The 83,288-nt window shown below is 46.2% G+C and carries 70 protein-coding genes and 1 tRNA gene; 35 read left to right on the top strand and 36 right to left on the bottom strand.

Annotated features, from left to right (window positions below):
* The first annotated feature begins 122 nt into the window (after positions 1–122).
* Positions 123–539, top strand: coding sequence for a zinc ribbon domain-containing protein (locus RIE73_RS23865; protein WP_446403561.1), 417 nt, complete (start codon positions 123–125; stop codon positions 537–539).
* On the opposite strand, the gene purD is transcribed toward RIE73_RS23865, so the two are convergent.
* The 3 genes from purD to RIE73_RS23850 form a co-directional block, all read right to left on the bottom strand.
* Positions 530–1,795: a phosphoribosylamine--glycine ligase gene (gene purD, locus RIE73_RS23860; protein ID WP_446403560.1), complete on the bottom strand. Its 1,266-nt coding sequence runs from the start codon at positions 1,793–1,795 to the stop codon at positions 530–532. The genes RIE73_RS23865 and purD overlap by 10 nt on opposite strands.
* A gap of 292 nt (positions 1,796–2,087) precedes the next feature.
* Entirely contained in the window at positions 2,088–3,515 is a 1,428-nt protein-coding gene (locus RIE73_RS23855) for an FAD-binding domain-containing protein (protein WP_446403559.1), read from the bottom strand.
* A gap of 117 nt (positions 3,516–3,632) precedes the next feature.
* Positions 3,633–5,045: an IS200/IS605 family accessory protein TnpB-related protein gene (locus RIE73_RS23850; RefSeq protein ID WP_446403558.1), complete on the bottom strand. Its 1,413-nt coding sequence runs from the start codon at positions 5,043–5,045 to the stop codon at positions 3,633–3,635.
* 481 nt (positions 5,046–5,526) lie between these two features.
* Here RIE73_RS23850 and RIE73_RS23845 point away from each other — a divergent pair, with 481 nt between their 5' ends.
* Positions 5,527–5,847 (top strand): Uma2 family endonuclease, encoded by a 321-nt coding sequence (locus RIE73_RS23845; RefSeq protein WP_446403557.1) that lies wholly within the window; start codon positions 5,527–5,529, stop codon positions 5,845–5,847.
* 276 nt (positions 5,848–6,123) lie between these two features.
* Here the strand turns inward: RIE73_RS23845 and RIE73_RS23840 are convergent, their stop codons facing one another.
* On the bottom strand, positions 6,124–6,675 hold the full coding sequence (locus tag RIE73_RS23840; protein ID WP_446403556.1) for an NUDIX hydrolase: 552 nt from the start codon (positions 6,673–6,675) through the stop codon (positions 6,124–6,126).
* A 6-nt stretch (positions 6,676–6,681) separates the two neighbouring features.
* Positions 6,682–7,167 carry a 2-amino-4-hydroxy-6-hydroxymethyldihydropteridine diphosphokinase gene (gene folK / locus RIE73_RS23835; RefSeq protein ID WP_446403555.1) on the bottom strand — a complete coding sequence of 162 codons (486 nt, stop codon included), beginning with the start codon at positions 7,165–7,167 and terminating at the stop codon, positions 6,682–6,684.
* 72 nt (positions 7,168–7,239) lie between these two features.
* On the opposite strand from folK, the gene RIE73_RS23830 reads away from it, so the two are divergent.
* A complete protein-coding gene (locus RIE73_RS23830) occupies positions 7,240–8,115 on the top strand; it encodes a WD40 repeat domain-containing protein (RefSeq protein WP_446403554.1) in 876 nt (291 codons plus the stop codon).
* A gap of 631 nt (positions 8,116–8,746) precedes the next feature.
* On the opposite strand, the gene RIE73_RS23825 is transcribed toward RIE73_RS23830, so the two are convergent.
* Positions 8,747–9,289 carry a hypothetical protein gene (locus tag RIE73_RS23825; RefSeq protein ID WP_446403553.1) on the bottom strand — a complete coding sequence of 181 codons (543 nt, stop codon included), beginning with the start codon at positions 9,287–9,289 and terminating at the stop codon, positions 8,747–8,749.
* Positions 9,290–9,952: 663 nt separating this feature from the next.
* Here RIE73_RS23825 and RIE73_RS23820 point away from each other — a divergent pair.
* Complete coding sequence (locus RIE73_RS23820; protein WP_446403552.1) at positions 9,953–11,815, top strand: protein kinase domain-containing protein; 1,863 nt, start codon at positions 9,953–9,955, stop codon at positions 11,813–11,815.
* 12 nt (positions 11,816–11,827) lie between these two features.
* On the opposite strand, the gene RIE73_RS23815 is transcribed toward RIE73_RS23820, so the two are convergent.
* Complete coding sequence (locus RIE73_RS23815; protein WP_446403551.1) at positions 11,828–12,526, bottom strand: Uma2 family endonuclease; 699 nt, start codon at positions 12,524–12,526, stop codon at positions 11,828–11,830.
* Between the two features lie 63 nt (positions 12,527–12,589).
* Positions 12,590–13,495 carry a Uma2 family endonuclease gene (locus tag RIE73_RS23810; RefSeq protein WP_446403550.1) on the bottom strand — a complete coding sequence of 302 codons (906 nt, stop codon included), beginning with the start codon at positions 13,493–13,495 and terminating at the stop codon, positions 12,590–12,592.
* 560 nt (positions 13,496–14,055) lie between these two features.
* Here RIE73_RS23810 and RIE73_RS23805 point away from each other — a divergent pair.
* The 5 genes from RIE73_RS23805 to RIE73_RS23785 all read left to right on the top strand — a co-directional run bounded on the left by RIE73_RS23805 (position 14,056) and on the right by RIE73_RS23785 (position 18,821).
* Positions 14,056–14,199: a hypothetical protein gene (locus RIE73_RS23805; RefSeq protein ID WP_446403549.1), complete on the top strand. Its 144-nt coding sequence runs from the start codon at positions 14,056–14,058 to the stop codon at positions 14,197–14,199.
* Between the two features lie 49 nt (positions 14,200–14,248).
* Positions 14,249–15,427, top strand: coding sequence for a cysteine desulfurase family protein (locus RIE73_RS23800; RefSeq protein WP_446403548.1), 1,179 nt, complete (start codon positions 14,249–14,251; stop codon positions 15,425–15,427).
* 602 nt (positions 15,428–16,029) lie between these two features.
* A complete protein-coding gene (locus tag RIE73_RS23795) occupies positions 16,030–18,051 on the top strand; it encodes an Rne/Rng family ribonuclease (protein ID WP_446403547.1) in 2,022 nt (673 codons plus the stop codon).
* Complete coding sequence (locus tag RIE73_RS23790; protein WP_446403546.1) at positions 18,044–18,265, top strand: hypothetical protein; 222 nt, start codon at positions 18,044–18,046, stop codon at positions 18,263–18,265. The genes RIE73_RS23795 and RIE73_RS23790 overlap by 8 nt, the downstream gene beginning before the upstream one ends.
* Positions 18,186–18,821, top strand: coding sequence for a ribonuclease HII (locus tag RIE73_RS23785; RefSeq protein ID WP_446403545.1), 636 nt, complete (start codon positions 18,186–18,188; stop codon positions 18,819–18,821). Before RIE73_RS23790 ends, RIE73_RS23785 begins: the two co-directional genes overlap by 80 nt.
* 148 nt (positions 18,822–18,969) lie before the next feature.
* Here the strand turns inward: RIE73_RS23785 and RIE73_RS23780 are convergent, their stop codons facing one another.
* Complete coding sequence (locus RIE73_RS23780; protein ID WP_446403544.1) at positions 18,970–19,560, bottom strand: DUF1997 domain-containing protein; 591 nt, start codon at positions 19,558–19,560, stop codon at positions 18,970–18,972.
* A 306-nt stretch (positions 19,561–19,866) separates the two neighbouring features.
* Between RIE73_RS23780 and pheA the strand changes: the two genes are divergently transcribed.
* Entirely contained in the window at positions 19,867–20,730 is an 864-nt protein-coding gene (gene pheA / locus RIE73_RS23775; RefSeq protein ID WP_446403543.1) for a prephenate dehydratase, read from the top strand.
* A gap of 103 nt (positions 20,731–20,833) precedes the next feature.
* Positions 20,834–21,046: a hypothetical protein gene (locus RIE73_RS23770; protein ID WP_446403542.1), complete on the top strand. Its 213-nt coding sequence runs from the start codon at positions 20,834–20,836 to the stop codon at positions 21,044–21,046.
* 280 nt (positions 21,047–21,326) lie between these two features.
* On the opposite strand, the gene RIE73_RS23765 is transcribed toward RIE73_RS23770, so the two are convergent.
* Positions 21,327–23,630, bottom strand: a complete 2,304-nt coding sequence (locus tag RIE73_RS23765) for a glycosyltransferase family 2 protein (RefSeq protein ID WP_446403541.1) — start codon at positions 23,628–23,630, stop codon at positions 21,327–21,329.
* A complete protein-coding gene (locus tag RIE73_RS23760; RefSeq protein ID WP_446403540.1) occupies positions 23,627–25,642 on the bottom strand; it encodes a cellulose biosynthesis cyclic di-GMP-binding regulatory protein BcsB in 2,016 nt (671 codons plus the stop codon). Before RIE73_RS23760 ends, RIE73_RS23765 begins: the two co-directional genes overlap by 4 nt.
* 196 nt (positions 25,643–25,838) lie before the next feature.
* Between RIE73_RS23760 and RIE73_RS23755 the strand changes: the two genes are divergently transcribed.
* The 4 genes from RIE73_RS23755 (at position 25,839) to RIE73_RS23740 (ending at position 29,786) form a co-directional block, all read left to right on the top strand.
* Positions 25,839–27,350, top strand: a complete 1,512-nt coding sequence (locus RIE73_RS23755; RefSeq protein ID WP_446403539.1) for a hypothetical protein — start codon at positions 25,839–25,841, stop codon at positions 27,348–27,350.
* On the top strand, positions 27,347–28,432 hold the full coding sequence (locus tag RIE73_RS23750) for a hypothetical protein (protein WP_446403538.1): 1,086 nt from the start codon (positions 27,347–27,349) through the stop codon (positions 28,430–28,432). The genes RIE73_RS23755 and RIE73_RS23750 overlap by 4 nt, the downstream gene beginning before the upstream one ends.
* Positions 28,417–29,205 (top strand): hypothetical protein, encoded by a 789-nt coding sequence (locus RIE73_RS23745; protein WP_446403537.1) that lies wholly within the window; start codon positions 28,417–28,419, stop codon positions 29,203–29,205. The genes RIE73_RS23750 and RIE73_RS23745 overlap by 16 nt, the downstream gene beginning before the upstream one ends.
* Before the next feature lie 68 nt (positions 29,206–29,273).
* Positions 29,274–29,786, top strand: a complete 513-nt coding sequence (locus tag RIE73_RS23740; protein ID WP_446403536.1) for a pentapeptide repeat-containing protein — start codon at positions 29,274–29,276, stop codon at positions 29,784–29,786.
* Between the two features lie 47 nt (positions 29,787–29,833).
* Here the strand turns inward: RIE73_RS23740 and RIE73_RS23735 are convergent, their stop codons facing one another.
* The 7 genes from RIE73_RS23735 to RIE73_RS23705 all read right to left on the bottom strand — a co-directional run bounded on the left by RIE73_RS23735 (position 29,834) and on the right by RIE73_RS23705 (position 36,258).
* Complete coding sequence (locus RIE73_RS23735; protein WP_044208968.1) at positions 29,834–30,475, bottom strand: LON peptidase substrate-binding domain-containing protein; 642 nt, start codon at positions 30,473–30,475, stop codon at positions 29,834–29,836.
* A gap of 234 nt (positions 30,476–30,709) precedes the next feature.
* Positions 30,710–31,027: a 30S ribosomal protein S10 gene (gene rpsJ / locus RIE73_RS23730; RefSeq protein WP_044208966.1), complete on the bottom strand. Its 318-nt coding sequence runs from the start codon at positions 31,025–31,027 to the stop codon at positions 30,710–30,712.
* 262 nt (positions 31,028–31,289) lie between these two features.
* The gene (tuf, locus tag RIE73_RS23725) at positions 31,290–32,519 is read right to left on the bottom strand and encodes an elongation factor Tu (protein ID WP_446403535.1); all 1,230 of its coding nucleotides are present in this window, start codon (positions 32,517–32,519) and stop codon (positions 31,290–31,292) included.
* 23 nt (positions 32,520–32,542) lie between these two features.
* Positions 32,543–34,618 carry an elongation factor G gene (gene fusA, locus RIE73_RS23720; protein ID WP_446403534.1) on the bottom strand — a complete coding sequence of 692 codons (2,076 nt, stop codon included), beginning with the start codon at positions 34,616–34,618 and terminating at the stop codon, positions 32,543–32,545.
* A gap of 97 nt (positions 34,619–34,715) precedes the next feature.
* Positions 34,716–35,186, bottom strand: a complete 471-nt coding sequence (rpsG, locus tag RIE73_RS23715) for a 30S ribosomal protein S7 (RefSeq protein WP_446403533.1) — start codon at positions 35,184–35,186, stop codon at positions 34,716–34,718.
* Between the two features lie 194 nt (positions 35,187–35,380).
* The gene (gene rpsL, locus RIE73_RS23710) at positions 35,381–35,752 is read right to left on the bottom strand and encodes a 30S ribosomal protein S12 (RefSeq protein WP_446403532.1); all 372 of its coding nucleotides are present in this window, start codon (positions 35,750–35,752) and stop codon (positions 35,381–35,383) included.
* A gap of 176 nt (positions 35,753–35,928) precedes the next feature.
* Positions 35,929–36,258, bottom strand: coding sequence for a HesB/IscA family protein (locus tag RIE73_RS23705; RefSeq protein ID WP_446403531.1), 330 nt, complete (start codon positions 36,256–36,258; stop codon positions 35,929–35,931).
* Positions 36,259–36,322: 64 nt separating this feature from the next.
* Here RIE73_RS23705 and RIE73_RS23700 point away from each other — a divergent pair, with 64 nt between their 5' ends.
* Both RIE73_RS23700 and RIE73_RS23695 read left to right on the top strand, forming a co-directional pair.
* The gene (locus tag RIE73_RS23700; protein ID WP_446362022.1) at positions 36,323–36,961 is read left to right on the top strand and encodes an IS607 family transposase; all 639 of its coding nucleotides are present in this window, start codon (positions 36,323–36,325) and stop codon (positions 36,959–36,961) included.
* Complete coding sequence (locus tag RIE73_RS23695) at positions 36,961–38,370, top strand: IS200/IS605 family accessory protein TnpB-related protein (protein WP_446403530.1); 1,410 nt, start codon at positions 36,961–36,963, stop codon at positions 38,368–38,370. The genes RIE73_RS23700 and RIE73_RS23695 overlap by 1 nt, the downstream gene beginning before the upstream one ends.
* Before the next feature lie 251 nt (positions 38,371–38,621).
* Here RIE73_RS23695 and RIE73_RS23690 read toward each other — a convergent pair whose 3' ends face one another.
* A complete protein-coding gene (locus RIE73_RS23690; RefSeq protein WP_446403529.1) occupies positions 38,622–39,044 on the bottom strand; it encodes a phosphomannose isomerase type II C-terminal cupin domain in 423 nt (140 codons plus the stop codon).
* 488 nt (positions 39,045–39,532) lie between these two features.
* Complete coding sequence (locus tag RIE73_RS23685) at positions 39,533–41,395, bottom strand: phosphodiester glycosidase family protein (protein ID WP_446403528.1); 1,863 nt, start codon at positions 41,393–41,395, stop codon at positions 39,533–39,535.
* 390 nt (positions 41,396–41,785) lie between these two features.
* Here RIE73_RS23685 and RIE73_RS23680 point away from each other — a divergent pair, with 390 nt between their 5' ends.
* From RIE73_RS23680 to RIE73_RS23645, 8 genes are all read left to right on the top strand, one after another.
* The gene (locus tag RIE73_RS23680) at positions 41,786–42,382 is read left to right on the top strand and encodes a Uma2 family endonuclease (RefSeq protein WP_446403527.1); all 597 of its coding nucleotides are present in this window, start codon (positions 41,786–41,788) and stop codon (positions 42,380–42,382) included.
* A 339-nt stretch (positions 42,383–42,721) separates the two neighbouring features.
* Positions 42,722–43,639 (top strand): hypothetical protein, encoded by a 918-nt coding sequence (locus tag RIE73_RS23675; protein WP_446403526.1) that lies wholly within the window; start codon positions 42,722–42,724, stop codon positions 43,637–43,639.
* Positions 43,640–43,670: 31 nt separating this feature from the next.
* A complete protein-coding gene (locus tag RIE73_RS23670; protein ID WP_446403525.1) occupies positions 43,671–43,823 on the top strand; it encodes a hypothetical protein in 153 nt (50 codons plus the stop codon).
* An 8-nt stretch (positions 43,824–43,831) separates the two neighbouring features.
* Positions 43,832–44,152: a hypothetical protein gene (locus RIE73_RS23665; protein WP_446403524.1), complete on the top strand. Its 321-nt coding sequence runs from the start codon at positions 43,832–43,834 to the stop codon at positions 44,150–44,152.
* Between the two features lie 2 nt (positions 44,153–44,154).
* The gene (locus RIE73_RS23660) at positions 44,155–44,781 is read left to right on the top strand and encodes a hypothetical protein (protein WP_446403523.1); all 627 of its coding nucleotides are present in this window, start codon (positions 44,155–44,157) and stop codon (positions 44,779–44,781) included.
* Between the two features lie 682 nt (positions 44,782–45,463).
* Entirely contained in the window at positions 45,464–45,970 is a 507-nt protein-coding gene (locus RIE73_RS23655) for a hypothetical protein (RefSeq protein ID WP_446403522.1), read from the top strand.
* Between the two features lie 807 nt (positions 45,971–46,777).
* Positions 46,778–51,484 carry a glutamate synthase large subunit gene (gene gltB, locus RIE73_RS23650; RefSeq protein ID WP_446403521.1) on the top strand — a complete coding sequence of 1,569 codons (4,707 nt, stop codon included), beginning with the start codon at positions 46,778–46,780 and terminating at the stop codon, positions 51,482–51,484.
* 206 nt (positions 51,485–51,690) lie between these two features.
* On the top strand, positions 51,691–51,891 hold the full coding sequence (locus tag RIE73_RS23645) for a hypothetical protein (RefSeq protein WP_446403520.1): 201 nt from the start codon (positions 51,691–51,693) through the stop codon (positions 51,889–51,891).
* A gap of 645 nt (positions 51,892–52,536) precedes the next feature.
* Here RIE73_RS23645 and ctpB read toward each other — a convergent pair.
* Entirely contained in the window at positions 52,537–53,859 is a 1,323-nt protein-coding gene (gene ctpB / locus RIE73_RS23640) for a carboxyl-terminal processing protease CtpB (protein WP_446403519.1), read from the bottom strand.
* A 398-nt stretch (positions 53,860–54,257) separates the two neighbouring features.
* Here ctpB and RIE73_RS23635 point away from each other — a divergent pair, with 398 nt between their 5' ends.
* Positions 54,258–54,827, top strand: a complete 570-nt coding sequence (locus tag RIE73_RS23635) for a YdcF family protein (protein ID WP_446403518.1) — start codon at positions 54,258–54,260, stop codon at positions 54,825–54,827.
* On the opposite strand, the gene RIE73_RS23630 is transcribed toward RIE73_RS23635, so the two are convergent.
* Positions 54,821–55,756, bottom strand: a complete 936-nt coding sequence (locus tag RIE73_RS23630; RefSeq protein WP_446403517.1) for a hypothetical protein — start codon at positions 55,754–55,756, stop codon at positions 54,821–54,823. The genes RIE73_RS23635 and RIE73_RS23630 overlap by 7 nt on opposite strands.
* A 227-nt stretch (positions 55,757–55,983) precedes the next feature.
* Positions 55,984–57,774, bottom strand: a complete 1,791-nt coding sequence (locus RIE73_RS23625; protein WP_446403516.1) for a peroxidase family protein — start codon at positions 57,772–57,774, stop codon at positions 55,984–55,986.
* A gap of 491 nt (positions 57,775–58,265) precedes the next feature.
* Here RIE73_RS23625 and RIE73_RS23620 point away from each other — a divergent pair, with 491 nt between their 5' ends.
* The 5 genes from RIE73_RS23620 to RIE73_RS23600 all read left to right on the top strand — a co-directional run bounded on the left by RIE73_RS23620 (position 58,266) and on the right by RIE73_RS23600 (position 63,812).
* Positions 58,266–59,690 (top strand): NADH:flavin oxidoreductase, encoded by a 1,425-nt coding sequence (locus tag RIE73_RS23620; protein ID WP_446403515.1) that lies wholly within the window; start codon positions 58,266–58,268, stop codon positions 59,688–59,690.
* Between the two features lie 204 nt (positions 59,691–59,894).
* The gene (locus RIE73_RS23615; RefSeq protein WP_446403514.1) at positions 59,895–61,352 is read left to right on the top strand and encodes a c-type cytochrome; all 1,458 of its coding nucleotides are present in this window, start codon (positions 59,895–59,897) and stop codon (positions 61,350–61,352) included.
* A 35-nt stretch (positions 61,353–61,387) separates the two neighbouring features.
* Positions 61,388–61,813 carry a hypothetical protein gene (locus RIE73_RS23610; RefSeq protein WP_446403513.1) on the top strand — a complete coding sequence of 142 codons (426 nt, stop codon included), beginning with the start codon at positions 61,388–61,390 and terminating at the stop codon, positions 61,811–61,813.
* A gap of 115 nt (positions 61,814–61,928) precedes the next feature.
* The gene (locus RIE73_RS23605) at positions 61,929–63,362 is read left to right on the top strand and encodes a c-type cytochrome (protein WP_446403512.1); all 1,434 of its coding nucleotides are present in this window, start codon (positions 61,929–61,931) and stop codon (positions 63,360–63,362) included.
* Between the two features lie 117 nt (positions 63,363–63,479).
* Positions 63,480–63,812 (top strand): hypothetical protein, encoded by a 333-nt coding sequence (locus tag RIE73_RS23600; protein ID WP_446403511.1) that lies wholly within the window; start codon positions 63,480–63,482, stop codon positions 63,810–63,812.
* 214 nt (positions 63,813–64,026) lie between these two features.
* On the opposite strand, the gene RIE73_RS23595 is transcribed toward RIE73_RS23600, so the two are convergent.
* From RIE73_RS23595 to RIE73_RS23575, 5 genes are all read right to left on the bottom strand, one after another.
* Positions 64,027–66,612, bottom strand: coding sequence for a single-stranded-DNA-specific exonuclease RecJ (locus tag RIE73_RS23595; RefSeq protein WP_446403510.1), 2,586 nt, complete (start codon positions 66,610–66,612; stop codon positions 64,027–64,029).
* A gap of 301 nt (positions 66,613–66,913) precedes the next feature.
* A complete protein-coding gene (locus RIE73_RS23590) occupies positions 66,914–68,386 on the bottom strand; it encodes an MFS transporter (RefSeq protein WP_446403509.1) in 1,473 nt (490 codons plus the stop codon).
* Between the two features lie 451 nt (positions 68,387–68,837).
* On the bottom strand, positions 68,838–70,142 hold the full coding sequence (locus RIE73_RS23585; RefSeq protein WP_446403508.1) for a glycoside hydrolase family 3 N-terminal domain-containing protein: 1,305 nt from the start codon (positions 70,140–70,142) through the stop codon (positions 68,838–68,840).
* Between the two features lie 332 nt (positions 70,143–70,474).
* Complete coding sequence (locus tag RIE73_RS23580) at positions 70,475–71,992, bottom strand: DEAD/DEAH box helicase family protein (RefSeq protein WP_446403507.1); 1,518 nt, start codon at positions 71,990–71,992, stop codon at positions 70,475–70,477.
* 24 nt (positions 71,993–72,016) lie between these two features.
* Positions 72,017–72,151 (bottom strand): hypothetical protein, encoded by a 135-nt coding sequence (locus RIE73_RS23575; RefSeq protein ID WP_446403506.1) that lies wholly within the window; start codon positions 72,149–72,151, stop codon positions 72,017–72,019.
* Positions 72,152–72,395: 244 nt separating this feature from the next.
* On the opposite strand from RIE73_RS23575, the gene RIE73_RS23570 reads away from it, so the two are divergent.
* The 3 genes from RIE73_RS23570 (at position 72,396) to RIE73_RS23560 (ending at position 73,327) form a co-directional block, all read left to right on the top strand.
* Positions 72,396–72,521 (top strand): hypothetical protein, encoded by a 126-nt coding sequence (locus RIE73_RS23570; RefSeq protein WP_446403505.1) that lies wholly within the window; start codon positions 72,396–72,398, stop codon positions 72,519–72,521.
* A 41-nt stretch (positions 72,522–72,562) separates the two neighbouring features.
* Complete coding sequence (locus RIE73_RS23565; protein WP_446403504.1) at positions 72,563–72,916, top strand: DUF2499 domain-containing protein; 354 nt, start codon at positions 72,563–72,565, stop codon at positions 72,914–72,916.
* Positions 72,917–73,033: 117 nt separating this feature from the next.
* The gene (locus tag RIE73_RS23560) at positions 73,034–73,327 is read left to right on the top strand and encodes a DUF3593 domain-containing protein (protein WP_446403503.1); all 294 of its coding nucleotides are present in this window, start codon (positions 73,034–73,036) and stop codon (positions 73,325–73,327) included.
* A gap of 52 nt (positions 73,328–73,379) precedes the next feature.
* Here RIE73_RS23560 and lipA read toward each other — a convergent pair whose 3' ends face one another.
* Positions 73,380–74,258 carry a lipoyl synthase gene (gene lipA / locus RIE73_RS23555; RefSeq protein WP_446403502.1) on the bottom strand — a complete coding sequence of 293 codons (879 nt, stop codon included), beginning with the start codon at positions 74,256–74,258 and terminating at the stop codon, positions 73,380–73,382.
* 71 nt (positions 74,259–74,329) lie between these two features.
* On the opposite strand from lipA, the gene RIE73_RS23550 reads away from it, so the two are divergent.
* Positions 74,330–74,403: transfer RNA gene (locus tag RIE73_RS23550), tRNA-Pro, on the top strand.
* A 205-nt stretch (positions 74,404–74,608) separates the two neighbouring features.
* On the opposite strand, the gene RIE73_RS23545 is transcribed toward RIE73_RS23550, so the two are convergent.
* From RIE73_RS23545 to pgl, 7 genes are all read right to left on the bottom strand, one after another.
* The gene (locus RIE73_RS23545; RefSeq protein ID WP_446403501.1) at positions 74,609–75,172 is read right to left on the bottom strand and encodes a hypothetical protein; all 564 of its coding nucleotides are present in this window, start codon (positions 75,170–75,172) and stop codon (positions 74,609–74,611) included.
* Between the two features lie 223 nt (positions 75,173–75,395).
* Complete coding sequence (locus RIE73_RS23540) at positions 75,396–77,474, bottom strand: dynamin family protein (RefSeq protein ID WP_446403563.1); 2,079 nt, start codon at positions 77,472–77,474, stop codon at positions 75,396–75,398.
* Positions 77,475–77,620: 146 nt separating this feature from the next.
* Complete coding sequence (locus tag RIE73_RS23535; RefSeq protein ID WP_446403500.1) at positions 77,621–79,702, bottom strand: dynamin family protein; 2,082 nt, start codon at positions 79,700–79,702, stop codon at positions 77,621–77,623.
* 176 nt (positions 79,703–79,878) lie between these two features.
* Positions 79,879–80,202 carry a hypothetical protein gene (locus RIE73_RS23530; protein WP_446403499.1) on the bottom strand — a complete coding sequence of 108 codons (324 nt, stop codon included), beginning with the start codon at positions 80,200–80,202 and terminating at the stop codon, positions 79,879–79,881.
* Between the two features lie 138 nt (positions 80,203–80,340).
* Positions 80,341–80,763, bottom strand: coding sequence for an FHA domain-containing protein (locus RIE73_RS23525; protein WP_446403562.1), 423 nt, complete (start codon positions 80,761–80,763; stop codon positions 80,341–80,343).
* Positions 80,764–81,110: 347 nt separating this feature from the next.
* A complete protein-coding gene (locus RIE73_RS23520; RefSeq protein ID WP_446403498.1) occupies positions 81,111–81,893 on the bottom strand; it encodes an FHA domain-containing protein in 783 nt (260 codons plus the stop codon).
* Positions 81,894–82,198: 305 nt separating this feature from the next.
* The gene (gene pgl, locus RIE73_RS23515; RefSeq protein ID WP_446403497.1) at positions 82,199–82,921 is read right to left on the bottom strand and encodes a 6-phosphogluconolactonase; all 723 of its coding nucleotides are present in this window, start codon (positions 82,919–82,921) and stop codon (positions 82,199–82,201) included.
* Positions 82,922–83,288: the final 367 nt, after the last annotated feature.

The following is an 83,288-nucleotide window of genomic DNA, read 5'->3' as shown; positions in this document are numbered from 1 at the left end:
GTTTAGGTAAGACTTAGAAGACAGGTAGACCAGTAGACAAGGAAGAGTGAGAACGGAAAATAGGGCGTTTCGGCTTTTAGAAGTGAGTTTGACCGAACCTAATTTTGTACGGTTTTTCCTCCTTGTCTTCTTTCCTTCCTTACAAGTCCTGGAATGACGCAGGTTTTGGTCAGTTTTTGGAAGTTCTCGGACACGTAGCCGAAAATGCTGGTGGACGAGTAGTAAAAGTTAAACCCGCTCATACGTCTCAAATCCTCTGCTACAGAGATGAGTTTGTCTTTATGAGTCTAGATGATCGGGAATGGTTTGATTTAATTGAATGCTTGCTTGTTGACCGCGATATCAATGCTGCTATCAACATCAAGCGAGTGGGGCTGGGCTTGTTCCCCACCATAAAACGCCGTAAAGGGAATCTTGTAGTCACCAAATCTACTACTAATAGTACCTCGAAGGAAGCTCTAACCGTACTGCATTCGGTGCAAGGTTGGAGAAGCGATCAGGTCGAATCTTTGATTGACCGTGAGAGAAGTCACGTCTGAATGACACGATGACCGATATCTTTACGATAGTACAGTCCCTCAAACTCAATACAGTCTATCGCCCGATAGGTGGCTGCGATCGCACTCTCTAATGTTTCCCCGGTTGCTGACACCGCTAACACGCGCCCCCCATCGGTTAGCATCTGTTCCTGCTTAAACTGAGTTCCGGCACAAAATACCGTAGCCCCCTGTTCCTGGGCTTGTTCAATCCCACTAATAACATGACCCTTCTGATACGCCCCCGGATACCCTTGCGCCGCCGCCACCACACAAGCCGCCGCCCCAGATTGCCAGCTAATTGGCGGTAATTCTGCCAGTTTCCGCCCGGTACAAGCCAAGAGTAATTCGTGCAGGGGCGTTTCCAACAAGGGTAAAATCGCTTGAGTTTCTGGATCACCGAAGCGACAATTAAACTCCAGAACCGTGGGATCACCTTGAGGCGTAATCATTAATCCGGCGTAGAGAACCCCGCGATAGTCAATTCCTCGTTCCTGCAACGCCTGCACCGTGGGTTGGAGAATGTCTTGCTCAATCCGTGCCATCAAGCTAGGATTCACCAGGGGAGAAGGAGCAAACGCGCCCATCCCTCCCGTATTCGGTCCCGTATCGCCTTCACCAATCCGCTTATGATCTTGAGCGGGTAATAAGGGACGAATTGTGATGCCATCGGTTAGCGCCAAGACAGAGACTTCTTGACCCATAACGCATTCTTCGATCACCACAGCATTAAACTTATTCTTAAACAGAAACTCAACCGCCGCTACTGCTTCCTCAATGGTTTGAGCCACTGTTACCCCTTTTCCGGCTGCCAAACCATCTGCCTTAACGACAATTGGGGCATCTTGCTGTTTCAGGTAGGCGATCGCCTCATCTTTATCGGCAAACATAGCAAACCCAGGCGTGGGAACGCCAGCCGACTGCATCAAGGTTTTTGCCCAAGCCTTACTCGATTCAATTTGAGCGCCTGCTTGAGTCGGACCAAACACGACCAAGTTTTGGCGACGCAGATAGTCGGTAATCCCCAACGCCAACGGAAGTTCCGGACCCACAACCACTAACGAAATATTATGCACCAAAGCAAACCGAGCAATTCCGGCAAAATCATCCACTCGTAAAGACAGATTCTGACACTGTGGATTTGTCGCTGTACCCCCATTGCCAGGAACACAGATTACTTGTTTAATGCGTTGAGATTGCAACAGTTTCCAGGCGAGGGCGTGTTCGCGTCCCCCATTGCCAACCACCAAAATCTTCACGTTAGCCTCGCGCTCCCGAAGAAATGAACGATAAAGTATACACTGCCATAAAGCAGGGGGTACCACGGATGCCGTTGTACCCAATGAGTGTGTGAGTTGAGCAAATGTCCTCCATTATGCCATGGGATGTCGCCATAAGTGTGTAGGGGCGGGTTTAGGAACTTGATGCGTGGCTATGGATGATAACGTTTGTTCAAAACCCGCCCTAACTTAACCCTTCGCTATTTGTCCAACGTCCAATACATTCTGTCAATATTCTTCAAACCCTTACCCAGGACAAATGACGAATGACTTACCCTTTTTGCTGTTGATAGCGCTGTTTAAATTCTTTCTGTCGTTTTTTGTGATCGACGATGGGTTGAGTATAGCCACAACTCGAACGTTCATCCGCTGGAATTTTACCCGTCACCAAGTATTTTGTATCCAGTGAACTCAACTCCGGTAACCATTGGCGAATATACTCCCCATCCGGGTCATATTTTTGGGCTTGACTTGCGGGATTAAAAATTCGCAAGGGTTTCGGGTCCATTCCACTGGACGCACTCCATTGCCAGCCGCCATTATTAGCGGCTAAGTCACCGTCATATAATTTTTGCATAAAATAGGTTTCACCCCATTGCCAATTAATAATTAGGTCTTTGGTTAAGAAACTGGCAACAATCATCCGACAACGATTGTGCATCCATCCCGTTTGATTTAATTGGCGCATGGCAGCATCTACAATCGGATAACCCGTTTTGCCTTCACACCACGCTTGAAACAGGGTTTGATTATTGTCCCAGGGGAAATTTTCAAAAGTATCACGATAGGGTCCCTCTGCCAATTTGGGGAAGAAATAGAGAGCATGTTGATAAAATTCTCGCCAAGCCAATTCCTGTTGCCAGGTTTGAATACTATCACGAGTTTCATCGCTACGGCTGCGTTCTATCGCTGTTTGCGTCGCTTGCCAAACTGTACGAATCCCGATCGCCCCAAATTTGAGGGCGGCGCTGAGTCGGGATGTACCATCAATGGCGGGGAGATTGCGTTGGTGTTGGTAGTCGTCAATGGCGCGATCGCAAAATTCCTCTAGTCTCTCCTGGGCGGCTTTTTCTCCCGGTTCCAGCACCAGGGGATTGTCCCAGGTAAACCCTAACTCTTTCGCCGTAGGTAACTCAATTGCGCCTACTTTGTTTACCACATCCTGTTCCGTTGCAGTTAATCCTTCAGCATTGGTTAAGGATTCAGCAGGAGTGGCTTTGGCTTGGTCTTTCCAGTTTTTCCAGAAGGGGGTATAAACTTTATAAGGATCGCCGGAATTGGTGCGAATTTCGCCGGGGGCGTGTAAGAGTTGATCCCAGAACTGTTCAACCGCAATCCCTTTTTCTTCTAGGGCATCTTGTATCGTGCGATCGCGAGTCTGGGCATAGGGTTCCACATCCCGATTCCAGACTACCGCTTTGGCGTTGAGGGCGTCAGCTAGGGCGGGAATTCCTTGACTGGCGTTTTGATGCAGGATTAACAATTGACTCCCAGCTTCAGCGTAGCGTTGTTGTAACTCCTGTAAGCAGCCAATCAGGTACGTGATTCGTGCTGGAGCGATATCATCCCGTTCTAAGATATCTGGGTCAAGACAAAAGACTCCTATCACCTTCTGGCTTTTTTGACAAGCCGCAGCCAGACCAATATTATCAGAAATGCGTAAGTCACGGCGATGCCAGAAGAGAATCAGATCAGTCATGAATGATGAGATTTGAATGGGTAGGGGCGGGTTTAGCCTTTCTGGTTTCGCTGTTAATTATAACGTTTATTGAACGCACCCCAGCTAAATTAAAAATTCTAGCTGGGGATTCTTATGCTAGGCTTTACTCAGCCCCCAAAGGGTACTGAGCGTCACTGGCGTTCGCAGCGTCTGGGAGGAGCTTCTGCCTGCCCAGACCCTAGTCAATTTACTATTAGTTAATACCGCGTACCAATATCTGGCACCAATGTTGTAGGAAGCGGATAAGTCAGCGTTGTAACGCTTCCCGTTCTGGAATACAGCTTGGGAATACTTTTTGTTACTCCGCTTAATTTTCCCGCTACCGTCAAAGGCATAAGCACTGGTGTACTTAGCGTTGACTTTGCGTACTTTTCCACCTAACTCGGAGAATTTCTGAATAGTTAACTCAACCAGTTTGTCCTTGCACCATTGGTGAAAGCGTTGTTTTTGCAAAGACCCATGCTTCCCACCTTTAGCTTTCCAATTCGACAAGTCCTCAAACACAATCACGCTGACATGATGTTTTTGGGCAAACTCAACAATCTGCCTCGAAACCGTTTGAGCAATGTGTTTGTTGATGTTTTTGGACTTTCGATACAAACCTTGGCAGAAGCCCTTAGGCAAATCCTGGTTGATGACTCTCCGAGTTAGCTTGGACTTAGTAGCAATACGCTGCTTACGTTGGTCACGACGGTCTATGTCTCTAGCCGGATTGATAAATTTCCTAGCTTTTACAGTACCGTCTTTGCCAACTATTGAGCAGGTTGCTGTTGTGTTTATACCAATGTCAATAGCACAAACATAGTCTGAATCAGGCAAAGGTTGAGGATTAACCTCAACAGGCATGGAAAGATGGATACTTCGCTTGTTGGCAATTAGAGCAGGGGACAACAGTTTTGCTCCTCTGGAGGTGTGCCGACTTTTTCCATGGGTTTTAATGGAAACACCTTGCATCCAAACCCAATCAGCACCATTCCATATTTTCAGTTCTACTGCATTGAAGTTGGGATGGTACTTAATTTGCTGACCCTTGTACATTGCTGGATAGCTGTTGCACATCGAGGTCAACTTGGGAGGCTTGTCGTACCGATGTCTCCGTTCTCCTCTCTTCCAATCGTCCCACCGAGCAACAAAGCTGCTCACAATGCCCAGAGCATCTTGAATTGCAGCACGTCTTAGGTAGCTGGGAAACTTGCGGAATGAAGGATGATTGCTGATAGCTTTGTGGAAGTACCAATAGTATTTAGGGTTGGGGTTGTTTACTGTCTTGTGAATCAGCTTTTCTAAAGCATTGACTCTCTCGGAACTGTTTAGCCCAGAGAGATTTCCCCAATTCCAATAGCTAATGAGTACCAACGGCTTCAGAAAAAGGCGATATTCTGCTACGGTCAAGACTGCTAATCGGCGCTGCTCTTGCGTCATGACTAATTGCCAAACATCGGTTCTGATGCTTGGCTCTTTTTGGGTCTTTTTCCGCTTGGATTGATTTTTAGCCTTTTTCTTGACCATAGCCTCGACCTAAACCTGTATGGATATCATGTTACAATTTAGCTAGTTTAGTTGTCAACTTAGTTACAAAGTTAGTTGATGAGAAAAGAATATGAACAGCATCTCAAGCCGTTCTACTGGTCTCCAACACATATTTTGGGCTAGCAGCTACGCTTTAATTACAGTGGGAACCGGGGCAATCCTAGATAAGCTCCCAAAGTATGTGAAAAATCAGGAAAAACCAAACCATCTTCGTTTCGCTTTCCCCCATCTAAATCAAAGATTCTTTCCGGGGGACTGCGCTCAACTATTTCGTTCAAAACCCGCCCTCCGGGTTAATCAATCAAGTGCATTAAAATGGGCTAAAACTATTATCCAGTCAGCTTTAGCTGACTTTCGCTGTTAGTCTTGGGTTGAAACCCAAGGCGGTTTAAGGCTTATAGGTCAGTGTTAGGATCAAGTAAACATCTTACAGGTAGCCTGGTTTCAGGGGTTGCTTATAATGATTCAAATTCCACCAAAATCACTAACATTTGACGAGTTTGTTGCTGAATACGGAGATCATCCTCGTTATGAACTAATTGATGGAGAATTAGTTGACATGGAACCAACAGGTTCCCATGAACAGGTAACGGGCTTTATTAACATGCAGTTGAACCTAGCCATCGCTCATCTTAAGCAACCCTACTTTATCCCGATGCGATGTCTGATTAAACCCTTAGGTCAATATTCCGCCTTTAAACCGGATGTGATTGTATTAGATAGACTTGCCCTACGCGATGAACCGTTATGGAAACGTGAACCTAAGCTAAAACGCATTTAAATTGTGTATTAGCTGTTGCCTCTTGCCTGTTGCCTCTTGCCTTTCAGGGTTTTAGGTATCCCAATTTAAATGCCGAACAGCTTATTATTACACTGGGAACTTCAGTCAAGTTAGTGGTTGAGGTTGTGAGTAGAGACGTTGCATGCAACGTCTCTACAATGTTTGCCACACCACCCTATTTTTTAACCTAACTATTAGCATAGGACACAGGTTGGATAGGGCGCACGTCTGTGCGCCCCTACGATTTCCGGGATATGTTCAAAAACAATTAATCCACTACTGTTGTAAAAACGGACGTGCTAGGTAAAAGCTACAAATCGATTTAGCATCAACCGCATCTCCCCCATGAATCGCTTTTTCTAATTGTTCGGGCGTCATCAACACCGTTTCTAAATCTTCATCCGTATCCAATCCTGGCGGTGTCTCTAGTTTCTCTAAATCTTGCGCCAGAAATGCGTAAATATATTCATCAGAATATCCGGGTGCTAAGGGAAAACTCCCCAAAGATTGCCAACGGTGCGCCCGATATCCGATTTCTTCTTGGATTTCCCGTTGGATTGTGGTTTCGGGATCTTCTAAAGGTTCCACCGTACCCGCCGGAAACTCTAATAACCGCCGTTGTACCGTAAACCGATATTGACGCACGAGTACCAGTTTCCCTTCTGGGGTCACCGGAACCGCTAGCGCCCCACCGGGGTGACGCACGCATTCCCAGTCGCCTTTGGCTTGGTTGGGAAGACGCAGGTGATTAACTTCAAAGTTAAATTTGCGTCCCTGATAAACAAAGCGTTGTCTGAGTAGTTGAGGGGGTTCTTTACCTTGAGGCATGTCTAACTATACGGGGTGAACTCCAGAACAGTCTACCCTTTGTACGAGTTGTGCGATCGCACATCCGGATTTTGGTTCGATCCAGTCGGGGGCAATTTCGGCTAAGGGAACCAGGACAAAGGCTCGTTCAGTCATCCGGGGGTGGGGGATTTGTAGGGTAGGAGTGTCTATTATTAAATTATCGAATAATAAGATATCTAAGTCTAGGGTTCTCGGTCCCCATCTTTCCCGCCGTTCTCGCCCGAATTGCTGTTCGATGCTGAGAAGGGTTTGTAATAAATCGTGGGGGGTTAGCTGTAGCTCTAGAATCACACAACCATTGAGATAATCCGGCTGCGGCGGACCCACGGGGGCGGTTCGATACCAGCTAGATTGAGACGTGACCGTGATACCGGGAGTTTTCGCTAACATGACTATAGCCGCCTCTAGGATGGCACGGGAATCCCCCAAGTTGCTACCTAGTGCGATCGCCGATGGTTGAGAGTGTGACACGATACGCCCCTGCTGTTGAGTCTATAGATTACCAGAGAATCGACGAAATTTTTGCCGCGATCGGATAAATTAATGCACGAAGAACAAATCCTCGGTCTTTGGTTAGCCGGACCCAAGGGAACAGTTTACTCCCTAGCGATGAGTCCCGATGGCAAGACTTTAATCAGTGGTGGCGGTGATACAATTGTGCGTATCTGGGATTTAAGCAATGGACAGGAACTCACCTGTTTTAGAGGTCACTCAGACTGGGTGCATGGGGTAGCGATTAGTCCCGATGGTCAAACCTTGGTGAGTGGGAGTTTTGATTGCACGCTGAAAGTGTGGAACCTGAAAAATGGGGATGAACTACACACCCTAGAAGGTCACTCTGACCGAGTATATTGTGTAACGATTAGTCCTGACGGACAACGAATTTATAGCGGTAGCCAGGATACAACAATTAAAGTTTGGGATATCAACAACGGTGCTGAACTGCACACCCTAACCGAACCATCAGACTGGGTGTATTCCCTCGCCATCAGTTCAGATGGTCGCAGATTAGTGAGTGGTTGTGCTGATGGTACGATCTGGATTGGTAATCGGAAAATACTCACAGGTCATGCAGGTAGCGTTACCTCCGTGGCGATTAGTCCCAATGGGAAAATATTGGTGAGTAGCAGTATTGACAAAACCATTAAACTCTGGAATTTGAGAACAGGAGAGGAAATTCGCACACTGACGGATCATGGGGGAACCGTTACTTCAGTGACAATTAGCCGAGATGGACGCCGAATTATTAGTGGAAGTAACGATAAAACGGTTAAGGTTTGGGATTTACAGACAGGTGAAGTCCTGCACACGATTAGTGATCATATAGAAGCCGTTTTAGCGGTAGCAATTAGTCCAGATGGACGAACTATGGCTAGTGGTAGCCAGAATGACGTGATTAAAATTTGGGGGATAAAATAAGCAATGCGGAAGATAGGGAAAATGAGGGTAAACGACGGTAAAAGCTGCGGCAAAAACCTCGATCATTAATTCAGTACTAGCCGTTCGTTAAACCGCCTGAAGTTTAAACAGGAAAGTTGCTTTCATTTAAAGACAACTGTATCTGTTAGTCCATTTTAATGGACTTAAGCTATAAGCCAATAACTTGAGTTATTGGCGGATGTCGGGGCTGACTGACAAAGGTGCAAAATATATAGCACTACGAGGTACGGAAAGGACATCAGTTAGTCCAAGAAGGAACAGGGAACAGGGAACAGGGAACAGTAAAGAATGTCCTCACCTGTCTTAGTACCGCTATAATTGAACAAAAGCCGCCTTTATTAATAAGTCAGGGACAGGGTTACTGGTATCGCAGTTGGGTAAAAGTGTAGGAGGATAGAAGGGTAGAAGAGATTGTAGGGGCGCAAAGCTTTGCGCCCATAAAACTGACAAATCTAATCCACAATTGTAGCTGTGTCAATCCAGTCGAAGGGTAAAAATGTCAGGTTTTTCCCAATCACGAAAGGTATTGATAGACGAACGACATAGCCGGACATGATATCAAAACATTAACTCCCCTGGCAAATGACAAATGACCAAGGATAAATGACCATTACTCTTGACTAATCACCCGTACCAAAGTAGCCGTATCAAAGACATCGGAGGGATAATACACCGTCTCATAATCATCGATCACGATTATCGCTTTTTTGGGTTGAGTATCCTGTCCACCCAATTTCTGTTGAGCAATTTCTGGATTATTGAAACAAAACCAAACTTGGCGATCATCGCCCTGAAATCGGGGTAACTGTTTGGCGGCGGCTTCATCAACAACAAAACAGGGTTTCTCGGTGTTTCCCGTAAGCTGGTGATTGGGTTCGTAAGTCCCAGTGATAGCAATTTGACCCCGAAATTGGACTCGACCAGTTACGCCATACTCAGGTAATGAATCAGCTTGAACTGAGACAACTTCCAGATCCATAAATTCCTCGCCTGGTTCAAGTTGACGGGGGTCAAAACGGTTATCAACCGCTTTCAACTCAAAGGATAAGTCTTTAGTCGGTGTCGGGGATGGGTTAGTCTTAGCAGCTAAGGAAGCCGTACTCAGTAAACACAGGAGTGAAAAAAGTGCGATCGCGGTTGGATGTTGACGCATTGGTAAATAAACTCATTGAAGGTTAATTGATGAGGCTACACTGTCGATCATGACCTATATTCGCTAAACTGACGAGTTTGTGCATCACTCCCCAGGATCAAAATCAGGGAGTTTCCGATCAAAACGTCTTCAATTATTCAATATCGTGTAGGGGCGAGTCGCTGGATTATTGTAGATGGGGTAAGGGATTACTGATATTGACTCGCCCTTTTATCAATGTCGGTAGGTTTATGATCGTGTTTATGGCAATCGGTATGGGGGCTTTAATCTATCCTATCTGAGAGTGTCAGGAGTGTGATCGCGATCGCAGGACGCAAGCGTGTCCGATAGGACGTATCGCGAACCACTCCCTCAGTTTCCTGGATAGTCAGCGTCGTTGGCTACTCAGCCGGATTCATAGAAAAATCTACTGGACTGACACAGCTAAAATGGTGGAATAGATTTGATGTTTAACCCTGAATTTCGACAGGCTCAATTGCCGCGAAGTCGAAGGGTTAAACCGGGCGCAAGCCTTGCGCCCCTACAATTCTCATCCACTAAATAAGATGTGTCACGCCAGTACGATAGCCAAGCCTCGACAAACAGGATTTCGACAGCATTGATCAGTCAATTCCTGAATCGATGACGCTACACTATCGATCATGACCCATATTCGCTGAACTGATGAGCCTGTGTATCAATCCTAAGTGTCAGAATCCTGATAATCCCGATCATCGGCTTTATTGCCAAAGTTGTCAGTCTGAATTGCTATTGGAGGGACGTTATCGGGTTATAAGTCTCTTGGGCGAAGGCGGTTTTGCTAAGACCTATGACGTTAGCGATCGCACCACTATTCCCAAAGTTATCAAAGTTCTGAGTAAAAATGAACCCAAACCTGTAGAACAATTCCAGCGAGAAGCCCAAGTATTAACTCGGCTGCATCATCCCGGAATTCCCCAAGCAGAGGAATACTTCACTTTTCATCCTAAAAACAGTCAAGAACCCGTGTATTGTTTGGTAATGGAGAAAATTGAGGGAGAGAATCTGGAAAAATGGTTAGAAAATCGGGGGAATCGCCCCATTAATGAAAAACTAGCGGTTGATTGGCTAAGTCAACTTGCCAACACACTACACGAAGTCCATCAACAGCAGCTTTTTCACCGAGATATTAAGCCATCAAATATCATGCTTAAACCAGATGGAGGACTGGTATTAATTGATTTTGGCATCGCCCGGGAAATTACTGGAACCTATGAGCAAAAACAAGCAGCCGGACAAGTTACAAAAGTTGTTTCTGACGGTTATTCTCCCCTAGAACAAGTCATTGGTAGCGCTGCTCCCCAATCAGATTTTTTTGCCTTGGGTCGTACTTTTGTCCATTTACTGACGGGAGAACATCCTTTGAATCTTGGCGATCGCTATCGCCATGATATTTATACCGATGAGTTAGAGGATTGGCGTGACAAAGCACCTCAAATTTCCTCTCTACTCGGAGATTTTATCGATCAACTGATGGCTCGTCCAATTCAGAAACGTCCCGCCGATACCCAGTCAATTTTGGCACAGTTGGCAGAGATTGATCAAACTTTATATCCCCGAAAATTATCTAACACTACTTCATCTCAAGTCGTACATACACCCAACAAGCAAAACATTGTCTTAGAACGCACTATCGGTGATAATTGGTATTCTGATTCCTTTGAATCTGTTCATTGCTTAGCCATGAGTCCAGATGGAGAAATTTTAGTTAGTGGTAATGGTAACGCAATTAAAGCATGGAATATGAATAATGGAACAGAAATTTATACTGTCACAGAACACCGAAATAGCGTATTGTCTCTAGCGATTAGCCTAGATGGACAATATCTGGTTAGCGGTGGTGATGATAGCTCGATTAAGGTATGTAAACTCAGCACGGGAGAGCTAATTCGCACTTTTGAAGATAATCACGGTAGTGTATATTCTATAGCAATTACTCCGGATGGACAGAAGTTGATTAGTGGTAGTTATGGGGGATTTACAACGTTATGGAATCTGAATACTGGAGAGGAAATTCGTACTATTTTTAAACATACAAAATCTAGGCATTATACAAAGTCTGTGCGTTGTGTAGCAGTAAGTCCAGATGGAAAAACTATAGTCAGTGGTGATTTAAGTGGTGTAATTGAAAGTTTTCCACGCTGTTCTTTCAGAGGACATTCAGGTTATATTAGTTCAGTCGTCATTACTCTAGATGGAGAACGCTTGATTAGTAGCAGTTCTGATAAAACCATCAAGATATGGAGTTTAACTACTGGAGATAAAATTGACACGCTCACTGGGCATACCGGCGTGGTTACTTCTCTAGCCGTCAGTCCCAGTGGAGATCTATTAGTTAGTGGTAGTACAGATAAAACCCTTAAAGTGTGGGATCTAAAGACAAGAAAAGAGGTTAATACAATTACTGGACATTTAAATGATGTGACTGATTTGGTTTTCAGTCCGGATGGACAATTTTTAGTCAGTGGAAGTAAAGACTGCACAATTAAGGTATGGCGAATCCAGTAAACTATCTCTTACTCAAGTCTCCCATAGTTCTGCAATCGGCAATTCCCAGCCTGGAAGCAACTCTGGAATCGTCAAAATATCCCCATCCCTCAATACCATTTCCGGTTGACCCTGTTGATAAACTGTTACCGTTTGCTCTATCTCTGGTTCAATAAAAATACCCACAGGTATCCCCATTGCCTTCAGCATTTGCAGCTTGGCTTTCTGATATGAACTCGGATCAGTTTCCGCTTCCGTACAGCAGCAACATTCCATTACTAAATCTGGCACTAATTCGGGATACGATTCGGGTAACTTTGTCAATCCATTCTGGCGCATATAATCCCGCATTCGTTCAGCGTGAATAAAACAGTTATCTGGTTCAATCACATCCCCATTCGGCAAAATCCAACCGCAGCGCCCCAAAACATAACCCAAGGGATGATCAGAACCCGTTTTAACCCAATTCATCAAAGCAAAACCAAAATTAGACCTTGCGATCGCGGACGCCATTCCCCCACAATTAACAATACAAGGGGACATGATCATGATTCGACCTCTCCGTAATTCCATCCCATAGTCATCAAACGTCGCTTGTACCCGTTCCAAGTCATGGGGGGTAAAGGGTAAGGATAGGGGTGGACTTAAAATAATTCGCCCATTCTCTAATCGGGCGGGATAATCGGGAAATGTCGCCCGAACCTGTTCGAGTTCTTGGGTTGAAAGTGTCACGGGAAAGAGAGTGCGATCGCGATCGCTAAGCCTGTCCGATAGGACGTATCGCGTCTAATTCTATCATGAACCTTCCGGTACGTTACTGACAAATTCTGCCAGGGTTTGTGCCGTCAAAGCCACCGCCACTAAATCCTCTAATTGATTGACTTCAAGTACCTGTAAACGTGGTTCAATATCTGGCGGAACTTGGTCAAAGCGAGTAGCCAGGATACGCAATAACTGTCGTAATGTCCCCTGTTGAAGTCCTTGCTGTTGAGCCGCTTGTGCTTGCTGTTGAACAATTTCTAATTGCTGTTGAGCCGATTGTGCGTCTTGTTGAGCCGCTTCTTCAGGTAGGGGGACAAGATTACCCTCTTGATCATAAAATCGTAACCAAACCGCCGTCTCTCGGTCTAGGGTTCCTTGCCAAGTTCCCAACCATAACCCCAATGTCTGACACCACAACCAACCCTGTTCATTGGGGACTAACGGTTGATAGTGTTGAGACGCATCCAAATGCCAACCCTGTAATGAATTGGGGTCAAAGGGATTAAACACAAAGTAATCTGGTGTTCTAAAAATACGCTCATAAATATCTTTCTTTGTCCCCGTATCCGCAGACGCCGTAGAAGGAGACATTAATTCGACAATTACATCAGGATAACGCCCCCCTTCTTCCCACACAACCCAACCTTGCCGTTCAGTCGTCCCGTCAACATTTAATACGGCAAAGAAATCGGGTCCTCTAAAATCTCGGTTCCGCGCCTGTTCACTGCTGTAATAGATAAACATATTACCGCTGGTAAAGAAATTATTGCGGTCAAGATAGGCTTGCTGCAATGACCGAATCAGGACATTTATAGCAATACGGTGGCGATTACTTTCCAACGGTTCTCCATCATCAAAGATTAAGTCAGTTGGCGGCATGGATGGTTCCCAGCCTACCACAGTTTGGGATGTTGTCTCTTGGGTTGCCAAGTCGGACATGATCAGCGTCTCTCTCCACTAAGGTGTTTTTTTCCACATACCTAAACGGATCTTAACAAAAGCGCGATCGCTAAAATAGCCAATCAAGGAAAACCCATAATTTAAAAGAAATACTTTCTGCCACAGCCGATTGAGTAAAGGGCGACCCGATCCAATTGAGTGGACACAGTTATTGTTTTGTTCAAGCGGGTCGCCCCTACCGAATAATTAAATATTATAGGCTCCTATCGCCAACAATCCATTGGCTGATTATCTCTATTAATCGATTCGAGGTATTGAAGACAAAAAAATTAATTATTGTTCCTAGTAATGGCTTTAGTTCCTAAACTTTGTTAAGTGCCAAGCGTTAACCAAACCTATAACCTATTCCACCATTGTATGTAGGGACACCATCCTTGCGCCCTGCCTCGTATCACGCCAGGAGGTTTATAATCCATTGTCATGATTCCTACCCAGATTTATTGTGATAAAATTGACGAATTAGGGTTCAAGTCATCCAAGCTCAAACCCTAAACATCATTGACATCGAACAAAAATTCGGTTTAACCCATGGGAGTGAATTGGTATTTATTAAACTCTCTCAACAAAACACACCCAAGTATGCCTTGTCTGAACCATTTAGCCTATTAAAACGAGAAAATGAACTCTATACTGTCTTGAGTATCCTCAAAAAATTAAGTCAACTGATGAATGACGAATCATAAATTTAAATTCCCTATTCCTTAACCAATGACAAATGACAATCTACTAACTATGTCTCATCGTCCCATTTACCTTGACAACCACGCTACCACTCCCATGGATGAACGGGTGCTAGAGGCAATGCTGCCTTATTTTAGAGAACATTTTGGCAACCCTTCCAGTATCAGCCACGCTTACGGTTGGGAAGCAGAAGCGGCGGTGAAACAAGCACGACAAACTCTAGCTGACGCTATCCACGCCACACCTGAGGAAATCGTCTTCACCAGTGGTGCAACAGAAGCGAATAATTTAGCGATTAAAGGAGTTGCTGAAGCTTATTTCAGTAAAGGGCGTCATATTATTACCCTCCCAACCGAACATCGGGCGGTGCTTGATCCTTGTACCTATTTACAAAACTTAGGATTTGAGGTGACGCAGCTTCCCGTTCAAGGGGATGGACTACTCGACGTAACCCAACTGGAAAAAGCGATTCGTCCCGATACAATTTTAGTCTCGGTGATGGCTGCCAATAATGAAATTGGCGTATTACAACCCTTGGCTGAAATGGGGGAACTATGTCACCAGCATCAGGTACTCTTCCATACCGACGCCGCCCAAGGGATTGGTAAAATCCCCTTGGATGTCCAGGATATGAATATTGACCTAATGTCCCTAACTGCCCATAAAGTTTATGGTCCCAAGGGCATTGGGGCGCTTTATGTCCGCCGCCGTCACCCTAGAGTTAAGTTAGCCTCTCAAATTCAGGGAGGGGGACAAGAACGGGGAATTCGTTCGGGTACTCTCTACACACCGCAAATCGTTGGCTTTGGTAAAGCGGTGGAACTAGGATTAGCTGAACAAGTCGGCGAATCTCAACGCCTCCTCGAATTACGCGAACGGCTTTGGCATACCCTGTCTCAGGTTGGGGGGATTCACCTGAATGGTCATCCGAATCAGCGATTGTCAGGAAATCTTAATATTTCGGTGGAAGGGGTGGATGGTTCCGCCCTGCTGTTGGGATTGCAACCTGTCGTCGCGGTTTCCTCGGGTTCGGCTTGTTCCTCGACTAATGTAGCGCCATCCCACGTCCTTTTGGCACTGGGACATTCAGAATCCCTAGCTCAGGCTTCGATTCGGTTGGGGATTGGGCGCTATAATACAGCCGAGGAAATTGATAGAGTTGCCCAACACGCGATCGCGACCATTAAGTCCCTGCGTCAAGCTCAAACCTCTCAAGCGTCGGTTGAGTAACCTGAATTAGGATGGCTCCCCCAGCTCCCCCAGCTCCCCCATCCTCCCCAGCACCCGGAACCTCTTACAGCTAAACTGATAAACTTTACTCATTAACAATCAACAAGCGAAGCAGTATAATGTAAAATTGAGAAAGCAGTTGCGTACCTACAGTGACACTAGGGTTCGACCTGTGTAAACTATCTGATAGATACTGTCCGTAACTGATTCAAACTTCCAGACTTTTGACTTTCACGTTACCAAACTCCAATGCTGGCTCCTTGGGCGAAGGGGCATGAATTGGCTACCTCTAGCATTGGAGACAAAGTTGATCCATGAGAGTGTCAGTAGTCTTCAGTCACTCCCCGATCACGAATTCCGTTTTCATTGTAAAGCTAAAGTTTTTGCTTTTCAGAATCATAAAGGGTAGCCAAAGCAAGAGTGACCGATCAATTTTAGGTATGCGAATTAAGATTTTTAGTGGAAAAGGTAACTCAGACAAGCATTCAAGCGTCTTTCAAGCTTGGCTCGTTTGCCTGCCCTCTAAACTAATCAGCTATCTAAAATTCCAAATTAGACAAGCTTCAGTACTTGAGCGTACTGCCAAATTTTGAGGAAATTGAATGGCAAAGCAAATTATTATTGCAGAGCAATATCGTCTGGCTGCTGTCTTTTCAGAAGATCAAATCCAAGAACTTGTCGTTGCCACGGGCAGCCACCAAGTTGGTGATATTTATCTTGGCATTGTCGAAAACGTTTTACCAGGCATTGATGCCGCGTTTGTCAATATTGGCGATGCCGAACGCAATGGATTTATTCACGTCACCGACTTAGGTCCACTGCGACTGAAACGTCGCTCCGGAGCGATTACGGAACTGCTCACCCCGCAGCAAAAAGTCTTAGTCCAAGTGATGAAGGAGCCGACGGGAAATAAAGGTCCCCGGCTGACCGGAAATATCAGCTTACCAGGTCGTTATCTGGTGCTGATGCCTTATGGACGAGGGGTCAATTTATCCCGACGGATCAAGAACGAAAACGAGCGTAATCGCCTCAGAGCCTTGGCTGTGCTGATCAAACCCTCTGGCATGGGATTATTGGTTCGCACAGAAGCCGAAGGCAGAGCCGAAGAAGCGATTATGGAGGACTTGGAGTCGCTGCAACGTCAATGGGAAGCCATTCAGCAGGAGGCAACCTCGACCCGAGCGCCAGCTTTACTCAATCGCGATGATGATTTTATCCAGCGGGTCCTCCGGGATATGTATACAGCGGATGTGAATCGGATTGTGGTTGATTCCAATACTGCGGTCAAACGGGTCAAGCAGCAGTTAGTGAGCTGGAGTGGTGGCAGATCACCGGAAGGGGTTTTAATTGACCATCACCGCGATCGCCTCTCGATTCTCGATTATTTCCGCATTAATGCGGCGATTCGAGAAGCCTTAAAGCCACGAGTCGATCTGCCTTCCGGAGGCTATATCATTATCCAACCGACGGAAGCCCTAACCGTTATTGATGTCAACTCCGGTTCCTTTACCCGTTCTGCTACGGCGCGGGAAACTGTTCTCTGGACGAACTGCGAAGCGGCGACAGAAATCGCCCGCCAATTGCGCCTACGTAATATTGCTGGCGTAATCATCGTGGATTTTATCGATATGGACTCGCGGCGTGATCAATTACAGGTTCTGGAACATTTCAACAAAGCGTTGAAACTTGACAAAGCCAGACCCCAAATTGCCCAACTTTCAGAACTGGGGTTAGTCGAACTCACCCGCAAGCGCCAGGGTCAAAATATTTACGAATTATTTGGTCGCACTTGTCCAAGTTGTGGTGGATTAGGACATCTGGTGCATCTTCCGGGTGAGCCAGAACCGCAAGTGCAACAAGAGCCAGAGCCTGTTGCTCGCGTTGACATCCCCGAAACGCCGGATCTTCCCGAACCCCTGGATATCCCTGGCTTTAATGAGCCAGAGGAACTGGAACTCAATCATCCTAGTTATCAAGAACGGGGTATGGCTAATGGTACTCGCCGCCGCCGTCGTCGCCGCCTAGAGGAAGTGATCTCCAAGGAGGAACCCGCAGCGAAGAGTAATGTTCGCCCCATCCCTGTGTCCCAACGCTCCTCTGATGTGAGTGAAGACGTAGAGGGGACGAGGCGTGATAGTACATCTGTTGAACGTCCCATTGTCTCAGACTCTAACGAACGAGTGGGCAAACCCCAGCTGGTTCGCTCGGTGGTAGACGTGGAACCACCAGAAGTGATTCAGGTGGAGATGACCCCGGAAGAACAGGATGTTTATGCCTTGATGGGTATTTCGCCGTTAGTGCGGTTAGATCGGGAGATTAGAAATCCCCGATCAGTGATGGTGTCGGTGGTGCTTCCTGGAGAAGCTGAATCGGATGCTTCTGATAATGACACGGGTGATGATTCAGGAGAGGATACGTCTAACTCAGCGAAGGAGTCTGACTCAGCGAAGGAGTCTGACTCAGAGGAGACAGAAGAGAGTTCAGACAGGGTACTGGTTACTTCTTCTGGAGAAGCCGTCGATTCAGAATTATCGACTGACTCCAGTTCAGCCATTGAATCGGACACAAAGCCACCTTTGATTCGTCGTCGTCGCCGCCGTTCTTCAGCCAGGGAGAATGAGTAAAGAATTTGGTATCATCCCCCAAGCTAGCCCCTTTCCTGGGGAAGATGGGGGAGATGGGGGAGATGGGGGAGATGGGGGAGATGGGGAAGATGGGGAAGATGGGGAAGATGGGGAAGATGGGATGACCAGCATCCATGAACATGGAAAATTCAGCGAACTATTGTCAACTACCCGAACTATCGGGCGATCGCAAATTGGTCGCCGGCGTGGATGAAGTTGGGCGTGGTGCTTTATTTGGTCCTGTTGTAGCAGCAGCAGTGATTTTACCTGCATCGACTCTGCCCAATTTGGCGGGTTCTGGCATGAAAGATAGCAAACAGTTAACTCGGCTACGACGCCAGAAATTGGCGCAAGCGATTCAAGAGTTGGCTGTCGATTGGAGTATTGGTTATGCCACCAGTGCCGAAATTGACCAAATTAATATCTTACAAGCCTCTCTGTTGGCAATGAAACGGGCTGTGCTTAAGTTAAACGTGCAGCCTGATTTATGCTTGATTGATGGGAGACAGGCAGTGCTGGGTTTACCTGTACCCCAAACGAATCTGATTAAAGGGGATCAGCGATCGCTGGAAATCGCAGCAGCGAGCATTGTGGCGAAAGTCTGGCGCGATGATTTAGTGGGGCGTTTAGCAATGAAGTATCCCGATTATGACTTAGCCGCTAATAAGGGGTACGGAACTCAACGACATCGCTTAGCCCTCCAACAGTTGGGTCCTTCGCCCCAGCATCGCCTCTCCTTTCGTCCGTGTCAACTCAAGGATGGGGAATGAGGGAACTGGGGGAGCGGAGGAGCAGAGGAGCTGGGAAGATGAGGAAGTTAACTCAAAACTCTACCTTACCTGTTCTATATCGCCGTTCCCTGTTCCATATCGCCGTTCCCTGTTCCCTGTTCCCCGTTCCCTGTTCCCTGACAAATCACTAAATGCTGGGATTATCAGCGGGTGCAAGATGCTGAGAGTTAGGCTGATTAAGGGTTTGACGATCCGCGTTAGCCCATTGCCGATAATCCAATAGCAGTTGATGCATTAATTTCTGCTTAATTCGCAGCAACACACTTTTGAGTAATCCATTTCCGGTTGTTTCAATAATGGGTTGGGGTGTCATCGATAGAGGAAAAGGAATATCCACGCGAACCTTTAAATCAGCCTTACCTTTGAGCCGAGTGGTGTTTTGCTGTTGCTCAGGATAGAGTTTTCCCTTGACCTCCAGGGTAAAGCGTTGATTGATGTAGTCTAATCCAGGAATGTCGCAATCTACTGATCGCAGATGAACTATACCGTCACCCTCTGCCCAAACTTTGAGAATGACTCGCGGTTGAAAGGTTAACGACAGAAAATGCAATGGACGCATCTTGAGGCGAAACTGTTCTGGACTCAGTTGCTCGATCAGATTCGGATCAGCGATCGCGTGTACCAGGCGCTGAGGTTGACGTAAATAGTGCTGAATCGGGATAGGTTGTTCGGCTACGGCAAGTTCTACGGATTGGGATGCAGTAAACTGGCTGGTCATAGGGTGAGAGCAACGTTGTGTTTTGTCTAAGTTTCTTAAAGTTAATCTTACTTTAATTAAAGTTTATTTACATAACTGGGGGAAATTTTTTAAGGTTATGGGGATGAGCGAGTCTCGTAAATGAGACTACAGCATGTAACTTAATCCTTACTCCGATTGTAGAAATTATGCTCGCCAACCGTTATCTTCCTATAGAAGACTTTCAGTGCCTCGATCAGGGCAAAAATTTAGTCCTAAGGACGGAAATTATTAAATCTCATTACTGAGGACAAATAAAGCTTATAATAATAAGCTAAAGCGCAGTTTATGTCAATCTCAATTGCCCATCTTGGACCCCCAGGGACTTACGCAGAAGCGGCAGCATTAGCTTACTGTCGCACTCTTACCCGTGAATGTGATTCAAAACCCTGGTTATGTCCTTATGCCAGCATTGCCCAAACTCTGCACGCCGTCGCCCAAGAGCAAGCGGATTTGGCGGTGGTGCCTGTGGAAAATTCCATTGAAGGCAGTGTCACGATTACGTTGGATACGCTGTGGCAACTGGATCAACTACAAATTCAACAGGCATTGGTTTTGCCAATCCAACATGCCCTGTTATCACGGGCATCTCGTCTTCAGGCAATCCAAACCGTTTATTCTCATCCTCAAGCCCTTGCCCAATGTCAAGGGTGGCTAGAAAACAATCTACCCTTGGTACAACTCATACCCACAAACTCAACCACAGAAGCCTTACAGCATCTGGATACTGACTATACAGCAGGTGCGATCGCATCCCAACGGGCAGCGATGCTTTACCAGTTACCTATCCTGGCGGCGGCTATCAATGATTATCCAGACAACTGTACTCGCTTCTGGATTGTCGGTCAGCAATCGTCTCCTGGGGGGAGTCATACCTCCTTGGCGTTTAGCACCCCTGCCAATGTACCGGGAGCCTTAGTTAAACCCCTGCAAGCCTTTGCCCAGCGAGAGATTAACCTAAGTCGGATTGAATCTCGCCCAACCAAGCGATCGCTGGGTGAGTATCTTTTCTTTATTGATTTAGAAGCCGATGCCTCTACACCGTTGGTGCAAGAGGCACTCTCAGAAGCTGCCGCTCATACAGAAATTCTGAAAATCTTTGGTAGCTACAGTGTCATACCCATTGACTCAATGGCACTGATTGAGGAGTAAGAGACTTGTGGAAAAATGGTATTTGACGTTATGACTTAGATGACTAGACCAGCGCTCTAGGCACACAATTCGACAAATATGTCAAGCTTAGGGAGGAAAAGCCATGCAACCAACTGTTAAACAGGAAACAATTGAACATCTTAGCCCGGTGGCCGCTCGCATGATCCTGGTCGCATTGCCGACTCACATCAGGGAAGCATTTGAACGACGGGCTGCCCAGATTGAGTATCCCATCGAAGCCGTACTGGAAATGGCACTAGCTGGGTTCCTTGATAGTGAATGTTTGAGCTTTTCGGATTGCAAACCCAGGTATTAAAAGCTTGTTTCAAAAGCCCTAATTAAATGCATCCTTAAGGACTGTAAGTAGGTGGACACAATTAAAGTTAACGGTTGAGATTAGGGAATGGGGAATAGTAAGAGTTTGAGGTCAATTTACACAAATTAATAAGCGTGCCGTTTTCTTTTGTCCGCCTACTCACGGGCAGACAAATGTATTTTTTGGTAGCTACAGTGTCATACCCATTGACTCAATGGCACTCATTGAAGAACAATAAACCCTATCCACTCCTTGCTCCTATGTTCCTGACACATCCTTTTTATGTAGACATTTTCACCGATGAAGGCTTCGTAAACTTACTAATACCGTGCAGGGTTTTTTCCCAGTAGAACGGCTTGGTAAACAACTGCCAAAGTGCCATATAAGCAGCCATCGAATGGAGTTGCCAGTAAAACGGATTGAGTAGGGCATAGAATGAAAGCTTGTAATATTTGCGCCGAAACATGGCAATCATATTTAAATAAATGCCAATGGCATTGCCAAAAATCAAGTTAAATAGGGAGATATAAATCATCCAACTTGGCAATAGTTTTTCAATAAAATGAGCTTGAGTGAGCAATTCAACCAACAGTAATAACCAGAGAATTGGACTACAAAGAAATCCTAAGATATGTCCGCCAATAAAAAATTGATAAGATAGCCAGTTTTTTAGACCGAGAGTTTTGAGGGATTTATAAGGATGACGATTATGAACCAACCAGGTTTGCATATAGCCTTTGATCCAGCGCGATCGCTGCCGAATCCAGTTCTTGAAGCGGCAATTCGCCTCTTCATAGGTGGTAGAGTTAATCACACCGACAGTATACCCTCGTTGACTGGCACGAATTCCTAAATCCGCATCTTCGGTGACATTAAAAGGGTCCCAGGCTCCTAATTCTCGCAGGCGATCCGTGCGGAAATGATTACTGGTTCCGCCTAAAGGAATGGGTAATCCCAAGGCTTCTAATCCGGGTAACAGATAGTCAAACCAATAGGAATATTCCAGGGTAAACATTCGAGTTAAGAAATTTTCATCTCGATTAAAGTAATTCAACGCCGCTTGGACACAGACTAAGCTCTTTGAACCTTTTCTAAATGCCAGGATTGCCTTTTTAAGCTGGTCTGGATCAGGAATATCTTCTGCATCATAAATTGTCAGATAGTCTCCCCTGGCAAATGCCAAGCCATAGTTACAGGCTTTCGGCTTCGTCTTCGGCTGGCTATCCGGAATATAGATAAAGCGCACATAGCGAGGAGGATTAGCCGCTCGTGCTGCTTCAATCGTGACTAAATCTTTTTCTTCTAAAAGGAGTAAAACATCCAGTTTTTCTTGGGGATAATCAAGCTGACTCAGGGCTTTGAGCAAAATCGGAATAACTTCTGGCTCATTATAAACGGGGACAAGAATGGTATAAACGGGTAATGATTGATTGTCTAATTCGGCAATGTCTTGATCGGTGATTTGACGAGTTTGCTCAAAAGAACCAATCATACTGAGAGTAAACTTAAACAGAATAGATACCACAAAGAAGAAGTTAACCGCAATCAGCAAAAAAACCAATGTGGCTTGCCAGTTAGCAATCAGCCCAGCCCACAGCGCTAGGAATCCAATATAACCGAGTAAAATTTGCGGTGCGGTAAACACACGGGCAGCCGATTCCTTGGGTGAACGAGCCAAGAGTTGGTAAATCGCTTTTTGGGTTAAATCCTTGCGGTAGAAGCGATCAACCATTACCGTAATATCACTTTCGGTTCCCAGTACCTTGACAATTTCCACACCGGGGTTTTGAGCATAAATTTTGGTTTCGACTTCTAGATCAAGGGGGTCTTGCACCATGACCATAATCGTATGATCATTTAACCACGCAATGGGAAAAAATAAATCTTGAATTAGGATTTGTGGGTCGAAAGACTGGATTAAATGAGAATCGATACTCAGAAAATCTGTGCCAACTAAGTGGGAAAAAATTGGAAAATCTGTGAGTTGGGAGAGAGTCCGAATATAGTCAATTGGACGCAGGTAACTTAAACGAGTGAGAATTGAACCCAACGAAGAACCTGTTGATTCATGGAGAGCTTGAACCTCTTGCCACTGAGCCAGGGTTAACTGCCCTTCCTGTAACAGTTGGTTCTGCAAATTTTTCTCGACAATCAGGTTGAGAAGCTGATCCTCTGTCGCTAGAATCTCTTGTACTTGGGCTTGCTGCCAAACCCGTTGGATTGCCTGATGGACAGTTTGATTGTTGGCTTCTGTAACCACCACGACAAGATGGTTGGTTTCGGGTTGCCAGTGACAGGGAAAAAAACGACACTGAATCAGTTCTTGTGTCTTGAGAGCTTTTGCCAAGCTGAAATCTAGTACATTGCCGGAAGACTTTAACCACTCGGTAAGGGTTAGCAAATTGGTTACAGCACTGGCTAAGGTCAAAAATTCAGTTTTGCTGACTAGATTGAGACTCCACAAGGCTTTTCCCAAAGAGCAAGCGGTTTGAGCTTGTAATTCTTTGACCCGATGCAATTGGGGTCGAGTGAGATATCCCTTAGCCAAGAGAGCGGCGATCATCTTTGCTGAAAATTGCTTCATCGTTTCTCGGAGTCTTGAGTCGTTTCTGAAGGAAAAGGTTGATTGGAAATCATTTGCGGAGGGCGACCGAGGCGTTGGTAGGTTGACCAAGCGGCGACACCGCCACTAATCAGAGCAAGGGTAAATAGGAGACTCCCATAGCGCTGTAGGAACAAAGGTGAATCGGTGGACGCGATCGCATTGGTTTGCAGTCCGCCTTCGCTCACATCCCAAGATTGGATGCCGCCGGAATTGGTTAAGGTGACAACATTGCCACTGAGGTGAGTTGCCCAAGGAGTGCGGGGATTGGCAAGAGCTAGACTAAGGTGTTTGACTAAATCGACCTGATCGGCTTGACCGAGCCGAGTCAGCCAAAGGGTAGGAATACCGTCAGCGATAAAGGATTGGAGAATCGCGGCGGAGTCGTTGGCAGCTACGGTTTGCAGAGACTGCCGATTGAAAGGGTTATAAATTTCCCAGCCACCTTGGAACTGGAGTGGAGCAGGTAGATCAGAGGTGGGTACAGATGCCGCAATTAATCGCCACCCCGGTGTTTCACCTCTAGGATTAGTTGGTAGATTAGACCAATCTTGAATGGACTTTGCCTCAAGTAGGTGGGCAAAAACAGGTTGTTGACCCTGATGGCTCATGGCACCCAACAGATAAGCTGAACTTGCCAGTAAAGCGGTTTGCTGAGTATCAACAATGACCTGTCCAGGTTGGAGAGCATGATGGGGTAGATCGCTCAATTTGCCCGTGGCATCCTGATTGCCTTGCCACGTTAGGGAAGAATCTCCTTGCACTTGGACGGATATCGGTTTGGGCTGGTTTTGACAACCGACTTCACCTGGGTCATAAATAAAAACGGTCTCTAGGGTATTCGTGGGGGCGAGGCGATGGGTGGGTAGGGGAAAATGGGCGTCTAATTGGGTTTGGTTTCTCAGGTTGTAGGTTTGGATGAGAGTATTGTTGAAATAAATCAGAGCGGCGAAGTGAGCATCTCCTTTTAAATTGACTGGGTTAAAGCTCGCTTTGAGTCGGGCTTTCAACTGTTCAGGTTTGGCTTTAATCTGCGCCAGAGTAAAGGTTAATCGGGAGGTTTGGCTACCCAGAACTTGCCGGGGCATCTCCTGAAAACCTAGCTCTGAGAAAGTCCGCTTTTGAGGGGACGATAGCGGTTCTGAAGCCGGGATAGCTAGATTGAGTTTAAGTTGGGCAATGAGATGTTCAAATGCTTGAGGTGTGGCTTTTATTTTAAGTGTCGCTCCCTGGCGTTCTAGGTCAGACTCTGTGGGTTCCTGGTGCAAAATGACCCGGGCTTGTTCGCCAGTTTCAGATGCTAGTTGTTGTCCTTGATGCCAAATTACGGGTACTTGATGTTTGCCAAACTTATAGGCTAAGAGGCTGTATAAATTCAAGGCAAGTTCTGCCTGCTCTTGATTAAGATTTGGCGGAACGGATAAGACGACTTGGGAATAATAGGGTTCAAAGAAATCCTCTATCGGATCACGGCTATCACTCGTCGAACCCGGAGTGAGCTGAAAAAAGCTATCTTTACCCAAGGTGAGGAATAAATTTCCCGTAGCTAGATCCTGGCAGGGATTATCGGTTATGGATAAGGATGGCAGGATGGTCAATGTAATTGACGATGTGCTTGGGGGTAGGGAGTTTAAAGGTAGGGTAACCAATGGTTGTTCTTGCAGCGATCGCACCGAAACTGTTCGAGCCAGTTCGCCATTGAGTCGCAATCCCACGGATGAATGGCGATTCAGGTTTGCCCCAGGTTCTAAACGTAAACGGACAAAACTCTGGTCTGGATCGATGTCTGGGGACACAGGAACGGTGATGCTAAACTCTGGATGGCTACCGTTGAGAACAATGGAGCTATCGTAACCCAATCGCTGTAGGGAAACCCTTTCCGGAGGTAGTGCCATAGATAATGGACTATACCCCAGCCAGATGCTCAGGCTAGCTAATCCCTGGAGTCCCAGATGATTAATCCAGCTAAGGTTTGGGGTCAGTTGATCGCTCATGAAGGAATGATGGCTGGAGATGCTGGAACGAGGAATACAAATCAGTTCGTGTCACTCTTTTACTTATCGTTGCACGGTTTTTCCTCTCGCCCAAGTATTTTTTATGAAGTTTTTGTAAAGCGAGGAGCTTAGACTGGCAATTTCTCCAGTTGGTATGCCAGAATTTCGAGCAGTTATGTTTCGATGACGTCAGGGGATGTCTAACCGCTTAATTAGCTGGAAAGCCAGTGTCTTGGCTCTATTTATACTTAGCGCAGTTCTGGTTTGGCTGGATTTCCAAGGCTTCCTCGCTGAAGAAATGGCTTTTTTTGGAGCTAAAGCCCTAGAGGTTTTTTATGGTCCGGAACCCCGTTTACAAGCCACTGGCTTTGTCTTCCCTCCGGTACTGGTCTATGGGACAGTAGCGGTTGGTTCTCCGATTACGCTGCAAGTCTTGGCAGGAGCGCTGTTGGTTGGCTTGATTAGTCGTACAATTGACAGTCTACCCATTTCTCAAATCTGGTGCCGACTTTGGATTGCTTTAATTGTGTTCAATCCAGCGTTTGCTTTGATGCTGTTGCGAAGTCCGAACTGGGTGATCACCACCCTTTTGGTCATGGGTATCATGGGGCTGAGTTGGGCGATCGCGCAACCGAAGACGATGAAGTTACCCCTGAGTCTAGTCCTCGTCCTGCTGGGATTTGCTCTGGCTATCCTGATGCTGGTGCGTTATGAAGCTTGGTTTATCAGTCCCCTAGTGATCGCGATTCTCCTGTCAATTTTCCCTAAAGAATCGTGGGGGTTTCGGGGAACCGCTATTCTCGTCACCCTGTTTATGAGTGTGGTGGCGATCGCCGCTTGGCTTTATCTTAACTGGCAGTTTACCGGAAATGCCTTCCAGTTTTTTAATAGCGCTTACAGTGGATTTTATTTACCGGGAACGGAAGTTTTCTTGCAGCAATCAAATCCCAGTTTGCTGCTGGATTTGACGATAATTATGCCCCTGCTTTTGGCTTATCTACTCGGTATAGTTTGGTTGTTGTGGCAAGCTAAACAGCGGTGGGTGAATATCCTAATTGCTGTATTGCCTATCCTGTTGATTGTTCTAGCTATATGGCAGGAAACACTCCTGCGTGAGATTAGCTACTTAGGTCTATTATTAGGACTTTTACCGTTAATTTGGCAGCAAGCTCCGCCCCGGAAAGCTTGGCAACAGGGGTTATTTACCGTTGTCCTCGTTATCAGTTGGATTGGCAGCGGGCTTGGGCTACAAAACAATCAGGCTCTCCCCGAAGAAACAGTACTGTGGCGCCAATTAACCGGACAAAAATTGCCCCAATCGTTGTTGGTGCAGCAATGGGTTCAACGTCATCAAGATCAGCGTCAAATCGCGAACATGTTGCACAAAAACCTGGGTTCTAATCAGCGAGTTTTAATGGACGATGCGATCAATTTTCCAATTGTTTACCAAATCAATGACCCCCGCTACTTTATCCTGCCCTACCAGTATGAGTTTATCCCAGCCTTACAACAGCCTGAATTGTTTGCTGAGTTTATTGTGGTCTCAAAACCACAATCGCCGATCCATCATTGGGATCAGGTCAGTTTATTCTGGAGCCAATTGGCAGATCCACGCCCCATTCGTCAAGAAGTAATGCCGTTATCTGAGTTTAAATCACTACTCGAAACCCCCTACTACCGACTCTTACAACGTCTCGACTCACCATGACTCGTTACTCTCGCCGCAAATTTGTCCAAGGTTTACTGACAGCGCCTGTGCTGTTAGCGTTAAGTAAAGGATGTGCGTCTTCGGTGTCTTCTCCAAATTCTGCACCAACGCCTTCACCATGGCAATTGGGTATTGGTGAAGATCCGGCTCGATTTTTGGCAGAGGTTAAAAGTGATCGCCTGGTCAAAACGATTGCCCAAGCCTTGTCACCTCAGTTTTTATCCGGTTGGCTGAACAGTTTTGACCACAAACAAGGAGATTTGAGTTTCTGGCAAGAATGGCACAAGCAAGGTTTGCTGTCAAACTGGTTCCAGCAAGGCTATACTCTGCAAGTGATTACCTGGGAAGATGATACCAAGTTACCCACAGGGGAGTATCACATTTCTCAGCAATTCCTAAGTGATATAGAAGAACTGGCTGGCTATATTCGTCAGGCAAATCCCCAAGATAAACCAACCTATTGGACTCTGGCAACAGAATTTTCCTACTGGCGTATTCCGGCAGATACCTACAATCAAGATACCTCGGAGTATTACCAGGCGCTGATGAAAAATATGCGGCAAGCCCGCCAGATTATTAAACAACAGCTCCCTAATGCCTGGGTTGCTCCGAGTTGGGGAGGATGGATTGTTACCTTTGATGATCCCGCTAAGGGGGCAGGACTGAGCATGATTCCCCCGTTTGGGGAGTTTATGCAGCAAATGGATGGGATTGCCTTCCAGTCTATGCGACCTAAACTAACGGGTGAGTACAATTCTGAACTTAGAGGACCTGACCCTGGCAACCCCGCGCAAATTCTCCAGTGTTGTCAAGTGTTCTCTGATTACCATAAGTCTTTAATGGTCTCTCATTACGAACCGGCGATTAAAGCGTTGCACCCCAATGGCGGTCAGGCAAATACGGTAACGGAGGATTTTTTAATCATGATGCGACCTGAATGGCTGAGAACTGTTACCCGTTTAGGACTTGACAAAATTTCGCTGATGCACTATGGACTTTACAAAGGGAATCCAGTTCATGCCCTGAGCGCCGTTCAAACGTTTCAAACGATTATTCAGGAGGGTTCGTGGGCAGTCACTTAGGTGGGTATTGTCAGGGAATTGCGACGTATCTACTTCCTGTTTTCCTACATGGGCAACTGTGGGTTTCCTTGGCACTGTGGAGTACACCACCTGCTTGGGCTGGGGGATTCACCCAACCTGAGGGCAGAATTTTCACGGATGTTACACTCAGGACGTTAGAAGCAGGTTCTTTTGAGAAGGTAGAACTACAATTATTTGTTGAATACGGTTTACAGGATGATCTAACCCTGATTTGGAAGAGTCCCTATAATTGGATCGAAAATGACGTGGGGGAGGAAACCCTACGCAACCAAGGCTTTATTGACCAAGAAATTGGGGTACGTTGGCGCTTCAATAATGATCCCAATTTGGCAACGGCAATTCAAGGTCTTTTGATTTTACCTCCGGGCTATGACCCCGATCAAGACTTGGCTCTGGGGATGGATAATGTTGGTATAGAAATTCGTTTTCCTGTAAGTTGGATCTACTCCCTCGGTCAGCGTCAAGGAATTTTAACCGCAGAAATTGCGTATCGCGATTTTTTGGGTACTCAAGGCAGTGAAATTCGCTGGTTTGCAGAAGTCTCTCAAAATGTTTTGGATCGAATTACCCTCGTTGCCCAATTGGAAAATACCAATGGATTGGCAGAACTTCAAACTGATTTAACCAAGTTGACGGGGAATGTACAAGTGAAAGTCAACCCGAACCTCACCCTGGTTGTGGGTGGTTTTCGCCATATTCAAGGACCATCAGGGCAAGGGTTAGAATTCAAAGTTTTCTTGTCGTCGAATTAAGGTGTTTTATGAATCAGATGAGGACAAAAACCAGTGTCAATGTTGGCATAATTATGATGACTTTGCTTATGGCATCCTTAGGGTTTGCCTCAACGGTGAGTGCGGGTAACTCTGATCCGGTTCAACGGTTGTTGGCTACCAAACAATGTCGAGGGTGTAACTTAAATGGGGCATTCTTAGCCAATACTAATTTGGCAGGAGCTGATTTACGGGGAGCCAAGTTACAGGGAGCGAACCTAAGTCAAGCCAACCTGAAAAATGCGAATTTAGCTAGTGCTGACTTGGGCAGTGCCTACCTTTGGCAGGCAGACTTGAGCAATGCTAATCTTAGCTATACGGCTTTGGGGAGTGCCAACTTGAGCAATGCTGATTTACAAAGGGCTAATCTCAGTCATACTAACCTCAGCAATGCTTATCTTTGGAAAGCTAATCTCAGTGGTGCTACCCTGACGAATGCTAATTTAGCCAACGCTAACTTAAGTTCTGCCAATTTAAGCAGAGCCAACCTCAGCGGTGCTAACCTGCAAGATACTTATTTGTGGGGGGCGGCGCTTGACGGTGTAATTGGATTAGACCGATAACGCCGCCCATTCCTGTGCATGGGATAAAAGCGATGCTGAAAACCCAACTAATTAAATGCATCTTTAAGGACAGTACGGGCAGCCAAATGATTGCGCGTGGAGGTCAGTATTTCCGCTTCGCGTTCCAAACGGGCGGCTGTATCCTGCATTTCTAACAACGCTTGTTGTTCCGAGGCGACGCCGTAAAGATTGCCTGCGACCCAATAGGATAGCTCTAAGGGCAGGTCTGGCAAGTCTTCGGGCAGCTCGATTTTCTGATCCGTCAGCTTGGCAGAAAGATGAACGACATCTCGCAGCAATTGCTCAACGGATGTGGAAATTTCTTTTAAGTCTTTTTGGGAGGGTTGATCCTCTATCCATTCCACCAACCCGACGCGATAGGGTTTTTCGCGGACATATTCTAAAACCCGGAATCGTTGCTGACCCAGGGTTAAGACTTTCATCCGATCATCAGGCAGACGCTGGAAATGTATGATTTCAGCGCAGCAGCCAACAGCGGCGGGTTGACCTTGCACTGGGTCCCACATTAATACCCCAAACCGCCGATCGCTTTCCAAAATCGTGTTCATTAGGATACGATAGCGAAACTCAAAGATATGTAGGGGCAGAGGTCGTCCCGGAAATAGAACCACTTCTGGTAGTGGAAACAAAGGAAGTTCTCTAACAGCAATTGAGGAAGAGGATGCCATTGTGCCTTGGTGAAAAGGGTAACTGCGCTTCTTTACCTACTTTAACGGATTTTGGGGGGACAAGAAGCCACCATTGAAGCAGAGGTGCTTCAGAAGCTCTAGTGCATGAAGGCAGAAATCACTCTAACATGCTCCCCCAGCTCCTCCACATTTGACAAAGCTGCTCACCTATTTCCATGCCCGCTACACTAGGAGCAGGGGCGATTTTAGGCTTTCCCTGCTTACCTTTCTACGTTATAACTTCACTTCAATATCCACACCAGCGGGTAAATCCAGTTTCATCAGGGCGTCAATGGTTTTGGACGATGGCTGATAAATGTCAATTAGCCGTCGATGAGTACGTGTTTCAAAATGTTCCCGTGAATCTTTATCGACGTGGGGCGATCGCAAGACACAATAAATACGACGTTTGGTCGGTAAGGGAATTGGACCAACGGCGGCTGCATTGGTGCGATTGGCTGTATCCACAATCTTTTCACATGACGTGTCAAGCAAGCGCCGATCAAATGCTTTAAGACGAATCCGAATTTTTTGCTGTTGAATCGTTGCCATTGTTTTGAATTGTCTAGGTTCTGAAATAATTAGGAGTTGTGAAGTACCCCAACTTGCTTCGCTCTTATTTGGGGCTTCCAACTAGCAAGCAAGGACGGTTTTATTCGTCTTCGGGGTTTCCCGTTTCATCCGCCGATGCCACGTTGGGGTCGAGTTCCGAGCCGCGCCAGGACTACATCATTGACTTAAGTTCAACACAGAGAATAAGGAGCAGAGACGCTGATCGTGTTCTCTGCTCCTACTCCCCCGAGTCAGAACAGGGTTACTTGATGATCTTAGAAACGACACCTGCACCGATGGTGCGACCCCCTTCGCGAATCGCAAAGCGCATTCCTTGTTCAATCGCGATCGGGTTAATTAGCTCCACAGTCATTTTTATCCGGTCTCCCGGCATGACCATTTCCACGTTGCTACCGTCATCAGCGGTATAGGAACTAATGGTTCCGGTTACATCGGTGGTACGAACGTAGAACTGGGGACGATAGCCGGAAAAGAATGGAGTGTGACGACCTCCTTCTTCTTTTTTGAGGACATAGACTTCCGACTCAAACTGAGTATGAGGTGTGATCGAACCGGGCTTGGCAAGTACCATTCCCCGCTCAATATCTTTTTTCTCAACACCTCGGAGCAGAATTCCGGCATTGTCACCCGCCATCCCTTCATCGAGACTCTTCTTAAACATCTCGATACCTGTGACGGTTTTCTTGACGGTATCCCGGAGTCCAACTAACTCAACTTCGTCGCCAATCTTGACCTTACCCCGCTCGATCCGACCCGTGGCGACCGTCCCACGACCGGTAATCGTGAAGACATCTTCAACTGCCATCAGGAAGGGCTTATCTACATCCCGTTCTGGGGTAGGAATGTGAGCATCGACCTCGTCCATTAACTGGTAGATCTGATCCACCCACTCATTATCACCCTTCTTAATGTTTGGGTCAGAGGTGAGAGAATCGAGCGCCTTTAACGCCGAACCTGCCACGATGGGAATATTATCTCCATCGAATTCATAATCACTGAGGAGTTCGCGGACTTCCAGTTCCACCAATTCCAGGAGTTCTTCGTCATCCACCATGTCTTTTTTGTTCAAAAAGACGACCAAGTTGGGGACGCCTACCTGCTTGGCAAGAAGGATATGTTCCCGCGTCTGCGGCATTGGACCATCAGCGGCTGAAACCACCAGGATCGCGCCATCCATTTGAGCCGCACCCGTAATCATGTTTTTCACATAGTCAGCGTGTCCGGGGCAATCAACGTGAGCATAGTGGCGATTTTCCGTTTCATACTCAACGTGAGCGGTGTTAATGGTAATTCCCCGCGCCTTTTCCTCTGGTGCCGCATCAATGTCGTCGTACTTCTTAGCGGTTGCTTGACCTGATGCTGCCAGAGTCATAGTAATGGCAGCCGTCAGCGTTGTTTTACCGTGGTCTACGTGACCAATTGTGCCAATGTTGACGTGGGGTTTAGTCCTTTCAAACTTTGAGCGTGCCATGAATTACGTTTTCCTTTTCTTAGTTATGCGTTCCCTTTGCTCTTAGCAATGATAGCTTCAGCCACGTTACGAGGCACTTCATCGTAGTTGCTAAACTCCATTGAGAAGATACCTCGACCTTGGGTTTTAGACCGGATATCCGTAGCATAACCAAACATCTCGGCTAATGGAACTTTAGCAGAAACTTTGGCAATACCTTCGTCGGTACCCATCCCTTCAATTTGACCACGGCGGGAGTTGAGATCGCCCATGACATCTCCGAGAAAGTCTTCAGGCACTTCAACTTCCACTTTCATCATCGGCTCGAGTAACACAGGTGCAGCCTTCGTGACGCCGTTTCTAATTGCCATCGAACCAGCAATTTTGAACGCCATTTCCGAAGAATCAACATCGTGGTACGAACCATCAACTAATGTGGCTTTGACATCAATGAGGGGATACCCAGCCAGGATACCCGATTCGCAGGCTTCTTTCATACCCTGTTCAGCCGGGGAAATAAATTCCCTTGGTACGGAACCACCAACAATCTTGGAGACAAATTCAAACCCACTACCGGATTCACCTGGCTCCAATTCAATGACGACATGACCGTACTGACCTTTACCGCCACTTTGACGGATGAACTTGCCTTCAGCTTGCACGGATTTGCGAATGGTTTCTCGGTACGCCACCTGAGGGGCACCTACATTCGCTTCCACTCGGAATTCCCGCAGCATCCGATCAACCAGAATTTCCAGGTGGAGTTCACCCATTCCGGCAATCACAGTTTGATTGGTTTCTGGGTCGATACTCACCCGGAATGTCGGATCTTCTTCCGATAAGGCTTGGAGGGCTTTGGAAAGCTTCTCCATATCCTGTTTGGTTTTGGGTTCTACAGCTACCGAAATCACTGGCTCTGGAATATAAAGCGATTCCAAAATAATCGGTGCTTCTTCGCCACAAATTGTATCACCCGTTGTCGTTTGCTTGAGACCAATTGCTGCACCAAGGTCGCCAGCTCGTAGCTCGTCCACCTCAATCCGTTCGTTGGATTTCAAGATAATCAGCCGGGAGATACGCTCCTTGTGATCTTTGGTGGAGTTGAGAATGTAGCTGCCTTTTTTCAGGATTCCTGAGTAGACCCGCATGAAGGTTAAACGACCATAAGGGTCTGACATAATCTTGAATGCCAGCGCCGATAGGGGAACTTCATCATCAGCGGGTCGGCTATCCGGTGTCCCATCAGGCAATAGTCCCTGAATTGGCGGAACTTCTGGCGGAGAGGGTAGATAGTCTACCACTGCGTCTAGGAGTAACTGGACTCCTCTATTTTTGAAGGCTGAACCACACAGCACTGGCACAATCGTACCGGCAATTGTACCTTTACGCAGGGCAGAGCGAATTTCGTCTTCGGTGAGTTCCTCTTCTGCCAGATATTTTTCTAAGAGCGCTTCATCGGTCTCAGCTACAGCTTCGATCAGCTTGACTCGGTATTCTTGGGCTAACTCCTCGACCTCTTCGGGAATTTCTGTATCTTGCATATCCGTACCCAGGTCATTGGTATAAATCCGGGCACGCATTTGCACAAGATCCACAATCCCGTGGAAATCACTTTCACTGCCGATGGGAATTTGGATCGCCACCGCATTGGTACGCAGCCGATCGCGGAGTTGATCGTATACTTTGAAAAAGTTAGCACCCGTGCGATCCATCTTGTTGACAAAGGCGATCCTCGGTACCCGGTAGCGATCCGCTTGACGCCACACGGTTTCCGATTGGGGCTGGACACCTCCCACTGAGCAGAATACAGCAATTACACCATCCAAAACCCGCATCGAACGTTCAACTTCAATCGTGAAGTCTACGTGACCTGGTGTATCAATGATGTTAATCCGGTGTTCCAACCAGTTCGTGCTGATGGCAGCAGCAGTAATTGTAATTCCCCGTTCCCGCTCTTGCGCCATCCAGTCGGTCACGGCTGTCCCTTCATGGACTTCGCCTAGTTTGTGAACAATTCCTGAGTAAAACAGAATCCGTTCCGTTGTTGTTGTCTTGCCCGCATCAATGTGGGCGGCAATCCCGATATTGCGTATTTTCCCAAGCGGGATGGTACGTGCCACAGCTACCTCCTTCGTCTGTGCCGCAAGTTTACACGTTGCTATCTCTTTACAATTCTATACTTTGTTTAACCTTTTAGGGATTTGTCCTTTGTCCGTATCAGTAGCGATAATGGGCAAACGCTTTATTGGCATCTGCCATCCGATGGGTTTCTTCGCGCTTACGAATGGCATTCCCGGTTTCATTTGCCGCATCCATCAGCTCATTTGCCAATTTACTTGCCATACTTCTCCCTGAACGACTTCGGGAAAACTGGATCAACCAGCGCATGGCTAATGTTATTCCGCGTTCTGAGCGGACTTCCATCGGAACTTGATAGGTTGCCCCTCCAACCCGACGGGCTTTCACTTCGACTAACGGAGTGACATTCCGTACCGCTTCTTCAAATACCTCTAGCGGTTCCTTTCCGGTGCGTTCTTCAATAATTTTGAAGGCGTCATAGATAATCCCAGATGCTACTGATTTTTTCCCATGATGCATAATCCGGCGCACCATCATACTAAGCAGACGGCTGTTATAAACCGGGTCAGGGGGGACAGGGCGCTTTTTAACAACTGTACGACGAGACATAGTAAGCCTTTACAAAATACATACACGGCAAATTTAACTATTTACCCTGGAACTGGTTTTTTTCTCCAGGTTTAAGAGTCGCTTGAACGAACAAGCCACTTCATCTCCATATTTTCCCGAATAAAGCTACCCGAAACAAACAGCTATGGGTAAGTTTAACAGGGTGGGGGTAGATTTAGACACGCTCTGTTGGCTTACTTAGGACGCTTGGTTCCGTACTTGGAACGACCCTGCTTACGATCTTTCACACCTGCTGTATCTAGCGTTCCCCGAATAATGTGATATCGAACACCAGGTAAATCTTTCACCCGCCCGCCTCTAATCATGACGACTGAGTGTTCTTGCAGGTTATGACCAATTCCTGGAATATACGCCGTTACTTCAAAACCCGAGGTTAGACGTACCCGTGCCACTTTCCGCAGGGCTGAGTTCGGTTTCTTGGGGGTTGTCGTGTAGACGCGGGTACAAACACCCCGCCGTTGTGGACATTGTTTCAATGCAGGCGATTTGGTTTTCGCCTTAATTTGGGCGCGTTCGCTACGAATAAGCTGCTGAATAGTGGGCATGAGTTACGGCGCGTAAAATTCCTTACTTGTTTCAAGTATTGACAAATTCTGATTGTACCGACCTTTGGGTAACAATGTCAATTTTTTGGTCTTTTGTTCTTGGTCATACTCGCTCCCGAAAAGAAGCAAGCTACGTCCTTTGTCCTTTAATTACTCCTTAACCCTAGGATCATTCCTCACGTCTTAACTCGAAACGAGTTACCACAGCCACAGGTTTCAATGGCATTGGGGTTATAGAAGCGAAACCCGCCGCCCATCAGATCTTCGGAATAATCCAAGGTTAGGTTGGTTAAATGCTTGATGCTCGCTTCATCCACGACAACAGCCACGCCTTGACAATCATAGATGCGATCGCTCGCTCTAACGGCATCATCAAACTCCAGAGTATAGTATAAATCTGCACATCCTCCTGACTTCACGCCTAAGCGTAATCGAGCTTGCTGTTGCTGGCGCTTGGTTTGCAGGCGTCTAATTTCATCGGTTGCCGCTTGAGTCAGTGTAATCATGGGTTGACAACTGAGTCCGTAAACATATACAAAGGTATACAGGTCTATACTAAATGTATACCGTATGGACATTATTCAGGACGTGCCAACGGTCAGCATTGGGGAAGCAGCTAAAGAAGTCGGAGTTAGCGTAATCACGATCAGGAGATGGGCGCAGGCTGGTAAACTGCCCTACGAGCTATCTCCTAGTGGTCGTTACCGATTTAAGTTGTCTGACCTCAAAACAGTAAGACCGCGCACTGCTCCAGGCGACCGCATTACCATCAACTATGCCAGAGTCAGCAGCCACGATCAAAGAGAAGATCTGGTGAGACAAGTGCAAATGCTTGAGTCTTACAGCGCAGCTAACGGCTGGCAATATGAAACGATTCAAGACCTTGGCAGTGGTTTGAACTACCAGAAGAAAGGACTACAAAAGCTGCTCAAGCGAATCATGTCAGGTGAGGTAGACCGATTGGTGTTAACCCACAAAGATAGGCTTCTACGGTTTGGCTCTGAGCTTGTCTTTGCCGTTTGTGAGGAGTGTGAAACCGAGGTTGTTGTCATCAACAAAACTAACGCTGAAGTGAACTTTGAGCAAGAATTAGTAGAGGATGTATTAGAAATCATTACGGTCTTTTCGGCACGGCTTTATGGAAAAAGAAGCAATAAAAACAAAAGGCTTATTGATGGAATAAAGCAAGTAGCCGACGAGGTGAAGTAATGGTTCAAAGAACTGTCACAACTGAATTACCTGTAGAACTGTGGCAGTTCGCTATTGATGCTTCTAAGCTCGTCGAACCCGCTAGGGTTGAGTATCTCAATCGAATGTTGGCAAGTGAAAACGAGAATGATCTCATTCGAGACTTGCAGCCTAAGTACGGGCTAAACAAACGGCAGGTTAATGCTATTCGATCTGAGATAAAAGGTGTTATTGTATCCGCTAAAGAGTGCCGCAAACGCCATGTTAAGACCTTAGAGCAGCAAATCAAATCTACTAGGACGTGGCTGAAAACAGCCGTCAAATCACTGGCTAAACTGCCTGATGCTTGTTCTATTCGATTCAGGCAGCATCTTAGGACTCACAAGAGGTTCGTCATTCATCAAAAGAAACGTCGTCTGCACTTGCTACAAAACAAGCTAGAGCACCTCAAGAATGCTCCGTTGCCAGTCAGCTTAGGCAATAAAGGAACTCAGTACACGACCGTTGGAGCCACAAAGGAAAGTTTTGGCAATCAGATCGCTCAGTACGATGGCGATACCATCAAATTCCGAGTTCCCTATGCTCTAGAGTTGAAATATGGCAAGACAATTGCCGCACCGTTGCGTTTTGAGTATGAGCAGGGACAGCAGTGGGTTGATGAGGCTATCCAGGCTAATAGAGCGCTATCCTACCGTGTCTACTGCAAAGACTTCAGATGGTTCATTGCCTGCTCTACAGATGTTCCTGAACCTGATCGCCAGTCATTGCCGCGTCAATATGGCTGCTTAGGACTAGATATTAATCCAGGCGTGATTGGTTGGACGTATGTAGATGGCGATGGAAACCTCAAACATCACGGGCAGTTCAGGCTGAACTTGCACGGTCGTAAGTCAGGACAGACTGAAGCCACACTGCATGATGTGATCAAGCAAATTGTCTTGATTGCTCAGTCGTTGCAATGCCCCATTGCCATTGAGAATCTAGACTTCAGTGCCAAGAAATCTCAGATGAGAGAGCAAGGCAGGCGTTACGCCCGGATGCTGTCAGGCTTCGTCTATAGCAAATTCACTCTCATACTTGAGCAAAAGTCTCAGATGGCTGGGATTGAACTAATCAAGGTCAACCCAGCCTACAGTTCACTCATCGGTTTAGTTAAGTTTATGAGGCAGTACGGTTTATCGTCCGATACTGCTGCTGCAATGGTTCTAGCGCGTAGAGCCATGCGACTATCAGAGCGAGTGCCTAACCACAGAGCTTACGCTGGTGTGAAATCAGCGAAACACTCATGGTCTGCATGGCAGGAGCTACATAAAAAGCTGGGACGTTTGCCGCGTCACCAGTATTATACGCTCTCTAACAGAGAACTAGAGGTCATGCTTTGCGTCGAGTCGCAAGACGGAATGCTCCAGCAAGCGGAAACGCACTTCTAGACGTGGTGAAAATCCACAGCGGAATCGTTCAACTACCGCTTCGTTGGACGTGGTGTATACTTGTGGCAACGAATGATTATGATTGTATACATTTTTATGAGCGGTTTAGTCCACCTACTTATTGATTGATAATGATGAGAACTGTCCTCACTTAGAGCCAAAAAAATTTCCTCCCTTAGGATTAGGGAGGAGCCAATTTTGGTCAAGCTAATATAGTAAGCCGTACTAGCGGCTTCAGTCCATCCAACCAATTAGGTGTTTGACTCATTGCGGGCGTAGTCATCTTCATAGCGAATAATGTCATCTTCGCCAAGGTACTCGCCATTCTGTACTTCAATTAGTACTAGCGGAATGACACCCGGATTTTCTAGGCGATGAGCATGTCCTTGAGGAACATAGCTGGACTGATTTTGATGAATCAATAATTCCTTATCTCCGCAAATAACCTTTGCCATACCACTGACAACAATCCAGTGTTCACTGCGATGGTAGTGCATTTGCAGACTAAGGCGATGACCCGGTTTCACCTCAATCCGCTTAATTTTGTATCCTCGCCCCTCTTCCAGAACAGTAAATGAACCCCAAGGTCTTAGTTCTGTAGCGGCAGCGCCTTCGGCAGTCAACGATCTGGGTAGGGTGATCGCCGAATCATGAGGAACTGCTTGCTGAACCATAGTATTTCTCCTGAAAATAGTTACGACATTAATCGCGTGTAAAAACGTTTTATCGGGTTTTTAGCTATTGCCAGGTTCTCAACAACACAAAAGCTAACCACAATCAACACTAGCAAATTCGACTTAGGTTTTGCACGTCTTAGGGGGTAAATTTATCAAATTGTAGGAAGTCTTCACATTTAGGGACTTGAGCTTTATCGGAACTTTAAGAATGGGTTGGTTATTTTCGTTAATCTACTCCATATCGGGGCGGGTTGGACTAGTGCAAGAAGGCAGAAATAACTGAACAGCTAACATCTTCCCCAGCTCCCTCTGCTCCCTCTGCTCCCCCTGCTTCATCGTATCTACGAAGCTGCTCAAGTATTTTCGCCGCGCCGCACTAGACCAGCGCGGCGGAAGTAACTCTCCAGTTAAAAAAGGGGCTCGCGTCTTATTGTATAAGCCTTCTCCCCTTCTGCCTCCTGCCTCCTGCCTCCTGCCTTCTTGCACTAGGGGAAAGTGGGGCGAAAGAGTCCCAAACCATTGTGAACCCGGGCGGCTGTATAAGGAGAACGATCTAGAAGATGACCGCCCAAATAGAGTCCAGTAGAACTGCCACCATCGAGATTGAGGGCATCAACGGCTCCTAGTTGCTGCATCAACTGGGCAGTTTCGGTTAAGTTGGGTCCTTTGCCACCGACGCGATTGTGCATGGCGGCAATAATTAGTGTGCCATTTGCCGTGATCCCGATCGCACTCCGAATGGCAGATTGTTGGGCAAAGGCATGACTAAAGTTTTCGGCTTTGGCATCTAACACAATTTGGCGATTTTGCAGTAACAACGGACCTGCACCCAGGATATGGGGATAATTGTTAAACTCAATCGGCAAGGTTTTCTGTTCAATCTGAACCTTTGTGCCAATAGTCAGAGAATTAGCCGTAACACTTGGATCACCGCCTCTGTGTGTGAGTAGATAGCCATTAACTGGAATGAAAAACGACTCCTCACCGGCGACTCCTCCTGATAATTGAGCCGTAATCTGGTTATTTTGCACAACCGAGATCATTTCATTATCGGTTAAAGGGGTGTACGTTGCGCCCCATTCTGGGGTATAGCGAGATATCCCCGCTTGTACATAACCGCTATTCAGGAACAAAATCGGAAGACGTTCTCCAGTCGCAGTGGTTAACGTTTCCTCAAGGCTAAGGCGTCCAAATTTAAATTGATGCTGATCTGTCCACGCGATCGCACCTCGGTTGAGAATCGGTCCAGAATACCAACGTCCATCACGGCGGATTGCACCTAAGGGTAGTTGATTATTGCGGTTAAAGAAGCCACCATTAATTGCAGCCGCAGCGTTCCATAACTGCGCTGTTTTAATCAGGGGGGCGGTTCCCACTTGAGTTGTGGGATTACTCCAAATCGGTTTCAGCTTGACTTGCGGATTTTTGGGATCAACCTCTAACCACACCACAAGAAATCGAGTATCAGCCAGTGTCACAGTCCGCTGACGCCACCAGATACCCGGCGCCCACAGAATATCTTTTTCCACCATGGCATCAGGTCGAAGTTCGATGACTAAGCGATTGGGATTCGGTAAGCTGAAAACGTGCAACTGTAGACCCTCTGGAATCGAAACCCCGATAGTGCTTTGAGTCTGATTGGTTTCAACTTGGATCGTCGGTTGATTGTCTAAGGCTTCATTATCTTTCTCATCTCCCTCAACTTCCTCATCTTCCCCATCTCCCTCATCTTCCACAGGCTCCAGGGGGGTAAACTGTTCAATCAGGGATGGATTCGCGATCGCGTCTAATATAATCACCCCTTCACTGGGGCTTCTGCTAACGTGCCAAGGTGTGGGACGATCTAAATCAAGAATAATCCTAAACCCCCATGGCTGTGTCTCTTCCCGAATCGTTTCTAATCGTGCGGCTACAGACGTTAGCGCTAATGTATCTCCTTGGGCTTGAAATTGCCATCCCACCTGTTGGGCAAACTCTGTAATATCTAAATAGCGATAAGCATCACGATGGTGAGCTACGAGAACCAGAGGCGTACTCAGGGGATTAGAGAACCATTGTATCGGTTGTCGCGTCCAATTGCGGGTACTCAACAATTCCAGTCCGAAGAGTTGTTGCACTCCCACATCACTGATACCCGTGCGTATGACTCCCCCAACTTGCCACTGTTTCCAGGCAAGAGGTACGATACGACCATTTAAGGAGAGTTTTGTCCCGGCGTCAACGATTTGAGTGGCAGTTTGAGCGAATCTATGAGTCTTAGGCGAGGAAGTAACGGCTTCAGCTTCTACGAATGCGCGATCGAGTTCAAGGGTTGACTGAACAACTAAACGTTGCAGAATTTCTCCCATGGTTAGACTCTCTATTACTAGGGATTCCGCAGAACTAACACGTTTAGCGGCTAAACCTAGGCATGAAGTGCAAATGGCTAAGATTCCGATCACAATTTTGGCTTTATTCGGTGAGAACCCCTTTGTCATAATTTTGGCTTTGGCGTGAGATGAATTAATGTTAAAACGTATAGATAAACTAATTCCTGTATTTTATGTATTTTAGGGAAATTAGTTCAATAATCAAAGCTAAACTCTACATAAGCTGTTTTGCTGTTGACGGCAATTTCGGCTCAAAGGTTCCAGTAACAATTGGCTTTTCAGTTAAAAGAGTCATTGAAGTTTAAAAAAAGGGGGGAAGACCTGTTCAGCCTTGAGTTGATTTATAATCGAAAAAAACGGGAGACTCAAATGACTTTAGCCACAATCGCAACACCCAAAAAGGAATCGCCCCTTTTGTTTGAGGGAATGACCTGGAGAGAGTTCAAAGCCGTTGAGCAATTGTTAGACCGCCCAGGATATCGACTTTCTTTTTTAGATGGAGTTTTGGAGATACGACGAATGTCTGGAGAACCCCAGGAAACTGTTAAGGAAAGAATTGGTGCATTGTTAGAGCTATATCTGTTGATAGCAGGATTTGACTTTACTCCAACTGGCTCAATGACCCTAGAAAGTGAAGGAGTCGCCGTCAAGCGAGAAGCCGATGAATCCTATAAACTAGCGCCGGGTCGAACCCATCCCGATCTGGCGATTGAGGTGCTGTTTACCAGTGGCGGTATCAACAAGTTGGAGGTCTATAAGCGGCTGAAGATCAAGGAAGTTTGGTTTTGGGAAGATGGGGTGTTGGAACTTTATCACCTGCGAGAAGAGGGGAAGACACTTCACTATGAACAGATTAAGAGTAGTGAGGAGGTTAGAGGGATTGATCTGGATTTGTTATTACGTTTCATCAATATGGTGAATCATGTGGATGCCATTAAAAATTTTCAAAAGGCGCTGCAAAACTAAGGTTTTATGGTATAGTTTTATTATGGGAAAATGTGTGCGCCTGTAGCTATAGAATAATTCGCGATCGCGTGAAACCATGAAGCGGGCAAATACAACAGGTTTATTGATTAAAATTGTACTATTTGTTAACTCAAAGATGTCAAAGGAAAATATAGCCACTGTCGTTCAAATTTTAGAATCCTTCTCTGATGCACAGCAGGAGCAAATTATTGAGCACGCATTATTAATGACATCGTTGATATTGGTGCATTTGAGTCCCAAGGCTTTACCTTAAATGTCACAGGTTCACCCCAAACTACACCCGTTAATACGGCTTTTACTGACTCTTTGACTGTGCAAGTGTTAGAGAACTTTGCTAATCAGCCGATTCCAGGTGTGCCTATCACGTTCAACGCCCCATCAAGTGGTGCATCAGGCAGTTTTGGTAACGGTATAACCGTCCTTACCAATGCTCAAGGTATCGCCGAGAATCCGGTTACGGCAAATACAATTGCGGGCAACTATCAAGTCATCGCGACAGCTAACGGTTTACAGTTGACACCCTTTGATTTAACCAATATAGATAACCAAATTCAACCGCCATCAACTCCTCAACCCGAACCCCAATCCCCATCAACCCCTCAACCGATTAATCCGGTCAATCCCATCAATGAATCGTCCCCGAATTCAACAATTAATCCGGTCAATCCCATCAATGAATCATCTGCCAATCCAACGATTAATCCCGTCAACCTACTCCAATTGCCCCAAAATCCGCCCCCAATAGTCCAAACCCAGATTCCTGACCTAAAACTCGACATTGTGGCAGAAATTGAGGAATATTTTACTCGTCAGTATGAGGATTATTTTGGGTTATCCGATACTCCAACTACCACTCAAGCCGAATCCCAAGCCATCCTCCGCCGCATTGAACAAGAAACGGGAACGAAACCCGCACTACTCTATGCTGTCTTTGTTCCCAGTAACGCCCCCTCACTAACACCAACTCCCGGATTAGATCTCAACAAAAAACTAGAAAAGCCTGAACGTGAACGCGACAGCAGTCAGGATCAACTGGAATTAATCATTGTCACCGCTGAGGGACAACCCATACGCCGTCCTATACCCGGTGCAACACGAGAAAAAGTTCTCCAAACCACTCAACAATTACGCCGTGCTGTCACCGATATTCGCATTCCTCGCCCTTCCCTCCCCGCCGCACAACAGCTTTATCAATGGTTAGTTGCTCCCATTGAAGCGGAGTTAAGCGCCGATTAAAGCTGAAGCATTACGACAGACACAGTTAGCCATGATTCGGGGTGAGGTGCGACTTGAAAAGGGTCAACTGATTACGCCGAATCTTACCCTTCCTTTACCGCCCCAGTTGGCTGAATTACCGGATAAAGAACTAACTCATCCGTATTATTGGAGTGCATTTACATTAGTAGGAAGTCCTTGGTAAAACAGGTGATGGCTACAGTAAAGAGGTTGCCTAAAACCTCTGGAACAAACCGCTATAATAGCGGTTATCAAGTGATACTGGTACACCCAAATGTAGGGGCGCAAGGCTTGCGCCCACACTTATGTACCTCATCCTATGAGAAATGCTACATAGCAGTAGACGCATCAATTAGGACAAACGCACTCTTTGGAGACGTTCCACCGGAGGAGTTCCACCGGAGGAGACGTTCCACCGGAACGTCTCTACAAATCCATAGTGTCTTAACCGTCTTGGCAGTTGCTATACTTGGTGAACAAGATGATATCAAACAAACTATGTTAACCTTATAGATATGGCGTACAGCGATTTTACTACCCTCAGCAAAGTCAGAACAACATTTAACCTAACTATAGACGAGACCAGCCGCCTTTTTCCTGACATTCCTCCTCTTCAACCCAGCGAATATCTTAAAATTACACTGCATGAATTTTTACCCCTTGCCAATGCGATCAACACAGAAAAAGCACGGTCTGAATTAATTATTGCCCCCGTTTTATTAGAAGTCCGGCGGCATTTTAACTTCCAAGTCGGCTTCTTTTCTGGCACAGACTTCAACGTAGACCAAACTGTTGGACTGAATGGATACTGTGATTATATTCTCACTGCTTCCCCAGAAATGTATGAAATATATGCCCCAGTCGTTACTCTTGTAGAAGCTAAGAACGAAAATATTAAAAGTGGGTTAGGACAATGCATTGCTGAAATGGTGGCTGCCCAACGATTTAATCAAAAAAATGACATCCCCATCAATGCTATCTATGGTGCCGTTACCACAGGAATGATTTGGAAGTTTATCAAGTTAGTTAATCAAACAGCTTTTATTGATTTAAACGATTACTTTATTAAAGAAGTTAACCAAATATTAGGAATATTATCGACTCCTTTGGCTCAACATCTATTCCATAGAAATAACCTGTGAACTCATCCACCATGCCATCGACTTTCTGCACGACTTCTGCTTAGTTTGCACTTGATATCATCGACTCGGTTAACCTTCAGATCAGCCAGCAACGTCGAAGCATCCAACACTAAGTAGTCGGACAAAAGAAAACAGCACATTCCGGAGCCAGTGCAAATAAATAGGGTCTGCTGAATAAGTCTTGTGGTGGGGAGAGGGAATAGGGAATAGGCTTTCTTGCAATAGTTTCAACCCTCTGTCGAGGGAAGATTCTGTGTTTGCCAAGCGTGTCCGATAGGGCGTATCGCGAAGGCTTGCAATCCAAGAATTTTGAGCGTTTAGGTGTAAAAACCTTGCACTTGTTGGGTGGAAAAATGGCTTAAAACCATTGTATAGTATAGCTTTCAGATTAATGCAGCAAGCCCTAAATAGTCCTCAAACCCTTACAAAATCTTTTATTCTCTGATATTTTGTATTCTGGGATACTTTTTTGAGGTTAATTGCTCCAGGCTAGCAAAATTGCTGATCAACTATTAATGTATCAGAATGACACACTATATCATGTCCGTTCAAATCCCTGAATAAAAACGCCTGAAACCATTGTTTTGACAGCATTGCAATTATTGAGATGCTCCCCTTGACACTAAAAAAATAAGTGTGTTAAGTTTATTGACTAAATCATAAGTATTTAAAGTCACAAATCATGAAAAAACGCTGGGTATCGAGTGGGTTATTAGCAGTTTTGGCAGTATGTCTCAGCCCGATGATATCTTTAGCTGGTTTTGGCGACCTGCTCCGGGATGTCAATGATGCTGTGAATACAATCAACAATACCAGAAGAGCCGTTGATGGAACTGTTAATAATCTCAGTGATGTTCTGGGTATCGATGGGAATGTCAGTGATAGTGATGATCCGACCCAACAAGTTTTAGATATATACCAAAGTTGGTATCAAAATTTAGTGGCACCTGAGCAAGAACTGGTGTCTGCGCTAATCATGCAATATGCTAAGAATCAACAGATGACCTTTGAAACGCTTTCGACTACCGAGTGGTTTTTGCAACAGAGTATGCAAGACCAACAAAAAATTGGGGGATTGTTCTTCAAAGTGAATCAGATACTGGAGGGAGTGGAAGAAACAGGAGGAGAAAGAAACCGATTTTTGGCGTTTGCTTTTTGTGTTAATAGTGGTGGACAAGACTGTAACTAGGGTTAGCTGCAGAGAGTATTTTGGTGGGGGTAGGTGTTAGGTATAAGGTTGACCCTTTGTGCAGCTTTCCCCTAAGTTGGGTGCACGTCAGTGCGCCCCTACAATTCTCATCCACCAAATTAGGTGTACCATGGCAGTATGATAAACTGTGGTAGGGATGTTCCCTCGTACTTCTAAGATTTCATAAAATTAGATAGAGGGGTACGCTCAGATTACGCCTCAATTGCACGCCTTAACTGCTAGGATGGGAAGCAATACGCTAGACTAAGGTTCACGTCATACCGGATGTTCCCCACCCATCCAGATGGTTGTTGCTTTAAGCCATGTTGATTACTTGGCTAATATCCTAAATCATGACATTGGGGATTGCCATAGTCAAGTATTTTCGATAAGATTAGTCTCCCCATCTAAAGAGCTTCATTTTAGAACCAAAGTGTCTGACCCTTCTGGGTCTGTAGTTTAGTGGCTAATGCTACTCCGGAAAGCCAACCGTATATATAAAACTATAGGAAAACCACGTCAACTGGAGACGAGATGACTCACCCAATGATGACTAGAGAGCGAATTAACGTCAATTATTTCTCTATTTTTCAGTTTTTTTCAGTTTTTCAATGGAACGGGCGATGACGTAGCCGACTTGGATAGAACTGAGATTTTACCGCACTGGTAATCAATTCCTAGTTACCGTAAGGTGGGCGAGAACAACTAACGATAAGACAAGGGTTTCAAGGTTTATACCCCTTGCCCACCCTACCTCTAATGAGGAATGACCAGTGACCAATGACCAATTACACTAGGAACTATCTTATGACAAACAGGAGCATCAACCTAAATCAACAGCATCAATCTTGGCATCGAGACGATGTAGCCTATCCAGGACAACGATGGTTAGTGGAAGAACGAGATGCTTGCGGTGTTGGCTTTATTGCCTCAGTCGCAGGTGTTGCTAGCCATGACCTGATTGAACAGGCACTTTCGGCATTAACCTGTTTAGAACATCGCGGTGGCTGTAGCGCTGACCGAGATTCGGGTGATGGCGCTGGCTTGATGACGGCGATTCCTTGGGGGTTGTTTACGTCTTGGTTTGCGGAACAAGGAATTACCATGCCACCAACCGATCAGTTGGCAGTGGGTATGGTATTTTTACCCCAAGATGGGACAAAGGCGACTAAAGTGCGAGACATTGTTGCCGGAGTCTTTGAACAAGACGGTTTCACCGTATTGGGTTGGCGTGTCGTCCCCGTGAACGAGTCAGTTGTGGGACCCCAAGCCCTAGACAATCAACCGCACATAGAGCAAATTATTGTTAGCTGTCCCCATCAAAGGGGGAATGAACGGGAACGTCTCCTCTATAAAACTCGCCGTCGCATTGGTCGTGCATTAGAAGCCGATGGCACACTTCATTGGTCGGATGATTTATACATTTGCTCCCTCTCCAGTCAGACAATTGTCTATAAAGGCATGGTGCGTTCAGCGGTATTGGGTGAATTTTATCAGGATCTGAAACAGCCGGAATATCAAAGCCCCTTTGCCGTTTATCATCGCCGTTTTAGCACCAATACCCTACCCAAGTGGCCCCTAGCCCAACCGATGCGGTTATTGGGACATAATGGGGAAATTAATACGCTACTGGGTAATATTAACTGGATGCGGGCAAGGGAAGCCGATTTATCCCATCCAGTGTGGGGGAGTGAAATCGAAGACCTCAAGCCCACAGTTGATCCGGATAATAGTGACTCCGCTACCCTAGATAATATCTTTGAGTTACTCGTGCGATCGCGTCGTAGTCCTTTGGAAGCCTTGATGATTATGGTGCCCGAAGCCTACCAAAATCAACCTGATTTGCAGGATCATCCGGAAATTGTTGATTTTTACGAATACTACAGCGGCGTTCAAGAACCTTGGGATGGTCCGGCGCTGTTAGTCTTCAGTGATGGTCAAGTCGTGGGTGCAACCCTAGACCGGAATGGATTGCGACCTGCCCGTTATAGTATCACCCGGAATGGCTATGTCGTCGTCGGGTCAGAAGCAGGTGTTGTAGACTTACCCGAAGCGGACATCGTGGAAAAAGGCAGACTCGGACCCGGACAGATGATTGCTGTGGATTTAGCCAACCACGAAATTCTCAAAAATTGGGACATCAAACAGCGAATTGCCCAACGTTTACCCTACGGAGACTGGCTGAAACAGCATCGTCAGGTTTTATCCCCTCAAGGGTTTACTGATTCAACTCAACTCGACGCCCAAACCTTACTCCAGCAGCAAACCGCCTTTGGGTATACGGCTGAGGATTTAGATATGATCCTGGAACCGATGACGACTCAAGGGAAAGAACCCACGTTCTGTATGGGGGATGATATTCCTTTAGCCATCCTCTCGGATAAGCCGCGCCTGCTTTACGACTATTTCAAACAACGGTTTGCCCAAGTCACCAATCCACCGATTGACCCCTTGCGGGAAAGTCTGGTGATGTCCTTAAGTATGGAATTGGGTCAACGGGGGAATTTGCTAGAGGCTAAACCAGACTATGCCCAACTGCTGAAACTGAAAACCCCGGTTCTAAATGAGGCGGAGTTAAATACGATCAAAACCTCTGGGTTTGCCACTACAGAACTCTCCACCTTATTTGAGATTAGCGCCGGTCCAGATGGTTTAAAAGCCGCCATTGACCGATTATGTGACCAAGCCGACCAAGCGGTAAAATCTGGCTCAAAAGTGCTGATTTTGAGCGATAAAATTGGTGGAAGTGTAGGAGAAAACACCAGTTATATTCCACCCCTATTGGCAGTTGGGGCAGTTCACCATCACCTGATTCGTGCCGGGTTGCGGATGAAAGCCTCCCTGGTGGTAGAAACGGCGCAATGCTGGAGTACCCATCATTTTGCTTGTTTAATTGGCTATGGGGCGTCGGCGATTTGTCCCTATTTGGCATGGGAATCGGTGCGTCAGTGGTGGTCGAATCCCAAAACCCAGAAACTGATGGATCGGGGTAAAATTGAACCCTTAACCATTGAAGCGGCACAGAAAAATTACCGTAAGGCGGTAGAAGCCGGGTTATTGAAAATCCTGTCTAAAATGGGGATTTCTCTCCTCTCGTCATACCAAGGGGCGCAGATTTTTGAGGCATTGGGAATTGGTGCAGAGGTATTAGATTTAGCCTTCTGCGGTACAACCTCCCGTTTGGGTGGGTTGAATCTGGCAGAATTGGCACAGGAAGTGATTGCTTTCCATCAACGGGCGTTCCCGGAATTGACGGGTAAGAAACTGGAAAACTGTGGCTTTATCCAATACCGTCCCGGTGGCGAATATCACATGAATAGTCCGGAGATGGCAAAGGCGTTGCATAAAGCTGTGGCGTCGTTTAAGGGACAGGATGCGTCGGTTAAAAATGGAAACGGCAAAACTGACGACGAAAAGACCGCTTATGACCACTATGAGGTCTACAAAAAATACCTGGAAGACCGCCCGGTCACGGCGTTACGGGATTTATTAGACTTCAACAGCGATCGCGCCCCGATTCCCATCGAGGAGGTCGAACCTGTGGCGGATATTGTCCAGCGTTTCTGTACTGGGGCGATGTCCTTAGGTTCCTTGTCACGAGAGGCACATGAAACCTTGGCAATTGCCATGAATCGGATGGGCGGGAAATCCAATTCCGGTGAAGGGGGAGAAGACCCCGTTCGGTTTAAAGTGTTGGATGATGTGGATCATCAGGGAAATTCGCCCACATTGCCCCATCTTAAAGGACTGCGGAATGGAGATACGGCAAGTTCAGCCACCAAACAAGTCGCATCCGGGCGCTTTGGCGTGACGCCAGAGTACCTAATCAGTGGCAAACAATTGGAAATTAAAATTGCCCAAGGTGCGAAACCCGGAGAAGGGGGACAGTTACCGGGGAAAAAGGTGAGTCCTTATATTGCCATGCTGCGGCGGTCAAAAGCTGGTGTCCCGCTGATTTCCCCACCCCCTCATCACGATATCTATTCCATTGAAGACCTCGCCCAGTTAATTTTTGACCTGCATCAGATTAACCCCGAGGCGAAGGTGTCGGTAAAATTAGTGGCAGAAATTGGCATTGGTACGATCGCGGCGGGTGTGGCGAAGGCAAATGCTGATGTGATCCAGATTTCCGGTCATGATGGCGGAACGGGCGCATCTCCCCTAAGTTCGATTAAACACGCGGGTGTTCCGTGGGAATTAGGGGTGACAGAAGTGCATCGGGCGCTGATGACTAATCAATTGCGCGATCGCGTGATTTTACGGGCAGATGGCGGCTTCAAAACCGGCTGGGATGTGGTCATGGCGGCGTTAATGGGCGCGGAAGAGTATGGCTTTGGTTCGGTGTCGATGATTGCGGAAGGCTGCATCATGGCGCGAATTTGTCACACGAATAACTGTCCCGTTGGCGTGGCGACACAGCAGGATCATTTACGCAAGCGATTTACCGGAATCCCCGATCATGTGGTCAACTTCTTCTACTTTGTCGCCGAAGAAGTGCGATCGCTCTTGGCACGGTTAGGCTATCGTAAGTTAGACGAGGTAATCGGTCGGGCGGATTTACTCAAACAACGTGAGGATATCGCGTTAACCAAGACCTCTACTGTATCGGTGAAATGCTTAACCGATTTACCGGATACAAGTCGCGATCGGTTCTTCCTCAACCATGAGGCGGTTCATAGTAATGGACCCGTTCTCGATGATCAACTCCTGGCTGATCCAGAGATTCAAGCCTGCATCACCAACCAAACCTCACTCACCAAAGATGTCGCGGTTCTCAATACCGACCGAGGTGTCGGCGCACGTCTAGCGGGTGCGATCGCCAAAAAATACGGCGATACTGGCTTTGAAGGCGAAATTACCCTCAACTTCAAAGGTGCAGCGGGACAAAGCTTTGGTGCTTTCAATTTACCTGGAATCACCCTCAACCTGGTTGGGGAAGCCAATGATTATGTGGGGAAAGGAATGCATGGGGGTGAAATTATCATCACGCCTCCCACTGATGCCACCTACAACCCCGCCGAAAACGTAATTGTCGGCAATACCTGCCTCTACGGTGCCACAGGCGGTACATTATTTGCCAATGGCTGGGCGGGTGAACGATTCGGCGTCCGCAATTCTAAAGGTCAAGCGGTGATTGAAGGCGCTGGCGATCACTGCTGTGAATACATGACAGGCGGTGTGATTGTAGTCTTAGGTCATGTTGGGCGCAATGTCGGTGCAGGGATGACAGGCGGATTAGCCTACTTCCTAGATGAAGATTCACAATTTCCGGCAAAAGTCAACCCCGAAATTGTGAAGATTCAACGGGTAAGCACATCGGCTGGAGAACAGCAGTTAAAAGCCCTGATACAAGCCCATGTTGACCGCACCAACAGTGTTAAAGCCAAGACAATTTTGGCGAATTGGTCGGACTTCGTCGGCAAATTCTGGCAAGTCGTGCCACCCTCGGAAGAAGATACCCCCGAAGCCAATCCCGAAGCAGTGGCAGAACGGGAGTTGAGTCCAGTTCAGTAACGCCCGAAACTAGGGGTTTTGGCAAGATTAGACCAGGATGAAGGATAAAACCCCGGTTTGCCTTCATCCTTGCTGTTTTTTCCGGCAAATCCTTAGCCAGAGGGAACCTTCACGCCATCTTTTCCCTCATAATTTAGTAAGGAGAGAAAAAGTCTCCTGAGTTTGTACTGCGATACCATCGATGTTTTGTAGAAAGAAGCACAGCTATGGTTCAATACTCCATTAGTGCCACGAAGAATCCCAAAAAGCCGATCAAACTGAGCATCTGGGAATCGGCTGTGCTAACTGACTCTCGCGTTCGCCCTTTTCACTTCAAAGCGAATTATAGCTGTGAGACGCTACCCGAAGCCATGGAGATTCTCCAACAGGTTGAGGCACAATCCCAACAATACGAGGAAGTCGCTTAATCAAATAAAGGACATTGGTATGACAAATGACAAATGACGAATGACAAAAAATTGCTATTTGTAACAACTTTTAAACTTTAGTAAATACTGTTTGGCAGCAAAGGAGAACCATGTTACTTTGAAATGGAGATCGTCCTCCAGAGTCATAACTGGAGAAAAACCAACGAAGAGTCAGAGGTTATGACGATCACTCCCAATCTTTGGCTCTGCCACAGCAGTAACCAACCTAGCGTAGCAATAAGGGGTTAGATTCGGTGAAAACCGAAACCCAACTCAAGTCCAGAAAGACAAATTTATGCGGGTGAATAAGCGGTGAACCTGTGGAATCGGTAAACCTTAGTAAGCTCAGATTAAAACCTGAAAAATTAACGGCTTGAAAAGTCCTAATAGAACGATCAGTTGGGTCTAATCGCTTTGGTTAGACCCAATTGATTATGGTTTATTGTAGGGGCGGGTTTAGGGACTTTCGTTTAGGCATCATTGTAGAGACGTTGCATGCAACGTCTCTACATATAGCATTACGGGCATACGTTAGGACATTACCCTGTTGCCTATTGCCTATTCCCTATTGCCTTGTCACCTAATTTTATTGTCCTAACCTGAATACGTAGTGCTATAAATGATGTGTCCTAATGATTGATACGTTTACCGTACACTAATCGGTTCAGGCGGTTGATTCAAACCCTCTTCTGCCAGCATTGTATTTTCTAGAACCGTAAGCGCTTGCTTGTATTGGGGATCTTCGATTGTGGCACGTAACATCGGCTGTGAAACCAAACGCCGCTGTTGGGCGCGAGTTAAATCAATTTTCACATCCGGGCTAATTCCCTTGTGATTAATATCAATCCCACTGGGAGGATAGTAGCGGGAAATCGTCACCGCTAATCCTGAACCATCCGATAAGGAATGAACCGACTGCACCACTGCTTTACCAAACGTCGTCGAACCGACAACCCTCGCCCGTTTATTATCCTTCAGCGCCCCCGCGAGAATTTCACTGGCGCTGGCTGAATGACCATCCACTAAAACAACCAGGGGAAGCTGAGTCAGTGCGCTTTGATTCGCCGAAAACTTTTGTTCTCCCCCTTTGCGATCAATCGTGTGGACAATCTCACCCTCATCTAGCCACATTCTGGCAATTTCAATACTGGCGTACAATAGTCCACCTGGATTACCCCGCAAATCTAAAACATAACCTTTCACATCTTGGCTATTCAGATTGCGAATTGCCTGTTGCATTTGTTCAGGTGCATGGGAACTAAACTCATCAATACTGATATAACCCACCCGCATCTCACCTTCCTGCTTGAGGGTATAGTGTACCGATGGTAGCTCAATCTGAGCGCGGGTTAAAGTAACATCAAAGTTATTTTGCCCTTGACGTGAAATTTTTAGGGTAACAGATGAACCCACTTCTCCCCGAATTAACGCCGAGGCTTCTTCCGCACTCATCCCTTGAGTAGACTTGCCATCAATGGCGATAATTTTGTCTCCCGCCTTGAGTTCGGCTTTAAACGCCGGTGAATTTTCAATCGGTTCAATAATAACCAGCTTCTGAGTTTTCTCATCAACGCCCATGCGAATCCCGACGCCAGACAGTTCACCCGCCGTTTGATCCGTTAACGCTTTGAATTGTTCGGGTTCTAAAAAGCGAGTGTAGGGATCACCCAGAGGTTCTAGGGCATCGCGAATTGCTTTGTACGCTTGTTCAGCAGACGTATAATTACGGTTAAGTAGCTGTTGACGAGTCGCTTGCCAATCCACTTGATTGAACGAGGGATCAACGTATTCCTGATTAACAAGTTGCCAAACTTCATCAACAACCGTCTTGGGACTATCCTCAAGCGCCGCAAAGACGGAGCGATTACTGCCAATTGGGGCTAACCATGATAATGTGGCTGTTGTTGCGATCGCACCCGTTACGAGGATGCTTTTCAGCCAAGGGAAGGTTTTAGAATATTGATTCATGGGAAATACGTTGAACAGACTATGGGTTGGTTTAAAGCGGACAGTCAAAGCGTACCCAGTCGTTAGCTGCAATAATTAGCATTCCCTGAGTAGGGATAGCATGGTTCTGGCGGCATCAAATCCGTCTATTGCTACTATACTCAACTTATCTGGTTATCTGGCTAATTTCCAGAAATTTTGTGCCAGTTGACCTATTGTCCTGGTGATGACGACAATCGCTTCGCCTCGGACAGTCAGAGTGAATCAAGTGGTAAGCCTCAGTGAGACGATTGATAACACGCCATTGGCTAAGGGTTGCGCGTTGGCTACTGTCTAAGCAACGACTACGCTGGTTAGGCTTAGGGCTATTGAGCCTAGTCGTTATTCTTAGTATAGGGTTACTTGCAAATATCTTCAGATTGGCGGCAGGAGCCGCTGCACCTGTAGATACATTCTTTGTTTTGGGGGGAAGTATTCGCCGGGAGGTTTATGTGGCTCAGTTAGTGAAAAACTATCCCCAAACTCCGATTTTGATTTCTCAAGGCTCTGATGAACCCTGTATTTTGCTCATATTCCAAAAGTATAACGCGCCCATGGGTCAGGTTTGGTTAGAAAAATGTGCGGATTCCACGTTTGGTAATTTCTACTTCGGGATTCCGATTTTACGGCAGTGGGGGGTACGTCATGTTCAGTTAATTACCTCTCCCACCCATTTACCACGAGCGGGGTGGATGGCGCAAATTCTTTTGGGGGCGAATGGGATTTGGGTAGATGTGGATACGGTACAGGAACAGGGAATTCCGGGGAATCAGGAATCCTGGTGGAAGACGGGACTGGATATGACGCGCAGTCTGATTTGGGCGCTGTTGAGTCAGGGAATTCAGCCGCATTGTTCCCAGGTTAAGCCACTGACTGAGGTGGATTTAGAGGCTTGGCGTCAGTCAGGATTCGACTGTGAGTATCAAGGGTGGTTGAAGCTAGATTATTGATTAGCGAAACGCTGGTGTCTAAAAAAGAGTTGACTGTCACCGTAATAGGATGCCACAAATTCTGAGGTGGTTTCCAGATGTCCGATAAGTTGGGCGTTTTGGCGATAACTTGGCTGGTCTATGATATCAGCTTTGTGATCAGCGTTTTCGTCTCCTACGTTTTGGGGAACAACGGCATAGAGAGAAAATAAACGGGTTCCAGCCGGAATCGTGGCAAGATCATCTCTGAAATCATGGGGTGGATTTTCAGGAAATTGAATAGTGGGATTGGGAACCAGAAAAAGGCGATAGGGATAAAAGGGATCAGGTTCTGGATGACCCGTTTGGTCGATTTGGGCAAAGCCTTGCAAATAGAGTTTGCGGGGAAATTTGCTGACGCGGCGGAAGATTAAATTGATGAATTTAGGACCCAAATCATTTTCTGCGGGAACGATATTAGATAATTCATTGGCAAAGAAATTATAGTTATTACCTTGACCGCTAAGGGAAACCAACGCTGAGACATTTTCCGAGGGTTGACCGTCCACCAAAAGCTTGAGGGCTAACCCTGGGGCAAATCCGCGATCGCTGGGATCACCGGTGAGGGATAATCGTAGCAGACCATAGTCAGCACCTTTAAATAAACCAGTAAATGGACTATTCGGCGTTGGGATCAACTTCACCTTAGCAACACTGGCGTGGGCGTGAATGGCTTTGTTCCATTTGCGGGGTGCTTCATCGGATAAGCGATCCATTTTGATGCTTAAGAGAGTAAAAAATAAACCGATAACGTCAATTTTTTTGAGTGGGGGTAGGGTATCGTAGCGGGATGCTAAAATTCTTTGCTGCCAAATCAAGTCCTGCTTTTTTGCAGCCGTCCAGGATTCATAGTCGGCAGGTAGGGGTTCTAGATTGCGGGCATTATGCCAAAATTTTTGGAGATTTTTCATCGGGGCTTCCTTGGAGAAACAAAAGCGAAGCATCCTTTAATTTCCCCCGTGCAAAAAACGCGAAGCAACATCTGGTCTCTCCCTTTTGAAGGGGGACGGAAGGGGGATCTATAAGGGGAATGGAAGCGAGATCGAACAAGGGAAGAGGGAGATCTGATCAGGGGCGTCGCAACGCTTCGTGCGTTACTATTCCCTATTCCCTGTTCCCTATTCCCCAATCTCAACAATTAATATCCGGAAACACCGACTTTACGCCAGGGGGCAAAGGCATTTTGTACACCAAATAAAGCGGGGCTTACGGTGGGGTAATGGCGGCGCAAAACACTTAACATACTGTTGTTGTCAATCCAATCTAAACCCCATTGAGTGTAGACTTCGGCGGTGTAGTCTTTAGTGAAGAAGCGATCGCTCTTAAGTCGTCGGGATGCCATTAGGATAAAGATACGGAAAGCCGTATCGCTGAAGCCAAACCCGGCGGGTGGGTTTTCGGCAAACATGCCCACCATTAAATCAACGCTGTTGATGTCGTTGTTGTAAACCTCCCGGAGTTCCTTTACCCATTGCGGGTTCTCGGTGATGTCCTCAAAGGTTTTGACTCGTTCACGACCAATGAGTTCACGGAATTGATTATAACGGGGAACGCCGCGTTCGCGATCGCGTAATATATCCACAGCTGCTAAATCGAAGACTTCGCCGTTATCCCGGACTAATTGCTGTAGGAAACGGGGATAGTTATGTAAGGTAATCGCCCCAGGATGAGTAATGCCAAAGGAGTAAAATAAATCGGGCATACCTACTTTATCGACTAGCGCCCGACTGCGATTCCCTGATACTTCAAAGAGATTTTCGGTGAATCGTAATTCTCCGTTTTCCAGAGAGTAAAATTCAAACTCATCTGGCATTAAGGGATGCATCCGATAGACGGAGACAAATTCTTCGGTGAGATAGTAGGGGGCAGTATGATGATCCGTGGGTGATCCGACAATACCACTGAGGAGTTCCCCCTCTCCAATGCGCCCAAATAATCGTTTGACATGTTGACCCAACAATCCCCACCAGTTGGCGTTCATAGCGATTTCTAAGGCGGGATGTCCTAGGATGGCAGGCGTCCATTCAACGGTGTGAATTTTGGCGATTAAGGCGGCGTTAATTAGTCGGGCGTGGTTGAACAGATCATCGTCTTTCCAGTCGGGATATTCGTTTTTGAGATGATCGCAAATCGTATTGTGTTCTTTGACGAATAGAGTATGTAACATACTCAAGCCTACCCACCAGTTCTCATCAAAACCAGCGAGATCAACGCCATTTTCGGGGTTGATGGGTAATAAGTCATCCTCACCGATAATTAGCTTACCATCGACATGAGTCCGCAGCTTATCAATGGTTTCCTGATCACTGCCATAAATTTGCGACGCATCCCACCAGTGAGTAACTCGGTTAAGAAAGGTCGGCGGATTTTGGCTATCTCCGTCGGGGCGAGTGGAGTCGGGTAACGTTGCGCCTACTTCTAGGGGTCGATAGTCTTGGGGCCAGGGATCGTCTGCTTCGAGAGGAATCTCAAATTTCTGGTCTAATGTACCTCCGTGGGCGAACCAGTCATGGGTTTGAAATTGAATCCAAGAGGCGGCATGTAGGTTTAAGGTGCTAGCGGGTACAAATTCATCCCGCGTTAGTAATTTGCGGCTAATTGTACGCGGATTGGGTTCAAGTAAATTCTTTTGGTCAGGATGAGTATATTGGAGGGGAACATTGCGTCCAAAACGGGAACCCGCCCGACCCATTGCTGGCTGTTCCAGGTCATTAAAACTCCCGTCGGCTGTGCGAATCTTGAGATGGTCACCCTCTGGACTAGGTGTTGGTTGTGTCCCCTCACCTTGGGTCGGTAATTTTGCGGTATCATGTAGATTTTCTTCCCGCAGTCGGTTCCGGAACTTGAATAACTTGACTAATGCCAGGGGAACGGGGAATTGATGCCAAGGTTTTTGCTGACCTCGACCTGATTGGGATGATTTAGTCATGGTGTTAATTCCTTTTATTTTGATACAATATTTAACAATTCTGTCAAACCGCAATCGGGACTAAAATCAATACTATTCATAGTAAATCTCTATCTTATTTCCGACAAGCCCTTTCCGCAAATTTCCTGAATTAATCTCAACTCTCCCCAATTTATACCAACTTTTGTTCAATTCGAGAACGTTGGGGCAACCGGGGCAGTAATTGGTGCTAACACCCCTCAGCCCATTCGCCACAAAATCGGGATAGTTTTAACAAAACTTAAAATATCTCCCCATTTTTTTCAGGATTTGCCATAATCAAAAAATTAGAATATTCTGGATTTTTGTCGCCATCTGACAAAAAGGCATACCTACGAATCAAGTCCGGAAATGCCAACATAAGTAGGTTGGTGGAAATAAACTCAACCTTATGAAGTTATGTTAACAAGCCTCAAACCCTGACCAATGACAAATAACAAATGACAAATGACAAATGACGAATGACGAATGACATGACAAATGACAACGATATCATTTTTCAACCGCTAACATTCCGAAACCTCACCGTCAGTAATCGCATCTTTCGTTCGAATATTTCCGGCAGATTCGATAACTATGACGGTTCCGGAAACCAAGCCCGAATCAATTGGGAACAGAAGTTTGCCCAGGGAGGCGTGGGCGCAATTATTTCATCGTTTACGCCAGTACAAATTCGCGGACGAATCCTGCCAAACTATGCCACGATTGACCGAGATGACCGTATTCCATTCTGGCGTAAACTTGGTGAGGTGGTGCATGAATACGACTGTAAATTTATCATGCAACTGAGCCATTCTGGGCGTCAGCAGGATGTGAGTGGCGTGGAAAATCTTAATTTAAAAGCCCTCAGTTCAACCAGTATCACAGAATCGTTTCATGGTTTTGAATGCCAAGCCATGACCAAGGCTGAGATTCAAGAAACAGTTCAGGCGTTTGCGGCGGGGGCGAGACGGGCGCGAGAAGCGGGACTCGATGGCGTGGAACTGCATAGCGCCAATGGTTATTTAATTACCCAATTTCTCAGTTCTGGGATTAATGACCGCAACGATGAATATGGGGGATCATTAGAAAATCGCGCTCGCTTTTTGTTGGAGATTATTAAAGCCATTCGTCAGGAAGTGGGTGATGACTTTCACCTCCAAGCTAAGATTAGTGCGGTGGAGTATAATAATGCCGTGATTCCGTGGGAAAAGCCAGGGAATACGCTAGAGGATTCGATTCAAGTCTGTCAGTGGATGGAAGCGGCTGGAGTGGATGCGATTCATGTTTCTACGGGGAGTCTATTTCCTCATCCCTTGAATCCTCCGGGTGAATTTCCCCGCATTGAGGCGATGCGCTGGTATGATTTGATGTTATCCAGTGGAATTCATACCTTTCGCAACTATTTACTCTTTCGGTTTCCCCTGTTCTATCCAATTTTCTTATTCTTATGGAATCGAGTTCAAAAACAGACCCAAGACCAACCGATTCAGGGAGTAGAGGTAAAGGCGCAAGCTTTAAACGAGTCGTTCCAAAAGTTCGTGAGTTCTGAACAGATGCAGGAACTGCTGCAAAAGTATCAGGGGGTTAGTATTAATCACGCGGCTGAGATTAAAAAGCAGGTGAATATTCCCGTGATATGTACGGGAGGGTTTCAACAGGCGTCCTATATTCGTCGGGCTATTCAGGAGAACTTCTGTGATGCGGTTAGTATTGCCCGTCCTTTGGTGGCGAATAATGACCTAGTGCATCAGTTTAAGGCAGGGATAGACTTGCCTGAACGCCCTTGTACTTACTGCAACAAATGTTTACTTAACGCCTTAGAAAATCCCCTGGGTTGTTATGAGTTAAGTCGCTATAATAATTCCGATGAAATGATTGCAGAAATTATGACCGTGTTTGACCCTGCACCTTTTTAGTAGAGACGTAAGTAGGTGGACACAATTAAAGCTAGCGGTGGAGATTAGGGAACTCTTAACTGGGAACAGGGAACGGGGAACAGTAAGGCTTTGAGACTTGTTTACATAACTTAATCTAGTTAAGTTTATTTCCACCAACCTACTTAGCATGCTACGTCTCTACAGCTAGCGAAATTACTAATCACAAATTACCAATGAACAATTATGGACAACTCAACGCCATTGAAGTCAACGGGGAAGACGTTTAAGAAACTAGGGATTGTGATTGCGGGGGTTATCCTTGTCGCCATTATTGGTTTAATTTCTCCCCTAGTCTTAAATAATCCTGTGGATTATGCCGATATTAATGACCACTTTAAATATGGGTCAATTGGTAGTGAACCGGAAAATGGAGTACCTTACTGGATTTGGAAAGTTCTACCCGCCGTATTTCCTGACAAATTACCCGGTGAAGGGTATCAGTCGTTGGGCTTTCTTTACGAACCCGGAAAAGACCGCCCCATTGGGTTTTCTCAGCGTCGCGTCTTGATTGACCGCGTTGGCTTAAATTGTGCGATTTGTCATGTGGGTTCACTGCGGGATACGCCTGAGAGTGAACCTCAAATTATCCCCACGATGCCCTCAAATACGGTGAATCTACAAAGGTATATTCAGTTTCTGGGCAAAACGGCTTTGGATGAACGATTCACTCCTAACCGAATCTTAGCTGAAATTGACGCCCAAGGGGGAAAGTTTAATCCGATTCAGAAGCTGATTTATCGCTATCTGGTTATTCCCCAAACTCGCGATGCGTTGATTACTCAAGCAAGTCAACTGGCTTTTTTAAATGAACAACCCGATTGGGGTCCAGGACGAGTGGATACGTTTAATCCTTATAAATCAATTCAATTTAGCTTCCCGATGGATGAGTTGGAAGAAGATGAAAAAATTGGCACGGTGGATTTACCCTCTATCTGGAATCAAAAACCCCGTGAAGGATTACAACTGCATTGGGATGGGGATAATAAATCGGTTCATGAACGTAATTTAAGTGCGGCGTTGGGTGCAGGAGTGACACCAGTTACGGCGGATTTGGAACGAATTAAACGGATTGAGGATTGGTTGTGGGAACTTCCTCCCCCGGCTTATCCGTACCCGATTAATCAGGAATTAGCGGCTAAGGGTCAGCCCATTTATCAAAATAATTGTGCCAGTTGTCACGCCTTTGGCGGGGCGAAGGTGGGTAAAGTGACGCCGATTGGGGAAATTGGTACTGACCCGCATCGGTTGGATTCTTATACCTACGAGTTACTGTCTAATCAAAATACCCTGTTTGTCGGGACGCCGGAACGGTTCAAGAATTTCCGTAAGACTAATGGTTATGCCAACATGCCATTAGATGGAATCTGGTTGCGATCGCCTTATTTGCACAATGGGTCTGTACCGACCCTACGAGACTTGTTAGAGGCTCCAGACAACCGTCCTCAAGTATTCTATCGCGGGTATGATGTGTTTGATCAAGAAAATGTCGGTTTTATCTCAACCATTGCCCAGGAGAAGGGGACGCCGTATTTTAAGTTTGACACGACTGTACCTGGCAATAGTAACAGGGGTCATCTGTATGGCACTAATCTTTCGTCGGAGGATAAAGCCGCATTGGTTGAGTATCTGAAGACACTTTAAGTTGTTTAAGTTTTTTATAATCAGGAGTAAACATCATGAATCCTTATGCCAAATGGTTTGGTCGCGTGGTCTGGTTAGGTATTGTGGTGAATATGTTTTTTGTAATTCCCCTCTGCTTTTTTCCAGAGGTTCTGCTTTCGCTATTAAAGATGCAAATACCCGTGCCAATTATTTGGGTACGGGCGGCTGGACTCTTACTACTGGAACTCAGTATTTTGTATATTCCGGGGGCAATTGATCCTTATCGCTACAAAGCAACCGCTTGGATGTCAGTAGTCGTCACACGCGGCGCGGGCGCTACCTTTTTCCTGAGTGCTGTTTTGTTTTTTGGGCAAGCGTTAGGATTTCTGACAATTGCTTTAGTTGATGCATTTTTCGTGATTGTCCAAGGAACTCTGTTATTCTTAGCGATGAAGACTCAACAACCTGAAATGTCGGAAACCGTTCAAGAGTTTTCCTAAATCGGTCATTTTTGCAGAAGTTGAATGGATAGGGGCGACCGGCTGGCATTCCTGAACAATTGGAGTTCACTCAATTATAGCTGTCGCCATAATCAACAAATAAAGGAACAATCTTATGGAAAGTACACCATCAAAAATTGGACGAACCATTACCGCGATCGCAATCATTCTAATATTGCTGATTGGTAGTGTGGGATATCTGGCATGGTATAACCTTTTTCGCGAAGTAGATACCTATTACGAATCAGTTGAGGATCATTTTAAATACGGATCAATTGGCAGCGAAAATGCCGAAGGTGTTCCCTATTGGATTTGGTTAGTATTACCTCGAGTTTTTCCCGATAAACTCCCCAAACCCGGTGGCTATACCTCTCTCGGCATTACCTGGGAAGAAGGACAAGAATTACCTGTTGGCTTTTCCAAAAAAATTATCGGCTTTCCTCGCCAAGGGATAACCTGTGCGCTTTGTCATAGTGCCACCTATCGCCAAACCCCCAAAGATAAACCAACGATTGTTCCCGGTGGACCCTCAAATAAATTTAATCTGCAAGGGTATATTCGCTTTCTCGGTGACTGTGCCACTGATCCTCGATTTAATGCCGACTATATCTTAGATGAAATTAGCTATAATTATGACCTGTCTTTGTTTGACAAATTACTCTATCGGTTTATTATTATTCCCCGCACCCGGAAAGAATTATTAGAACTTAAAGAAACCTTTACCTGGATGGAAGAACGACCCGACCAAGGACCCGGACGTATTGCCCCCTTTAATCCGGTGAAGTTTCGAGTTTTGGGGTTGCCTGTCGATGATACAATTGGCAACTCGGATATGATGTCAATTTGGAATCAAAATCAACATGAAGGATTTGCCTTACATTGGGATGGGTTAGAAACATCACTCACAGAAACGGTGAATACGGGAGCCATTGGTGATGGGGCGACGAAGGAGTCAATTAATATTCAGGGATTAAAGCGAGTGGAGGATTATATTCGCCAATTACCGCCACCAAAGTATCCGTACACCATTGACCAAGGTTTAGCCGCAAAAGGGAGTCAAATTTTTGAGAGTAACTGCGCCACTTGTCATGCTTATGGTGGCGAACGCACCGGAACCGTTATTCCCATTGATGAGATTGGCACAGACCGCTATCGTTTAGATATGTGGACGCAAGCAGCGGCTGATGCGTATAATGAGTTTGCTGAGGGGTATGATTGGGATTTTGATCAGCTTCGCAAAACGAATGGATATGTGGCGGTAGCGTTGGATGGGTTGTGGTTAAGAGCGCCCTATTTGCATAATGGTTCTGTCCCGTATTTAACGGATTTATTGACAGTGCCAGAGAAGCGGACGAACGTGTTTTACCGAGGATATGATGTGTATAATCCGGAAAAAGTGGGCTTTGTTGCTGAAGGCGTAGCGGCGGAGAAAGAGGGATTTCGATACGATACGAGAGTGACAGCAAATAGTAATCAAGGTCATGTTTATGGCACCGAGTTGGCGGCTGAGGATAAGTTGGCGTTGATTGAATATTTGAAAACGCTTTAATGTTGTCATTTGTACTTTGTCAACACATCCCTTAAAAAATGGTAAGATTTTGGCATAAGGGTAAAGCCGACCAACCTGCACTCCTGTATTCTTGATGAAGGGGTAATTATAAATCCCATGACTGACTCAGAGAAACAACCACTAACGCTGCAAAAAATCATTGACAGCCTAGACAAGTTAAAGATTGATGAACTGCGAACGCTGCAAAAGGCGACAAATGAGCGGATTCAACGTCACGTTGATGCTTTAGGGAAGCCATTACTAAGTGACTTAGTAGCGGGATTGGAATGGACTGAAGAGTATAAAGATAATCCACCCATCTCCGAGGAACGACTCCAGGAAATCAAAGATGGGGCGAGACCGACTGATACGGAATTAGAGTATATTGCTGAAGCATTGGAAATGGATACTGAGGAACTTTTGCAGATGCTGCGTTTTCGCCAAATTTGAAAGTTCGTAGTTGCGCTTTAGCGCCATAAAGGTTGAACTATTGACGACAAACACTTAATCTAGCACTAAGCTAAGCCTGGAACTAAAGTTCCGCGTCAAAGCTAAAACCCGTTAAAACTGGTTCCCGGGTGTATCTCTACTATTTCCTTGTTGCATAGACACAATATTCAAACAGTTATTTCTTGCTATTTTTATCAGGATTCAGGCTAAGTATTCAACCAAACATGATATTATTTTTTGATAGCGCTAACATTCCTTGAATGGTAGACAAGGGAACCTGATAAAAATACTGACGCAAAAATTGTTCTTCTTCCACAGCCGATAAAAAGCGTTGAATCTTTTCCTTTGTGGTTGGATCGATCGCCTCCCCATCCCACTCCCCCATCGACCCACTGATTTGGATTGACCCGCCTTGGTGGGTTACCTGAAACCCTAACCCGGAAAGGGCGGTGAGTCCCCGATGTAACGTGCGATCGCTTAATTCTAACTTGTCTTGTAATTGCCCTAGGGTAGCGGATTTCCCGGTGCGACTGAGGAATTTAGCTAGTCCGACTAATGTCTCCCAAACCTGGCGGGAGGAGAGTTGAGGCGGTGGCGGATAGGCGATCGCCAATTGTCGTTCGCTTTGCATCGCCCGTCTAAACCAGAGTTGCAATTCATCCCAACTGATGGGACAGTCGCGAACAGTTAACGGATCAATGGGTTCAGGTGTGGGCGTTTCCCCTGGTTCGCCAACTAAGACGGGTGGCGTCAACGGATTGGACATCGACAGCAGGTTCTCGCGATCCTCCTGCATCCCATCACGCCAATCTAAAATCCAATCCAGTTGACTGGGAAGATTAAACGAGGACACCGTATCCCCCGATTGAACGGCGACTAAGCGCACTTCGGGACGTTTTTTGAAGTTATTATAGTCCAGTTCCACAATCGCATTACATCGACCTTTGGGAACTTCATCGCGATAATGTCCCCACCAGATACCAGGAAATCCCACACTGGTGGAATCATCCCAGATTTCTAATTCGGTTTTAATATATTGCACTTTTTTCCCTTTCAAATCCTGGGTATTACGATTCCAAACCGATTCAAACCAACAGTTTTCAATCAGCAGTTTGGGAACCGGATTCCCCATTCCACAAGGTTCTAAAAGTTTCAGTTCCTGGAATAACGGTTTTCCCAAAGCCGCAACCGTGACGACAATATCAGCGGTAACGACTGGGGCTAATAAGGTATCTTGGACGGCGAGTTGTTGGCGTAACTTTTGATTAATCCCTTCGCTAAATAAGGGAATATTTTCTACAGGCAAACTTAACCCAGCAGCAAAGGGATGTCCACCGAATCGGTGTAATAGATGTGCTTGGGATTGGACTAATTCATACAAATCAATTCCATTCACCGAACGGGCAGACCCTCTGGCGATCGGTAAAGTGGTGAGTTCTGACCCTTCGCTACCCTCGTAGGGAACCTGGTTTTGAGGGTGTAGGGGCGGGTTTAGGGAATTTCGTGGCGCTATTGGTGATAACCTTTGTTCAAAACCCGCCCTAACGGAGTGTTGAGTGAACTCTTCTTTCTCCATTGTCTCCTCTGCACCTTCGTCGCCCCACTTTTCACCTGTACTTAATAAAACCGTCGGGCGTCCATATTCTTGGGCAATTTGACCCGCAACTAAGCCTAAAACTCCCGCTGACCATTGGGGATCATCTAGAACAATAACACAGGTGGTTGAAAGGTCAAGTTGTGCCAGTTTCCGTTTAACCTGTTCCGTAATATCTTTCTGTAAGGATTTACGGCGACTATTAGCTAATTCGGTTTCTAACGCTAAGGTTTGAGTATAGGCTTCATCGCGACGGGTTAATAATTCCACACAAAAAGACGCATCCCCCTGAATCCGACTCACGGCATTAATTCTTGGACCTAAACCAAAGGAAATATCCGTCGGGCGATCGCCACTGCGTTGACACAGTTCTAAAAGTTTGGCGACACCGGGGCGGGTGCGGGTTTTTAATTGTTGCTGTAGCGTTTGAATTCCCCGTTGGGCTAAATAGCGACAATCACCACTCAGTTGCACTAAATCGGCAATTAAACCAATGGCTACTAAGTCTAATAAGTCCTCTAACGGTTGTTGAGGACTATCCGGTAATGTTTGATAAAGTGCCTCGACTAACTTATAGGCTACCGCCACACCAGAGAGATGAAACAGGGAATGAGTTTCGGCAAAATAGCGAGGATTAATAATCGAAACAACGTTAGGACGATCCTCGGGTAAGGTATGATGATCGGTAATAATGATATCTATGCCTAACTGAGAAGCATACTCAATTTCACTGAGATTTGTGCTACCCGTATCGCAGGTGACAATCAGTTGCGTTCCCGATTCTGCCAGTTGAGCAATTCCCGGACAATTCAACCCGTGAGATTCTGTGATACGATTGGGAATATAATAGCTGAGTTGTTGATTCTGCGGTAAAAACTGCCCCAATCCGTCCCATAAAACACTGGTTGCGGTAATCCCATCGGCGTCAAAGTCTCCCCAAATTGTCACCTTTTCCCGGTTATCCCGCGCTTGCTGCAATCGTTGCACCGCCCGTTTCATTTCCTGACCAAATTCAAAGGGACTCGCGGGTTGATATAAATCGGGATTAATAAATCCAGCTAATTGGTTTAACTGGCGAATTCCGCGTTGCCATAATAATTGGGCGGCGTAATATCCTTCTGATGCAGGGGCGTAGGATTTAACGGCATCTAGGAACCATTGGGGAACATCGGGAGAGGGTTGAACGTGCCATTGGGGTTGAGGCATAAGTCGGAGGGGAGGAGAATTAGGGAAAACGATTGACGGTTCGACGAAACGCCTGTATGAAAATCTTAACCTGTTTTAAGGCGGTAGGGACAATCAAAGTTTGTCATTTGTCATTTGTCATTCGTCATTTGTCCTTTGTCAGCTAAACCGTAGGGTGCGTTAGCGAAGCGTAACGCACCTTGAATCAATAGCTACCGACAAAAACACCAACTGACAGGATAACTTGTCGGTTCATTCCCCCAGGTTAACTCAAACCCCAAACCCTTTAACCTGCCCATAAACACAGGTATAAGTCACAGCGTCACTCAAGTTCCAAACCTTCATCATCAGAAGTGTCAGTATCATTACCCGACTTGCGTTCCTGAAGCTGCAATAGAATTTCTGCGTGAACATCGCGGGTGATGGGATAAAAATATGCCAGAATTAAGCCACAGATTAAGAACACGGTAGGCAATGGACCAACCACTAACCGAATCGCCAGCAACGCTGAAGCCGGTTGTTCGGGTATCGGTTGACCCGGTTCACTACTCAAAAACCCCGCAAAATCCAGCGCTTGTCCCACGAGAAACAACCCCAACGCTAATCCCATTTTTTGCAGGAGTACCATAAACGAATAGAATATTCCCTCGCGCCGTTGACCCGTATTTAGTTCATCTAATTCAATCACATCGGGTAACATTGACCAAGGGACAAGATAGGCAATGGCAATGCCAAACCCTGCCATGACAAAGAGGAGATACATTAAACCAACCTGATCCCGTGGTAAAAAGAATAATCCGCCTTGGGCGACAATCCAGGCACTCATTCCCATAAAATAAACTGCCCGTTTACCGACGCGCTGACTCACCCAGTTCCAGACAAAAAGCATCACTAAGGCTACACATTGAACCACTAAGGCGGCGGTAAAATAGGACTCTTGACCCATCCAGTTAACCAAATAATAGGGAATAATCGCCGCTGTTAACTGAAAGGCTAACCAGGAAAACAGATAAATCCCAATAACATACAGAAACGGACGATTGCTAAAGGCAATTTTTAGCTGGTCTAAAAAAGGGATTTCCGTTTCATTACTCTCCTCCACCGTTTGCTGCGATCGCCGTTCCCCCGCCGCCGTTGGATCTGTGGTTCCCCACACACACCAATAGGCGGGTAGAACAGACAGAAGTGTACAGATGAGTCCTAAGACTAGATATTGTGTTTGATCATTGGGAATAACTTGAAAGATAAATTGACCCAAGGCTAGGGATAGAATACTCCCACCAATGGAGAAAGCAAAGCGAAAACTATTCAAGCTGGTGCGTTCGTTGTAATCTTGAGTCAGTTCTGGCGTTAATGCGGTATAGGGCAAATTGACACCTGTAAACGCCATGTTGAATAAAATACTGATAATCACGTAATACCAGAACAGCGCCCATTGATTGATTGGGGGAACAACCCATTGCAGGAAAAAGAACACACCAAACGGAATACCGGATAGGATCATCCAGGTATGGCGTCGTCCCCAACGAAAGCGAGTGCGATCGCTCAATACTCCGACAATGGGATCATTAATCGCATCCCAGATTTTGCCGATTAATAGCACGGTACTGGCTAACCCTGGACTTAATCCAGCCACATTGGTGAGGAAAATTAGAAAGGAGAACGCCAACAGGGTAGCTGTAATCCCCGCCCCCATATCACCCGCGCCGTAAGCCAATTTCGTGGCAAGATTAAGTTTTTCAGGTGGGGCTGGTGTTGGTGGAACTGAAGACTCTGATGGAGCGGGATTACTCATTGCTGTTTTTTCTTGCTTAAACACGTAAATTTAACACAACTTATTCAGTTTGACGAATCATGAGTATTTTTCACTAACGTATTCCTCCATGTCATGGACGTACCAGTTACCCTATTTGTTCTACTGATCCAACGGTTTCAGGAGAGGACACCCGATCAAAGTGAGTGGGCGACAGGTGTTAATTGATGCAGGCGGATCACCTCTACAAGTGTCTTTCAGGTGTTTATTTTCTGGCGTCAACCCAACCTACAACCGATTCCACCATTTTAAATGCATATAAAAAACCTCAGCGCCTTTGCAGAACCGATGTTCTTGTTGTCGCTGAGGATTAACTGAAGGATGCGTTTGATATATTTATCAATACATAAATAATTTTAGGCGATCAGGAAATGTTGCCAATGTTGCCATTTCTTATTGATTCACGCCTCACCGTTTCCTATTTCTTTATAATTCATAATATTTTCCTGATAGCTTGCTTAAGTCTTGTATTACTACTTTTCAGAACGGTAATATCTAAACGATTAGCCGATTCAGCCTGAAGCAAAGCATTCATCGCGTTGTAATACAAATCGGTATCGTAAGCCATTAAGATTAAATCAACTCCAGCGTTAATGGCTTTTACCGTAGCCGCCTCTAACCCATCTTGACTGCTATAAACCGCATGCATACTAAAATCATCTGTAATCAGAATGCCATTATGCTGCCATTTGTCTCGAATAATGTCTGTAACAACTTGTTGAGAAAACGAGACAGGATGGTCAGGATCAACGGCAATTAATTGAGCGTGTCCCAACATGGTAAAGGCGTTTGTTTTGCTCATGACTTCCCGAAATGGCACCCAGTCTGCTTGGGTTAATTCTGCTACCGATGTTTTCAATTGAGCATCCTCAAGGTGGGTATCCGTATCCACTCGTCCCAATCCAGGGAAATGTTTAATGGTACAGGTTACACCATAGTCAGCTAAGGTTTGGCAATACCATAATGCCACCTTAGCCACAATATCTTTATCGGCGGATATGGCTCTCAGATAAATTTTAGAATACTTATCTTCAGAACTGATAACTCCATAATTTAAATCCACGACTGGGGCAAAGTTTAAATTAATACCAATCTCCGACAATTCTTGACCCTGAATACTAGCATAGCGGATAACATCTTCTTTGGCGCTATCGATATCTTTTTCGTCTTTAATAATTGATGATAAGGGGGGTAATCGAGTTAAAGGCGGAGATAATCGCGAGACAATACCGCCTTCTTGATCCGTGACTATCCACAAGGGTGATAACCCCTGATTGGCGCGAATAGTCTGTAACGATTGGATTTCTTGCTGGATTTCGTCTGGGGTTTTATTCTGAATATTCCGTCGAGTGATAAAGACACCCGCGATCGCACCCTTTTCGACCAGCATTTTCACCTCCTCAAGATTGCGATAACCCACGATAAAATGCTGACCCATAGTTTCCAGTTGGCTGGCTTCTCGATTGAGAATTGCTTGTTTAGTCAACTGGAACTTAACTTCCGTCGTCACCGCCAAAGAAAAACTGAACGACGCGATCGCTAAAATCAAAACGCTGAGAATAACTTGTCTTTGGCTTGAATTTCTCGCCCAGCCTGCAATTTCCGAAACGATTAGTCCCAAACTAATGATAAAGACTAAACCAAATGCCCCACCTCTTAAACTTGCCAACCATGGCGTTCTAAAATAAACAGCCGGAAACACTAAACTGACAGCCAAAGCCAGTTTAACGAGTTTCATTAAAAATTTAATCCACACAGTAATTGCTCATAATTAAAGGAACAGAACATAGTAAAGTAAGTAGTTGTACTTTCATTAAATTTAACGGTTGATATTAGGCAACAGGCAACAGTAATAGTTTGAATTTTCTTAATATTTCTTATGTATAGGGTACAGAATTTATCTCCAGGTACTTATATCGTTTCCACTTGTTTCAAATGTTAAATTTTTTCCTCAAACTCCCTCTGCGAACCTCTGCGCTAACCTCTGCGTCCCTCTGCGTTAAAAACGGACTTAATCTGTAGTAGGCGATGGGAAGCTTTTTAGCGCTAAAGCGCAACTACGAACCTCTATCATACGTCATACTTACCCGGAGACTCGGCGGCTCTCGGCGACTGAGAGGGCTTCACTTCGTAAGGTTGAGAGGGTAAAATTTCCAACTGTCGATGCTTCGGCGTTTCCACTTCCTTGGGTTTAGGTTTGGGTTTAGCTTTGGCTTTTCCACTGGCACCGCGTCGCCGTTGCGATGTTCCTTCTTCACTGGTATTTTCCGCAACAACTTCATACAAGATTGCCAACTTATTCTGCTCACTTCCCTTGCGTAAAACTCGCCCTAATCGCTGCACATATTCCCGTTCTGAACCCGTCCCCGATAAAATAATCGCGACTCGTGCATCGGGAACATCAACCCCTTCATTTAAAACATGGGACGCCACCAAGATTTTGTACTCTCCCTCGCGAAATCGTTGCAGAATTTCATGGCGTTCTTTAACCGGAGTTTGGTGAGTCAGCGCGGGAATCAGCAATTCTTGAGAAATCCGATACACGGTGGCATTATCATTCGTGAATACCAAGATCCGTTCCGGATAATGTTTCGCGACTAAATCGGCTAATACTCGTAATTTTCCTTCTGTTCCTAAAGCAATTTCCTTAGATTCTCGATGGGCTAACATAGCGCGACGCCCTTGTTGAGAACCCGCACTGGCTTGCACAAAGCGTTGCCATCCGTTAATACTACCGAGGTAAATATTTGACTCTCTTAAAAAATCATTCCGCCGTTTCAAACAAGCATCGTAGCGATCGCGCTCTTGGTGTGATAGTTTAACTTTAATCTGCACCACCTTATGGTCAGCCAAGGCTAACCCAGCCAAGTCATCCGGGCTTTTACGATAGACCTGTTGACCGATTAAACCATCTAAGTCATTATGACGCCCATCGGTACGCTCCGGGGTAGCCGTAAGTCCGAGTCGGTAAGGTGCGATCGCGTATTCAGCAATTGTCCGATAAAAGTCGGTGGGTAGGTGGTGACATTCGTCAAAGATTAACAACCCGTATTGATTTCCCAGGGATTCGGCGTGAATGGTGGCGCTATCGTAAGTAGCGATTAGGATTGGCGTGCGATCGCGCGAACCTCCCCCAAGTAATCCTACCTCCACATCCGGAAACGCAGCTTCTAACTGGGCGTACCATTGATGCATTAAATCCAAGGTGGGTACAACAATTAACGTACTGCGAGGCGTCGATTGCATCGCCAGTTGAGCCAGATAGGTTTTTCCGGCGGCGGTAGGTAATACCACCACCCCGCGACGCCCTGCTAATTTCCAGGCTAATAAGGCTTCCTGTTGATGGGGATAGGGTTCCATCTCAAAGCTGGAAACCAACTCCAAAGGAATAAATTCCTTCGCATTATCAATAAAATCAACCTCAGAAGCTTGCAGCACTTCCACCAGGGGACGATAGTGCATCCCTGGAATCCGAAACTTTTCCACCCGATCATCCCACGTCGCATAATCCACCCACGCCTTACCCCGTGGGGGTGGATGGAGGAGTAGAGTTCCCCGGTCAAACGTTAATTTTGGGGTACGCGCCATTCGTTTGTTCTGTATTAAGTCCCCTCAGTTATTGTATAGTGCCAGAGTCGAGGGCGCGATCGCACGGCTATCTGCATACTGTTCCAGGCGTAACCAGCTACATTTGTAACCCGCTTTCCCGATCAACTCATCAGTCTGTATTTCTACAAATTTAGGCATCGTGATTTTCTTTATCCTTGATTTCTCAGGAAAAATTCAGATAAAACTAATACAACAATCATTTTTATCGACGGATAAAGGCTTAAGCTAATAATTGAGATAAGCAAACTCAACCCTAAACTGAGTCACATACACTCCTCAGACTGTAGGGATAAAGAGATAAGGTAGAGACGACAGACTATGATCGTCTCCCTTATCTCTACCTATTTCATCGTCTCAGCTAAAATTCTCGGTTCTTCCGCAGTTGGTTGGCTCAACCTTAGTCAGTGATGAAGCGGCTGTTCTAGTAATTGCCCGTCGTGGGATGAGGCTAGGGGAAAAATTAGAGGAAATGGATGATCATGGGCAAAAGAGCGACAGTGGGGGTTAGAATGATTGAGGTTGTGCGATCGCGTCAAGTAAACTTTCTCTATGCATGCCCTTTCAGTTCCAACGTGGATCATTCACGTCTCTAGCGTTATCGAATGGATTGCCGCTATCTGGTTAATCTGGAGTTATGGTGACATTACAGGCAATCGTTACTGGTGGGCATTATCTTGTGCCATGTTTCCTGCCTTAGTCGGTGCGATGTGTGCTTGTACCTGGCACTTTTTTGACAATCCTGAATCGTTAGATTGGTTGGTTACCCTGCAAGCCTCGATGACGGTATTAGGAAATGTTACCCTTTGTACCGCCGCTTGGTGGATTTGGCGCTGTTCACGAAAATCTGATCAGCCTGATAGCAGCGAACCGGAAAAATCTAAAACGCCTGTTGATGTTGTTTAGCTAAACTACCCGTTTAGTGATACGATAGATGACTTTATTTTTTGCAAAATCAATCCGATTCGGTGACAACCTAATAAGGGCGCACGTCTATGCGCCCCTACGTTAATCGATAATGTGATGATTTCCAAAGATACTTTATTTGCGGTTTCCTTATTCCCTTACCTGGGTTTTTTGTGGTTTATCACTCGTTCTGGACAAACCCCAAGGTTAGCACTGATTGGATTTTATGTGCTGTTGGTGTTTGTGGGAGTGACGATTCCAGCGGGAATTTATGCCAAGGTTGCGTTTGGGGAACAATTAGCCAATGTGGATTGGTTACATGGGAGTGCTGAATTTTTTCTTACCCTATCTAATATTTTGGTCGTTTTAGGGTTTCGCCAAGCGATTATTCAAAAACGTTCGTCGTCTTAACCTAATTGTTCCCTACCCGACACCCGACACCCGACACCCGACACCCCACACCCTACACCGCTTGTCGGGGATAGCGCTGCATTAATGATCTCACCTCTCCAGCATGATAGGAACTGCGGGTGAGGGGAGAGGAGACGACTTGTAAAAAGCCGATAGATTCGCCAAACTCTCGCCAAGTATCAAATTGTTCTGGAGTGATAAAGTCAGTCACGCCTAAGTGCTTTTGAGTAGGTTGAAGATATTGCCCAATGGTGAGAATATCACAATTGACGGCTCGCATATCCTGCATCACTTGGCGCACTTCGGCATCTGTTTCACCTAATCCCACCATGATGCCAGATTTGGTGTAAATCCAGGGGGCGAGTTCATGGGTACGTTGAAGAAGTTCCAGCGATCGCGGATAATCTCCTTGAGGACGTACTCGTCGATAGAGTCGGGGGATGGTTTCAGTGTTGTGGTTGAGGACTTCAGGTTTGGCTTGCAAAATGGTCGCTAGGGCATCCCAATTCCCACACAAATCGGGAATTAATACCTCGATGGTGGTTTGAGGCGAGATAGCACGAATGGCTTCAATGCACTTGACAAACTGAGAAGCACCCCCATCAGGTAAATCATCCCGATTAACCGAAGTAATCACCACATGCTGAAGTTTCAGTCGCCCTACCGCTTCCGCTAATCGGGTGGGTTCTGTGGGATCAAGAGGTTTAGGTTTCTTCTCGAAATCAATATCACAATAGGGACAGGCACGGGTACAAGCCGGTCCCATAATTAAAAAGGTAGCAGTGCCAGCATTGAAGCACTCGCCGATATTGGGACAAGAGGCTTCCTCACAGACAGTATTGAGTGCCAAATCCCGTAAGATATCCTTAACGTTGCCCACACGCTGCCATTGCGGTGCTTTGACTCTTAACCATTCAGGTTTAACGACCACTCCTGAACATGCTCCCACGAAAGTACCAGTGTTAATCCTAGCAAGTCTGTGGTAGGATGGATGAGATATTACGGGATGTAGCGCAGCTTGGTAGCGCACCTCGTTCGGGACGAGGGAGTCGCAGGTTCAAATCCTGTCATCCCGATTTATGTTTCTTGTTAAAGTGGGGTTGGGCGTCGCCTCACTAGAAAACGCGAATCTGCTTTTGGAATGGTAAGGCATTATACCGCAAGTGGACAAAATACAAGATATCGGTAAAACGAAGGGCGGGTTTTGTTGAGAGGTTATCGGTAGATACCAAATTTAAACGGCTAAACCCGCCCCTACATAGGATTACGCCAGCAAAGGCTTCAGGGCTGCTGCGACTCTTGCGACTGATCTGATCCAACCGCCATCAAATGCTGGCGCACTAGATATTCCAACTGGTAAAGATACGCCGCCGTAACCAACCGATACAGCGTGGGTAAGGTGAATAAATCCCTCAGTTCATCCCACCACGCCAACGTATCATAGAAGGAATTCATCTGAGGTAGGAAGATAATCTGAATCATTTGACTCACGACAAATGCCAATGTAATCGCCATCCAACCATAGAAACCTTCCCACCAACTCATTAGCGTGGGAACAATTCCTGTCACTTCATCCATACCGGGCGATCGCGTGTTGGGGAAAAATCGGTCAAGAACGATGTGCAGCCAGTGATGAGTAACGGCGATAATTACGATTGGTGAGAGTAAGGTAACAAAATATAACAAGAATCGCCACTTCGGGGCAATCACCATCAGGGAATCACCCAGTTGTAAGATGGATAGGATAATTCGGATAATCACCGAAATGCCCCGAAATAGCAGAATTAAGAGAACCGCACTTAGCCATGCGGTGGGGTAAGGAATAAAAGATGGAATATTTCTCATGCTTGTCTTATTTTATTCGTCTTAACGGTTGAGATTAGGGAACTCTTACAGCGTATTGCAAGTTCGTGAGTACAGTATTGTTCCCCTTCTCCGTTGATGGGAGAAGGGGTTAGGGGATGAGGGTGAAACCCTTTCCACTGCGAACCGAAAGAATCCAAAAGCTTGCTAATAGTGATTTTCATTATCCCGGTTTCCTCGAAGGTTGTGAACGGTATTTCATACCTCAACTCGCACCAACCAACAAATGCTGATACGCCGCCTCAATTTTCTCCACTTGTGATGATACATCGGTCTCTAATTTCTTCAACCGCTCTAATTCTGTGCCATTGTTAATCTCATGGGACTCTTTTTGGGCGATTAAATTATCCAACTCTGACTTGCGAGCATTAATATCATCATTTATCCGTTCCGTCACTTCTCGCTCATACACATCAAAGCATTCTTTCACCGCATCGTGAATCGGTTGCCATTGTTCTCGTGCGACTTGGGGTAAGTATTTAACTAACTCTTTTTTCGCCGCCTTAACTAACTCCTTCCGCGCTTGATCTGCTTGTACAACGCCAACACCTAACCCCAGTAACGCCAATCCCACAGGTCCTAAAACAACGCCTGAAACGGCTGTAATCATCGCCCCAACCCCCATCACGGTAATAAAATTCAGGGCGATATTTTTCCAATCAAATCCCGCCCCCGCCATGGCTACCCCAGCAATATTTCCCCTGGCTAATGAAAAGAGTCCCGCCGCCCATTTTGCCCAAGCGGGAGCGTTATCATCGGCGGTTGTTCCAATCACCGGAGATATCCGTTGTCCGGTTAACTTCTCCGTAATTTTATCCGTCACCTTGGTATAAGATGCGCCGTAACTTGCAGCACTTTTCGATAACTGCAAAAACGCACCATCCATCTCTTTTTCAGCAATCAAACTCCAGGCTGATAATTTATCATTCACATAGCGTTCAAATGCCTCTTGCAGTCCCGCTTCAAAGGCTTCCCGCCTCCCTCTGCTCAAAAAATCCATAAATCGCAAATCCGGCTGATACTGCATGAAATCAGCTTCAAAGGTATTCCCCAAATTTAAAACATAATCGCGGAAGGAATCAGCCACCGCCTTTGCCTTACTATCCCGTACCGATTTAATTTCATCTTGGAACTGCTGACAGATGTGATTGAGTTTATTGAATTCGGGTTCGACAGAATTAATCCGTTCTTTTAACTCCTGAACATCCTGTTCGAGTAACGGAATCCGCCGTTCAATCGCTTCCCGCACATGACTATACCCTTGACGCGCCAAGGTTCTGGCTTGGCGAAATTCAGCCACGGCTCGTTCGTTAGTTAAAAATGTACTTAATGCACCCAAAAACTCCGGAAATCCGGTTCCTTCTAGAGAGGCTTTTGGCTGCTTGACTCGTAACCGTAGTGCTTTAATCGCGGAAATCTCAAACACTCGTTCATCATAAATATCATGTCCATCAACTTGACAGTAATCGGCTAAGTTGGCTCGAAACACGCGCCGCAGTCTGTCTTCTGATTCTTCTAGTTCTTCCGTATCATCCGGATCAATTAAACTTTCGCGAATCTGATCCCAAGCGTTAATTAAAAAGAAAACTGATAATCCCCGATCCTTAATATAATTCTCTAAATAACGACGTTCCGCCAAGGTACAAGGCTGAGTTGCCCGCAGTACGAATAAAATCGCATGGCAGTTATTGATATATCCCAGAGATAACTCGTTCCGGGCTTCGGTATCATTGAGTCCCGGGCTATCGACAATTTCGATCCCTTTTTCGAGTAACGGTAGGGGATAGTCTACAACCGCATAATCGACATTGGGAAATGCCTGTTTCTTCTGTTGTTCCAATTGTTTGGCTTCGGCGGGGTCAATCGTGTAGCGGCGCTTAAAGCTTTTAAAATCAATATCTTCCGGGGGTGTCCCATCATTAAAATGAACGGTAACTTTTTTTTCAGTGCCATACCGCAAAACGGTTAATAAGGCGGTACAGGGATTAACATCTGAGGGGAGTAAGTTCTCACCAATTAAGGCATTCAGAAACGTACTTTTACCCCGTTTCATATCCCCCAACACCAGTAATCTGAATACACCCTGTCGTAAATTTTGACTGACTCGACTTAAATCATCAATATCCCGTTCCAACCCCAACCCACCAGAGGTATCCTTTCCCGTGGCTTCCCCTTGTGCCAGGGTTTGGGCGATTTCACCCAGACTGGTGGCGACTTGCGATCGCACGTTGGCGACTCGTTCTAAATTATTCAGGAAACTGTCTGTTTCAATTTTATAACTCATCGGTTCTTTATCCCTTAAACGGTATTCGTTCATCCCCAATTGTTCGAGAAAGGCGGGTTTAGTCAAGGTATCAGTTTTTGCCCAACCTTATCGGTAAAACCCACCCCGACACCCGATAAAATAGGTGGACAATGCCCACCCGAAATTTAACCGGGTACTAACAATAACTCCTCATACACCGATTCAACTTGGCGACATTCTGCTAACACATCAGCATCCAACTGTCTCAACCGCTTTAACTCCATTTGCCGATTAATCTCACGGGATTCTTTTTGTTTAAGCAAGTTATCTAACTCAGCTTGACGAGAGTTAATATCATCATTAATCCGTTGAATGACGTCCCGTTCATAGGTATCAAAACAGCCTTTCACCGCTTGATGAATCGGTTCTTGTTGTTCCTGACTCAATTGCGGTAAATATTTAACAAACTCTTTTTTCGTCGCTTTAATCACTTCCTGACGCGCTTGTTCAGTTTGCAGTGCGCCCACTCCTAATCCCATCAACGCCAATCCAATCGGATTCCAAAACGTCAGCCCCGTAAAAATCAATAAAAAGCTGCTAATCCCAATTACCGCCAACCAATTCACCAGGATATTTTGCCAAGTAAACCCAGCAGCGGCTAACGCCACACCCGCTACATTTCCTGATGCTAACGAAAAGAAACCCATCGCCCATTTTGCCCAAGTGGGTGACTCCTCACCTGAGTCAACCCGCACGCCTGACGGTATGGTTTGCCCAATTAACTTTTCCGTCATGGCATCAACAATCTGATTATAGGTTGCGCCATAATTGGCAGCACGTTGAGCAAGTTGGGAAAATGCTTCTTGTAAATACTCCTCCGCCGTGCGTTCCCACTCTGCCAGTTTATCCTGAATGTACTGTTCAAAAGCTTGCTGCAATGCGGCATTAAACGCTTCCCGTCTCTCTGTTTGCAAGAACTCCAGAAAGTCAATTGTCGGCTGATAACGTAAGAAATCGGATTCAAATGTTCCTTCTAAGTTCAGCACATAGGTGCGAAACGAATCCGCCACCGCTTTAACTTTGGTATCCCCCATTGTCCGAATTTCATCCCGGAATTGATCGCGAATTTGGCTTAATTGTTCAAACTCCGGTTCAACCCCCTGAATCCGTTGTTTCAATTCCTCAATATCTTGATCCAGTAAGGGAATTCGCCGTTCAATGGCTTCGTGAGTACGGCTATACACTTGACGCGCCAAGGTTCTGGCTTGGCGTAATTGTGCCACGGCGCGTTCTTGAGTTAAAAAGGTATTCAGCGCCCCTAAAAACGCCGGAAATCCGGTTCCTTCCAGGGAATCCTCTGCATCTTTCACCCGCCGCCGCAAGGCTTCCAGGGAGGAAAGCTCAAACACTCGTTCCTCATAGCGATTTTGTCCATCTTTTTGACAGTAGTCAGCCAGATAGGTTTGGAATACGGTGCGTAACCGATTTTGCGCGTCCTCAAGTTCATCAGGATCATCGGGATTAATCAAGCCTTTACCGATTTCATCCCAAGCGTTAATCAGAAAGAAAACCGTTAATCCTCGCCCTTTAATATAATTGTCTAAATAACGGCGTTCTTCCAGGGTACAAGGCTGCATCGCCCTGAATAAAAATAAGATCGCGTGACAGTTGTGGATATAGTTAAGGGATAATTCATTCCGGGCTTCGGTATCGTTAAGCCCCGGACTATCTACAATTTCAATTCCTTTTTCGAGAAGGGGTAAGGGATATTCGACAACAGCATAATCAACCTCAGGGAATGCCGAGCGTTTCTCAGCTTCAAGGTGTTTTGCTTCGGTAGGATCGATGGTATAGGTTTGCTTAAAACTGGCAAAATCTAGGGATTCTGGTGGTTTATCGTCTTTAAAATAAACCGTGACCTTTTTTTGCGTGCCGTAGCGTAACACTGTCAACAGGGCTGTACAAGGATTCACATCGGCTGGTAATAGGTTCTCGCCGATTAAGGCATTCAAAAATGTACTTTTACCCCGTTTCAAGTCTCCCAATACCAGCAGTCGAAATAAGCCCTTCTGCAAATTATCGCTAGCAATCTGGATATCTTCGCGTTCCCGTTCTAGACTTAATTTACCGGAGGTTTCCTCAGCGTCCAATTCCCCTTGATCGAGCAGTTTGGCAATTTGACTCAGATGCGTCGCCGCTTGATGGCGCACTCTCACTACTCGCTCCAAATCCCTAAGGAAGCTGGTATTATCTGCGGTATAGCTCATAATTGTTGTTGATTAACGCTATTTGGGAGATGAAGGCAGGGTTAACCTTCGCTTCGTTCGGGGACATGGTTTTGAATGATTGAGGAACTAATTTTGATTGTTGTCTCTAGGTGAGCGACAAAACCCGTTCTTTCCTCGTTAACAAAGGACAAAGGACAAAGGACAAATGACCAATCTTAAGACTTCTTGCCATCGCCTTCTAGAAACAGCTTATACCCGATAAAGCCAATGACCCCGGCAATCATGATCATCGCGATCGCGAAACTCAGCCTCACAACGACAACAGTCCCCACGACAAAGACGATGAACTTGCCGATCATCACCAGTTTCCGCTTCCACCGTTGCAGTCTACCTTCCGGTTGCTCATGCTTAACGGTTTGGTAGAGAGGCGGTTGATTAATTTCCGCTTCCAGTTCGCGTAGCCGGAGTTCTCGCTCTCGTTGAATCAAGTCGTGTTCCCGGCGCTGAAGCTCCCGGTCTTTATTATTGGGAGAAGTCATCTCAGTTCATCCTCGTCTGGGATTTAATCACGATAGGTTATAAAAAGGGTAAAAGTAACTTAGCCTCTGCACCTGCTAGATCCCGTTAAAAAACTTTAGGGCAAACTCCCTACACCATCTCCCCCATCTCCCCCAGCACTATTCCTGTTGAGTTGGCTGATGTTCAGCATCAACCAGAGTTTCTTTGGATTGATCGAGCAATCCCTTACCAGAAGACGTGCGCTTTTTGGCATTCGTTGACGATTCTACATAAGTGATATCCTCATGAAGACGAATCTGAATTTTTGGTCCTGAACTCGCCAAGCGAATAATCATTCCATCAACAACCGAGACTTGGGTAATGCGTTTCCCATCAATATAGGTTCCGTTAGCACCTAAGCTGATAATTCGCCAACCTGAACCATTCCGTCGCAGTTCTACATGGTGACGTGAAACGACGGCGCTGTATAAAATGACATCATTATCCGTAGACCGCCCAATCCGAATCACAGATTCCGACTTAAACGGCCAACTTTGAACAGGGACAGACTGGAGAGGATGCAGCAGGGTCAGAGTAATCACCGGTGTTACATCATTCAAAGACGAGAGTCCTTACGACTGAATACTTCTAGAGATTTCCATGAGTCTAGGAACTGGATTCGGGCAAGAGCGATTTTCTGCCGAAACAGGTTTTACTCTTGATTACAGGATAAAGGAATGCTCGGCAAGTAGTTTACCAATAAAGACTGTCATAATCACACCTTTTCTGGCAGAAGGCAGCAGGCTCCCAGGCAGAGGGCAGACGGTTTATCAGTGGTACGTGGTCGTTTCAGCCGTCCCAGACAGTCCTGACCTTTATCGCCAAAGCTATAATTTCAGGCTACCACGGGTTGACATCTTCCCTCAGCTTGGGTGAAAAGGCAAGGGACTTAGGATACTTGGAACAAGAACGTTACCATATCTCCTTTGCCGAGGCTAATGCGATCGCCGGTTCGTAAGCGATGGCGATCGCCACTCGGTAACGGGGTATGGTTGACATAGGTCCCATTGGCGCTACCGACATCTTCCAGATAATAGGTATCTCCCTCAACCCGAATATCCGCATGGACTCGCGACACAATCTCGGAATTCGGAAAACCGGATACATCAACATCCGGGGGAATCTGGTCATTCGGTTTACCAATATGGATCACCCGGATATGGGAGGGGAGTTCAATTTTGGTCTGGGTTTGCAGATGCAGCAGATAAACCGATTGCACTTGCAACTGCGTTTTGGCACTACCCGATTTGGGTGTGGCTACAGGGGGCGGCGGCGCGGCGGTTTCCTCCGGCGGTGGGGCGATCTTTTCTGCTGCTTCTGTTGTCGTTCCCGATTGACCAACCTGGGTAACGGGTAGATCAGCAGAGGGATCAGGTTGCGGGTTAGGTGTGGATGGTGGGGAATTCCCAGCGATCGGTTCAGGTTCAATTAGAGGGTCAGGGGGATCTAAATCGGGTATATCGGAACCCGACATCGAAGCTGGTGTCTCTGGGCTTTCCGCTGCTCCACTAGCTTTCAGATTAAACCCACATTGACCGCAGAAGCTCGCATCTGTTTGAACTGTGGTACCACAGTTGGGACAACTCATGGTTGAAGGTAAGGGAGTATAGCAGGCTTCACATTGAGTCGCACCATCTGGATTTTGGTGATTGCAGTTAGGGCAAACAATCATAAGCTATTCAAGATTTACGCATTCAAAATTACCAACAAAAGCGGTTTGACAGGGTTTAAGTGCAACATGAGGGCAAAACCGCTGAAATCCTCCTAGACCAGCGCGGCGGAAGTAACTCTCCAGTTAAAAAAGGTGCTCCCGTCTTATTGTATAAGCCTTCTCCCCTTGGAACCTCCTGCCTCCTGCCTCCTGCCTTCTTGCACTAGTCAGCCTGAGCCTTCCTCTTTCATCAAAGCACAATTAATCGTTCTACCTTAATAATTTGTTACATCAGACCCACGGGTTTTCTGGCGTGGACAGGAGCATTAGGGGTTTACCCCTTGACCCGCGATCTCATCTAAAAGCCACCACAATTCCCCTTGAGGCTGAATGAACCGCGCCGGATAGGTCAAGGGATCAGCGTCATCGGCAAAGATTTGAGCCAACGCCGATTGCTTTCCTGCTCCCGCCACCAGAAACATCACGCAATCGGCTTGGTTAATCAATGGCATCGTAAAGGTAATCCGAGGTTGACCGTCTTTATTGCCCACCGTAACCCGGCGATCGCAAACCTGTAACGCCTGGGTATGAGGAAACAAGGAGGCTGTATGGGCGTCATCACCAATGCCCAATAAAATCAGATCAAATTGGGGAAACTCGTCAGCGGCGACACCAAAGAACTCCCCCAGTTGAGCATCGTGCTTTGAGGCGTCTGCTTCGGGAGATTCCCCATCTGTGGGGATGGGGTGAATATTCGAGGGTGGAATATCAACGTGATCCAACCACGCCTGACGCGCCATAGCTTGATTGCTATCCGGGTGATCGGCTGGGACATAGCGTTCATCCCCCCAAAAGATATGCAGTTTATCCCAGGGGAGATTTTTGGCGGCTAGGGCTTCATAGAGGGGTTTGGGTGTACTCCCTCCGGCTAAAACCAGGGTACAGCGCCCGGAGCGTTGGATTGCCTCTTGTATCTTCGTCAAGACAACATCACGCGATCGCTCAATCAGCGCCGCTTTATCGGGCAAAACCTCGACAATTTTCTTCATAAATCGTTAATCCTCCTCAACAGGTTACTTGGTCTTGCCGACCCTTTCGGTAGATAATTGCAGTACACCCCTGGGATAAACGTTCAAATATCCATGAGTTAATATGGGTGGGCAAGTCATACATGAACCCTAATTGTCCCATACTGTATCAGTTACACTCTCTGCTAGGGTTGATAACAGACAGCCAGTATGATACTATATGGTCATATTGGCTCAAATTTACTCATATTGGCGATATTCCTTTGAGAGAAGCCGTTAAGCGACTTGGATTACATAAAAACACGAAGCAGGAAGTAGGCAGATAATGGCAGCATTCCCTCTATACGCAACAGAGCCGGACAAAGGCTTTTTGATGTCGAAGCCTATC

The organism is Coleofasciculus sp. C1-SOL-03 (genome assembly GCF_040220555.1).
Lineage (GTDB): Bacteria > Cyanobacteriota > Cyanobacteriia > Cyanobacteriales > Coleofasciculaceae > Coleofasciculus.
This window is presented reverse-complemented; position numbering and strand designations above follow the sequence as displayed.

Excerpts from the sequence above, each read along its gene's own strand:
- RIE73_RS23855 (WP_446403559.1), bottom strand. The coding sequence starts at position 3,515 with ATGACTGATCTGATTCTCTTCTGGCATCGCCGTGACTTACGCATTTCT.
- RIE73_RS23850 (WP_446403558.1), bottom strand. The coding sequence starts at position 5,045 with ATGGTCAAGAAAAAGGCTAAAAATCAATCCAAGCGGAAAAAGACCCAA.
- RIE73_RS23845 (WP_446403557.1), top strand. The coding sequence starts at position 5,527 with ATGATTCAAATTCCACCAAAATCACTAACATTTGACGAGTTTGTTGCT.
- RIE73_RS23840 (WP_446403556.1), bottom strand. The coding sequence starts at position 6,675 with ATGCCTCAAGGTAAAGAACCCCCTCAACTACTCAGACAACGCTTTGTT.
- RIE73_RS23830 (WP_446403554.1), top strand. The coding sequence starts at position 7,240 with ATGCACGAAGAACAAATCCTCGGTCTTTGGTTAGCCGGACCCAAGGGA.
- RIE73_RS23825 (WP_446403553.1), bottom strand. The coding sequence starts at position 9,289 with ATGCGTCAACATCCAACCGCGATCGCACTTTTTTCACTCCTGTGTTTA.
- RIE73_RS23820 (WP_446403552.1), top strand. The coding sequence starts at position 9,953 with ATGAGCCTGTGTATCAATCCTAAGTGTCAGAATCCTGATAATCCCGAT.
- RIE73_RS23810 (WP_446403550.1), bottom strand. The coding sequence starts at position 13,495 with ATGTCCGACTTGGCAACCCAAGAGACAACATCCCAAACTGTGGTAGGC.
- RIE73_RS23800 (WP_446403548.1), top strand. The coding sequence starts at position 14,249 with ATGTCTCATCGTCCCATTTACCTTGACAACCACGCTACCACTCCCATG.
- RIE73_RS23795 (WP_446403547.1), top strand. The coding sequence starts at position 16,030 with ATGGCAAAGCAAATTATTATTGCAGAGCAATATCGTCTGGCTGCTGTC.
- RIE73_RS23790 (WP_446403546.1), top strand. The coding sequence starts at position 18,044 with ATGAGTAAAGAATTTGGTATCATCCCCCAAGCTAGCCCCTTTCCTGGG.
- RIE73_RS23785 (WP_446403545.1), top strand. The coding sequence starts at position 18,186 with ATGAACATGGAAAATTCAGCGAACTATTGTCAACTACCCGAACTATCG.
- RIE73_RS23780 (WP_446403544.1), bottom strand. The coding sequence starts at position 19,560 with ATGACCAGCCAGTTTACTGCATCCCAATCCGTAGAACTTGCCGTAGCC.
- pheA (WP_446403543.1), top strand. The coding sequence starts at position 19,867 with ATGTCAATCTCAATTGCCCATCTTGGACCCCCAGGGACTTACGCAGAA.
- RIE73_RS23770 (WP_446403542.1), top strand. The coding sequence starts at position 20,834 with ATGCAACCAACTGTTAAACAGGAAACAATTGAACATCTTAGCCCGGTG.
- RIE73_RS23765 (WP_446403541.1), bottom strand. The coding sequence starts at position 23,630 with ATGAAGCAATTTTCAGCAAAGATGATCGCCGCTCTCTTGGCTAAGGGA.
- RIE73_RS23760 (WP_446403540.1), bottom strand. The coding sequence starts at position 25,642 with ATGAGCGATCAACTGACCCCAAACCTTAGCTGGATTAATCATCTGGGA.
- RIE73_RS23755 (WP_446403539.1), top strand. The coding sequence starts at position 25,839 with ATGTCTAACCGCTTAATTAGCTGGAAAGCCAGTGTCTTGGCTCTATTT.
- RIE73_RS23750 (WP_446403538.1), top strand. The coding sequence starts at position 27,347 with ATGACTCGTTACTCTCGCCGCAAATTTGTCCAAGGTTTACTGACAGCG.
- RIE73_RS23740 (WP_446403536.1), top strand. The coding sequence starts at position 29,274 with ATGGCATCCTTAGGGTTTGCCTCAACGGTGAGTGCGGGTAACTCTGAT.
- RIE73_RS23735 (WP_044208968.1), bottom strand. The coding sequence starts at position 30,475 with ATGGCATCCTCTTCCTCAATTGCTGTTAGAGAACTTCCTTTGTTTCCA.
- rpsJ (WP_044208966.1), bottom strand. The coding sequence starts at position 31,027 with ATGGCAACGATTCAACAGCAAAAAATTCGGATTCGTCTTAAAGCATTT.
- tuf (WP_446403535.1), bottom strand. The coding sequence starts at position 32,519 with ATGGCACGCTCAAAGTTTGAAAGGACTAAACCCCACGTCAACATTGGC.
- rpsG (WP_446403533.1), bottom strand. The coding sequence starts at position 35,186 with ATGTCTCGTCGTACAGTTGTTAAAAAGCGCCCTGTCCCCCCTGACCCG.
- rpsL (WP_446403532.1), bottom strand. The coding sequence starts at position 35,752 with ATGCCCACTATTCAGCAGCTTATTCGTAGCGAACGCGCCCAAATTAAG.
- RIE73_RS23705 (WP_446403531.1), bottom strand. The coding sequence starts at position 36,258 with ATGATTACACTGACTCAAGCGGCAACCGATGAAATTAGACGCCTGCAA.
- RIE73_RS23700 (WP_446362022.1), top strand. The coding sequence starts at position 36,323 with ATGGACATTATTCAGGACGTGCCAACGGTCAGCATTGGGGAAGCAGCT.
- RIE73_RS23695 (WP_446403530.1), top strand. The coding sequence starts at position 36,961 with ATGGTTCAAAGAACTGTCACAACTGAATTACCTGTAGAACTGTGGCAG.
- RIE73_RS23690 (WP_446403529.1), bottom strand. The coding sequence starts at position 39,044 with ATGGTTCAGCAAGCAGTTCCTCATGATTCGGCGATCACCCTACCCAGA.
- RIE73_RS23685 (WP_446403528.1), bottom strand. The coding sequence starts at position 41,395 with ATGGGAGAAATTCTGCAACGTTTAGTTGTTCAGTCAACCCTTGAACTC.
- RIE73_RS23680 (WP_446403527.1), top strand. The coding sequence starts at position 41,786 with ATGACTTTAGCCACAATCGCAACACCCAAAAAGGAATCGCCCCTTTTG.
- RIE73_RS23670 (WP_446403525.1), top strand. The coding sequence starts at position 43,671 with ATGATTCGGGGTGAGGTGCGACTTGAAAAGGGTCAACTGATTACGCCG.
- RIE73_RS23665 (WP_446403524.1), top strand. The coding sequence starts at position 43,832 with ATGGCTACAGTAAAGAGGTTGCCTAAAACCTCTGGAACAAACCGCTAT.
- RIE73_RS23660 (WP_446403523.1), top strand. The coding sequence starts at position 44,155 with ATGGCGTACAGCGATTTTACTACCCTCAGCAAAGTCAGAACAACATTT.
- RIE73_RS23655 (WP_446403522.1), top strand. The coding sequence starts at position 45,464 with ATGAAAAAACGCTGGGTATCGAGTGGGTTATTAGCAGTTTTGGCAGTA.
- gltB (WP_446403521.1), top strand. The coding sequence starts at position 46,778 with ATGACAAACAGGAGCATCAACCTAAATCAACAGCATCAATCTTGGCAT.
- RIE73_RS23645 (WP_446403520.1), top strand. The coding sequence starts at position 51,691 with ATGGTTCAATACTCCATTAGTGCCACGAAGAATCCCAAAAAGCCGATC.
- ctpB (WP_446403519.1), bottom strand. The coding sequence starts at position 53,859 with ATGAATCAATATTCTAAAACCTTCCCTTGGCTGAAAAGCATCCTCGTA.
- RIE73_RS23630 (WP_446403517.1), bottom strand. The coding sequence starts at position 55,756 with ATGAAAAATCTCCAAAAATTTTGGCATAATGCCCGCAATCTAGAACCC.
- RIE73_RS23625 (WP_446403516.1), bottom strand. The coding sequence starts at position 57,774 with ATGACTAAATCATCCCAATCAGGTCGAGGTCAGCAAAAACCTTGGCAT.
- RIE73_RS23620 (WP_446403515.1), top strand. The coding sequence starts at position 58,266 with ATGACAAATGACAACGATATCATTTTTCAACCGCTAACATTCCGAAAC.
- RIE73_RS23615 (WP_446403514.1), top strand. The coding sequence starts at position 59,895 with ATGGACAACTCAACGCCATTGAAGTCAACGGGGAAGACGTTTAAGAAA.
- RIE73_RS23610 (WP_446403513.1), top strand. The coding sequence starts at position 61,388 with ATGAATCCTTATGCCAAATGGTTTGGTCGCGTGGTCTGGTTAGGTATT.
- RIE73_RS23605 (WP_446403512.1), top strand. The coding sequence starts at position 61,929 with ATGGAAAGTACACCATCAAAAATTGGACGAACCATTACCGCGATCGCA.
- RIE73_RS23600 (WP_446403511.1), top strand. The coding sequence starts at position 63,480 with ATGACTGACTCAGAGAAACAACCACTAACGCTGCAAAAAATCATTGAC.
- RIE73_RS23595 (WP_446403510.1), bottom strand. The coding sequence starts at position 66,612 with ATGCCTCAACCCCAATGGCACGTTCAACCCTCTCCCGATGTTCCCCAA.
- RIE73_RS23590 (WP_446403509.1), bottom strand. The coding sequence starts at position 68,386 with ATGAGTAATCCCGCTCCATCAGAGTCTTCAGTTCCACCAACACCAGCC.
- RIE73_RS23585 (WP_446403508.1), bottom strand. The coding sequence starts at position 70,142 with ATGAAACTCGTTAAACTGGCTTTGGCTGTCAGTTTAGTGTTTCCGGCT.
- RIE73_RS23580 (WP_446403507.1), bottom strand. The coding sequence starts at position 71,992 with ATGGCGCGTACCCCAAAATTAACGTTTGACCGGGGAACTCTACTCCTC.
- RIE73_RS23575 (WP_446403506.1), bottom strand. The coding sequence starts at position 72,151 with ATGCCTAAATTTGTAGAAATACAGACTGATGAGTTGATCGGGAAAGCG.
- RIE73_RS23565 (WP_446403504.1), top strand. The coding sequence starts at position 72,563 with ATGCATGCCCTTTCAGTTCCAACGTGGATCATTCACGTCTCTAGCGTT.
- RIE73_RS23560 (WP_446403503.1), top strand. The coding sequence starts at position 73,034 with ATGATTTCCAAAGATACTTTATTTGCGGTTTCCTTATTCCCTTACCTG.
- RIE73_RS23545 (WP_446403501.1), bottom strand. The coding sequence starts at position 75,172 with ATGAGAAATATTCCATCTTTTATTCCTTACCCCACCGCATGGCTAAGT.
- RIE73_RS23540 (WP_446403563.1), bottom strand. The coding sequence starts at position 77,474 with ATGAGTTATAAAATTGAAACAGACAGTTTCCTGAATAATTTAGAACGA.
- RIE73_RS23535 (WP_446403500.1), bottom strand. The coding sequence starts at position 79,702 with ATGAGCTATACCGCAGATAATACCAGCTTCCTTAGGGATTTGGAGCGA.
- RIE73_RS23530 (WP_446403499.1), bottom strand. The coding sequence starts at position 80,202 with ATGACTTCTCCCAATAATAAAGACCGGGAGCTTCAGCGCCGGGAACAC.
- RIE73_RS23520 (WP_446403498.1), bottom strand. The coding sequence starts at position 81,893 with ATGATTGTTTGCCCTAACTGCAATCACCAAAATCCAGATGGTGCGACT.
- pgl (WP_446403497.1), bottom strand. The coding sequence starts at position 82,921 with ATGAAGAAAATTGTCGAGGTTTTGCCCGATAAAGCGGCGCTGATTGAG.